This is a genomic window from Actinosynnema sp. ALI-1.44, assembly GCF_001984155.1.
In the GTDB taxonomy this organism is placed as follows: domain Bacteria; phylum Actinomycetota; class Actinomycetes; order Mycobacteriales; family Pseudonocardiaceae; genus Kibdelosporangium.
Map to the genome: position 1 here is coordinate 619,601 of NZ_MTQO01000053.1, position 113,589 is coordinate 733,189.

A 113,589-nucleotide genomic window follows, 5' to 3' on the forward strand; every position below is an offset into this window, starting at 1 on the left:
GAAGTGGCGCGCCTGCCTGCCGACCTGGGTCCAGAACTCGGGCCGGTTCACCACGGCGTGCATCCTCGCGTGCCGTTTGGTCAGCAGTTGGTAGGTGTGTTGGGGCGTGATTGCCATGATGGCGAACATGTCCGCGAGGAATCCGTTGCTGATGCGGTCGTGGAACGTGTCAGACATGGAGTTGACGAACACCTTGCGCGGCTTGCGCCAGTGCAGCGGCGCGGCGAGGGTGTCGGCGTGCTCGGTCGCGAGGAACCCCGGGCCGGATGTCGTCGGGTCGCCGTCGCCCTGGTACTTCGCCGAACCCATGCCCTTGAGCCGCTTGGCCATGGTGAGGGCGTAGCAGTGGTCGCAGCCGGGTGACACGCGGTCGCAGCCGGTTGTGGGGTTCCACGTGGCGTCGGTCCACTCGATCTTCGTCTCAGCCATTGAGTTCACCTCCTGGGCGTGGGATCGAGCCGATCCACACGTGGATAGGGCACACGGGATGCTCGTCGGCCTCATCGCACGTGCACACAGGGTCTGGCGGCCACTGCTCGTCTTCGCTCATTGCGTGTCCGAGTCTGGCTTACCCTGCACTGCAATGGGATCGCTCGATATGACGATGGATTTCCATAATCTGCAAGGAATGTTCTCGAAGACCCGAATAGAGGACCGTGGGCCTGCGGAAAGTCCTTTTAATTGCGGCCTCCCGACTGTGTCGCCTGGATCACCATCGGCGCTACCTGTTTGGCCCGGTCGCACGACCCACTGAATTCGCACAGTGGTACCGCACTCAGCAGAACGCACGGTGTTCAGACTGAACCTGACCGGGCCGGGAACCCTCGGCGCGCCGGAACGCGCCGAGGACTCCTTGCCGGTGTTCACGTCAGCCTCGGCACCGAGCCGAGGAACACCGGCAGCTCGTCGCCGAGGTAACCGCGGATCTCGCCGACGATCACGGAGAACGCGTCGCGCCGGATCTCCTCAGGCCGCAACAGCTGGTATCCGATCCGCAGGTCTCCGCTGGAGATCCGGTACCGCAGCTTGGCCGTCAGCTCGACCGGCGCCACGTACGCGAACGGCGCCGCCCGGATCACGAACTGGTCCGGGATCTCCAGCTGGCCTTTCTGCCCGGCCTGGGCGGTGGTCTGCTCGTCGTAGGTGAACGTCACGTCGCCGGACTTCTGCCGCAGACCAGAGCGGAACGCCACCGTGCGCTTGGCCTGCAGGCTGGTCGCTACCTCGTAGATGTCGGCGGCGGCCGGGTTGATGATGCTGTGCATCCGCTGCTCGAGGAACTCCGCGAACTGCAGTTGGTCGACCAACTGCCCGTCGAGCTTCGTCCATGCCTGCCAGTCCGGATCCGGCTGCAGGGCAAGGTGCGCGGTGTGAGAGCGCCACCCGGGCAGGCTCACGTGCGCGTGGTCGTCGAGCACCGCCGTGACCCGGCCGCTTTCGATGTCGGCCCACACGCTGGTGTGCTGCGGGTTGGCGAGCCGCTTCACGTAGGCGGCGAAGTCGCCGGGGTCATGCAGCGCGGCACCGCCGCGTGCACGACGCGGCGCGGCCAACTGCGGTTCGAGGTCGGTGACGACCACGTGCTCGTCGGTGCGGATGCGGGACACGATCAGCGAGCGGTCCTCGTCGAGCTCGTACGCGTCGAGCAGGCGGTCGGTGTCGCGGCGGCCGAGGTCGGCGGCCGCGGTGACCAGGTTCTCGGTGTCGGGGTTCATCGGTTTCTGTTCTCCTCGTAGAGGGCGATCTGGGACGGGTCGTCGCGGGTGAGGTCGCCGTCGGCGGTGGCGAACCAGATCGACGCCTGGGGGATGTCGGGCAGCTTCGTGGTGACCTGTGCGGCGAGCTCGACCTGGCCGTCGTTGACCCGCTTCGCGCCGATCTTGAGCGTGAGCGTGCCTGCCTTGCCGATGTCCTGGACGGCCAGGATCAGGTCGCGCAGCTTCTCGGACAGTTCGTCGTGCGTGCGGCCCTTCGCGTGTTGCGCCAAGAACACGGAGAACGCCGTCGGCTCCGTGTCGGTTGTGGACGGTTCGGTCATGGTCACCGGTTCTCCTGTGGTGTCGTGTTTTCTGTGCCGTACCCGGCTCGGTGAAGGAGCCGGACGAGGTCCGCGAGGGTGAGCCGTACTGTGGCCTCGAACTCCGGCGCCTTGTATTCGGTGAGCAGCTCGGCGAAGCCGCTGCCGGTCAGGTGCACCCACCACCGCCCGGCGTCGCCGAACTTCCGGCGCCGCTGGACGAGGAACCCGTAGTCGGCGTTGGCCGCCTGGCGCTGCTGCTCGGTGTCGACCATGCGGCGCGCGAACACCGCGGCCTGCTCGATGTCGGCGCGGTCGGTGACCTGCCAGACGAGGCACGGTGTGCCTGTGACGTCGCCGAGGTCGGCACGCTCACGGACCCGGGACCGATGGCCGGTTGCGATCGCGCGTTCGGCGCCGGGCCAGCCGTGTTCGCGCAGCCACTTCACGACGGCGAGTTCGGCCCTGGCTCCCTTGTTCCTGTTGGCTTTGCCGATGGAGGCGCTCACAGCGTCACCGCCTGCCCGTTCGTGCACCGGCAAACGCGATCGACCCAGCACCCTGCCGAGTGCGGCGGCTTCCGGATCGGGCCGCGAGCGGAAGCCTGTTGCGGGATCCGTACGACGGTGTCCTCGTTGGCCACTTCCGGGCGGCCTGGGGTGAGGTAACCGGCCTCGAAGCCGAGCCGTACCGCATGCGCACGGTCGCGTGCACCGAGCTTGTCGAACACCGCGCGCAAGTAGCCCTTGACCGACGCGCCGGACACGAACATCTGCGCGCCGACCTCGTCGTTGGTGTAGCCGTGCGAGATCCCTTCGAGCGCGTTCAGTTCGCGTTCGGACAGTGGCCCGCCGAACGGCGCACGGGCCGCCATCACGAACCGTCCTCGTTTGCCTCGGCCGCCGCGAGTGCGCCGTCCAGCGCCTTCGGCGGGTCCACGTCAGCCAGCGCCCGCTCAAGCACGTCGATCACTGTCGATGCCTGGGCCTTGGTCAGGTCGTTCGACGAGGTGATTGCCGGGCGGCGGGCTAGCAGACCGACCGTGGTGAGCTTGTCGGGGCGCTCGTTGATGCCGAACTCACCAAGTTGGGCATGCAGCTTGTTCTGCTGGGCACGGGTGATCATCTCTTCTGCCACCGGCGCGGCCTCCGATACAGCGCCAGGCGCTGGCCGGGCCGCCTGCCCGGCCGTGCGCGGCTTCAGACCGGTCGACGGGATCGGCGCGGCCGAGTTCTTCCGCTTCGCGCGGGTCTTCGGCTCGTTCGCCGCGGCGGCCTGCTCGGCCACCGACGCCACCGGAGCCGCAGGCAACGACGCGGGCACCGGCGTCAACCGAGCCGCACCGTCCACCGGCTGCTCGGCGACACCAGCCGAGATCTGCCGCACCTCCGTACCCCCGCCGATCAGCTGGCCCGGCGACACCTCGACGTCCAGCACCGGCACGGCGAACCGCCGCGTCTGCTGGCCGGGACGCTTCACCTGCCGCTGCTCCAACCGCAGCCGAGCCGGGAGCATCTGCCCGCGACCGGCCGCCATCTGGATCACGCCGACCGCACCCTGCAGCTCGACCGCCGCGTAGTAGCCCTGGGTGTCGATCCGCCACACACCTAAGCCCGGCAGGTCCCGCAGCATCACCGATAGCCGCGTGTGGATGTCGCACTCGCGGGCGTCTGGATCGCACACGCACGGCCCGTCGCTGATCGACTCGGTGCCGCCGTCACACCGACGCTGGCACCCACCGGCGGACCACAGTTCGTAGTGCTGCGAGAACGACATGTCCGACGGCGGCACAATGACGTCGATCGCGTCGGCCGTCGTCACGACTTCCCACTGCTGGCCGGCAGGCGCTGACCAGGGGCGGGCCTCCCCGCCGAACAAGTCCGCAGCCTGCCGGATCCGGTGCTGGTCGCTGCTGGTGAGCCGGAACGTCTCCAGCTTCTCCGGTCGCGACCGGCCATTGCCGGTCGGCACCTGCTGGCCAATCCGGATCCGTCCGGCCTCGGCCAGCCGCCGCTGCAAGTCGATGATCGGCATCAGTCGCCTTTCGATTCCAGCGCTGGACCCATGACCGTCTTGCTCGTCTCGGAGGTCCAGCGGAACGCTTCGATGGTGTAGAGGAACGACTCGTGAACCTCGGTGTCGCACCGGATCGGGTACGCCTCGCAAGCCTCCGGCGTGATCTGGATGACCAGGCCGCTGTCAACCTCGGGCACCGGTTCGGCCATAGCCCGCTCGGCCTCGCCGAGCAGGTAGTAGCGGCGCCGGAACTTCTCCAGCCTCCGAGGCCGCCACACCGCGGCGTGTTCGGCGTGCCGGTACGCGGCCAGCTGGAGCGCGACCTGCTCGGGGTAGGGGGTCTTCGGTTGCCCCTTCGAGTCGCGGGGTTCCCGGGACGTCTTGTAGTCGATGATGAACCGGACGCCGTCGATGGTGAGGAACCCGTCGGTTTGCCCGGCGTAGCCGTAGGTCGGCGAGTACACGCACACCTCGGTCGCCTGGTACGCCGGGGTGAAGCGCTGCAGCCAACGGTCGAACTGGTCCAGCATGGTCAACACGACCGGGCCCTCGGCACGGATGTCGACTTGGTCGCCGCCTTCGACCCGGATCGCGGTGGCGATCGCGTGTTTGTCCGGACGGATGCCGGTCAGTGCGTAGGACTCGCAGAGGTGGTGCACCACCGTGCCCAGGTCAGCCGCACTCAGCAAGTTGCGTGGTCGCCGGAACCTGGCGTCGCGCAACCACTTCACGGCTTCGGTGCGGCCCCGGTCGTTGAGCATCGCTTGCCACGTGGCGAGGTTGTCGATCGCGGCGTCGGCGGTTTGTTCAGCGGCCCAGTAGAGCAGCGCGGGCTTGTCGAGCACGCCGAGCACCGTGGTGACCGACCACAGGGTCAGGTCACCATCGCTCGGCTTGTCGACGTCGACCGCTTCCTGGCCGAGCCGGATGTCCTCCGACGTTGTCACGGTCGTTCTGTCCCTTTCGGATCCGCGTCGAACCCGACGCAGTAGCAGGTAGAGGTTTCCTGACCAAACGCTCGACACCAGCACGGCGGCGGGACGTCGGGCTCGCGCTCCGGCTCGTCGACGGGCGCCTGGTCCTCGACGGGCCCGAACACCAGCCACACGCACATCAGGGTGGCGATGCCGATCAGGCCGAATCCGCATGTCGTTGCGATCATGTCGTTCATTGGCCGCCTCGTTTCCGGATGAGGCAGACCACCACCGCGACGAACAGCAGCGTCGCGCCGCGAGTTGCGCAGTTCTCGGCGCATCCGGCGGGCCCGTAGTCGCGGCGGTGGTCGTCGGCCATGTCAGACCGCCTCGACGACACGTGCACCCAGCAGCGTGTCGAGGTCGACGCGGAGAATCTCGGCCAGCGCAAGCGCTTCGGCGAGGAATACTCGCCGGAGCCCGGTTTCTACCTTGTACACGGTGGGCTGATGCCAGCCATGGCCGCGCGTCCGCATCTGCACGGCCACGTCCTGCTGCGTCAGGTTGCGCTCGTCGCGCAACCGCTGCAGGTTCTCCCGGAACACCTTGTCGACAGGGGACGGGTTCGTGTCAGCCATGAGGATCACCCAGCCGTACCGCCACACCGGCAGCGACACCGAACCCGCCGAACAGGGCGATGAACACCGCGGCTGGCCCGCCGACCGCGAACGCTGAACCGACCACGATCAGGAGGGCTACCACGGTCAGCAGCACGCCGAGCGCGAACCGGGCGATCAGGTCGGAGAGCGGCGCAAGAAGCCGACCGGCGCCCACGATGATGTCCCCGCACAACTCGAATGCGTTGCGTACCAATGGGTGTGTAACCCGCTTGGCGTGGCTAGTCACGACGACCACCGCCAAACCGCACCATCGGGTCATCTGGCCCCCACCGGTACGCCTTCGTGGCCACGCACTCGGAGCGACTCGGCATCTTCGCCGCTTCCGCGACCTCGTCCACGTCATCGGCCAGCACCCAGAACTCGCAGTCCCCGACGCTCGGCCAGCACTCGTGTTCCTCGGGCAGGTCCACCGCGAACCGGACGGTGTCCACACCGGGCTCGTTGAACCAGGCCGGATGGCGATACTCGATACCGTCCACTACGAACACACTCGGGGCAGTCAAGACGGACCACCGCCCGCAGCATGGGTGTCCGCGTGCTGCTCGGTGAGTGTCGAGGGACGGGGTCCGTGATCCTCGATGGTCTTCGCGTCGGCCCAGGTGACAGCGTCCTCCTCCCGCGCGCCGTAGCCCTTGCTCAGTTCGACATTCCGCCTGTGCGCGGCCACCCACCGGCGATCGTCCACTGACGCGGTGAACAGGGAAGCCAGTTCACCGAACTGATCGGGCGTCAACGTCGCCGTTCCCTCGCCTACGTGCTGCGTGAGGAACTCGACCGTCTCGGTGGCGTGGAGGTGATCCCGCATCGTCATAGGCAGCCCGCCCAGCTCGAACTGGATCGCGATGGATGCGCTGTCTGGACTGATCGTGAGAACGATCGGCACGTCGAAGACCTTGACCCACGCGTGACGCAACAGCAGATCATCCGACAATGCCCAGCCGACCGTGACGTTGCTGGTCTGCTCGTGGACGTAGACGTGTCCCAAAGTAGGCAGATGGTCGTACTCGGACAGGGCGTCGGCGATCGCCGCGAGCTTCTTGGCCAGGTCGGAGTTGCTCATGCCGACACCGCCATCCGCTGGTACGGCCGGACCGCCAGCGCGAGGTCGAGCGCCTCACCCCACGACAGACCGTCGCGGTCCATACCGAAGTCCTGCGCGTGCTGCGCCGCCGCGAACACCTTCCGCGCTGCCTGCGTCATCCGCACCCGCGCGGGCAACACCACCACCGCGATCCCCGGCGTGTCCTGGCGGTCCATCTCGGCCAGCTCGTGCTCGGTCACGCCGAGCAGGTACAGCGCGACGCCGACCATGCAGATCGGGGCGCCGTCCCAGACGTACGAGCAGGCGCCGTCGTTCACGTCGTGCTTTCGGCCGTACGACTGCACCACCACGTCCAGCATCCGACGCGCGACGCGGGCCGTGATCCGGATCTCCACCTGCCGCTCCAGCACGGCCAACCGCTGCTCATCGGCCAGGGCCATGCGGTGCAGGTTGTCGAGCAGGGCCTCCCGAGTGGCGCCACCGAAGCAACGCAGCACGTCGTCGTCGGCCTCGTCGACGAGCACGCCCAGCAAACGGGCGCCGTGCCAGCGGTCGAAATCCATGCTGCGGATCAAGTGCGCCAGCAGCGCGTGGGTGTGCAGCTGGTCCAACACCGCCACCAGACGCTTCCGAAGACTCTCCTCGTGGATTCCGGAGTAGTCCGCCAGGCGCTCCACCAGGTCGGCACAGACCCGGTTCAGTTCCTGGGCCGTGAGCACCGGCACGTCCCGGTTCCGCGCGGGCAGGGCACACACGCGCTCCACCCGCTGCGCGTGCTGGGTACCATCCGTGATGGTCATGGAGGCTTCCTCTCCTTGATCGGGCCCGGTGTTCACAGCACCGGGCCGCTTCTCGTTGTGCGGCTGGAAATCAGGCGATAGTCGGGCCGTCTGTCGCACGCCCCGACAGGTCATGACGCCTGTTTCTGTCCAGGCGCGGGGATGGTTCCGGCTTTGATCGCTTGAACGACGGCGTCCGGGATCACCCAGGCGTCGCCCCACTTCTCAGCGCCGGGGATCTCGCCGTCGCGGCAGAGCTTGCGCACCTGCCAGGCGGACATGCCGACCATCTGGGCGAACTCGGTGGCCCGCCACGCGATGCGCGGCAGCGTGGTCTCGCTCATGCCGCGCCTCGAACGGGACGCCTCGGCCCCTTCTCGGCGGGCTCCTTGCGCCGTTCAGGTTTCGGCTTCGGCTTGGTCTGGTCGGGCGGCGGGTCGGGCAGGCCGCCGTTGTTGTCGCCCACGATGTCGGCGACGACCTCCCGGGCTGGTTCGCCGTCGCGGGCGAGCAGGCGACCGAGGTCGTAGATCCGGGGCAAGCGGAGTGGATCGCGACCGGCGATGGCGTTGCGGAGTGAGCCCCACGGGATGCCGGTCTTCTCGGCCAGCGTCTCCGAACTCACACCGAGCTCGGCCATCCGGTGGCGCACTGCGGAGCTTCGGAGTTTCGGCATGCCGCAGAGTCTGCGGGATTCTGCGGGATTGGTCAAGATCCCAATCCCGCAATTCTGCGGTTACGCGTTGCAACTCTGCGGAAGTCTGCGGTACTCTGCGGACCATGAGAATCGTAGGGGAGCGATACAGGCAACGAAGACGCGCACGACGTCGCAGTTGTCGGCGTTTGGCAGTCTGCGGAACTCTGCGGCATGCTGTACCTGTGGCCCGCAGACTGCGCACCGCCGACTACCCAATCGAGAGTCGGCACCGCCTGGCGGACGCAGTCACCCGAGCACGGGAAGCCGCGGGCCACCCGTACCGACCGAGCTTCGCCGAAGCCGCGGGTATCGGCGTCCGCAGCCTCGAAGCCGTCGAGTCCAAGAAGGACAACGCGCAAAGCGTGACCGAGAAAATCCTTCACGCCATCGGTCGAGCCCTTCCTCACTGGACCGAGGACACCCCGCGCATGATTCTCGAAGGCGGGCCGATCCCACCGAACGACCTGCCCCCGAGTGGGCAAGGTGTAGCCGGTGAGCGGCAGTCGCGCGCGGAAGCTGCCCTGGCGAAGGTGCTTGGGGTCGATGCTGTCGGCCTGGAGGACATCCTCGAAGGTCGCAGGAAGCTGCCCGGCCACGTGGCCGAGATGGATCAGCAGTGGCTCTTGACCGCACCGCGGTCGGCTGTCGTCGCGGTGTCCGCGCTCGTCGAGGAGCTCGTCGGCCAGGCGGCGGGCGAGCGGTTCCTGCTCAATGCACTTGAACTGCGACGACGCCACAGCGAGGCCATCGACGAGGCGCGCGACATCGAACCAGCTGACGAGGGCGACCGCTTCCCCCGTTGATCAAATCGTGACCGACAGTTAGCTGACCTGTGCTACGGATTCACTCGAACGAGTGAACTTCGTACGACTGCGTAATTGCCACCGATAAGCAACTGTCGAAGCAAATTGCGCATTGGCTGGGGAGCGCTCTCGTGGAAAGTCGCAGGTGAGCGAATGTCTGACATGCCGAAAGGTCTGCAAACCGTCGGTCGCTGGCGCTGGCTCTTGCTGGGATCGGCAGCGCTACTGACCGTAGTTGCGGGCGTCCTCGGCTGGCTGGAAATCACGACCCACTCGAACCCGGCGCCGCGGTCCTGGGTGCAGCACACCGCAACCGTCTGCTGGCTCGGCTACTTCGTGCTGGCGGGCGCACTGCCCATCGCCAGGTGGGCCGTCAAGCGAGTGGAGCGAGCCGTCGAACGGGCCGGTCGCGAACAGCGGTTGACCACGCTCGCGGACCTGCTGGAGGACAACGTGAGGTCAGGAACCGATAAGAGGAGGTGATCCACTATGCCCAGGCCACCGCTTGCCATCGGCACGTACGGCGAGATCTACACCCAAGACCTCGGCGACGGCCGGTGGCTGGCCAGGGCGCAGTACCGAGACGCCGACGGCGTGACTCGGCCGGTGAAACGCCATGGATCGACCAAGGCGAAGGCGATCGCCGCATTGAAGAAGGCGCTCGCCAACCGGTCGAAGTCCGCCGGTTCTGGTGGGCTGTTCACGGGCGAGATGAAGGTGACGCTGCTCGCTGAGAAGTACTTCGAGGAGTTCCGGCGACTGGTCGAAGAAGGCCAGCGTTCACCGACCACCCTGGACCAGTACGAGGGCATGTGGGAACGGCACCTGAAGAAGGCTGTCGGCGACCTGCGATGCCGCGAGATCGACGCAGTGAACGGCGGCGTCGGCATCATGCACGAGATACTGGTGGCCATCGGCAGAACAAGTAAGTCGAACGCCAAGATGGCTCGGTCGGTGTTGTCGGGCATGTGCGCGTTCGGCGTGCCGAGGACAGCCATGTCTGCTAACCCGATGCGTGATGTCGGCTCCATCGAGGTGAAAACGAAACGGGCCAAGCGGGGCATGTCACCGGCCGAGATCATCGATTTTCACGGCAAGCTGGTGGACCACCCTAAAGCCGCGCGTTGGGACTTGCCCGATCTGACCACGATGCACGCCGCGACCGGTGTCCGGATCAGCGAATCGCTGGCCGTTGACTGGGAGAACGTCAACTGGGAAACCAACCAGGTCGAGTTCGCTTGGCGCATTATCCGTGTCAAGGGGAAGGGCCTGAAACGGGTCGAGAACCTGAAGCGGGCAACCGGCGACCGGATCATGGGCCTCCCAGGTTTCGGCATGGCCATGTTGAAGCGCCGGTGGCTGGCGGCCGGCAAGCCGACGACCGGTCCCGTGTTTCCGGACCGGTACGGCGGCTGGCGAGATCCGAGCAACACCCGCCGGGTGTTGCGCGAGGTTCGGGCGCTGATCGGGTACGGGTGGGTTGTCTCGCATATTTTCCGGCGCGCTGTGGCGACCATCCTGGACCGCGGCGGGGCTACTGCCCGGCAGGTTGCTAACCAGCTCGGCCACGTCCGGGTGTCTATGACGCAGGACAACTACCTCGAGCGCGAGGTCGCGAACGACGGCAACGCCGAGATCATCGAAGGTGCGTTCGGCGACTGGGACCCGTCGACGCCGGAGGGGGCGGCCGATGGCAACACCGCAGCCGACGACAATGTGGCCGAACGTCCGGCCTGACCACAGGGAGAACACCGCGTGTCCCACACCACACGATTCCGCTACAACCTGACCGTCGAGGTCGAGGTCGACATCGCGAAGTGGCTCAGGGAGACGAACCCCGAAGGGTTCCCGCTGGACGCTGGCAGCGTGCAGGAGGACATCGCGGAATACGTCACGTCCGAGCTCCACATCCTGCCCCACCTGATGGACGCCGACGCGAAGGTCACGGTCTCCGTCGAGCCGGAGTGATTCCGCAGTCCGCCCGGACGATGTGGATCATGTCCGTAAACCGTCCCTTGAGATGATCATGAAGAACGCCCAGGCTGTCTGACCTGGGCGAACTGTGGGCCCCCGGGGGATCGAACCCCGAACCCGCGGATTAAAAGTCCGCTGCTCTGCCAATTGAGCTAGAGGCCCGTGCGATGTAAGCGTACCTACTTGCTCCAACGAGTTATCAAGAGGTCGGCAGTGCGTCCAGTGCGCCGTCCTTCACGTCGCTGACCAGTGCGTGCAGCTGTGCGGGGCTCATCTGGACGCGCTGCCCGAAGTCGTCGGTGATCACGACCCGCTGCTCCTCCGACGCGTCCGCGTCGATCCACAGTTCGGGGCAGCCGCAGTTGCACTGTCCGCTGACCTACTCACACGGGGGATTACGCGTCGTGACTGATCACAGGGCGGTTACTCCATGACGGTATTCGCACGTGGCCGCGCCGGTGTGGTGTTGACTCTGTGACCATGGGAGCTCCGGTCAGTGCGCCACCGACGCAATGGAGTGACTCCGTGCGACGAGTGGCTCGCTCCGCGCGGACCACGCCAGGGCGGTTGGGGATCATCGCGAGCGCGCTCGTGGCCTTGAGTGTGCTGACGGGTTTGTTCGCCGCATTGGCGTTGCAGTCCAAGCAGGACACGATCAGTGGTCTCACCGACCACCGTGAACCGCTTTCGGCTGCGGCGCAACAGATCTACCGTTCCCTGTCGGACGCCGACGCCACCGCGTCCAGTGCTTTCCTCTCCGGCGGGTCCGAACCGGCCGCGCTGCGGGAGCGCTACGAGATCGACATGGCGCAGGCCGGTGCCGCGTTGGCGAAGGCCGCGTCAGACGTCGGCGGGATCGCGGGCGCGGAGAAGCAGGTCGACACGCTCGGTCAGCAGTTGCCGGTCTACGCGGGCCTGATCGAGACCGCTCGGACCAACAACCGGTTCGGCCTGCCGATCGGTGCCGCGTACCTGCGTGAGGCGTCCACCCTGATGCGCGCCAAGCTCCTGCCCGCCGCGCAGGAGCTGTACCGGATCGACATCGGCAGGCTCACCGACGAGCAGGACGACGCGGCGAGCCTTCCCTGGCTCACCGTCGCCCTCACGCTGGTGCTGCTCGGTTCGCTGATCGCCACCCAGGTGTATCTGACGCGCAAGACCAACCGGTTGATCAACACCGGCCTGCTGGTGTCCACGGTCGCCGTCGGCATCGGGTTGGTCTGGGGCGTCGCCGCGGGCTGGGTGTCCGCGGCTGCGGTCGGCAGCGCGCGCGACGACGGCTCCCAGCAGGTGGATGTCCTGGTGCAGGCCAGGATCGTGGCGTTGAAGTGCCGCGCCGACGAGACGCTCACGTTGGTCGCGCGCGGTGACGGCACCGCATACGAGAAGGAATGGCAGGAGCTCGCGCCGACCATCTCCGGCAAGGGCGAGAACGACAAGGACCTCTTGGCCAAGGCCCGCGCGTCGGCGAGTGACCCGGCCATCAGCCAGCAGGTGCGCGGTGCGATCGACAACGCGCAGGCCTGGCAGGAAGCACACCGCAAACTGCGCGAACTGGACGACACGGGCCAGTACGACCAGGCGGTCAGCATGGCGCTCGGCGACGACGACAAGGACGCCGCGTCCGCGTTCAACAAGTTGGACGAGAACCTCTCGAATGCTATTCAGAAGGGCAGGGAGAAGTTCGTCGAGTCGACGTCCTCCGCGCAGAACGCGTTGACCGGGCTGGTGCCCGGAGTCGCGGTGCTCGCGTTGATCGGCGCGGGCGGCGCACTGGTGGGGATTCGGCAACGGCTGCGGGAGTACCGGTGATGAAACGAGTCGCACTGCTTCTGGTGGCGGCGTTGGCGCTGACCGCGTGTGGCGGTCCCGGGCGGCCGGTCGACCTCGCGGTCGTCACGGCCGTCGACCGTCCGCAACCGGACGGCTCCAAACCCGGCGAGGCCGGCGCGACGGGAGCACAGCCGTCCGGCTGCGGCGACCCGACGGCCAGCCTGCGTCCCGGCGGCCTCGGCATCGCGGCCGGGTCGACCATGGCCAAGATCCGTGACCGCGGCAGGCTGATCGCGGGCGTCGACCAGAACACGTACCTCTTCGGCTTCCGCAACCCGGCGACGAACAACCTGGAGGGTTTCGACATCGACATGGCCAAGCAGGTGGCCAAGGCGATCTTCAACGACGACAGCAAGATCCAGTACAAGGTGCTCACGTCCCGCGACCGCGAGAAGGCGCTGGCCAACGGCGAGGTCGACATCGTCGCGCGGACGTACACGATCAACTGCGAACGCCTGCAGCAGGTCTCCTTCTCGGCGGTCTACTACACGACCGGCCAGCGCGTGCTCGTGCAGAAGGGATCGTCCATCAACAGCATGGACGACCTCGGCGGCAAGAAGGTCTGCGCGAACGTGGGGTCGACGTCGCTCACCCAGATCGCCAAGCACCCGGCCAAGCCGGTGCCGTGGTCGGTGCTGAACTGGTCGGACTGCCTCGTGCTGATGCAGCAGGGCCAGGTCGCGGCGATGTCGACCGACGAGCCGATCCTGGTCGGGATGGCGGCGCAGGACCCGACCGTCCGGATCGTCGGCCCGAAGCTGACCGAGGAGCCGTACGGCATCGGTATCCCCAAGGCGAACACCGACATGGTGAAGTTCGTCAACGCGGTGCTCGAGCGGATGCGCGGCGACGGGTCGTGGCAGCAGAGCTACGACCGGTGGGTGGCCTCGCGCCTGGGCGAATCCGCGACGCAGCCGACGCCGAAGTACCGGGACTGACAAGGGGAATCACCGATGGCCAAGTGTCAGCGACCGGGCTGTGACGGCGAGACGGCGTTCGGCAAGTGCACCACGTGCGGCGCGCCCGAACCACCGGCATGGACACCACCGCAACCGTCCGAACCGCGGCAGCGGCTCGAAGAAGAGGCGGGCACCGGCTGGTTCCGGCACCCGGACGTGCTCAGCGGATCGATGTCGTCACCCCCCAATCCGGGCCCGAAACCAGCGCCACAACCGCAGGCACAGCCGCAGCCGCCGAGGCCGAGACCCAAGCCCGAAGCGGAAACCGTGATCATCCAACCGGTCACGCCACCGCGTGGCCAGCCCGCGCCCGCACCGGGCCAATGGGCTCATGGTGCCCAGGTTCCCGCTGTGCAGCCGCAACACAACCAGGCGCCCGTGCCGGACGTGCCCCAGCCGACGAGTGTGCTGGCCGTGGTCGATCCGACGCAGAGCATCGTGCCGCCGAAGCCGGTCGTCGCGGAATCACCGCCGTCCCAGGACTCCCGGCCCAGCAGCGACTCCGCGCCGTTCCCCGCGCCCGGCCGCGGAACGGGTTCCCGCCGGACGAGTTCCCGCGTGGCGCGCGGCCGTGGTCTTGGTGCCGGTCTGGTCGAGGTTCCGCCGGTGCCGTACCGGGATCCGGCGTCCGCCATCATGCAGGACCCGGTCGTCGCCGAGAACAAACGCTTCTGCGGCAGCTGCGGTACCGCGGTCGGCCGTGGCGTCGACGGTGAGCCCGGTGTCGCCGAGGGTGAGTGCCCCAACTGCGGCACGCGGTTCTCGTTCAAGCCGCGCCTGCGACGCGGCGACGTGCTCGGCAACCAGTACGAGGTGCTCGGGTGCCTGGCCTACGGTGGTCTCGGCTGGATCTACCTGGCCAAGGACCGCAACGTCAGCGACCGGTGGGTGGTGCTCAAGGGCCTGATCGACACCGGCGACGCGACCGCGGTCGCCGCGGCCGTCGCGGAGCAGCGGTTCCTCGCGCAGGTCGAGCACGCCAACATCCTCAAGATCTACAACTTCGTGCAGGCGCCGGACCCGACGACCGGGTCGTCGGTCGGCTACATCGTGATGGAGTACATCGGCGGCCAGTCGCTGCGCCAGATCGCGCTGGAGCACCACCGGACCCTCGGCCGGGCCGAGCCGCTGCCGATCGGCCAGGTGATCGCGTACGGCCTGGAGATCCTGCCCGCCATGGGCTACCTGCACAGCATCGGCCTGCTGTACTGCGACCTCAAGCCGGACAACGTGATCCAGACCAACGAGACGCTCAAGCTGATCGACCTCGGCGCGGTCCGCCGTGACGACGACTACGAGAGCCCGTTGTTCTTCACACTCGGCTACAGCGCTCCCGAACTGGCTGACCGGGGCGCGTCGGTGGCGTCCGACATCTACACGGTCGGTCGCACGCTGGCCGTGCTGGCGATCGAGTTCACCGGCTACACCGGCAAGTTCCGGCACACGCTGCCCGGCCCGGACGACGTCATGCTGTTCAAGCTGTTCGACTCGTTCTACCGGGTGCTCAAACGCGCCACGCACCCCGACCCGGACCGCCGGTTCCCCACCGCGGAGGACATGGCCGAACAGCTGACCGGTGTGCTGCGCGAGGTGATGGCGCTCGGCACGAACCGGCCGCGTCCCGGCGTGTCCGCGGTGTTCGGCCCGGAACCGAGGACGTTCGGCGCGACGGTGCCGACCGGCGAACGCGGCGTGTCGCTCACGGTCCCCGACCCGTCCGAAGTGGTCGGTGCGCTGCCCGTCCCGCAGGTGGACACCGACGACCCGGCGGCCGGGGTGCTCGCGGCGACGGTGGCGTCGGGCATGAACGACCTCATCGATGCCTTGGCGCACGCGCCGCAGAACTCGGTCGAGGTGCGGTTGCGGCTGCTGCGCGCCCGTACCGAACTGGGCGACATCGCCCGTGCGTCCGGCGAGTTGGAGCTGGCGCGGCGACTGGCCACGGACCCCCACGACTGGCGTCTGCAGTGGCACCGCGGCCTGCTCGAGCTCGCGATGCGCCGTCCCACCGAGGCACGCGCCGCGTTCGAAGCCGTGTACGACGCACTGCCGGGTGAGGCGGCGCCGAAACTGGCACTGGGCATCAGCCTGGAGTACCTGCGGGACTACTTCGGCGCGGCACGGTACTACGAGCAGGTCTGGCGCACGGACCGGTCGTACGTCAGCGCCGCGTTCGGTCTGGTGCGCGTGTACCTCGCCCAAGGTGCGCGGGCGGGAGCGATCGAAGTGCTCGAGTCCGTTCCGGACTCGTCGAGCCACTACGTGGCGGCGCAGGTGGCGGCGATCAAGATCAAGGCGAGCGCGACCGAGGTCGCCAAACTGGCCGAGCCCGACCTGTACGACGCGGCGCGCCGACTCGAACGGCTGGCGCTGGACGCGGAACGTCGCACACAGTTGTCGGCCGAGGTGCTCGAGGCGGCATACGGGTGGGTGAAAGCAGGCCGACCGGGTGGTGGTCACGCGGCGGGAACTGTGTTGGGCTGCACCCTTTCCGAACGTGAACTACGCTTCGGCCTGGAGCGCTGCTACCGGGCGTTGGCCCGGCTGGCAGGCACTCCGGAACAGCGCCACGAGTTGGTCGACCGCGCCAACGCCATCCGCCCGAGGACGCTTACCTGAGATGTGGAGACACATTGGTCGTGTGTGGACGACCGGTACCCAGTTCCTGGTCATGGACAAGTACTTCCTGTACGCGTGGCAGGGCGCCAACGACCAGGTCGACGCACTGTCCGAACTGCACTGGTCGGTGACCGCGACCGAAGTCGGGACAGGCTGGGCGGCGGTGGTCGCGACCGACGGGGCAGTCAACGACAAGGGCTGGCTCGAGGTCTTCCAGAACCGCAGGACCATCGCGATAGTCCAAGCCCAGGGTGAGCCGTACTCCCGGGCGCTGGGCAAAGCACTGGCCTACCCCGCAGACGGTGACCACATGGGCGACGTGGTCCCGGTGCCCAGCGGGGACATGTACTTCTTCAACGCCACGCAGGGCGGGGACGGCGACTGGCCGAAAGCCAAGCCCGGCAAGGCCCCGGTGACCTGGGAACCGGCGGACGACTCGGCGCGGGCCCCGACCGGACTGCGCTTCGACGTGCCACGAGGCGACTACCAGCTCCAGGTCCGCTGGATGACCGAACCGGACGACGAAACCTGCTTCGCCCGCTGGCTGTTCACCCCCGTGTAGCCCGAGTCGGCAGCACGACCGTGAACCTGCTGCCACGGTCGGGCACGGACTCGACCGCGACGTGGCCGTCGTGCGCGTCGACCACCGCGGCCACGATGGACAAGCCGAGGCCCGCGCCCGCGTGCGTCCGGGACTCGGCTGCCCGGTGGAAGCGCTCGAAGATCCGTTCCACGTCCGCGATGCCAGGTCCGGTGTCTTCGACTTCGATCACCGCTTCCCCGTCGGCCGGGTAGACATGGACGGTTGCCGTGGCCGAAGACGGCGTGTGCTGCAGGACGTTGGACAGCAAGTTGCCGAGGACTTGTCGTAGCCGCAACGAATCGCCGAACACGACCACAGGAGCCGCGGTCAGTGTGATCTCGCGGGACGGTGCCGTCGCCAGTGCGTCGGCCACCGCGTCCGCCGCCAGCGCCGACAGGTCGACCGGTTCGCGTTCCAGCGGTCTGCCCTGGTCCAGCCTGGCGAGCAACAGCAGTTCGTCGACGAGCACGCCCATCCGTTCGGCTTCGGACTCGATCCGCCGCATCACCTTCGCCAGGTCGTCCGGGCGGGTCGCCGCGCCGCGCCGGAACAGTTCCGCGTGGCCGCGGATGGTCGCGATGGGCGTGCGCAGCTCGTGGGACGCGTCGGCCACGAACCGCCGCAGCTTCTCCTCGGAAGCCCGCCGTTCAGAAAACGCTGTTTCCAGTTGGGTCAGCATCCCGTTCAGCGCGTCGGCGAGCTTGCCCATCTCCGTGTTCGGCGGGCCTGGGGGCACACGGCGCGTCAGGTCACCTGAGCCGATCTCGGCCGCGGTGTCGGCGATGTCGTCCAACGGCCGCAGGCCACGGCGGACCGCGCGCCAGGACAGCAGGGCGACGGCCAGCAGCGCCACGCCGCCGGAGATCAGCGCGACGTTCAGCGACCGCGACAGCAACTCGTCCGGCTGGCGGTCGCTCTTCCAGTCCTGCAACGCGCCCCAGGTCGCGCCCAGGCCGATGAACAGACCGAGCGCCAGCAGGCCGATGACCGTCAGGACCAGGCGGTTGCGGAGCGACATCAGCGCACCCTGACGATGTAGCCGATCCGCGGGATCGTGTGGATCAGCGGCGGGTCGAACGCGTCCACCTTCCGGCGCAGGTAGGACACGTACGTCTGCACCACGCCGTCGTTGCCCGCGAAGTCGTACTCCCACACGTGGTCGATGATCTGCCGCTTGGACAGCACCTTGCCCGCGTGCACCACCAGGAACCGCAGGAGTTTGAACTCGGTCGGCGTCAGGTCGATCAGCGTGCCGTCGCGGCGGACCTCGTGGGCGTCCTCGTTGATCTCCAGGTCCGCGAACCGCAGGGTCTTCGTGTCGCCCTTGGTCCGCCGCAGGACCGCCTGCACGCGCAACACCAGCTCTTCGAGGCTGAACGGCTTCGTGACGTAGTCGTCGCCACCGACGGACAGTCCCGCGATCTTGTCCTCGGTCGCGTCCCGTGCGGTCAGGAACACCACCGGGGCGGTGCAGCCGGTTCGCCGGAGCCTGCGGCAGATGTCGATGCCCGAGCCGTCCGGGAGCATCACGTCCAGCACGATCAGGTCCGGGTCGAAGGACACCACCAGCTCGCCCGCCGCCCGGCCGGTGCCCGCGACGGCCGTCTCGAAGCCCTCGTAGCGCAACGCCGTCGACACCAGGTCGGCGAGGTAGTGCTCGTCGTCGACCACCAGGATCCGCCCCATGCGGCCCAGTCTGCCTGCTCGTTCTTAAGGAACTCTGTGACAGCGAACCCACAGGGTGGTCGCAGCCCGGTCGAAGATCCACTTGGTGCCCTTGACGGCATGGAAAAGTTGTCGCGGTACGTGCTCGCGCACAAGCGTCTGGTCGGCTGGCTCACGGTCGTGGCCGTCCTGCTGGGCGGCGGCGCGTTGGCGCTGTTGCTGCCGAACGTCTCCGAACGCAACGCCTACCCGGGGCTGCCGGGGTACGAAGCCAATCAGAAGATCCTGGAAACCTACGGCACCGGCGGCTACGAACGGCCGTACGTCCCGGTCGTCACGCTTGCCGACGGCGTCGCGGCCGAGGACGCCGGGCAGGCTTTCGACGCCGTCGCCCAGCGGACCGGCAGCCGTGTGGCCGCCTACGCCAACACCGGCGACGCCCGGTTCGTCAGCGGTCGGACGACCTTCGGCCTGGTCTTCGGCGGGCCGGTCGAGCAGGGCGGGATCCCCGGCAGCGCGCTCGGTGAGGGCGCCGGGCTCGGGCCCGAGATCGAACGGATCATGCGCCCGCTGCTGCCACCCGGCAGCACCCTGCACGTCACCGGGCTCGATCAGCTCGCCACCGGCGCGGACACCGGCGGGCTCAACGTCCCGGTGAAACTGCTGGTCACGGTCGGGGCCGCGATCCTCGTCCTGGTGTGGGTGTTCCGGTCCGCGCTCGCGTTCGTCCCGCTGCTGACGGCGTTGATCGCGTTGCCCGTGTCGTTCATCGGGCTGCTCCTCGCCAGTCTCGTGATCGAAATCCATGAGACGACGCTGACCATGATCCCGCTGTTCGGGCTGGGGATCGCCGTCGACTACGCGCTGATCCTGGTCGCCAGGTGGCGTGAGGAAGGCTGCGTGCACCGCGCGATGGCCACGGCCGGGCGCGCGATCGTGTTCTCCAGCGTCGCCGTCGCCATCGGTCTGCTCGCGATGATCGTGCTGCCCGTTCCGATCATGCGGAGCCTCGGTGTCGGCGGCATGATCGTGAGCGCGACGAGCGCGCTCGTATCCCTCACGGTTCTCCCGTTGTTGTTGCGAAAAGCCAAGCCGGAAAAGCAGAGCACGGTATGGGAGAAATGGGCGCGGACCGTTGTGAAACACCGGTGGTTCGCATTGATCGCCTCTGTCGGAGTTCTCGCCGCATTATCGGTCGCCGCATTGGGAATCAACCTCAACGTTCCCACGACGGACAATCTCGCGCATTCCGGAAGCGGGCACGACGGACTCGTCGAATTGGCGGATGCCGGAATTCCGTCCGGTGTCATGACCGCGTTCGACGTCTACGTCCCACCCGGCGAAACCGGGGTGGACGGGATTCTGCGCGCCCTGCCCGGCGTTTATGCCGTGGTCGAATCGAGGGACGGCCTGCTGACCGTGCTGCCGGTCGACGAGGGCGGTTCGGATCCGGGGAAGGACACGATTCGCCAGGTCAGGGCGGCGGTGCCGGACGGCGTGCTCGTCGGCGGGAACGTCACGCAGCAGATGGACTACGTCGACGCGACCTACAGCGCGTTCCCGTGGATGCTCGGTCTGATCGCCCTGGTTACGTTCGTCATGCTCGCCAGGGCGTTCCGTTCGATCGTCCTGCCGCTCAAGGCGATCGCGATGAACCTGCTGTCGCTCGGCGCGGTGCTCGGCGCGACAGTGGTGCTGTGGCAGTGGGGCTGGGGAACTGAGGCACTGCTGGGAATCCAGCCGGACGGCGCGGTCGGCACGTTCATCCCGGTAACTGTGTTCGCGTTCCTCTACGGCCTGTCCATGGACTACGAGGTCTTCATCCTCGCCAGGATGCGGGAGGAGTACGACCGGACCGGGTCGACGACAGGGGCGGTGGTGCACGGGATCAGCCGGACCGGGCGGCTGGTCACGTCCGCCGCGCTCATCCTGTTCTTCTCGTTCGCGTCCATGGCCGGCGGTGGTGAACTGGACGTGGCGATCTTCGCGTCCGCGGTCGGGCTGGGGATCCTGATCGACGCCACCCTGATCCGCTCGGTCCTGCTGCCCGCGGCGGTCGCCACACTCGGAAAATGGAACTGGTGGCTGCCCGAGTGGGCAGCCACCAGTTTGCGAGTCCGGGAGCGCGGATCTACCGCAGAGCCGACTTGCTGAGCCACTTGTCCCAGCTGACCGCCCAGTCGTAGTAGTCGAACTGGGTGTCGGACATGGGCACGCTGCTGCCGACCACCTCGACCGGGTCGCCGATCATCGCGCTGTCGAAGTAGATCTTCGCGTTGGCTGGCGACAGGTTGGCGCAGCCGTGCGAGACGTTCCGCTTGCCCTGGTCACCGATCGACCCCGAGTAACCGTGGATGAACTCACCGTGGTTGGAGAACCGGACCGCCCACGGGACAACGACGTTGTCGTAGTTGTAGCGCGGGTTGCTCATCGAGTACGAGTTGTGCTTCTCCATCACCACGTGGATCCCGCTCGGCGTGACGCGGCCCTTGTCCGACTCGAGGCCGTAGCTGGCCGGGAAGTCGTTCACCACGGCGCCGTTCTGCCGCACGATCAACCGGTGGGTCTGGGTGTTGGCCTCGACCCGCTGGTCACGGCCGATGGTGAACGTCGACGCGACGCTGTTCTTGCCGTAGACGCCGTTGCCGAACGAGACGCCGTAGAGCTTGGCGTTCACCGTCACCTTGGTGTCCGGCTTCCAGTACTCCTTGGGCCGCCAGTGCACCTCGGAGTCGCCGAGCCATGCCCACGCGCCCTCGGTCGGCACGGAAGTCTCGATCTTCAGGGCCTTCTCGACGGATGCCTTGTCCGCTACCGGGTTCTTGAAGTCGAGCTTGACCGGCATCGCGATGCCATACGTCTTGTTGTCGCCGACGTTCAGCGTTGCCTGTTCGGTCCGCCGCGGCTTCGCGGTCGTGAACGACCCGGTGATCGGTACCTGCTGGCCGCTGCTGCCCACAGCGTTGCCGGACCACGTGTAGGTCTTGCCGAAGCCGAGGTCCTCGCCGACCACCCACGACTTCTTGTCCGCGGCGAGCGTGCCCTTGACTTCCTTGCCGTCCGGGTTGCTGAGCCGGATCTCGTTGATGGTGCCGTTTTCCACGGCCGCCTGGACCGTACCGCCCGGACTGGCGTCTGCCGCGCCGTTCGCGGGTTGCGTGGTCACGACCGGCGGCGTTCCCGCTGCCTGCGGCGCGACGTTGGTGTCCGTTGCCGTACCGGCGTTCGGGACGATCGGCTTGCCGCCGTCGCCGCTGCACGCCGAGAGCCCCAGAGACGCGGCGATCGCCACTGTCGCGATCAGCTTGAAGCCCCGTCGATTCGTCATGTTGCTTGCCCCCGTCCTCACACCCATACCGACGCGGCTGGAGGTTGGCACGTTGACAAGCTGTCACTGTGACTCACATCACAATTTGGCACGACCATGACAAGAAGGTCGCTATTCGAAAGATTGTGGCAGGCAGCGTGCGTATCGGCACGTTGGGTAACGGCGGAGGATCACACGAACGGCCCAGTAGATAGTGAATTGAGGCAGTAGTGCGGCCCGTTTGCAGGCGATAGGCTCGTTCTCGCAGGCCGTAAGTTTCTGTGTTCGTGCTCCATCACGCTCGCGGAACATAAACGCGGGCGTGCTGCTTTCTCGCCGAAGTTGGTGACGAGCGACGCCCGGGACGGCCCGGGGTTGCACGGTGTAATCCCAAGCTGATCCGGCGACGGAGGCAGATGTATGGCTCAGGGCACTGTCAAGTGGTTCAACTCGGAAAAGGGCTTCGGCTTCATCGCGGTCGACAGCGGCGAGGCTGATGTCTTCGTGCACTACTCGGAGATTCAGGGCAAGGGTTTCCGCACGCTCGAGGAGAACCAGCGCGTCGAGTTCGAGGTCGGCCAGGGCACCAAGGGCCCGCAGGCCACGAACGTGCGGCCGATCTGACCTGACAGCGAAGGGCCCTGAGCGGTGGTTCCGCTCAGGGCCCTTCGCTGTCCAATCGGGGTGTTGTGGCGTCAGCTCTGCGGGTAGCGCAGCTGCTGGGCCTCCCACGACAACCGCTCCATGACCCATTCCTGGGCCAGTGCGTGCGGGGAGGTCTGGCGATGCGCGGCCACCTCACGGAGCTGCTCGTTGGCGATGAGGGACAGGCGCAGCTGGTAGACCTCGGCGTTGCCGAAGCGACGGCCGGATGCCGTGGTCTCGACATCGGCCTCGGGCGCGATGGCGGCCAGGTAGCTCTCCAGCTCGGTGTCGGGGGCGAGCTGGTCGGCTGCTGGGCGCCGAGTAGCGGCGCTCTTGCTGCGGCTGCGTCCCAATGATGGCAAAGGCACCCGGACACGATAACGGTTCGGTTGCGGGAACCTAGTCACTGTGACCCGCGACACACCGGGCGGGTGCAACCATCCCGGCGTTCAAGCGTCTGTTGTTGCAGGTTGAGCCAGCTCGCGGTGTCAAGCATGCCGCGTGTCACACCACGCATCCGTGGACATGATCGAACCCCGGTACCCCACCTGAACGCCCAGAGTGATCACCCGATAAGGTGAGGTCCATACCAAACCGGCACCAAACCCGGAGGAAGCCAGCCTTTCCCCGCCGGTATACAAGCTTGAATACACAACAGAACAACCCCACCCTCGCAACCCCAAGTAACCACAGGCGAGCGCAGTTATTGCTAGAAGCTGGCGTTAGTAAAAGCCCAAGCCGAGTGGCTGGTTCGAGAGGAACCGGAACGTGGGGGGTTTGGGGGGCTCGGCCCCCAAAATGAATCGCGGGGGCAGGTGCGAAGCCGACGAAGGAGGCGAGCACCGATGCGGAGGCCCCCGCGCCAGGGGGAGGAACGCGGGGGCCGGAGGGGATCTCCACAGGCGCTGACCGGGGGTGTGTCAGCTCCTAGATTGTTGCACGCTCACCTGTCGTAGGCGAGATGTCCGCGCCCAAAAAATCCGGGGAACTGTTCACTTGATGTTTCCCCGCCTGGTGAACGGCTTGGGCTGACCGCTTCCGCGTGTTCCGGCCCGCCGACATTCGCACGTTCCGGGCGAAAGTCTGGTACAGGTTCTGGCCCACTGGGGACGCGAGTCCTGATAAGTGCGGTTTTGGCGTAGCGCCCCGTCAACTGTGCGTGCGGAGTGATGCTCCGGTAGCGCCGAGTCACGGGGTGTCGAAGCATGTCGCTGGGCCCGTACCCGTAGGGGGTAGAGGTAAGGGCGAGACTCCGGTACACAATATCGTCCACCGCGCTCACCCGAATGGCCCTACCCAGACCTGCTCTGGCCGCCTAGTACCCGGCAAGATCGGAATCAAACCTGCTCAACCGGCTACCCACCGTTGTAGGCAGTTCACTCTGCGGGGGGCTGTGTGCACGGCTTTTCCTCCCATAACCTCACGGCCACAGCCGAGCCGGGGAGGCGTCATGAGCGGGTCCCTCGAAGTGCGCAACTTCTTGATGCAGCAAGACACGATGACCGGGAGCGGAGCCGGGTTCACCGGTGGCGTCCCGGCCCAGCGCGGCGGAGAAACCTCGCGGGTGACCGACGAGCAGATCCGCAAGGCACGGCTCGCCGTCGCCCGCAGCGCGCTGGACGCCGAGGACTGCCGACTGCTGCTGGACATGCTCGGCCTGGTGCCGGGCGACGACGGAATGCCGCCTGTCACCAGGTAACCCCAGGTCGGAACACCTGGGGGTGAGAGGCGACGGTAGCCGTGGTGGAACAGTCGCGCGGGTGTGACGAGGACCACGAAGGCGGTCCATGGGCTCAAAGGTGCGCTCATGGGCCTCCAAACCGCTCCTCCGAGTGATGTTCTCGCAGGTAGAGACCCTTTTGGTAACCCGTTTTGGAGAGCCGTGGGGTCATGCCCTAAGCTTCTCCTTGCTCCCAGCGGCAAGCCAAAGGGACTGGGCTCCCATCGTCTAGCGGCCTAGGACTCCGCCCTTTCAAGGCGGCAGCGCGGGTTCGAATCCCGTTGGGAGCACGCGGTAAAGTGTAAGAAGCAAGACGCAGTACCAAGCAAGGCCCAGTGGCGCAGTTGGTTAGCGCGTCGCCCTGTCACGGCGAAGGTCGCGGGTTCGAGTCCCGTCTGGGTCGCAACATCTCGACAATCTCGATGTAGGTCCGGAAGAGCCAAGTGAGGCAATCCGGACCGATACGGCCAGGTAGCTCAGTTGGTACGAGCGTCCGCCTGAAAAGCGGAAGGTCGGCGGTTCGACCCCGCCCCTGGCCACGGGCTCTGGGTGACCCTGCTCGGTTGCTTCGCAACCTCGCCGGGTCGCCCGTTTTATTTTGGGGGGCCGAGCCCCCCAAGCCCCCCACGGTGCGTGCTCCTTTCGACCCAGCGTGGGCGCGTTTCGTTTGGACCAGCGGGCGGCTTCGCCGCCGGGCGCGGGCGCCGGAGGCGCCCCCTGGGCACTAGGCGCCGGAGGCGCCCTTGGGCGCTGAGCGCTGGAGGCGCCCCTGGGGGCACAGGTGCAGGGATGCCAAGCGCCGGAGGCGCTGTGTGGGGGTGAGGTCCGCCCACGGCAGCCAGCCACGGCGACAGTCCTACGGACCTCGCCCATCCCCCAAGGGCGCGGCCCCCTCTCCTCTTGGTGGCCAGCCCGTCGGCGAGGCATCTCCGTACGGGGGCGCCAGCCGATGAGGCATGCCTGAGCAGTCGGTCGCCAGTGGGGGCACGTCATGAAGGCATGAGGCGCCATCCGCAGTCGCAGCGGGCAGGGAGAGACCCCGTGGCGGGGGCCACGGGGCCGGGGGTGGTCGGGGTTATTGGCGTCTGGAGGCGGGGTCTACTCGGGCGAAGGTCAACAGGTCGACTATGGAGAAGGTGTCGGTTGTGCGTCGGGGCAGGGTTGGTCGCCAGGTGGGTTGGGCCGCCAGGTAGCTCGTCGGGTCCAGTTGGAGGAGTCCTATGAAGACTTCTCCGGCGATTCTGGCTCCTACGCCCGCCAGGCTTATGCCGTCGTTGAGGACTTGGGCTTCTTTGAGGACGTAGTACCAGAGCGGGGTGTTCGCTTCCAGGCCCGCGTTCAGGGTTCTCAGCTCGGGGAAGGCGTCCGCGCCCAGCCCCGGGATCCCCATCGCCCTGGCTATCGCCTGGCCGGATGGCAGGGACCAGGTCACGTGGCGGAGCAGGTTGCGCTGGGCCAGTGAGGTGGGTGGGTCTCCGGTCGGGATGGATTGCAGGGGCAGGTTGAACAGCGGGGTGCTGAGCTTGGTGTCTATTCGCTTGTTCGCCCGGACTTGGCCGTCGTTGAAGTTGAAGAACGTCTGCCAGCCGATGAACCGGCGGGCCGCCCTCGCCCTGCCGCGCAGGTCCACCGGGTCGGGCTGGCCCTGTCCCGCCGGGTCGAAGATGAAGCCGAAGAAGGGGTTGCCGTTGTCACCCGCCAGGTTGGCTCGGTAGGACGGTCTGATCATGCTGTGGCCGAATCGGTAGACCGCCCCTTGGAACTCCACCGGCATGAAGTGCTGGCCCGCCGCGGGCCGGTAGAACTTCCGGCCGTGCCGCAGGATCTCCGCCGTCATGGGGAAGCCGATGATCTGCGGCAGGAACTCGTTCACGATGATCCACTGGTAGTGCCAGGTGATCAGCCGCTTTGCCTCGTCGAACACACGGGTCGGTGGCACTCCCTGTGACCGGACCAGGTCGACCGCGCGGTTGTGCGCGAGCAGGAACGCCACGTGGATCCCGGAGATCATCATGTTCTCGTCGTTGCGCGGGTCCGAGACGATCGCCACGCGGTCCGCGCGCCTCGGCAGGTCCTCGAATAGGCCGCCGCTCTCCACTTTGAACTTCACCCGGTCTGCGGGGTCGTACAACTCCGGGTTCGCGTTCGGGCCGCCGCCGTACACCGAATCCAGTGACAGGGTCGGCACCCTCGTGTTCGGTGACGTCTCCGGTTCTGTCGGCACACCGAGCCGCGAATTCAGGTCGAAGGTGAAGTCGTGGTCGACGAACTGGCCGAAAAACGTCGTTCCGGCCGTGTTGAATGGGTTGTCGATATTGTTGGGGCTCAATTCGGGGTTGGTGATCAGCCGGATCGGGCCCTCTTGCAGTGGATCCTGGGCGTCCATGATGCCGCCGGGCTTGCCGAGCTCGCGCAGCGCCTCCAGGACTTGCGGGGTGGGCTGGGCGAACGGGGGAAGCTTGAAGATCCGTCCGAAGAACCTCGGATTGGCCGCGGCAGGCTCTGTTTGAGCGAAAGCTGTTCCATGAAATGAAGCAGCCGCTACGCCTGCGGTGACTCCTCCGATGAATCCTCGCCTGGTGAAACGTGCAGGGTGTTTATTTGTTGATCCACTCACACAGAAATTGTCCATTTTCATCGGAATGACGCCATGACGAACAAGCCCTAGGCGTGGCCTGCATGCCCTAGGCGCGTTGTTCATCGGGCGACGAACTTCGAAGCTCGGCCCCCGCGCGGCCCCGGCTCGGTCGCGTGGGTGTCTTGCGGTCCGGACAGTGGTCCATTCGATCAGGTGATGACGCGTCCCTGCCGGGGAGCTCGTACGGCGCGCCGAGGTGGTCGAACTCGCATCGCGGGGAACTCCGGCATGCCCGGCCGGGGGAGTTTTTTCAAGACTGCGTTATTCCGGCAGCGCATTTGTGGCGGCGTTCACATTTCACGTTTGCGTATGGGATTGCTGGATCGATCGCGAGTGTCACTCAGCCGGGTGATTGCCGCGTTCGGGCGGGTGAAATACCCCTCGCGGGGGATTCCTGATGATCTGGGCGTATCGACGTCCGGGCTAGCGTCGTTCACCAGGATGGCGGAAGGGGGTGATGTTGCGTGACCATACTGGCCTATGAAGTTGGGCCGTCTGGGTGAAGTTCACCATCGGCGGTCACGGTGAGTCGTTTTCCCACGGTGACCCAAGTGAATGGCTGACGGGAGCCATTCGTAATGTTCTGGGAGCGGTAACGGCGCCGGAAGATGGAACGACTCCCCTCGTGAGCGCGGGTCTGATCATCTTTTTCGCCGCTCCACCCTGCCATGGCTGCACACCAGGAGAGACTGCATGAGAGAACGGGCCGGATCGGTGCGTCGTTTTCCTCCTGCCTCCCAGCGGCATGTGCCCCAATCATCCAGACCAATGCGGGCCTCGTGGGAAAGCCGCTATCAGCTGGCCGTGGTCTGCGCCGATCTGGCCGTCATCCTCGGTGTGGTGATCACCGTCAACTTCCTGGCCGGGGCGTTGACGGCGTGGCACGCGGGCGTGTTCGCGATCCTCACCCTCGCGGGCGTCTTCGTCGGGCTCGCCGGGGCGCGCGCGTGGAGCATCTCCGTGCTCGGCCACGGCGCCGAGGAGTTCCGCCGCCTCTACCGGGGCCTGTTCACCGCGATCGTGATCCTCGCCATCGGCGGGTTCGCGTTCGGTCTGGAAGGCCTGCGCCCCTGGGTCTTCGTCGCCATCCCGGCCATCGCCATGATCGACTTCCCGGTTCGCTACGTGCTGCGCCGCCTGCTGCACAAGCGCAGGCAGGCCGGCCGTTGCCTGCTGCCCGTGCTCGCCGCCGGTGGCGTCGGCACGCTGGAGGACCTGATCGACCGCACCCGCAAGGCGCCGCACCAGGGCTGGCGGGTCGAGGCGGTCTGCACCACCAACGGCCTCGGCACCGGCCCCGACGGGCGCGTCGACGGGGTGCCCGTGGTCGGCCGGATCGAGGAGGTCGCCGAGCAGGTGCACCGCGGCGGGTACCGCGTGGTCGCGGTGACCGCCGACGCCTACTGGACGCCGAAGCGCCTGCAGCGCCTGGCCTGGCAGTTGGAGAGCACGTCGGCCGAGTTGGTCGTCGCGCCCGTGCTGATGGAGGTCGCCGGTCCCCGGCTGAACGTCACGGGTGTGCACGGCATGCCGTTGCTGAAGCTGTCCGCCCCCGTCTTCACGGGTGCCCGACGAGTCGTCAAGGAGGTCGTCGACCGCGTCGGCGGCACCGTTCTCATCGCCTTGGCGGCACCGTTCCTCGCCGCGATCGCGTTGTCGGTCAAGCTCAACGACCGCGGCCCGGTGTTCTACCGGCAGCGTCGGATCGGCAAGGACGGCAAGGCCTTCACCATGATCAAGTTCCGGACGATGGTGACGGACGCGCACTCGCAGCGGCTGCGTCTGCTCGCGGTGAACGAAGGCGCCGGTCCGCTGTTCAAGATGCGCAAGGACCCGAGGGTGACCAGGGTCGGCGCGGTGCTGCGGCGGTTCTCCATGGACGAGTTGCCCCAGTTGTTCAACGTCGTCTCCGGGAGCATGTCGCTGGTCGGCCCGCGACCACCGCTGCCGGAGGAGACCGAGCGCTACAACTCCGACGCCAGGCGCAGGCTGCTGGTCAAGCCGGGCCTGACCGGGCTGTGGCAGGTCAGCGGCCGCAGCGACCTGCCGTGGGAGGAAGCCGTCCGGCTGGACCTGCGCTACGTGGAGGACTGGTCCTTGGCGCTCGACGCGTTGATCATGTGGAAGACAGTCCGCGCTGTGCTGAAGGGCCAAGGAGCATATTGATGATCTGCCGACTCTGCGGCTCGGACGAGCTGGAGAGCGTGGTCGACCTGGGCGCGACGCCGCCGTGCGAGCGGTTCCTCGCCGCCGCGCAACTGGACGAGCCGGAGCTCACGTACCCGCTGCACCTGCGCGTCTGCCGGGCGTGCCTGCTCGCCCAGATCCCTCCGCTGATCACGCCGGAGGACACGTTCACCGAGTACGCCTACTTCTCGTCGTTCTCGACGTCCTGGGTGGACCACGCCCGCCGGTTCGTCGACAAGGCGGTCGAGCGGACGAACCCCGGGTTCGTCGTCGAGGTCGCGAGCAACGACGGCTACCTGCTGCAGCACGTGGTGGCCAAGGGCATCCGCTGCCTGGGCATCGAGCCGTCGGTGAACGTGGGTGCCGCCGCGCGGGAGAAGGGCGTGCCGACCACGACGGCGTTCCTCGGCAAGCAGAGCGCCGCGGCCGTGCGTGCCGAGCACGGCCCCGCCGACCTGGTCGTGGCCAACAACGTCTACGCGCACATCCCGGACATCCAGGGCTTCACGGCCGGGTTGCGCGAACTGGTCAAGGACGACGGCTGGGTGTCCATCGAGGTCCAGCACCTGCTCAGCCTGGTCCAGCACAACCAGTACGACACGATCTACCACGAGCACTTCCAGTACTACACGGTCGCGTCCGCGCAGCGGGCGCTCGCTTCGAGCGGCCTGCACGTCGTCGACGTCGAACTGCTGCCGACGCACGGCGGCTCGATCCGGATCTGGGCGCGGCCCGTGCCCGACCAGCCGACGAAGGCGGTCGGGTTCGTCCTCGAGGAGGAGCGCCGGGCCGGTCTGCACGACATGTCCGGCTACCAGGACTTCGCCCGCGACGTCGACACGGTCAGGCAGAACCTGCTCAGGTTCCTGCTCGGCGCGTCGGCGACCGGCAAGACAGTCGTCGGCTACGGCGCGCCCGGCAAGGGCAACACGCTGCTCAACCACTGCGGCATCAGGCCGGACATCCTGAAGTACACAGTGGACCGCAATCCGTACAAGCACGGCAGGTTCACGCCCGGCACCCGCATCCCGATCCACCCGCCGGAGCGGATCGCGGCGGATCGGCCGGACTACGTGCTCGTCCTGCCGTGGAACCTGCGCACCGAGCTGACCGAGCAGCTGTCCTATGTGGGCGAGTGGGGCGGCAGGCTGGTGTTCCCGATTCCCACTCTGGAGGAGGTCCGGCCGTGAAGGTCGTGCTGTTCTGCGGCGGTTACGGCATGCGCATGCGCAACGGGGTGGCCGACGACGTCCCCAAGCCCATGCAGATGGTCGGGCCGCGGCCGTTGCTGTGGCACGTGATGCGTTACTACGCCCACTTCGGCCACACCGACTTCGTGCTGTGCCTCGGCTACGGCGCGCACTACATCAAGGACTTCTTCCTGGACTACCAGGAGACCGCGTCCAACGACTTCGTGCTGTCCGCCGGGAAGGTCGAGCTGCTGTCCACCGACATCAGCGACTGGACGATCTCGTTCGTCAACACCGGGCAGGACTCCCCGATCGGCGAGCGCCTGCGCCGCGTGCGGCACCTGGTGGACGGCGAGGAGATGTTCCTGGCCAACTACGCGGACGTGCTCACCGACGCCCCGCTCGACGAGATGGTGCGGCGGTTCGCGCGCAGCGACGCGGGCGCGTCGATGATGGTCGTGCCGCCGCAGTCGTCGTTCCACTGCGTTGACATGGGCGAGGACGGCAAGGTCAGCGGGATCACACCGGTCAGCAACCTGCCGCTGTGGGAGAACGGCGGCTACTTCGTGCTGCGCCAGGACGTGTTCGACCGGCTGCCCGCCGGTGGTGACCTGGTCCAGGACGCCTGTGGTGAGCTGGCCAAGGAAGGGCGGCTGCTGGCTTACCCTTACCGTGGTTTCTGGCAGCCTGCCGACACAGTCAAGGAGCGGGCGGCTCTCGACGCCGCGTACGCACAGGGCGACCGGCCATGGATGTTGTGGGAGAACGATGCGGGTGTTGCGTCCTGATGTCCTCGACAAGGTCGTGCTGCTCGGCGCGCACTGCGACGACATCGCGATCGGCGCGGGTGGGACGCTGCTGACCCTGTGCCGGTCACGGCCAGGGCTCCAGGTGGACGCCTTGGTGCTCAGCGGCGGCGGTACGCCGCGTGAAGCCGAGGAACACGCGGCGCTGCAGTCCTTCTGCCCCGGTGCCGAGCTCAAGATCACGGTCCTCGACCTGCCGGATGGTCGGTTTCCGGCCCATTGGGAGCGTGCCAAACAGGCCGTCGAGGATCTGCGGTCCCGCACCGAGCCCGATCTGGTGATCGCCCCGCACGCGCGTGACGCCCACCAGGACCACCGCACGCTGGCGGAACTCGTGCCGACGGCGTTCCGCGACCACCTCGCGCTCGGCTACGAGATAGTCAAATGGGACGGCGACCTCGGTGCCCCGACCGTGTACCAACCCTTGCCGGACGCCGTCGCCGAGGCCAAGGTGGAGGAGTTGCTCCGGTGCTACCCGACCCAGTCCGGGCGGTACTGGTTCGACCGCGAGACCTTCCTGGGGCTGGCGAGGGTCCGTGGCGTGCAGTGCCGTGCGCGCTATGCGGAGGCGTTCTACCTGGACAAACTGATCGTTGGCTTGGAGGCGTGACGTGCGTGTGTTGCTGACCGGACACCAGGGCTACCTGGGGACGGTGATGGCGCCGCGACTGGTGTCCGCGGGGCACGAGGTCGTCGGTCTCGACTCCGGGCTGTTCGCGTCCTGCGTGCTCGGGCCGTGGCCGCACGACCCCGAGGGGTTCGCGGTCGATCTGCGCGCGGTCACCGCCGAGCATGTATCCACTGTGGACGCGGTGGTGCACCTGGCCGCGTTGTCGAACGACCCGCTCGGATCGCTGGCGCCCGAACTGACCTACGACATCAACCACCACGCCTCGGTCCGGCTCGCGAAACTGGCCAAGGACGCGGGGATCAAGCGGTTCCTCTACGCGTCGACGTGTTCGGTCTACGGCGCGGCCGGGGACGGCCTGGTCGACGAGGACGCGCCGCTGCGCCCGGTGACTCCGTACGCGGAAAGCAAAGTACGCGTCGAGGACGACCTGCTCGAGCTGGCCGATTCGGACTTCACCCCGGTCTTCCTGCGCAACGCCACGGCTTTCGGGTTCTCGCCGAGGCTGCGAGCCGACATCGTGCTGAACAACCTGGTCGGCCACGCGGTGCTCAGCGGCGAGGTCAAGGTCCTGTCGGACGGCACGCCGTGGCGGCCGCTGGTGCACGCGCAGGACATCGCGGACGCGTTCGCCGCCGCGCTGGTGGCGCCACGGGAAGCCGTGCACGCCAAGGCGTTCAACGTGGGCACGGAGGACAACAACCTCACCGTCGCCCAAATCGCCCAGCACGTGGTCGAAGCTGTCGCCGGTTCCCGGCTGGTGATCACCGGCGAGGCGGGCGCCGACCCGCGGTCCTACCGCGTGGACTTCGCCCGGATCCGCGCCGCGATGCCGTTCACGGCACAGTGGACGGTCAAGGCGGGCGCGGTGGAGCTGGCGGACGCCTACACCGAGCACGGCCTGACCCGCGAGGACTTCGAGCGGAAGTTCACGCGCCTGGCCTGGTTGAAAAGCAACGGCGGGCTCTAATGAGCCCACGGTCCCGCTGCCCAGAGGCCCGCGGCGCTGTCCCGCGCGCTGATCTCGGTCACCGGCAGCGGCCAGTCGATGCCCAGCTCCGGGTCGTCGTAGCGCACCGCGACGTCCTCGGTCGGGTCGTGCGGGCGGTCGATCCGGTAGCAGACGTCCGCGACCGGCGTCAGCGCCTGGAAGCCGTGCAGCATGCCCGGCGGGATGTACAGGTGCGCGAAGGTCTCGTCGTCGAGCAGGAACACCTCGTGCCTGCCGAAGGTCGGCGAACCAGGCCGGGCGTCGACGACCACGTCGGTCACCGCGCCGTGTGCGCAGCGCACGAGTTTCGTCTCGCCTCGCCCGGTTCGGCCGTGCAGCCCGCGCAGCACGCCCTGTCTGGAGCGGGACTGCGAGTCCTGGACGAACGAGTTCGGGTCGATGCCGTGCTCCGCGGCGATGGTCGCGTCGAACGTCCGGGTGAACAGGCCGCGCGAGTCGTGATGCGGGGTGGGCACGAGCACCAGGACGCCGTCGATCGAGGTGGTCCGCACATGCATTGGTCCATTTTGGCGCGACCGTGCTGACGCCGATCTGCCGGTCCTGCCGGGCTCGCCGCGGCGAGGTCGTGCTCGACCTCGGCCGTCAACCGGCCAGCGACTTCTTCCCGCCGGTCGGGGACAACGGACCGGACCCGATCTACCCGCTGCGGATGTGGCTGTGCGCCGAGTGCGGCCTCGCGCAGCTGGCGGAGGACCCGACCGTGCCGGAGGAGCCACGGGGTGTGGAACCCGCGGCGCTGGTCGCCCAGGCCAAGGACGCGATCGGCCGGGTGATGCGCTCCGGGATGGTGAAACCCGGTGTCCGCGTGTTCGAGTACGGCAGTCCCCACGGCGGTTCGTGGTTGCCGTTGCTCGCCGAGCACGGGTTGCGCCCGGTCGAGCAGGCAGGTGAGCCCGCTGATGTCGTGCTCGACAGCTTCGGCATGATGCACAACCCCGACCAGCACGAAGCCATCGTCGAGCGCGCCAGGAGACTGACGGACACCGGCGTCCTGTTGCTGCAGTACCACTCGCTGGCCGCGATCATCCGCAGCGGGCAGTGGAACGCCTTGCGGCATGGGCATTACGCGTACTACTCCACGGCCGCGCTGACCAGGATGCTGGCAACCGCCGGGCTGGTGGCGCGGACCGTGTGGCGCTTCGACCTGTACGGCGGAACGGTCCTGCTCGCCGCGGCCCGTGGCGGCCACGGCGATCCGGAGGTCCGTGCGTTGCTGGCCGAGGAAACCGGCTGTGGTGTCGACGACCCGCGGATCGTGCGCTCGTTGCAGGAGACGGCCGAGAACAGCATCAACGCGCTGCGTGGCTGGTTGCAACGCCAACGCGGCACCGGCCGCCGGGTGTACGGCTACGGCGCGGCGTCGCGTGCGGTCGCGTTGCTCGCCGCCGCGGGGATCGACAACACCATGCTGTCCGGCGTCGCCGACGCCTCGCAGGCCAAGTGGGGCAGGCGGATGCCGGGCACGGCGATCCCGGTGATCAGCCCGGACGACCTGGTCAGGGCGAAACCGGACGCGGTCCTGCTGTTCGTACCGGACCTGCTGGAGGAGGTCCGCACCGCACTGCCCGCGCTGGCCGGTCGCTGGGTGGTCGCCGAGCCGGTGCCGACCGAGGACCCGCAGACCCGGCGGATCATCCCGCCCGCCCGGCTGGCCGGTGACAATCGGTGAACCGGCTGGCCGCTCTCGTCGTCCTGGCCGGTCTGCTGGTCGGTGCGCTGGTCGGCTTCGCGGTACCGACGCTCGACGGGCCGACGTACCGAAGCAGCGCGACCGTCGTCTTCACCGCCGTGCAGCTCGAACCGCGGCCGCCGACGGCTTCCGTGGCTCGGCACATCTCCCAACGGCTGCCGAGCTGGGTGAAGGTGGCCGCCAGTGGTGCCGTCGCGGGCGAAGCGGGGTTGCGCAGCGGCGAGACCATCACCGCGCACGAGATCTCCGGTGTGCAGTCGTTGCGGATCGAGCTCAACAGCTTCACCGCTGAGGACTTGGCCGACCGGGCGACGGACGCGGCCAAGACGGTCATCGCGGTGGTCGCGCGGATGGAGTTCAACCGCGTGTCCGGTGTGGTGTCGGCCAACGGCAGCGAACCGGAAAGCCTCTCGGGTGCCTGGGCGGCCTGGGGCGCGGTGCTGGGTGCCGTGATCGGTGCCTTGGTCGGCTGGCTCGTCTGCGCGTTGCGACGACCGGGTCCTTGGGTGTCCCACCTGGCCGACGGCGGGTCGCGGGTCGCTGGTGCGCAAGCGTTTGCCGACAGTGTGGATCGGGAGATCCGTGCGCTGTGGGCAGGGGTGCGGACTCGCCGTGGCGCGTTGGCGCTCGGCGTGGGGTTCGTGGCCATCGGCGGGTACGCGGCCACCGGCTCGGTATGGCCGCCGATGGTGGCCGTGCTGGCTGCGGGCGCCGTGGCGGTTCGCGATCCCCGCTGGATCGCCGGGGTGATGCTGGCGCTGGCCGCGTCGGTGCTGCCGCCGAAACTGGAGCTGGTGAAGCTCGGCCCGGTCACGCCGACCGTGCTGGAAGTGGCCGTGCTGGTCGGGCTCGTCGCGGTGTGGCGGCGGCCGGGCAAATCGATCTTCCTGTGGCCACTGGTCGTGCTCACGGTCGCGGTCGCGCTTGGCAGCGCGCGGGGCGTCACCGGCGGTGGCGAGTTCTCCGAGGTCGCAGACACGTTGCGGGCGTTGCTCCTGGTGCCGCTCGGCTTCCTGGTGCTCTACCGGGTGTTCGCGGGCAGGCTCGCCCAGCTCGTGGCGATCACGGCCGTCGGCGCCGCCGTGGCCAGTTCGATCGAGCTGCTCGCGGCCGTCATGGACTGGCATCGGCTGCTGGTCGACGAACGCTCCTCGGTGATCACCGGTGACGACACGTCCGAGGTGTCCCGGCTGTCCGCGCCGGTGCTGCCGCTGTGGGGACCGCTGCTGATCCTGTTGGCTTCCGGTGCTTTTCCCGGCCGTCCGCGCTGGCGACTGCTGCTGATCGCGCTGCCCGGCCTCGCACACGAGGCGTTGAGCTTCAACCGGTCGACGTGGGCGCCGCTGCTGGGGTTCGTCATCCTGGTCGCGGTGGCCCGGTTCGGCTCACGCGGCCTGGTCAAGCGTTTGCTCGCAGCCGGCGTGCTCGGCGCGGTGGCGCTCGGGCTTTCCGCGGCCGGTGCGCTCGGCGGCACGGGTGAGGCCCTCGCCGGACGTGTGACCAGCGTGTTCAGCGGTGAGGCGCTCGGTGAGGACAGCCTGGCCGACCGCGTCAGGGAGAACACGGCCGCGTTGAACACATTGCTCGACCATCCCGTCGCGGGCATCGGCGTCGGTATCCCGTACGGCGGGGAGATCGTCTCCTACGACGCGCTGCACGACCGGACCGTCGTCGACCCGCGGCCGTGGATCCACAACCAGTACCTGCGGATGTGGTTGTGGTTCGGGGCGTTCGGGTTGCTGGCCGTCGGCTTGCTGATGGTGCGTGTCGCCGCGGCTGTCGTGCATAGTTGGCGGCGAAGAGCGCCCGCCACTGTGCTCGTGGTCGCGTTGGGGCTCGGGTTGGCTTGTCTGGCGTTCCAGTCGGTGTTCCAGACGACGTTGATCGACCGGCCTTCGTTGATGGCCGTCGCGCTGACCCTGGCGATGCTGGCACTGGCCGTCGCGTGGCGGCCGGGCCCGCAACAGTCCGGGCAGGTCGGAGGACCGCGACTATCAGCGAGAAGGATAATGACGCCGTGAGGTTGCTCAAGAACATCGCGTGGTGGCAGTGGCTGCTGGCGGCCGGAGTCGTGGTCGGCCTGCTCGGCGGCGTCTACTTCAGCAACCGCCTGAGCAACGCCGTGTACACGTCCTCGTCCCAGGTGCTGATGACCGGCCAGAGCGATCCGGCGCAGCCGGACACCGCGTACGCCAGCAACCAGTACGTGAACCAGCGGATGACCACGTACGCGGAGATCGCGTCGAGCGCGCAGGTGACGGGCCCGGCCGCGCAGGTGCTCGGCACGGACTCCGGCACGCTCGTGTCCCAGATCAAAGCCGCCGTCGCCGGTGACACCACTGTGCTGTCGTTGCAGGTCACGGGCGCGACGCCGGAAGCGGCCCGGCGCAGCGCGGTCGCGGTGACGCAGGCGTTCATCAACGCGGTCACCAAGCTGGAGACCACTCCCGGCGGCACGGCCCGGGTGGCCGTCAACGTGATCACCGACCCGACCACCCCGCCCGCCCGCTCGGTGCCCGCCGCGTGGCTGCTGGTCGTCGGCGGCATCGTCGGCGGTTTCGTCCTCGCGGCCCTCGCGATCCTGGTGTTGCGCTGGCTCTACCCCAAGCGTTTCCCGGTGCGGTTCGAGCGCGCGACGAAGTCGTCATCCGCCGAGCAGACCAGCCAGATGCGACCGGTCACGCCGCCTGCCAACTCCGTCTCATGATCCGCGTCCTGATGGCCGGTTCCGCGCCGACCGAGCGCGGCGGGATGGCGACGGTCACGAACCTGTTGCTGCGGCACGGATCCCAGGTCGCGGCGATCCGGATGATCCCGACGCACCGCGAGGGCCCGGCCGGGATGCGCCTGAAGCTGTGGCTGTCGGGCACGGCGAAGGTCGTTTCCGCCTTGCGGTACGCGGATGTCCTGCACGCACACGTGTCCGAACGGGGCAGCGTGATCCGCAAGGGCGTGTTGGTGTGGATCGCCAAGCTGATGCGCAAACCGGTCGTGCTGCACTGCCACGGCGCCGAGTTCGTCGACTGGTACCAGGGACTGCCTGCCCTGGCCAAGCGCTTGGTCGCGTTGACCTTCCGGCAGGCGGACCTGGTGGCCGTGCTCGGTTCGTCGTGGCGCACCACGTACACGGATCTGCTCGGCGTGCACCGGGTAGTCAGCCTCGGCAACCCGATCGAACTGCCCGGCGAGGTGTCGTCGGCACCCGGCTTCAAGATCGTCTTCCTCGGCCGGTTCGGCGAACGGAAGGGCTCAGCCGATGTCCTGACGGCGGTCGCCCGGTTGTCCGGACCCGTCGAACTGGTGATGGCAGGCGACGGCGAGGTCGCCGAGACCAAGGCACTGGCCGCGCGGTTGGACGTGAACGCGCGGATCCGGACGTGGATCTCCCCGGCGGAACGGGACGAGCTGCTGTCCGGCGCGCACGTCTTCGTCCTGCCCAGCCGCGACGAGGGCCTGCCGATGGCGATGCTCGAGTCGATGGGGCACGGCCTGGTGCCGGTGGTGACGCCGGTCGGATCGATCGGCGAGGTCGTCAAGGACGGCGAGAACGGCCTACTCGTGCAACCCGGTGACGTCGACGGGCTGACAGCGGCGTTGCAGTCATTGCTCGACGACCCCGGCCTGCGTGCACGGCTCGGCAAGGCCGCACGCTCCACAGTGGAACCCTTCGAGATCGGCCGATACCTCCAGACCCTCGGAAACCACTGGTCAAGCCTCGTGAGTGGTTAGTCCGGCCTCCACACTCCCGAGGTCTACCTGGTGATCTGTGGTCGGATTATCGGGTTGCTCTGGGGCTTGGGTGATGGGGGCTTGGTCGGCTGGGAGGTGGTCGTCGGTCGCGAGGACGACGTCGGTCCGGCCGCCTGCCGCCAGTCCACCTCGTCCCTGGTGATCACCCACGGGTCGTTGAGCAGTTCCTCGGTGAACTTGAGCCTGGCGAGTTCCATCACCGCGCCCTGCCAGCCGTTCCAGCAGTGGAAGTACGTCATGGCCGGGTACCTGTCGCGGATCTGCTTCACGATCAGCCGGGAGTCCCACGAGCCGTCGCGCTTCTTCTCCGGGCCGCATTCGGAGAACCCGAGCGGTTTGCCGGTCGTCAGGATGTCCTTGTAGTCGTTGTAGGGCGACTGGCCCTTGCGGTCGCCGAGCATCAGCATCTCGTCGTCGTACCTGCTGGGGCAGACCATGTCCACGTACTCGTCACCCGGGTAGTACGACAGTGCGGCCCCGTCCCACGAGGCACCGGGCGAGTACACCCACAGCACGTTGTGCAGCCGTCTGGTCTCGCTGATGTAGAAGAAGACGTCACGGTAGAGGTCCCGCGCGAACGTCTTGCGCGTCGGCATGTCCTGCCCCCACCAGAACCAGGACCCGTTGCCCTCGTGCAACGGCCGGAGCAACACCACGATCCCGGCCGCGCCGAGTTCCTCGACCAGGTCACCCACCCGTTCCAGCTGTGCGCGCCACGCGGCCCGCTGCGGGCTCGAGTCCGATGTGGCCAGTAGTGCGCGCAGGTCGGGCTTCCTGGCCTTCGCGTCCGCCACCCATGCCGAGTTCGCGCCACCGCCCGGGATCCACGGGTTCGACGGGTGGATGTCCACTGTGACCAGGCCGCCGCGCCGCCAGTGGTCGGTCAGGATCCTGGAGTCCGACCGTTTCCAGTCGTCGCGGACCGACACACCCAGCATCGCCGGGTACTTGCCGGTGCGTTTGACCAGCGCCTCGACGATGTGGTCGTAGCTGGCGGCGGTGATGTCGTCGAGCTGCTGCCCGCAGACGACCCTGCGGGAGTCGCGTTTGGGCAGATCGCGGAACCACTTCAGCAGGGTCTGCGCGTCCCCGCTCGCGGACACGTCCGCGGTGATCGGTTTCGTCTCCTGCTGGGCCGTTTCCTCGGGGGCGAACCACTGCTGGTTCGCCAGCGTGATGCCACCGGCGACCCCGAGGGCGATCGCGCCGGCTGCTGCCCCGATGATCCGGCGTCGTCCGATCTCCTCAGCCATGCCGACCATCAAAACATGTCAATAAGCCGATTGCAGTAACTTGCTCCCGGTAAGCTCCCTCGTAAGGGTGATAAATTCCCGCTATACGGCGGCGTGGGCCAGGACTTCGGCCAGTTTCCCGCCGACGAGTCCGGCGCTGTAGGTCCGTTCGAAGTGCTGCCTGCTCGCCTCGCCCCGGCGGTTCGCCGCATCCGGATCGGACAGGGCGGCGAAGGCGTCGGCGAGGCCGTCCACGTCGTCCACGCCGATGCCCGGTTCGCCCGGCGGCTGGAATTCCGGCAGCCCGCCGGAGTCCGAGACGATCGGCGTGACACCGAGCTGCATCGACAGCAGCTGCACACCGCTCTGCGACGCCTGGCGGTAGTGCACGACCGAGCCCTTCGCGCGGCCGAGGACCGGCAGGACCTCGGCGTACGAGTAACGCTCCCTGCGCCACTCACAGCGCGGTGGCAGGTCCTGCTCGGACACGTCGAGCGGGCCGTCGCCGAGCAGGATCAGCCGGTCGCCCTTGTGCTGCCCGGAAAGCAGGTGCTTCTCCCACGCCTTCAGCGCCACCGGCACGTTCTTGTACGGCGACATCCGGCCGTACAGCACGAAGTCACGCCGGTCCTCGGCGAACGGCGGCAGGTCCTGCTCGCGGACGTCACTGGTCAGCGGCACGACACTGGCCGGGTACGGCAACTGCTTGGCCACGTAGTCGCTGAACGCGATGACCCGCTTCGCCCGGTTGCTGAACCCGCTGAACAGCCGTCGTTGCCACGCCGGGCGCAGTTCGGTCTCGTCGTGCGGGGCGTCGTCGTGGACCAGGTGCACCATGGGCGCCAGCCGAGCCAGCATCAGCCAGCGCGGATCCCACACCAGTTCGACGACGACCACGCTCGGCCGCCAGGCCCTGACCTCCCGCACTGTGCGCAGCAGCGGGGCGATGGTCCGGGGGTCCTTCGGGCGCGGGTCGAGCACGCGCTCGTACGGCAGCGGCCGCATTTTCTCGTAGTGCTGGTCGGACGTGATCAGCAAGCAGTCGTGCCCGGCGTCCCGCAACGCTTCGACGTGCACCCTGGACAGCGTGCGCATCCAGGGCGACAGCCACAGAACTCTCATCTCGCCGCCGCGATGGCGGTCTCGTAAGCATCCGTCATGGCGTCTACTGTGTACAACTTGGCGGCTCGCTCCGCGCCCGCCGCGGCGAGCGCCGTGAGCCTGGTCGGGTCTTCGATGATCGGGCGAAGGGCCGCCGCCCACGCCGTCGCGGTGACAGGTTCGACAAGCACCCCGGCTCGTCCGTTGTCCAGCAGATCCGGCACCGAACCGACAGCGGATGAGACGACGGGGAGCCCGCGTGCCATGGCTTCGACGATGACCAGCGGGAAAGCCTCGGCCTTGCTCGGCACACACAGCACGTCGAACGTGCCGAACGCGTGGTCCGGGCCGGGCGACGCGCCGTGCCACGTGACCCGGCCGGACAGCCGCTTCGGTGTCATGGCTTCGAGCTTCGCCCGGTCCGGGCCGTCGCCGTGCAGGTCCAGCGTCCAGTCGAGATCGTCGAGCGAGTCCAGCGCCTGCACGAGCAGATGCGGGTTCTTGTGCTCGACCATCCGGCACAGCATGCCGAGGCGGACCGGTTTCGACGGCTGGTAGCCGCGATCTCCCTGGCCAGGCACTCCGTTGGGTGCGATGAAATGCCGCGGGTGCAAGGCCTGGTGCCTGGTGATGGCGTCCCAATGCCGTGGCGACAAGGCGATCACGCCGTCACTCCGGTTGATCACCTTGGCCAGCTTGCCGCCGTAGGTCGGACGGTCCGGCTCGGCGGGTTCGTGCGTCGCCGCGAGCCATCGCCCCTTCGGGTTGAGCGCCTTCCAGCCGACCGCGAACCCGGCCTCGGTGTTCGTGATACCCGTGATCAGCACGGCGTCCTTGGTCGGCAGGTCGACGAGCGGCTGCCACCACGGCGTCAGCACCAGGCGCACGCTCGGGTCCAGTTCGGGCGTGAGGGGGCCGAAGTGCTGCAGGCACGCCAGCGTGACCGGGTATCCGCGCCTGCTCAGCTCGTTGGCGAGCAGCACCCGTTGCCGTTCGGCGCCACCTTGGCACAACTCGTTGCTGGTCAACAGAATGCTCGGTTTGCCTGGCTCGGCCTTCGCCCTGGCCGCGACACGCTCCCGCTGCCGGTCCTCGCGGTGCGACCGCTGCACCCGGTCGAGCAGGTTGAGCCCGGCGGTGAAGACCGCGCCGGGCCCGTAGTTGCTCATCCCCAGCATCTCGGCCTGTCCGGCCCGCAACAGATCCCGCGACCGCCGTTCGGCCAACGGGTCACCGGCCATGGTTCCCGCGGCGGCGTGCCGGACGTCCGGCTCGTCCGCGAGCACCAGGCGCCAGCCGTGGTCGCGCGCCCGGCGCTGCCAGTCGGACTCCTCGCCGTACAGGAAGAACTTCTGGTCGAAGCCGCCGAGTTCACGCCAGGCCGCACGGGAGACGAGCAGGCAACAGCCGGACAGGTAGCCGTCGACCTCACCGGGCTGCTCGGAGTAGTAGTCGGAAAGTGCCTTGCCGCGCAGGCGTTTCCCGTAACCCGAATGGCTGACGAGACTGCGCAGGACGGTCTGCCTGCGCCGGGCGACGTCCCAGTCCGGCCCGTCGGCACCCTCCAGGACCTTCGGCGAGACAGCCGCGACGCCGTGCTCCCGCAGCGCGGCCCGCGACTTCGTCAACGGCCCGAGCAGTTCGGCATCCGGGTTGAGCAGCAGCACGTCGTGCTCGGTCCGTTCCACCAAACCGTTCACGGCGGCGGCGTAACCGACGTTGCGCTCGGAGAACACCCACTCGACGTCCGGGTACTCGCCAGCCAGCTCCCTGATCGCGGGCGTTCCCGTCGACAGGTTGTCCCACACCAGGATCGAACATCCCGACAGGTGTTTGTGGACACTGTCGAGACAACGCCGCAAGAGATCCGCCCTGCGGTAGCTGACTACCAGCACCGACAGCGGGCGACCAGGCTGACCGTCCGTCACGTCGGGTCACCTTACGCGTTGTCAGGCGGGCGCCGACTTGCGGCCGGGTTTCATGGCGCCGAGCAGGGCACCGCGCATCTCGTCCGGGATCGCACCGCCCAGCCACGCACCGGCGAAGTAGCCGATCATCCCCGCGACGATCGGGAAGACCAGCGGCAGCGACCACGTCAGCAGCATCGCCAGCAGCGACAGGTTCAGGCCGGGGATCAGGCGCATCACGTACTTCATCGGCAGCGGGTCGACGCCTACCTTGCGTAGCCGGATCTGGGTGAAGACCACACCGGACAGTTCCGTGACGATCAGGGCGATCCCGCAGCCGACCGCGCCGAAGTGCGGGATCAGGATGATGTTCAGCGCGATGTTCACGACCAGGTTCACCGCCGACAGCGTGGTCAGGAAGCGCTGCTGGTGCGCCGCGACCATCGCGTCGCTGATGATCGACGTCAGGAAGCTGATCGCGCAGGCGACGAAGAACAGCCGCAGCACCGGCGTCGCGCCTTGGGCGAACTCGTCCGAGCCGACCGCCGTCACCAGCCGCTCCGCCAACGGGATACCCAGTACCGCGACGGGTGTGGCGAAAAGCAACAGGAACCGGTAGCCGCTCGCCACCGCTCGCCGGAACCTGGCCGGGTCGCTCGCGTAGCCCTCGTTGATCGTCGACAGGGCGGTCCGGGAGAAGACCTGCGGCAGCATGTTCAGGGTGAACGCCAGTTGCACGGCTATCCCGTACGCGGCCACTTCGCGCGTGTCGGCGAGCAGGGACAGCAGCACGCCGTCGACACGCCAGTAGATCACCGCGATCAGCATGATCAGGGTGAACGGGATGCTCTCCTTGACCAGGTTGAGGATCGCGTTCAGGTCACCGATCGGCCGCATCGGGGTCAGCCGGTGCGCCGCGAGCCCGTTGACGACCATCTTGAGCAGGTTCGGCAGGATCTGCACCGCGCACATGGCCAGCAGACCCGCGTCGGTGAACGCCACCGCGGCGGCGGCACCCAGCGTGATCACGCGGGCGAAGAACTCGGCGATCGCGATCGTGCCGTACTTGACGTGCACGTCGAAGACGGCGTCGAAACAGGACGCGACGGCGTTGCAGACCAGCCCGGCGGACAGCACCAACAGCGCGGACTGCACCTGTGGATCGGAGTACGTCAGCACCCCGATGCTCGCGGCGGTCAGCCCCAGCGGCAGCGCGTACGTCAGCGAGAACGTCAGGTCCAGGCCGATCAGGTGCGCCAGTGACGCCTTCTGCCTGCCGCTGACGCGGCGCACGATCACCGTGCCGATGCCCTGCGAGGTCAGCGTCTCGAACAGGCCGACGAACACGATCGCGGTCGTCATGATGCCGTAGCCGTGTTCGCCCAGATACTGCGTTGCTATACCCAGAGTGACGATGGCAAGCGGCAGCGCGGTGACTCGCGCCACCACTTGGAGGGCGACCCCTCGCGCGATCGCCGCTGCCCTGGACACGGGCCGTAGTCTAGTAACTTCGCGTTGCCGCAGATCCCACGCGGTGCTGTCGCGATGTGGAGGTCGATACGGTGCGCGCTTACCTCGAGTTGTCGCACGGACTTCATCCCGCCGAATGGAGTAGTCGGCACGCCCGTGGTGAAGTCCCCGATCACTGGCCGTATGGACTGGACCGGTTGATCAACCACGGGGTGCAGCCGATCATGCGAATTCCCTCCAGCGGGCGGGTAGCGGAGCGGATCGGCCGCGCGGCGCGTCACCGGCTCGGAGGGTATGAATGGGTCGATGCCTTCCGCCGCAACACCGGTGACGTGGTCCTTTGCTGGGACGAGTACTCAGGGGTCCCCGCAGCGCTGCGCGAACACCACAAACCGGGCAAACCCAAACCGGTGATCACGGGAGTGGTGTGGCTGGCCGACGAGGTCGACCGGGTGACAGCGTCGTTCGCGCGGCTCGCGCTGCCGAAGGCCGCGGGCGTGTGGGCGTCGTCGAGCGCGATGATCCCCCGGCTCGAACGGGACTGGGGCGTCAGGAACGCACACCACATCCCACTCGGCATCGATGTCGATTTCTTCGCGCCACGCCCCAGAACCGGAGAACGTCTGGTGGTGAGCGCGGGCAACGACCGCCACCGCGACCACCGGCTGCTGATCGACGCTGTCCGAAGTGTCCGCGGCGCCCGGCTGGAAATCGCCACCAGGCTGCCGATTCCCGCCGAGTTCGCGCGCACCGGGCTCAACGAGGGACAGATCAGGGACCTCTACCAACGGGCCAGCGTCGTCGCGATCGCCACCCGGCCCAACGTGCACGCGTCCGGCCTGACGGTCACCCTCGAGGCGATGGCGAGCGGGCGGCCGGTAGTGATTCCGGACACTCCAGGCCTAACGGACTACGTCGAGAACGAGCACACTGGACTCGTCTACCCGGTCGGCGACGTGGATGCCCTGGCGAAATGCGTGCAGCGGCTCGTCAACGACGACGCCATGGCCGAGGAGATGGGCAGGGCGGCACGTCGTAAGGTCGAACGCGAATTCTCGACCGAGCTGCAGGCCGCCCGGCTGGCCGAGCTCATCCTCGCGAGCTGATCAGGAGTGGGACTGTGTCGCGCGTGCGTGCCTGGGTGGAGTTGATCCACTACCTCGACGCGGCCAAGTGGCCGGCGCGCAACGCGTCCGGTGAAGTCCCGAACGCCACCCCCTTCGGCATCGACGAGCTGACGCGGCACGGTGTGGACGTGGTGTTCCGCGAGGTCCTCAAAGGACGTGTCCCGAACGCGCTCGCCCGCAGGGTGCGTGCGCGGGAAGACGGCCTCGAGTGGCTGGAAGCGGTTGCGTCGCACCGCAACCGGCTCAAGCGGAGCGCGGACGTGGTGCTCTGCTGGGACGAGTTCACCGGTATCCCGGCCGCCGCGCTGCCCGGCGGCCCGCCGGTGATCAGCGGCGTGCAGCTGCTGACCGACCCGCAGGACCGGTCGAAGAAGTTCCTGCGGCGCGCGGGCAAGGCGCTCGACAAGATGGAGATCGTCTTCGTCCAGGCCAAGGGCATGATCCCGGTCCTGCGTGACGAGTGGGGCGTGCCCGACCGCAAGCTGCGGTTCGTCCCCTTCGGAATCGACGCCGACTGGTTCCGGCCCGTCGACGGTCCCGCCGAGGGCACTGTGGACCGCGACCTGGTCGCCAGCGTCGGCGACGACGCGCACCGCGACCACGACACGTTGATCAAGGCGGTCGCGGACGTGCGCCGCCGCCGACCGGGCACGCGGCTGGAGCTGGCGACCCAGCTCGACGTGGACCTGCCGGGCGACCTCGGCGTGCTGCACCGCGAGCACCTCGGGCGCCGCCGTCGCCAGTTCTACGGCGCGGCCAACGTCGTCGCGGTGGCCACCAAGCCGAACATCCACGGGTCCGGCATGTCGGTCATCCTCGAGGCGATGGCGTGTGGACGGCCGTACGTGGTGACCGCGAGCGCGGGGCTGGACGGGTACCTCAAGCACGGCCACGACGGGTTGGTCGTGCCGCCGGGAGACGTGGACATGTTCGCGTCCGCCGTCAACGCCTTGATGGCCGACCCGGAGCGCGCGGACGCCATGGGCAAGGCCGGGCGCGCCCGGCTGGAGCGCGAGCTGACCACCGACGTCCAGGCCCGGCGGCTGGCCGAGGTGATCAAGGGAGTGGTACGGGCGCGCTGACGCGCTCGTCCACGGGCGCGGGGTGACCGAGTCCGGTCAGCCAGCCCTGGAACACCCGGTGCAGGGCTTCCGCGCCGACCACGTCCCCCGCGGGGGTGAAGTGCTTCGGGTACACGACGAAACCGCGTGCCTGCGGCCCACCGAGCCCGCCGTGCGATCCGACGTGCGGTTCGAACGGCGAGGCGTTGTCGGTCTCCGGGTCGTACCGGCTGTTGATCATGATGTCCGCGCAGTGCGGGAACTCGCTGGTTCTCCGGATCAGCCCGGCGGCGTGCGGGCCGTAGTCCCGCAACGGGTCCTCGCCGATCACCACGCCGGTGGCCAACCGGTGCAGGCCGTCGCGGCCGAGCACGACCGGCCCGAACTCCGAGCTGTGCACCAGCATGAACCCGACTCCGTCGTGGTCGACCAGTTGCGGCAGCAGTTCCGGGTACTCGCGCTCGATCGTCTCCAGCGGCACGCGGCCCTCGTGTTCGGTGAACGACACCATCGCCACGTGCCCGGACACCACCACGACAACTCCGGGCGCGACCCTGGCGACCTCGCCGGGTTCACCACCGGGTGCGCGGTGCAACTCGGGGCTCACCCCGGCCTTCTCGACCCGGCCGCGCAGCCGCCGCGCGATCAGGCCGCCCTCGGCCAGCGCCGCGTTCATCTGCCAGCCTTCGGTGGCGTTGCGCGGCTTCGTCGCCTTGGCGATGTCCGCCGGGTCGCCGCCGCACAGCCTGCCGACGAGCTTCTCGACCGGCTCGCCGAACCGGTCGGCGAACGCCCAGCCCTGTGTCTGGCCGTGGTCGGACAGCACGACGAGGTGGTACGGCCGCGGCCCGAGCCGGGTGGCCCGGTGCAGCCGCCCGATCTGCTGGTCGATCCCGCGCAGCACGGCCAACGCGTCGAACCGTTCGATCCCGGAGTGGTGCGCGACCTCGTCGTAGCCGAGGAAGTCCGCGTACACCACGGGTCGCCCGGCCAGGACGTCCTCGATGATCGCCGCGACCACCACGTCCCGCGTGATCACGGTCGTACCGGACCGGGCGATCGGGTAGAACCCGCCGCGCTTGATCCTCGGCCTGACGCCGCGCCGCTTCTGACTGGTCGACGCGGTGATCTCCCTGCCGATGTCCATCACGGCCGAGCCGAACGTCCGCAGGACGTTCACCGGGCGGGCGAAGTACGTGTAGTAGCCGGATCCGGTCCGCTCGTGCCTGCCGCGCCGGACTCCCTTGCCCAGCACCGGAACCGCGCTCATGGTCAGCGTGACGTGGTCCGCGTCGCCGGTGAACAGGTTGCCGTGGCCCGCACCGCCGCCGGACAGCAGGCCGCGGCCGTCGGAGTGCCTGCGTTCGATCTCGGCCGCGTCCTTCGGGTGCGCGCACGCCATCACGTGGTCGCGGTCCTTTTCGTACCACCGGAACCCGAGGATGTCGTGGTTGTCGCCGTGCAGGATGCCGGACACGCTCGCACCGGTCTGCGAACTCCAGTCGGTCTGCCACATCTCCAACGTGTGGCTGTCCTCGTTGATCCACGCGGCCAGCGTCGGCATGTCGCCGTCGCGCACGGCACGCCGGACGGTGTCGTAGCCGAGCCCGTCGATCTGCAGGAAGATCACGCCCGGTGTGGCGTCGGGCATCAAAGTGGGCGTGCCGCCGCGCCGCGCGACGCGGCGGAAGAACATCTCGTCCTCGTCGATGGCCAGCACACTGCTCATCACGGCACCGACAGCGGCCATGCCGATCGTCACCGCGACGGCCGTGCTCAGGTTCTCGATCTCGACGCCCGGCACGGTGTTGAAGATCGCCAACGCTCCCGCGCCGATCACGATGAAACTGCCGAGGCCCAACGTGAACAACGCGAACGGCAACGCGACCCGCAGGATGAGCGGCCACAGGACCGCGGACATCAGGCCGAGCAGCAGCGCGCAGACGGTCGGCTGCCACCACTGGGTCATCGTGAAACCGGGCAATAGCACGTCAAACGCGCGCAACGCGGCGGTGACGACGAACCAGACGAACAGCACGCGGACGGTCGCGCGACCACCGCGCAGCAGCCTGCCCGCGTCGGGCGCACGGTGTTGCTGCCGTGCGATGACCGCCATGAGAACCGTGACAAGCAGTACGAGCGCGGTCGCCAACAAGCTCGCGATCAACGGCGAGTCGAAGATCCCGCCGCTGACCACACCCAGCAGCGAGTACGCCACCGCCCACATCGCGGCCGCGATCAGAGCTGTCGGCAGGAACCGCCGCCACGGATACGCCAGCGCCCCGGCGGCGAGCAGTACGGGGATCCGGCCCGCCGGGAGCAACCGGCCGACCACCAGGATCTGCCAGCCGCGACGCGTGAACTGCGTGCGGACGCTGGCCACACGGTCCGCGTGCTGGTGACGAGCCAGCCAACGCACGGCCGGATCACCGCCGAGCCGGGCGATCGCGTACGTCACGACGTCACCGATGTACGCGCCGAGCGTTGACAGCACCAGCACCAACGGCAGTGACAAGTCCGCGCTCGTCATCGCGACGGCCGCGCCCGCGCCGACAACGGCACCGGTCGGCACGATCGGGATGATCGACCCGAGCAGCACGCCGCCGAAGACCAACGGGTAGCCGACCGACGACGTCGACGTGAGATCAAGCGCTAGGTTCATGCATCACCTCGCTACCCGGCGGCGTGACGACCACCTGGGTGTCCGTGCTTGCCGCGTCCCTGCCCACGGCGGCGGCGAAGTCGTGACCCGGCTCGGTCAGCAGCCGCCGCATCCGCGCTGTGCGTGCCACGCCCGGCAACGCCAGCGTCCCCCAGTGCACCGGCACGGCGATCCGGGGTTTGATCAACCGGACCGCGGCGGCGGCCCTGAGCGGGTCGAGGTGGCCCGGACCCAGCGTCGTCCCCCAGCCCCACACCGGCAGCAGCGCGATGTCGACGGCACCGAGGTCCGCCATGCCTTCGTATATATCTGTGTCGCCGGCCACGTACACGCGCTTCTCCGCCTCGATGACGTGCCCGACCGCGGGCGCGTGCGGCCCGTGGGTCAACCGCGGCCCCCAGCGGTGGCCGGAGTGTTCGGCGTGCACAGCCGTGACGGTCAGGTCGCCGTCCACCAGCCGCTCACCGACACCCAACTCCTCGACGTGCGGGAATCCCTTGCGTCGCAGCCACGCGCCCGCGCCACGAGGCACCACGATCCGGGCGCGCCGGACCAGCCGCAACGACGGCAGGTGCAAGTGATCGCCGTGCAGGTGAGAGATCAGCACAAGGTCGACCCCGGCCCACGTGGACGGGTCAAGGGCAGGAACTACCCGAACCAGCGGCCCCACTCGTGTGGTGAGCACGGGATCCGTGAGCACAACCCGGCCACCTGTCTCGATCCGAACGGTCGAATGGCCGAGAAAACGCACACCACGAGTATCCGAGCCTGTCCGGCTGGATGCACCCCGGAGCGACGAAGCTAACGCAGCACTCGGCGCACAGCCGCGCCCGCGAGCAGCCGGAGCGCGAACGGCAGGTCGTCACGCAGGTAGCGCTTGGCCAGCCTGCGCGGCTCCATGGCCAGGCGGTGTGCCCACTCCAGACCGAGCTTCTGCATGGTGACGGGGGCACGCTTCGAGTCACCGGAGGCCATTGGGATACCCGCGCCGCAGCCGACGTACCAGGCGTTCGGCATGACCTCGCGCAGCCGTTGGATCAGCTTCTCCTGCTTCGGGAAGCCCATCCCGATCAGCACGAGACTCGGCTGGGTGAGCACCACGTCGTCGATGACGGACCGCAGCGTGTCCTCGTGCTGGTCGAAGCCGACAGGCGGTGCGGCGACCCCGGCGATCTTCAGGCCGGGCGACTGGCGCCGCATCACGGCGGCCGCGCGTTCGGCCACACCGGGAGCACCGCCGAGCAGGTACACCGAGCGGCCGTCGAGCGCGGCGGCGTGGGTCAGCGTGTGCACGAGCGAACTGCCCGTGACGCGTTCGGGGATGTCCCTGCCCGCGATCCGGCCCGCCCAGACCAGGGGCATGCCGTCGGCGACCGTGAGGGTCGCGGTGGATGCGAGTCGCACCAGCGAACGGTCCCGGGTGATGGCCCGGACGATGTCCACGTTCGCGGTCAGGATCCAGCCGCCGTCGTGCCACGTCTCCCGGACGCGGCGGACGACCTCCGCCTCGGTCATGGCGTCGACCATTACCGTGCCAACTGGTACGCGCCGCTCTGTCACGCGCGCAGGGTACCTCTCTGTGTAAGCGCCGCTACGAGGTGTGGGAGGTTGTGCAGGTGAACGACGATTTCCGCAGGTCTGCCGAGCTGCAGGGGCGGTTGCACGACCTCGTGCCCGGTGGCGCGCACACGTATGCGCGCGGTGCCGACCAGTACCCCGAAGGCATGGCTCCCGTGCTGGCAAGGGGCAAAGGGGCGACCGTTTGGGACGTCGACGGCAACTCGTACGTCGAGTACGGGATGGGCCTGCGCAGCGTCACGCTCGGGCACGCCTACGAACCGGTCATCGACGCCGTGCGGGAGCAACTGGTCAACGGGCTGAGCTTCTCCCGGCCGACCGAGCTGGAACTCGCGGCGGCGGAGGACTTCCTGCGCCTGGTGCCCGGCGCGGACATGGTGAAGTTCGCCAAGAACGGCTCGGACGCCACCACCGCGGCGGTCCGGCTGGCCCGCGCGGCCACCGGGCGCGAGCTGATCGCCGTCTGCGACCAGCCGTTCTACTCCGTCGACGACTGGTTCATCGGCACGACCGCGATGGACGCGGGCATTCCACAGTCGACGACCCGGGCGATCCGGCGGTTCGGCTACAACGACCTGGAGTCGTTGCGTGCGCTGTTCGACGAGCACAGTGGACAAATCGCGGCCGTCGTCCTCGAGGCGGCGACCGCACTGGCCGAACCCGCGCCCGGCTTCCTCGAAGGCGTGCGGCAGCTGTGCGACACGCACGGGACTGTGCTGGTGTTCGACGAGATGATCACTGGTTTCCGCTGGTCCGCCGGTGGTGCGCAGCGCGTCTACGGGGTGACGCCCGACTTGTCCTGCTGGGGCAAGGCGATGGGCAACGGTTTCCCGATCTCCGCCCTGGCGGGCAAGCGGGAGCTGATGGAGCTCGGCGGGCTGCGCACCGGCGAGCCGCGCGTGTTCCTGTTGTCGACCACGCACGGACCGGAATCGGTGTCACTGGCCGCTTTCCGCGCGGTGGTCCGGGCCTATTCCACAGACGACCCCATTGGGACGATGGAACGAGCCGGGACTGCTCTGGCCGATGGCGTGAATTTTGCCGCCACCGAATTGGGGATCGCCGGGCACGTGTCCGTGATCGGCAGGCCGTCGTGCCTGATCTTCACCACCAAGGACCACGAAGGAAGCCCGTCGCAGGCATTCCGAACACTGTTTCTCCAGGAGTTGTTGCGCCGTGGGGTGCTCGGTCAGTCCTTCGTCATCTCCGCGGCGCACACGGCCATGGACGTCCAGCACACAGTGGACGCTGCGGCCGACGCCATGTCGGTGTACCGCAAGGCGTTGGAGGCGGGCACCGTAACCGGTTTCCTCGCCGGGCGACCGGTTGCCCCGGCACTGCGGCGTTACGCGGCGCCGCGACGGCTCACCGGCGGCCATTCGCCTCAACCCGCCGAGTGACAAAGGTAAATATTCTCGGGTTGACACCACCCCGATCGGGCGTATTCCGCCTGACGGCACGCCGTGTCCCCGAAAGCACGGCGAGTGGCCAGTGGCTCCGTTCGGCCTACCCCGTGCCGGGGGCTGCGCGGCCATTTGCCCGTTCCCGCGACCGTTTCGGGTGAATTCGGTCGGCTGGGCGGTGATCAGTCGGGAACTCACCGACCGAACCCGTTCCGAGCTGCCAGGAAAACCGGTTAACGGGGCGCGTAACGGCTGGAACTACGCGAGCGACTGATGGTTTGGCGACGCACCGCAGCGTCGAGATCGACTCGTTACACATCAACGATTTTGCTTCGACGTCAGCGGGTGGTCGCCGGCCATCTGCGGGGAAAGCCTTTGCCCGAACCCGATGTGCGGGGGGATCAGACGATGGGTGAGCAAGCCAGCCCGACTCGCCACGGCGTGCACCGCCGCCTGCCGACGGACCTGGCCCGGTCGCTGCCACCGGCGCTGCTGCCGATCGGCGAGCCCCGGCACGCGCCGATCGCGGCGTGGGAGCCGCGTTACCGCCGGTCGGTCGTGTTCAGCGACGTGATCGCCACTGTGGTCTCGGTTGCTGTGGTCGGGTTGTTGTTCGGTGCCAGGGGATCGGCCAACTGGCAGCACCTCTGGGTCGTGCTCGGCGTGACGACTGTCGCGCTGGTTCTGTGCTCCCTGATGATGAACCGGGCGTGGAGCCCGAACGTGCTCGGCCACGGCGCCGACGAGTTCGGCAGGCTCGGCCGTGGGTTGTTCTCCGCCGCGGTCGTGCTCGCGCTCGGCGGACTGGCGTTCGACTCGACCAACATCCGGCTGTGGGTGTTCGTGGCGATCCCCGCGATCGCGCTGCTTTCGTTCCCCCAGCGCTATCTTTTGCGCAGGTTCCTGCACAAGTCGCGCAAGGAGGGCAAGTGTCTGCTACCGGTGCTGGTGGCGGGCAGCGCTGACACGGCGCGCGACCTGATCACACGGACCAGGCAGACGCCGCACCTGGGCTGGCGCGTCGAAGCGGTCTGCACCTTCGACGGCCGCGGCGACGGAGACGACGAGCTCGAAGGCGTTCCGGTTGTCGGGCGGTTGAAGGATCTCGCCGAGCACGTGCGGCGCGGCGGCTACCGGGTCGTCGCGATCGCGTCGGATCCATATTGGACCCCGCGCAGGCTTCAGGAGCTGGCGTGGAACCTGGAGGGCAGCGAGGCCGAGATGGTCGTCGCGCCGGTGCTGATGGAGGTCGCCGGACCGCGATTACACGTCAGCGCGGTGCTCGGCATGCCCCTGCTGCGCGTGAGCGCACCGGTCTTCAGCGGCGCGCGCCGCGTGGTCAAGGAGATCGTCGACCGCGTCGGTTCGGCGTTGCTGCTGACCTTGTTCTCCCCCCTAATCCTGGCGATCGGCGTGCTGATCATGACCGACAGCCGCGGCGCCGTGTTCTACCGGCAGCGGCGGGTCGGCAAGGACGGCAGGACCTTCACCATGGTCAAGTTCCGCACGATGGTGAAGGGCGCGCACAAGATGCGCGGCAACCTGGCCAACGAGGGGGCGGGCCTGTTGTTCAAGATGCGCAAGGACCCCAGGCTGACCCGGGTCGGTGCGGTGCTGCGCCGGTACTCGCTCGACGAACTGCCGCAGCTGTTCAACGTGTTGTCCGGGTCGATGTCACTGGTCGGGCCGCGGCCGCCGCTGCCGGAGGAGACCAAGCGCTACGGCCCCGACGTGCGCCGCAGGCTGCTGGTCAAGCCGGGGATGACCGGGTTGTGGCAGGTCAGCGGCCGCAGTGATCTGCCGTGGGAGGAGTCGGTCCGGCTGGACCTGCGTTACGTGGAGGACTGGTCGCTCACCCTCGACGCAGTGATCATGTGGAAGACGGTGCGGGCCGTGGTCACCGGACAGGGCGCCTACTGACGGAAATACCTCGTGAGTGGTTACACGTGTTCTAACCCGGATAAACACTCACGAGCGTACCGGCGCATTGTGACCAAATTTTGACCACCCTTTCGGGCATTCTCCCCCGAAAGTCGTAACGTCAACTGCGGGGATGTCGATTTTTCCAGCGACGACAGGGGACAAAGAGGTGTCAGGCTGGAAGGCGGAGCAATGCGTTCGGTATTCGGGCGATCTCGTCGAAGAATCGCCCACGTAATCGGCGTCACGTTGGTGGCCGCCAATATCACTGTTATGGGCCTCGTGCCGAGTTCGCACGCGGCGCAGCCGACGCCACCCGCGCCGTGCGCGCTCCCAGTCAACCCTGTGGCCTGCGAGAACACCCTGGCGTCGAACACGGCCGACAACTGGATGATCACGTCGGTCGACGACTCGATCGCCGGGTTCACCGACAACATCAGCTATGCGCCGGGCGAAACGGTCAAGTTCAAGGTCAAAACCGATGCGCCGAGGTTCTGGTTCGACATTTACCGGCTCGGATACTACGGCGGTGCCGGTGCGCGCAAGCTGGTGGACAACCAGCAGGTGAATTCCATCACGCAGCCGAACTGCTATGAGGACAATCCGGCCGATCCGGCGCAGGACACCGGAATTGTGGACTGCGGAAACTGGGCCACGACGATGCAGTGGACCGTGCCGGCCGGATCGGTTTCCGGTGTTTATTACACGGTGCTCCGGCGCGACTACGGCGACGGAGTGATCGGCGAGAGCGACATCGTCTTCGTCGTCCGCGACGACGCCAGCCACTCGGACATCCTGTTCCAGACCGCGGACGCGACCTGGCAGGCGTACAACACCTACGGCAACCGGCCGACCGTGAACGACCCCCCGAAGGGCAACAGCTTCTACACCGGGACCTCGCTGGGCAACGGCGGCTCGGGCTACAAGGTCAGCTACAACCGGCCGATCATCGGCAGCGAGCCGGAGAACTTCTTCTTCAACGCCGAATACCCGATGTTGCTGTGGCTGGAGAAGAACGGCTACGACGTCAGTTACACCACCAATGTGGACATGTCGCGCCGCGGCCACCTGGCCAAGAACCACAAGGTCTACATGCCGGTCGGCCATGACGAGTACTGGTCGAACGAGCAACGGGCCGCCGTGGAGGACGCGCGCGACGCAGGCGTGAACATGGCGTTCATGACCGGCAACGAGATCTTCTGGAAGACCCGGTGGGAGCCCAGCCAGGCCGGTCCGGCCACGGACTGGCGAACGCTGGTCTGCTACAAGGAAACCAAGCCCAACCAGGTGGACCCGCACCCGACCGAGTGGACCGGGACGTGGCGCGACCCGCGCAACAGCCCGCCCAAGGACGGTGGCAGGCCGGAGAACTCCCTGCTGGGCCAGATCTTCACCGTCAACGGCATGCGCAACGACCAGCTGACCGTCCCACCAGGATTCCGCCAGCTGCGGCTGTGGCGCAATGCCCCGGCGATGGGCACCCAGCCGAACGAGGCGTGGGTCTTCAAGCCGGGAACCCTCGGGTACGAGTGGGACACCGTGGAGGAGAACGGTTTCCAGCCGCCGGGCGTCGGCCAGTTCTCCCGGACGACGGTGGAGATGAACGACGGTCAGTACGTCCTGCAGAACGAGGGTGACGTCTACGCACCCGGAACGAAGACGCACGCGTTGACCCTCTACAAGTACCAGCCCAGCGGCGCGCTGATCTTCGCCGCGGGCACCATCCAGTGGTCCTGGGGCCTGGAGAACAAGCACATCCGCAACAACGAGGACGCGGCGGACCCGAGGATCAGGCAGGCGACCGCGAACCTGTTGGCGGACATGGACAACGTCCAGCCGAGAACACCGAGGGACATCACCCAAGCCGACCCGAGCACGGACACCACGGCGCCCGCCGTCTCGATCGGAGTGACGCTCTCACCGATCGTCGGTTCCGCGTACACGCTGTCCGGCACCGTGAGCGATGTCGGCGGCAGGACAGCGGGCGTCGAGGTCTCGGTCGACGGGACCAGTTGGCACGCGGCGAACTGGCAGGCCGGGCAGACCGCGTGGAACTACGTCTACACACCGGCCAAGTCCGGCCCGGTGACCTTCAGGATCAGGGCGGTCGACGACTCGGCGAACCTCTCCGGCGAGGTCACCCGCGCCGTCACGGTCAACCCGCGGTCGTGCCCGTGCGGCATCTGGCCCGACAACGCGGTGCCGGCCACACCGGACTCCGGTGACTCGACCGCGCTCGAGCTGGGCGTGAAGTTCCAGGCAGGTTCGGACGGGTACGTGCGCGGTGTCCGGTTCTACAAGGGAGTCGGCAACACCGGCTCGCACACCGGTTCGCTGTGGAAGACCGACGGCACACTGCTGGCCACCGGCACCTTCCTCAACGAGACCGCGCTGGGCTGGCAGACGCTGGCGTTCCCGGAGTCCGTCCAGATCACCGCGAACACCACGTACATCGCCAGCTACCACACGAACACCGGGCACTACTCGGCCGACGCGAACTACTTCACGAACTCGTCGACCGGCCTGGAACCGTTGACGGCGTCGAAGAGCACGGCCACCGAGCCGAACGGCGTGTACAAGGTCGGCGCGTCCGGATTCCCGGACCGCAGCTTCGGCAACGCGAACTACTGGGTCGACGTCGTCTTCGGCTACGACCCCGGCCCGGACACGCGGGCGCCGCTGGTGGCGTCCACCAACCCGGTCAGCAACGGCGGCAGCGTCGGGCTGAACGCCACGCCGAAGATCACTTTCGACGAGCCGATCGCCCCGTCGTCGCTGCAGTTCGGCCTGAGCAGCCCGACCGCGAGCATCCCGGGCACGTACGCGCTGGCACCGGACGGCAAGTCGGCGACGTTCACGCCGAGCCAGCCGCTGGCGTCCGGCACCACGTTCACCGCGACGGTCCGTGCGACGGACAACGCGGGCAACTCGATCCCGAGCCCGCCGTACACCTGGTCGTTCACCACGGGTAACCCGCGACCGGCGAACTGCCCGTGCACGATCTGGGACGACTTCGCCACCCCGGTCGAGGCCGCCGCGAACGACTCGTCCCCGGTCGAGCTCGGCACCAAGGTCCGGTTCGACAGCCGCGGAACCGTGCACGGCATCCGGTTCTACAAGGGACCTGGCAACACCGGCTCGCACGTCGGTTCACTGTGGAGCTCGACCGGCACGCGCCTGGCCACGGGCACCTTCACCCACGAGTCGGGCGGCGGCTGGCAGACGCTGTTGTTCGACTCGCCGGTGACTGTCCAATCAGGAGTTACGTACGTCGTGTCGTACTACGCGCCCAACGGCCGCTACTCGGTCACGGGTGGCTACTTCAACGGTGCTGGCGGCGACTACGGCCCGATGCACGCGCTGCCCAGCGGTGTCGACGGCAACAACGGCGTCTACCGCTACGGCGCTGGTGGCGGGTTCCCGGTGAGCTCGTACGGCAACACCAACTACTGGGTCGACGTGATCTGGCAGGCGGGTGCCAACGGCGACAGCACACCGCCGTCGGTCACCAGCACCAACCCGCCGAACGCGGGCACGGGAGTCTCGCTGACGGCACCGGTCACGGTGAGCTTGAACGAGCCGGTCGACTTGTCGACAGCGCAGTTCACGGTGAAGGACTCCGGTGGCGCCAGGCTGAACGGCACGCTGTCGTTGTCCGGTGACCAGAAGGCGGTCTCGTGGACCCCGGCGGCGCGCCTGACCGCGGGAGCGACCTACACCGGCAGCTTCAAGATCGCGGACGTGAACGGCAATATCATGCCGACCGCCGCGACGTGGTCGTTCACCACGACAACGACGCAGACGTGCCCGTGCACCCTGTTCAGCGACGCCACAGTGCCGACGGTCACGGCGGAGAACGACCCGGGCAGCTACGAACTCGGTGTCCGGTTCACCACCTCGGCCGACGGGTTCGTCACCGGAGTCCGGTTCTACAAGGGAGTCGGCAACTCCGGCACGCACACCGGCACGTTGTGGAGCAACACCGGAGTCCAGCTGGCCACCGGGACGTTCACCAACGAGTCCGCGTCGGGCTGGCAGACGCTGGCCTTCAGCACACCGGTGGCTGTCCAAGCGGGACAGACGTACGTGGCCTCGTACACCGCGCCGAACGGCCGGTACGCGGCGGACGGCGGCTACTTCAACCGGACCGCGGTGACCAGCGTCCCGCTGACCGCACCACTGTCCGGGCCGGGCAGCGCCAACGGCGTCTACAAGGTCGGACCGGGCTTCCCCCAGTCGACCTTCCAGGGCGGCAACTACTGGGTGGATGTGGTCTTCACACCATGAGGCCACTGGTAGTCGTCGCATCCGGCGTCACGTGGGACGGGGTCAAGGGCTCGGAGCGCCAGCTCGCCGAGTCCCTGACCCGCCACGCGGACATCGACATCGACATCCTGTGGGTGGACCCGCCGGTGTCCCCCGTGACACCGGCGCGGTTCCGCGGCACAGTGTCCGCAGGGGCGAGCCGCATGTGGCGGCCGTTGCTCAGGTCGCAGGCTCCACGGATCGCCCGGCTGACCCCGGTGGGTCCACCGGGCTGGACCCGGCCGGGCGTGCGGTCGCTGACGTGGCCGCTCGTCCGCGCGCAGATCGCGTGGGCCCTGCGCAAAGCGGGACGCAGGCCGGACGCGTTCATCGCGTGCACCCAGCACGATCTCCTCGGCAGGTGGGGTGACCGTGTGGTGGATGTGTTGTACGGCACGGACGACTGGGTCGCCGGTGCGACGCTGATGAACCAGGACGCGCACTTCGTCCTGCGTGAGGAACGCGAAGCACTGGCCCGTGCGGATCTCGTGCTCGCGGTCGGCCCGGAACTGGCCGAGCGCTGGCACGAACTGGGCGCGCACCCGATCGTCTTCCCCAACGGCTGCGATCCGGAGGCGTACCACCACCTCGGACGGCCGGGCCCGGTACCGGACGAGTTCCCCGCCCGGGTCGCCGGGCTGGTCGGCCAGTTGAGCGACCGGATCGACATCTCGGTGCTGGAGGCGGTGGCCGACACAGGGATCGGCCTGCTGCTCGTCGGTCCGCGCGAACCCGGCTGGGAGCAGGGCCGGGTGGATGGTCTGCTGCAGCGGCCGAACGTGCACCACGTCGGCGCGGTGCCGTTCGAGCAGTTGCCGCAGTGGTTCGCCCGGATCGACGTGGGCATCACGCCGTACGCCGACACGCCGTTCAACCGGGCGTCGTTCCCGTTGAAGACGTTGGAGTACCTCGCGGCCGGGTTGCCCGTCGTGAGCACGGACCTGCCTGCGAGCAAGCGGTTGGCCGACGAGACCGACAGCATCCAGATCGGCGGGAACGCACGTGGATTCGCTGACGCCGTTGTGAAAGCGGCGATCGACCAGGCGTCGCCGGACGTGGTGGCGCAGCGACGGTCCGTGGCGCGACGGCATTCGTGGGCCGCGCGCGCGGAAACGTTCACCCGTCTGGCCGGATTGCTGCGATGAGTGGTAAGAAACTGCTGTCTGCCAACGATGTAGCTGGCGTGGCTCCCGTACTCCTGCTCGGCACGATCGTCCTCGTCCAGGAACTGCCAGACGAGCGATGGGTGACGCCCTGATGCGAATCCTGGTCTACCCGCACGCCATGGAGATCGGCGGCTCGCAGCTCAACGCGATCCAGCTGGCAGGCGCGGTCCGCGACCGCGGCCACGAGGTGATCGTGCTGTCCGAGCCGGGGCCGCTGGTGAAGCGCGTGCACGAGCTCGGTCTCGAACACATCGAGATCCCCCGTGAGCGCCGCAATCCGTCACCGGAGGTCCTCGGCACGCTGGTCCGGACTGTCCGGAAGCGACGGATCCACGTGGTGCACGGCTACGAGTGGCCGCCGGTGGTCGAGGCCTTCTTCGGGCCGGGCCTGCGGTGGCGGACGCCCGTCGTCGGCACGGTCATGTCGATGTCCGTGGTGCCGTTCTTCCCCAGGACGGTCCCGTTGATCGTCGGCACCGAGGCGATCCGCGAGGCAGCGCAGGCAGCGGGCCACCACCGCGTGACCTTGCTGGAGCCCCCGGTCGACACCGACACCGATCACCCGTCGGTCGACGGCGCGGTGTTCCGCGAGGAACACGGAATCCCGCGGGACGAGGTCCTCGTGGCCATGATCTGCCGCCTGGTGCCGGAACTGAAACTCGAAGGCCTGCTCGCGGCGTGTGACGCGGTCGGCGCGTTGGCCGCTGCCGGTCACAAGGTGCAGCTGGTGCTCGTCGGCGACGGCCGTTCCCGCGGCGAGATCGAAGCCCGTGCGGCCAAGGCGAACGCGGTGGCGGGGCGGACGGTCGTCCGGCTGACCGGCGAGGTCTCGGACCCGCGCCCGGCGTACGCGGCCGCGGATGTGATCGTCGGTCAGGGCGGTTCGGCGTTGCGCGGCATGGCGTTCGGCAAGCCACTGGTGGTCGTGGGCGAGGAGGGGTTCAGCGAGCTGCTGACGTCCGACACCGCGTCCTTGTTCCTCAAGCAGGGCTGGTACGGCCTCGGCGGCAACGGCGTGCCGGACCTCCAGCGGCACATCGGCGCGTTGCTGGAATCCCGTGATCTCAGGGGGTCGCTCGGCGAGTTCGCCCGCAGGCTCGTCGTCGACCGGTTCGCGCTGACCCGCGCGGCGAAGGTCCAGGAGGACGAGTACCTGTTCGCCGCGCGGACCCGGCAGGCAACGGGCGCGGTCGCGGGCGAGGCCGTCCGTTCCGGAAGCGGCGTGCTGGCCACGAAAGTCCGGACCAAGTACCAGAGGTGGCGTGGCACGGTCGCGACCGATGACGCCAACGCCCGGCCGATCGTCGTGTCACACGGAAGGGCTTCTCGATGACCACACTGAACTGGCGGGACCGTGCGAAGACGGTGCGTGACAGCGCCGAGGACGCCGTCACCCGCGTCACGCACATGCCGCCGCGGCGCATCCGCGGCGACATCTCGCCGCTCTGGCTCGACTACAAGAAGACCGGTTCCGACCAGGTGGACTTCCTGCGTGAGCTGTGTGGCCTCCGGCACGACCAGCACGTGCTCGACATCGGGTGCGGGGTGGGCAGGCTCGCCCAGCCACTGACCACGGTGCTGAGCAAGCGCGGCCGGTACGACGGCTTCGACGTGATGCCGTACATGATCGACTGGTGCCGTCGCAACATCACGTCCGCGCACCCGAACTTCCGGTTCACGCACGCGGACGTGCGGACGTCCATCGGCCACGACGCCGGAGTGGACGCGGCCGAGTACGTCTTCCCGTACGACGACAACACGTTCGACCTGGCGTACGCGGGGTCGTTGTTCACCCACCTGACTCCGGCGGCCGCGACCAACTACATGAACCAGATCGCCAGGGTGCTCAAGCCGGGCGGTGTGTTCGTGTCCACTTGGAACATGTACAACTCGGACTCCGAGAAGATCCTGCCCGGCCGCAGCCTGCGCCAGGCGTGGCCGCACGACATGGGTGAGCACCGGCTCAAGGACGAGGTGCACCCCGAGTCCAATGTGGCGTTCGACGAGGTGTGGCTGCGACCGCGGTACGCCGAGTCCGGCCTGCGGATCGTCGAGCCGGTCCGGCCGGACGCGACCTACTCGCCGCTGCGGGTGCCGCGCAACATCGCGGCGTCACACCTCTGGTACACCACGACGATCATCGCCACCGCTAGCGACGCCGCGCCTTGAGGACGAAGTCGTACATGCGGTGATCCTGCTTGGCGAGCGCCCGGGTCTCGGCCACGTCGACGATCCACTCGGCCTCGGGGAGCAGGGACGTGGTCGACTCGGCGGTGAAGTAGAGGTCGGGGTCGTCGGGGCGGTTGAGGTCGGCCTTGCCGATCTCACTCTGGTCGTGCCCGACGAGCAGCAGTGTTCCGCCGGGCGCGACCGCGTCGGCCAGCCGTTGCTGCAGCACGCGCATGTCCGACAACGGGTGGACGTGCACGTAGTGGGCGGTGACCAGGTCGTACGTGCCGGGTGCGGGTTGCTTGACCAGGTCGAGGTGCAGCCATTCGATCTCGGAGCTGCGTTTCCGTGCCCGGTCCAGTGCGACGCTGGACACGTCGAGGGCTGTGACCTGCCAGCCCCGGTCGTGCAGCCAGATCGCGTCGGCGCCCTCGCCGCAGCCGACGTCCAGCGCCGTCCCCGGCTTGAGGTCGCTCACCTCGGTGACCAGCTGGGGGTTCGGGTTCCCGCTCCAGCGCTCCTTCTCCAGGTACAGGTTGTCCCAGAACGCCTCGTCCATCACGACGCCGTCGTGCCAGGAACCGCCCCCGTGTCCATGTTCGCTCATGCCCCCACTGTGCGGACAGTCGGGAGCAGCTGGCAATTTTTGTTGCTGAAACAGCAAACAGGGTGGGCCTAGGTCCACCCGACGAGGAGAGTTCAGGCTTACTGACTGGCGGTGGCCGAGCCGGAACACTTCGTCGGCATGCGAATACTCACGGCGTTGACAGCGGGGGTCCTGATCACGCCACTGATGGCCACGGCGGCTGTCGCGTCACCGAAGCCGGAGTGGCGACCGTGCCCGGACAACCTCCCGTTGGAGTGCACGACCGTTGCGGTCCCGGTCGACTACAGCAGGCCGAACGGCCCCGCGATCGATGTCGCGGTGTCCCGCAGGAAGGCGACCGGCCAGCGGCGCGGTGTCCTGCTGCTCAACCCGGGCGGACCGGGCAACGCGGGACTGGACATGCCCGTCGAGGTCGGTGCGTTCAAGCCGCTCGCGGACAGCTACGACCTGATCGGGTTCGACGCACGCGGCACCGGCCGCAGTGCGCCGATGGACTGCGGCCTGACCGACGAGCAGCGCGACCCGATCAAGATCTTCCCGCAACCGGCGCCGAACGGTGACATCTCCGCGTCGGTGGCCTACGCGCGCCAGGTGGCCAAGCAGTGCTTCGAGCACCACGGCCAGGTGATGCCGCACATCACCACCGCCAACACCGCGCGGGACATGGACCGGATCCGGGTCGCACTGGGAGAACGGAAAATCTCCTACTTCGGCGTTTCGTACGGCACGTACCTCGGCGCGGTCTACGCCACGATGTTCCCGCGCCACACGGATCGGGTTGTGCTGGACAGCGTCGTCGGCCCGAAGGGGGTCTGGCGGGGCATGCTCAACTCGTGGGGGCCGGCTACGGAAGAGAGCTTCACGGACTTCGCGGGCTGGGCGGCGCAGCGGGACACCACGTACCACCTCGGCAACACACCGGACGAGGTCCGCTCCACCCACCTGGCGCTGGCCCGGCGTCTGGATGCCCGACCTCTGGGGCACTACAACGGGAACGTCCTGCGTGGCACGACCAGGTACATGCTGTACCAGGAAAGCACCTACCCGGAACTGGCGGCGACGTTGCAGTCGATCGGGAACGGCACCTTCACACCGCCACCACCGCTGAAGTTCAGCTCGTCCTTCGCCTCGACCTTCTGGGGAATCACGTGCAACGAAGCGCGCTGGCCGCGCAGCACCGCCCAGTACCAGTGGGACGTCATGGTGGCCCGGCAGCAGTACCCGGTCACGAACGGCATGCCGTACAACGTCTCGCCGTGTGCGTTCTGGCCGTCACCGGCCCAACCGGCTGTGCCGATCGTCGACCACGGACCGAACGTGCTGTTGGTGCAGAACCTGCGTGACCCGGCGACGCCGGTCGGCGGGGCGCGCGAGATGCGCACGGTGCTGGGCGACCGGTCGCGCTTGATCACCGCTGACAACGCGGGACACGGCGTCCTGCGAGCCACGACGGATTCGTGTGTGCTCCAGCCGGTTATGGGTTTCCTGCTTGGTGGACCCATGCCGGGCAACGACATCGCCTGCGGGAAGTCACTTCAGGACGCCAAGGGTCTTGCGCAGCGGCCAGACGGCGGGCGCGTAGGCCAGTAGCCCCAGAACACCACCCAGCAGCAACTGGAGCAGGGACGGTTCGGTGAACCAGCGCACCACCAGGATCACCGCGACCATGCAGACGGTCCCGAGCACTGGCCGTACCAGGGGGGCGGCCAGCGCCCGGATCGAGATCCCTGTTCTCGCGACGGCCGTCGCGTACGCCGGGAGCACCAGCACGACAGCGACCCCGGCGTGCGCGATGCCGACGCCTTCGATCCCGCCGAACATCGCCCCGACGGGCAGGAACACCAGCAGCGCCACGAGCCAGCCCGCCTGCAACCACAGCGTGGTCCGGGATCGGCCGAGCGCCACCAGGAAGTCGTAGGCCAGCTCCGAGGCGACCCGGACCACCCCGAGCAACGCCAGGAACTGCAATGCCACCGCCGAGCCCGCCCACGGATATCCGTACAAAGTGGTCACAACGGGCAAAGCGAGCAGACCGAGGACCGTGCAGACCGGCAGCGTCGGGATCGCCAGCAACATCGTCATCTTGGCGAACACGGCCTGCCGTTCGCCCGGGTCCTCCTGCACACGAGCGAACGCCGCCAGCGACACCCGCCGGACCACCAACGAGAACACGTTGACCGGCCAGGAAGCCAGGTTGAACGCCTGCAGGTAGAGACCAAGGGCGACCGCGCCGAGCAGCGGCCCGGTGAAGACCTTGTCGACGTTCCACATCGCGACCATCAGCAGGCTCGCCCCGGCCAGCGGCAACCCGAACGACACCAGCTCGCGGGCGAGTTTCCGGTCGAAGCCCAGCCGCGGCCACTTGCGGCTCAACCCGAACAGCACCAACGAGGAAACGGCGTTGCCGGTGATCTGGCCCCACGCCAGGCTCCACGCGCCGTGGCCGGTGGCCGCGAGTGACACCGTCACACCGGTCGTCACCAGCAGGTTCGACAGGTCGACGAACAGCCGCAGGCCCTGCCTGAACTCGCGGTTCATCAGCTGGGCCACCGGCGCGCTCAACCCGTCGATCAAGGCGCCGACGCACAACACCCGCACGACACCAGTGGCTTCCGGGACTTCCATGGCGTCGGCGAACACCGGCGCGCCGAACCAGCACAGCGCGTAGACGAGCACGCTGGTGGCCACCGAGATCGTGGTGACCGTCGGCCTGATCCGCTCGGGATCGCCCGGCCAGCGCACGATCGCCAGGCTCACCCCGAGCTCGTTGAGCGACAGCAGTGCGATCAACGCGACGAACGCGATCGCGTAGACACCGAAATCGTGCGGTGTCAGCAGCCTGGCGAGCACGATGCCCGTCGCGAACGTGCCGAGCTTGCCCACGACGGTGTTGAGCAGGCTCATCCGCAACGCCCTGCGGATCGGGCTCCGGGTGGTCATGCCGTGCGCCGCCTGTCCCACCAGACGGCCACAGTGGACGCCGCGAGAACGATCGTCAGCTCGTCCAGCGGCACCCGGAACCGGATCCTGGTGAAGAACACCGCCAGCAGCAGCACGTTCAGCACGATCGCCCACAGGCACAGCTTGTCGACCCGGTGCAGCGGGAACCTCTTGGACAGCATCACCCGCAGCAGCGCCAGCGCCAGCAGGGGGTAGTAGCTCAACGCCGCCAGCAGGTCGGACGCGCCCTGGCCCTCGGTTTTGAGCGTGTCGCTGTAGGCGAAGTTGTGCGCGACCTTGGCGGCGTACAGGCCCGCTGCCTGCGCCGGGTTCGCCGTGATCCAGTCGACGGCCTGGTCGCTGTAGAACTCGTCGATCCCGACTTCGTCCAGCTTGAGTTCCTTGGCGCGTTGCTCGTACGCCGACACGTCGACGCTCGTGCCGCTGCTACCCGTGGCGTCGGGGTTGTTGCCAAGCAACAGGTTCACACCGTTGTTCGTGGACACCGGGATGAACGAACCCATCACAACGGCGTTTCGGGCGCACCACAGGACAGGGATGACGGCCGCCGCGACGAGGAGGATCGCGATCGCCTTGCGTGCCCGCCAGCCGATGAACAGCGCGAGCAACACCAGCGTCGGCGCGAACGACGGCACGGTGATCGTCAGGAACCCCGCGGCGAGCCCGCTCGGGATCGCCCACACCCACCGGTCCTTGGCCCGCAGGCCGAACTCGAACATCACCAGCAGCAGCAACAACGCCGGGATCTGCGGGTACAGCGCGGTCGCCGTGTACACGAACAGCGGGTACACCGCGGTGACGGCGGCGACGAGTGCCCCGGCGACCGAGGAGATCCGCCGGGCCAGCAGGTAGCCGAACCACACCGCGCCGGCCAGGCACAGCACGCCCAGCAACCGCATCACGAACACGTTGCCGCCGCTGACCAGGTGCAACGGCAGCAAGAGGAACGGGTAGCCGGGCGGCCGGTACGCGGTCGCGTCAGTGCCGAACGCGAAGCCCCGGCCGTCGGCCAGCGACTGGGTCAACTCCAGGTAGACGTGCTCGTCCGAGTACCGCAACTCGTTGCCGAGCACGATCGCGTACACACCCGCCACCAGCAGGCTGAGCCCGACCGCGGCCACAGCGATGTGCCTGCTGCGGGCGCTGAGCCAGTCGAACGCGAGTGTCGACCGGGGCATGGCTAACTCTGTCATCTGACTGCTTCCCACATCGGCGGAAGGGCAGGGTTGTTGTTCTGTGCTTTGACCACGCGCAGCAGCGCACCGCTCGCGCCGACCAGGACGAACGTCAGGCCGGTCGCGGTGGAGAACCACAGCAGGTCGAACGTCGCGGCCCCGAGCGCGACGATCGCCTGCGCGGCGATCAGCGACAGCGCCAGGTCGCGCACGACCGGGTCGGCGCTGATCTCACGGACCTTGGCGGCCGAGTACATCCCGGCGAGGAAGAGGAAAACCAGGAGAATCAGTCCGATGTAGCCGTTCTGCACGAGGGTGCCGAGGTACTGGTTGTCCAGCGGACCGTACTTCTCGGACAGGTAAGTGCCGTTGCCCCGGCCGAGCAGGTAGTGCTTGGCGATCTGCTTGCCCGCGGACTCGTAGTCGTCCGTGCGGCCCTCGATGCTCGGGTCGCTGCCGATGTTGTCGAACAGGCTGTACAACGTGCCGATCAGACCGGGCACGACCACCTTGAGCACGGCGAGGAACCCGGCCGCCGCGATCAGCGCCTGCACCCGCCGTTTGGCCGACCAGCCGATCAGCAGGACGACACCGCCGAGGCACATGCCGAGGATCGCCGAGCGGGACAACGAGACCACGGCACCGGCGGCGATGATGGCCAGACACAGCCACCACTTGCCCGCTTTCAGCCCGGCTTCCTTCGTGCGGTACGCGTAGTGCGCCGCGAGCGGGACGCCGATCGCGCACACCACCCCGAACTCGATCGGGTGGCCGGTGGTGCCCGCCGGTCGGCGGAAAGTCGACCGTTCCAACACGAAACCGTCGTCGGTGACCGGCCGCAGACCGGGCACGGCGAGGTACTTGGTGACGTCGAAGCCCGACGCGAACTGCAGGAACCCGATGAACGCGACCACGCCGATCAGCACGGTCATGCACTTGAGCACCATGTCGAGGCGCGCGAGGTTCTTCACCCCGTCGACCACCGCGATGCCGACGAAGATCGTGCCGAACACGACGACGATGGTCCGGTCCGCGCCCTCCAACTCGTCCATCGGCAGGTAGTTGCGGGTGGCGTAGCCGTACGTCGCCAGCTGCGAGATGGCGTACAGGAACAGCGCGGTCCGCGCGAGGGTGCGGCCCTTGGCCACCCCGAGCGTGGTCACCAGCTGGCAGCAGAACCAGATCACACCCAGCGCGATGCCGGTCAGCGTGGCCGGGGTGATGGACATCGGGATGCCGCTGATCACCAGCCGGGCCGGGACCATCAACAGCATCAACAGGAAGACGCAGACCAGCGTGGCGCCGTCGGCGCGCTGGACGTCCGTGGACGCGGCCACCGGTTAGCCGGGCTTCTGCGTGACAGGGTGCATCCGCGCCGTCTCGCCCGAGGATCCGTTCTGCTCCAAGGAGCCTTGGTGCTGCCATTCCTGCTGCGCGCGTTCCCGGCTGCGCTTCTTCTTGCGCGACTGGGTGAAGCTCTCCATCGCGTACGCCGACGACAGGCTCGCGATCAGGCCGAGTGCCAGTGCGACGGCGGCGAACCGGACCTTGCCGCCGGTTTTCGGCTCCGCGTTGGTCGGCGCGATGATGTCGACGGGTGTGATGAACGTGGAAGCCGGGGCCTTGAGGGCCTCCTGGCTCTGCTTGAGCTCGGCACGGGCCTTGTCGAGCACCTTGGCGACGGTGTTCTTGGCGTCGTCCGGGGTGCGCGCCAGCGAGACCACCACGATGAACGGCCCGGTCAGCTGGCCGTTGCCGATCTCGTACCCGATCTGCTTGTTGCCGCCGACCAACTGCTCCTGCACCGTCGGGTCCTGCAGCTTCTGGATGATGATCGTCGCGGACGTGTTCAAGCTCGCATCGAACGCGAGGAACGGGTTCACCCGATCGGCCGGTCCGCTCTGCTCGGCGGCCACCCGCGGCCCGTCCGTCGGGGAGGTGAGCACGATGGTGCCGCTCGACTCGTACTCGGTGTCCACCGTCATGTACACACCGGCCGCGAGACCTATGGAGACGGCGAAGACCGGCACCGCGACGCGCCAACGGCGCAGCAGCACCTTGATCGTCTTCCAGAAGTCCATCTCGTCCCCGATCGGCGGCAGCCCGTGTGCTTCTCTTCTCGAGCAATCTGCGTGACCGGGTCTCGCGTTACGCGCCGCAATCCCCCTCACAGGCACAGTTCACTGGCTAACGGGCTGTGGTCGTCCGGCGATGTCGTTGGCAGTGACCGGCCCTGGCTGAGAGGTGGCGAGCCGTGTACGTCGCCTCGACGCGCAGTCCAGGTAGGACACCGAAGGTTTCCGGCCGGTTGCCCGGAACCGTTTTCGCGCTGGGCGCGGTCAGTCTGCTCACCGACATCTCCGCCGAGATGGTCACCGCGTTCCTGCCCGTTTACCTGATCTACACGTTGCAGATGAGTTACGTGCAGTTCGGGTTGCTCGACGGGTTGTACACCGGTGCGACGGCGGTTCTCCGGCTCGTCGGCGGTTTCGTCTCCGACCGGACCAGTCGGCCCAAGCTCGTTGCGCTGTTCGGATACGGCCTTTCTGCCGTCACCAAACTGGTTTTCCCGGTGGTCGGGGCATCCGCTTTCGGGATCGGCGGAGTACTCGCCACTGACCGCGCGGGCAAAGGGATCCGGACCGCTCCCAGGGACGCGCTGATCTCACTGGCCACCCCGCCGGATCAGCTCGGTGCCGCGTTCGGCGTGCACCGGGCGATGGACACAGTCGGTGCGCTCTGTGGTCCGTTGCTTACTTTCCTGATCCTGAGCCAGATCGGTACCGCGGCCGGACCGGTGTTCGTGGTCAGCTTCGTGTTCGCCGCGATCGGTGTGGTGGTGCTGCTGACTTTCGTGCGCGAGCGGCGGTCGAAGGTCAACCGGTCGAGGGTCTCGCTGAAGGCGGGCGTGCGGTTGTTACGGGACGCGCGGTTCCGGCGCGCCACGATCGCCGCCGCGCTGCTCGGGCTCGTCACGATCAGCGACGCGTTCGTCTTCGTTGTGCTGCAGAAGGTTTCGGACATTCCGGTCGGGTTCCTGCCATTGCTGCCCTTGGGGACCGCCGCTGTCTTCCTGCTCGGCGCCGCGCCGATAGGCCGAATGGCCGATCGGTTCGGTCGTTGGAAAGTGTTCTTCGCCGGGCACGTGCTGCTGCTTGTCACATATGCGATGTTGCTCGTCCCGGATGGTGGATTCCTCGCTGTGGGGATCGCGTTGGCCGCGCACGGTCTGTTCTACGCCTGTACGGACGGTGTGCTGTCCGCGTACGCCAGTGGGTTCGTGCCAGCCGACCTGCGGGCGACCGGGCTGGCGACCATCCAAACCGGACAGGCCCTGACGCGGATGCTGTCATCGGTGGTGTTCGGGGTGATGCTCGCCGGGATGGCCATGTCGAGCGTTGTCATCGCGTTGGTGGCCGTGCTGATCGCGGCCCTGGTCGCGGTCGCGTTGCTTGTGAGGTCCGCTTGAAGGCTTGGGTGTCCGGGCACCGGGTGCTGGTCGGTGTCATCGCGATCGTGCTCCTCGTACTGGGTGGTGGCGGGTATGTCGCCTATATCGCGGTGCGGCAGCCGGCGGCGAGCGAGGCCGCGCCCGCACCGAAGATCGGCGACGTCGTGTACATCGACCTCGACGGCGGGCAGGACCGGGTGACCACCCTGAGACCCGATGGGCAGCGGATCGCCAGCGGCCTGCGCTGCCAGCGGTTCCACCGCGCGGGCGGGACGTCGGTGTGCCTGCGGCTCGCCGGGCCGGGGCCCACCTATGAGGCCGCCGTCCTCAACGCCGATAACAGTGTTGTCAAAACCGTTCCGCTGCCCGGAATCCCGAGCCGGGCTCGAGTGTCGGCGTCCGGCAATATCGTGGCGTGGACCTCCTTCGTCACGGGCGACTCGTACACCGTGCCCGGTGGGTTCTCGACCCGAGCAGGCTTTCTCGACCTGCGCACGGGTGCGGTCACCGATTCGATCGAGCACTTCGACGCCACGGTCAACAACCGGCCGCTGAAGGCCGCGGATGTCAACTACTGGGGCATCACGGTCGCCGCCGACGACAACACGTTCTACGCCACGTTGGCGTCCGGCGGCCTGAACTGGCTGGTCAAGGGGGACTTGACGGCGAAGACCGCGCGGAGTGTCCGGCAGAACGCCGAATGCCCGTCGCTCTCGCCCGACGGCACCCGCGTCGCGTACAAGAAGCGCCCGACACCGCTGGACAAGTGGAGCCTCGTCGTGCTTGACCTGCGCACGAACAAGGAGATCACGTTGCCGGAGACGTCCGGTATCGACGACCAGGCCGTCTGGCTCGACGAGAGCACCCTGGCGTTCGGCGCGGTCAAGGGTGAGCCCCGGACCGCGGTCTATTTCGTGCCCGCGGACGGGTCGGCTCCGGCCAAGGCCGAGATTCATAACGCCGCTTCACCGGTATCGGTGAAATAGTGGAGGCTGTGGGCGAACCTGTGGTCAGTGTCGTGATCGCGGCACACGACGAGGAAGCAGTGATCGCGCGGTGTCTGCGGTCGCTGACCAGTGGGGCGAAGCCGGGCGAGTTGGACATCATCGTGGTGGCCAACGCGTGCGGGGACCGGACCGCGCAGATCGCCAGAGCCGAGCGGGCCCGCGTGGTGGAGACACCGGTCGCGGGCAAGGCGCACGCGCTCGGCCTCGGTGACGCGGAGTGCAGGGTCTTTCCGCGGCTCTACCTGGACGCGGACGTCGACATCGACATGGTTTCGTTGCGCCGCATGCTGACCGCCATCGAACGCGGCGCACTGGCGTGCTCACCCGTGCCCGTGTACGACCTGAACGGTGTTTCCGGTGTCGCGTCCCGTTTCCACCGGGTGTTCGACCGGCTGCTCGCCGGGCGGCGTGGACTGTCCGGCGCCGGGGCGTACATGCTCAGCAAAGAAGGACACGGCCGGGTGTTCCCGTTGCCGGTCGTGATGTCCGATGACGGCTGGGTGCACCGTTCGTTCTCGGCCAGCGAGCGCCAGTCGGTCGAGGGCGCGCGGTCCGTGGTCCGCCCCGCCCGCACGGTCGGCGCGGTGATCCGCAGGCGCGCCAGGGTCCGGCTGGGCAACCGTGAGCTGGATCGCCTGGGGCGCAAAGCCGAGGAGGCGCCGATCGGAATGGGCCAGTTGGCAACGCTGGTTCGGCAGCGACAGGTCCGCGTACTGGATTCCTTGTGTTTCCTCGGGGTTCTGCTGGCCGACAAAGTCGTGGCGCGGTGGCGCAGGATCCGTCGCACCGATGCCGCGTGGTCGGCCGATCGCAGTTCTCGTTAGGCCATTCTGCCTATCCCGCAAAGGTAATTAACAGTTTCCCGCCGGCGAGGGTGAGTCGCTTACTTGCCCGAACGGACGCATTTGCTGTTGTTTCGCCAAAGCGGTAACCCCGGCCCTCTCCGCGACGACATGAGGAATGTCGGCCAGAACTGAGGAAGAGGACACCAAGGTGAACCGTGGGCATGTGCTGATCATCGTCCAGAACCTGCCGGTGCCCTTGGACCGCAGGGTCTGGCTGGAATGCCAGGCGCTCACCGCGGCCGGTTTCGACGTATCGGTGATCTGTCCAAAAGGGCCGAACGATCCCGGGTACCAGGAGCTGGCCGGAGTCCACATCTACAAGTACGCGCCGCCGCCGCAGGCCAAGGGCGCGCTCGGCTACCTGCTCGAATTCGTCTACTGCTGGCTGCGCACCGCGCGGCTGACGGTGAAAGCCTGGCGCAGGCAGCCTTTCACCGTGATGCAGGCCTGCAACCCGCCGGACACGTACTGGGCGCTCGCCCGGTTGTGGCGCGCCCGTGGCGTCAAGTTCGTGTTCGACCACCACGACCTCAACCCCGAGGTGTTCCGCTCGCGGTTCGGCGAGCCGAAGGGGCTGGCCGCCCGCGTCCAGCTCGCCGGGCTGTACTGGCTGGAACGCAGGACCTTCCACACCGCGGACCGGGTGATCTCGACCAACCAGTCCTACCAGCGGATCGCGTGGGAACGCGGTGGTGTACCACCGGAGCACACGACCGTGGTCCGGTCCGGCCCGGACACCTCCACGATGAAGCCGGGCGAGCCGAAGCCGGAGCTGCGCAACGGTCGCGAGCACCTGGTGGCGTGGCTCGGGATCATGGGCCCGCAGGACGGGGTCGACGGTGTGCTCGAAATCGCCCACAAAGTGGTCAAGGAGCACGGCCGCGAGGACGTCCAGTTCGCGTTGATGGGGTTCGGCGACTGCCTCGAGGACCTCAAGAAGCAGTGCACCGAACTAGGCCTGGACGACTACGTCACGTTCACCGGACGCGTCGGGCCGAAGGAGATCGCCGACTACCTGTCCACCGCGTCGCTCGGGCTCTCGGCCGACCCGCTCAGCCCGCTCAACGACGTGTCCACAATGAACAAGACGATGGAGTACATGGCGTACGCGCTGCCCGTCGTGGCCTACCGTCTCACCGAGACGGTCGTGTCGGGCGGCGACTGCGCGGTGTACCTGGAACCCGGCGACGTCGACGGGTTCGCCAAGGCGGTCGTCGACGTGCTCGACGACCCGGCCAGGCGCAAGGAACTCGGCGGGGCGGGACGTGCGCGAGCCGAGCAGGTGCTCGACTGGCGGCCGCAGGCCGAGGCGTACGTCGGGGTCTACGAATCGCTGTCCGGCCTTGCCCCGGAACTCTCCGTGCCGCCGTCACGGCCGGCCGTTGTCTGAAAGGCAGCACATGTTCGCCAGACGCATCGCGGTGGTCGGTACCGGCTACGTCGGCCTGACCACCGGTGCCTGCCTCGCGTCACTGGGCCACCGGGTGGTCTGCGGTGACGTGGATCCGCAGAAGATCGAACGGCTGAGACGGGCCGAGGTGGACATCCTCGAACCCGGGCTGGCCGAGCTGGTCGCCGAGGGGCTGGCAGCGGGCAGGCTGTCCTTCGTGGTCGGTGCCAAGACCGCGATCACCGAACACGAGGACGGCGCCGAGATCGTCTACCTCTGCGTGCCGACGCCGATGGGCGTCGGCGGTGTGGCGGACCTGGCAATAGTCGAGTCGGTGATCGACGAGGTCCGCGGTCTGCTCAAGCCGGGAACGGTGATCGTCAACAAGTCGACCGTCCCGGTGGGTACCTCGCAGCGGACCATCGAGCTGCTCAACCGCTCGGACGTGTCGGTGGTCAGCAACCCCGAGTTCCTCCGCGAGGGCACGGCGGTCGAGGACTTCCTGAACCCCGACCGGGTCGTGGTGGGCTCCGACGAGCAGGACGCCGCCGAGCGCGTGTCCGCTTTGTACGCCCGCCTCGGCGCGCCGACGGTGCTGACCGACGCGGCCAGCGCGGAACTGGTGAAGTACGCGGCCAACTGCTTCCTGGCGATGAAACTGTCCTATGTGAACGCGATGGCCGAGCTATGTGAACGCCTTGGCGCCAACATCGCGGACGTCACCGAGGGCATGGGGTACGACCGCCGGATCGGCCAGGCGTTCCTGTCACCCGGCCCCGGCTGGGGTGGTTCCTGCCTGCCGAAGGACACTTCGGCGATGCTGCAGGTCGCCGACGCGGCCGACTTCGAGTTCCGGCTGCTGCGGGCCACGATCGACACCAACGAACGGCAGCGCCAGCGGATCGTCGAGAAGATCCGGTTCGCGGTGACCGGCAAGCGCGGCGGCTCGTTGTCACACGTGCGCCTCGGCATCTACGGTTTGACGTTCAAGGCCAACACCGACGACCTGCGTGACTCCCCGGCGTTGGCTGTCGCGGCCTTGCTGCGTCAGGCAGGTGCCGAGCTCGTCGCGTACGACCCCGCTGTGCGGTCGGACAATCTCCGCCCGGAGATCAGCTCGGTGACCGTGGTCGACGACCCGTACCTGGCAGGCAAGGAAGCGGACGCGCTCGTGATCCTGACCGAGTGGCCGGAGTTCCGCACGCTCGACTGGTCCGAGCTGGCGTCGGCGGTCCGCAGTCCGATCGTGGTCGACACCCGCAACCTGCTGGACAAGGACACCCTGCGCCGCGCCGGTTTCACCTGGACCGGCCTAGGCCGTTAACCCTCTCACGGGGTTTTCAGCGGAACTTGCGGAGGACTGCTTTGAGTTGGGGGGCGATCGGCGACGACTTCGCGGCGTCGACGGCGGCTCGGCGCAACCGCCGGGCCGAGGTGCCCAGCCCCGACGTGATCGCCCCGATGCACACAGTGGACGAACCGGTCATCGCGCGCCGCTTGTACTCGTCCTCACCGCGGCCGAGGTCGATCCGGGTGATGCCGAGTTGGGGCGCGGCCCGCACGACTTCGCGCAGCAGGACCCACCCGGGCGAGTACGAGCCGAACTTCCGCTCGAACACCGGGAACCACCAGTGCAGCACACCGTCGGCGCGGATCCCGAAGTGCGCGGCGAGCAGGTGCGGCCCCGCGTACACAGTGGACAGCAGGCCCAAGTCCGATGCCATCAGCCGGTGCAGCAGTTCGCGGTTGGCCGGATCGGCGAAGTGGTCCTTCGCGCCCGTGGACGCGTACTGCTCGCGTTTCAACGCGATGACCTGGTCGAGCCCCACGTCGGTCTGGACGGTCGAGCGGACCTCGCCGAGTTCGCGGTTGGCCTTGTTGGTCAGCCTGCGCGCCTCGGACATCTTGTCCCGGCCGCTTTTGTCCACCCGCTTGAGGTAGCCGTCCAGTCCACCGGAGATGTCCATGAACGGCGAGACCCGCCGTTGCTCGATCCACGGCTCCAGGTCCCGGTACCCGTCCAGCAGGTGGTCGAACGCGATCGACCGGACACCGGCCGCGGCGAGCACCGCCTTGGGCGAGAACCGGACGCCCGGTTCGACGACCGGTCCTTGGAAGTCCGCGCCGGGTGACCCGGCCGGACGCGCCGAGCTGCCGGTCTTGTGCAGCGGCCACAGGAATCCGTCACCGACGAGTACGTCGACCGGCCGTCCGGCGTTGACGGCGCCGACGTACTCCGGGGTGAAGTACGGACTGTCCCACCGGGAATCACTGGCCCTGATCGATCGCCATGTCGCGAAGTCGTCACCGGTCAGTGCGCCGAACGGCACGAGTCTCATTGCGGCAGAACCCTCCGCCGTCGCGACGGGTTCAGCAACGCCGTCAACGCGGCCTTGGCGGTCGGCCTGCCTGCCAGCGCCCGGATTGCCTCGCCGACCACGACAGCCGCGAAGTACCCGGCCCACGCGAGGAAACCGTAGTGCCGCCGGACCACCGTGGTCCGGTTGACGGTCAGCAACGCCCACAGCATCGGGTTGGTCCCGGACTCGCCGCCGTCGTGCTCGAAGACGGCGTCCGGCGTGTACCACGTCATCAGGCCCAGCCGACCGGCCCGCAACGCGAAGTCCGTTTCCTCGCCGTACAACAGGAAAGTCTCGTCCCACTTGCCTGCCTGGCGGACCGCTTCGGCGGACAGCATCAGCACGCCACCCGTTGCCCACGCCGCAGGGCCGGGAACGTCGTACCGGCGCGGATCGGTGATCAGCTCACCGAGAGTTCCCCACCGGCCCGCGCGAGTGCCGCCGATCACGGCCTCGGCCCACGCGCGCCGCACAGTCGGCGGACGTCGCAGTGACGGCTGCAGGCTGCCGTCCGGGTTTTCCAGTCTGGGGGCGGCGATCCCGACGCCCGGACGGTCGAAGGCCTTGGCCAGCCTGGCGGCCGCGCCGGGCCGGACGCGGACGTCCGGGTTGATCACGAGAACGGCGTCGTACGTGCCCAGTGCACCGATCCCGGCGTTGACCCCGGCCGCATACCCCGCGTTGCGGCCGATGTCCACCACGCGGACTGGAAGTTCGGTGAAGTTCTTGGCGATTTCGCACGTCGAATCACGGGAAGCGTTGTCAGCGACGACGATCTCGGTCACCTCGACCCCGTCGAGCCCCGCGGGCAAGGAGGCGAGACAGGTACCGAGAGCGTCCGCGCTGTTGTACGTCACAATGACGACGGCGACTCTCACGCCCACCTCATCGCCCCGGGCCACGAGTGCGTTTCACCATGCCCGCGGCCAATCGCCGCGCCGCCCGGCGCACCCCTGGCTGCCCGGCGAGCACGTCGGCTGTCCACGATGGATCGATGTCGTGCCGCAGGCTGGTCCTGGCCTGCACCCACGAATCCGGCGCCGCGGCGCCGCCGTCACTCGTGTAGACCAGATCGGCGCCCGCATGGCGCAACCGGTTCAGCACCAGTCGGTCGTACGAACCGAACGGCACGGCGACCCTGGTGACCGGGTGACCCGTGATCGAGGCGAGGACTTGGGGCGCTGTCACCATTTCCTCGACCGCTTCGTCGAAGCCGACCCGCCGCCAGTCCCGGTGCGACCAGCCGTGCGACCCGATCCGCATCCCGGCGGCCAGCAGTTCGCGGACGTCGGCCCGGTCGAGTCTGCCCGGTTCGCCGAGCAGACCGGCGAGGACGAAGAACTCGGCGGTCAGGCCGCGTTCCCGCAAGCGGGGCAAGGCGATCTCGACGTCTGAGCTGTTGCCGTCGTCGAACGTGATGCGCACGTCCGGCCGGTCCACGACGGCATCCACGACCTGCTCGAACTGTTCGACGGTCACCCATGTGCCGTCCTCGCCGGGATCCAGGTCCCTCGACGGTTTCCCGATGCCGTGCACGGTGAGGTTGATGACCTTTGCTGGCATCGGGTGCCCTTCTCGCGGCGAGCTGTCCACTCGGGTATCGGATCGGGGAGCCGGGTATTACCCCTTGACAGCCGCTATTGGTCTAGTCCACCGTCAATGGTGCCGACCGTAGTCGGTCGCTTCCGGTCCGTTGACTGCCGCCAGAGACGCCCGGGAGCGGACTCCGCACACCCTGCTTGCTGGAGGACAAATGAAAATCATGCGGCGAATCCTGGTCGCCGCCACGGCCGTGAGCATGGCCGTCGGCCTGGCACCACCCTCGTCCGGCGCGGCGAACGCCGCGGTGAACCCGATCCTGGCCTCGCCCTACCTGTACCAGTGGAGCAGCCCGCCCAACCCGGTGACAGTGATGCAGCAGACCGGGATCAAGGCCTTCACGCTGGCGTTCATCCTGTCCAACCGCACCTGCAACCCGATGTGGGACGGCAACAGGCCCCTCACCGGCGCGGACATCACCAGGGTCAACCAGATCCGGGCGGCGGGCGGCGACGCCCTCCCGTCGATCGGCGGCTGGTCGGGCAACAAGCTGGGCACCTACTGCTCGACGGCGCAGGCGCTGGCAGGCGCCTACGTGAAGGTGATCGACGCGGGCAAGTTCACCGCGATCGACCTGGACATCGAGAACACCGACGAGTTCCAGAACGCGGCCGTGCAGGACAAGATCCTGAACGCGCTGAAGATCGTCCGCGAGCAGCGGCCGTCGGTGAAGATCGTGATCACGATCCCCGCACTGGTCAGCGGCCTCGACACCTGGGGCAACCGGCTGGTGCAGCGGGCCAAGGACCTCTCGGCCCCCGTCGACGTGTGGACGGTGATGCCGTTCAACTTCAGCTCGGGCGGCGACATGGTCGCGATGACCAAGTCCTCGGTGACCGGACTGAAGGACAAGGTGAAGTCGGTCTACGGCCTGACGGACGACGCGGCGTGGCGCCGGTCCGGCCTGTCGTCGATGAACGGCCGCACCGACACGGGAGAGATCGTGACCGCGGCCAACTTCCGCTCGATCGTCAGCTGGGCCAACTCGGTCCACCTGGCCAGGGTCTCCTTCTGGGCGCTGAACCGCGACTGCAACAACTGCGGCGGGATCCCGCAGGGCCAGTGGGAGTTCACCAAGGCCAACGCGACGGTGACCGGCTGAGCCCGCCGCACCCGTCCTGAGGACCGGCCGTCGCCAGGATCGCCGAGCACGACCGGGACTCGCGAGTCGGCGGGGAAGTGGTCCACCTCGGCCGCCTGGACCCGGTCATGCCCGTGCTCGACGGAGAACGGCGCTGCCCTCGCAGCGCCGTTCCCGCGAGGCGCGTCAGCTCTCCGAATACTGGGCCGCGTGTGAGCGGGCGGCCGACTTGTCAGCGGCCTTCCTGCGCATCTTCGGAAGCATCAGGATGCCGAGCGCGGCGAGCAGGAAGCACACGCCCTCGGCCAGCGTCGCGACCGTCGACGTCTTCGCGCCTTCGCCGAGCACGACGTAGCCGATGCCGATGGCGACGATCGGGTCGGCCAGGGTCAGCGCGGCCACCACGAGGTCCGGCGGGCCGCTGGCGTGCGCCTGCTGGATGAACCACACGGCGACCGGGATGGACAGGACGGCGCCGATCAGCGAGCCGGTCGGGAAGTCGGCCGGGTTGCCGTGCTCGAGGCTCAGCGCGGCGAGCCGGATCACGACCGACGCGAACCCGAACACGACCCCTCCACCCGCGGCGAACGCCAAGCAGCGGACCAGCCCGTGCCCGATGCTGCCGACGAGGCCGAGCACCATCAGCAGCAGGCCGACGATCATGGCGATCAGGACGGCTGTTTCGTCGGACACCCGCGTGACCTGCGCGTTCGACGCGGCCAACGACGTGAAGCCGCCGACGCCGAACACGATCGCGGCCAGCGACAGCCAGGTGCCGATCGACGGGTTCACGCGGTCGCGCCGAGCGGTGGCGACCGTGGTCACCGCGATGCCGAGCACCCCGATCGGCTGGATGACCGTGACCGGTGCGAAGGCCAGCGCGCCGAAGTGCAGTGCGCTGCCGATCACGACGGCCAACTGACCCAACAGCCAGCGGCGGTTGCGCAGCAGGTCCAGCAACGAGGCGAGGCTGACGAGCTTGCCGTTCTGCTTGTCACGGACAGCGGTGTTCTGCCACAACGCCCCGAGCCCGTTGAACACCGCACCGGCGACCGCCAGAGCGAGCGCCAGCCATAGCAGACTTCCCACAAAGTCAGCCTATGGTGCACAGACCGCTCACACCGGACGATATTTGTGCTTCCTAGGTCACAAACAGAACTCGGACACCTGCTGCGCGCGCTGCTCAACGGGCCAGACCATCGCTACAGACGCGCTGGCGGCGCGTGGCGTGACCTACCAGCAGGAGCCTCGTGACGGCTACGGCCGCAGTTTTCGCTGGTCAAATCGTTGTCAATGCGGGTGCATCCGATCAGGGGTAGTCAACGTACCCTCAGAAGCTGTAGAAAACAGTGCGCCGGATGGCGTAACCGCTTCGACCTGTCGGTCGCCGCGCATCCATCCGGCGCACCAGCGTGTCGCCTCGGGTTCCATCACACCCGATCGACACTCTGGCCGCTCGTCCTGCGAGTGGTTGGCACAGCCCCTCGTTGTGCCAGCCAAGGCGAAGCAGCCAGTGGGGGAGCCCCGGAGCCGCGGGGGCATCGCGGCACCGGGGCCCAGGTCCCGACCTGACCGGGCGCGGTCGGCAGGTCGGGTGGCTCTGGGAACGTTCACAACAACGCGACGGATACCCGGAGACATACCTCGCCCCTGTGAGACGAACTCAGGGCAGAGTTATGCCGCGAAAACGTGAAATCAGTCAGGCGGGGTCGCTGGCAGCCCGGCGGACCGGCTGACCTCGGCGAACGCCTCATCCCGATGCGGCAGGCCCGCCTGCGGCGCAACCAGCGGGGTGTGCGGAGTGAGCACCGCGAGCGCGGACCGGCCGTCCGAACCGCCGTTGCCGCCTGCCGACGCGGTCGGGGCGGGCGCGGCCGGAGGGATCGGAGCCGACGGGCCCGGCCGAGGGCCGGGCGTGTTGTCACCGGGCGCGACCATGTGCGCGACGGCGACCGGTTTGGTCTGCGGAACGGGCGCGGCGGACAGCTGCGTCGTCCGGCGAGCTTCCTGTCGCAGGCGCGGGTGCTCGGTCACTGGAGCGTCGACCGCAGGTGCCGTCGGCGCGGCAGCCGGTTCGGCTGCGGGCGCGACGGCCACGGCGGGAGTCTCGACAGCGGCGTGGGCGGCGGTGTCCTTGGGTTGCTGACTCGGCGCCTTCTGCTTGAGCAGGTCCTTGACCTTGTCGGGCAGGGGGTCACCGGTGTCACCGTCGTCGGACGGCTGGGGCGTCAGGATCTCCGACGGGATCTGCGCCACGCCCCCGACGACCGTGGTGACCGTCTTCACGACGCCGTCGACGGTCGTGACAACCGTCTTGGTCACGGTGTCGACCGTGCTGGTCACTGTCGTGGTGACGGTGACGAGGGTGTTGTCGACCGTCGAAGTCACCTGGCTGAGCAGGCCGTCGACCAGGCCGCCCGTGCCGGACTTGCCGCTCTTCTTCGCGGGTGCCCTGGCCGGTTTCTGGTGCTGGGATTGGTCCGCTGTGATGCCGGGGATCTTGAGCAGGCCGGTCGGATCGGCCGACGCCGTGCCGCTGGTGAGCAGCGTGGTGGCCAGCCAGCCCACTGCGGTGAACCCGGCCAGCATGACGAAGCGCACGACGAGGCGACGCAGCGTCGTGCCGGCGCCACGCGCCTGACCCGAGCCGGTCACCAGGACCACCACCGTTTCCACTGACTCAAAACACCCTGACGCGGATCGCCGAACGCGCCCCGCAGTCACATCGCCGGATGAAACCCTAGCTTCGCGGACGCCGCCCGGAAAGGCGGATCTCATTGTGCGGCCCCGGTGTGTCCATTCGGCGACGATCACGGTGCGTCGCATTCACCGAACTGGGTGATCCTTCTAGTGCGACTGGGCGAGTGCGCCGATATCCGGCCACTGTGTCCTTCGTGGACACTCAACGTGCGATGCGGCTGTCCGAATGGGTGAGCCGATGGCAATGGCGCATGCCGGACCTGGTCTTGCACGATCCAGACGGGCCGAGGGAATGCCTTGTCCGTGCGGGGCAATTGGTTGTCGGACCGGACGCGGTCCAACCGGTCTCCGACGAACTGCGCCGGTGGGTCGACCGTATTGACCCAAGCGGACGCATCATCCTCCGCGACGAATTGCGCGACCGCCCCGTCGAAGTCGCCGCGGACATCACCGACCGCTGGCCCGCGGCCCCCAACCACGTGCACATCGGTACCCCGATCATGCTCGGCACCCCGACGTGGATCGGCGGACCGGAGATCCTCGACATCCCGGGGCCCCGGCCACCCGAACCGGAAACCTGGGACCCACCGGTCACCGTCGCGGTGCTCGACACCGGCCTCGACCCACACCCGTGGTTCGCCGCGCGCCCGTGGCTCACCGAATGGGGCCTGCACCCCGAAGTACTCGACCACGACATCGACGGCACCCCCGACTGGCAGGCCGGACACGGCACCTTCGTGGCGGGCGTCCTGATCAGCAACGCCCCCGGCGTGACAATCCGCCACCACAGAGTCCTGTCCTCCATGGGCCTCACCGACGACACGACGGTGGCCGCGGCGATCCGGGCAACCCGCGCCCGAGGCCACATCGACATCACCTTGATCACCTCAGGCTGCTACACCGCCGACAACCGCTGCCCGCCCACCCTCGAACACGAACTCACCCAAGGCGACACGGTGGTAGTCGCCGCCGCGGGCAACGGCGGCAGCAGCAGGCCATTCTGGCCCGCCGCCCTCGACACGGCTGTAGCCGTCGCAGCCACCGACGAAACCGGCACAATCGCGGCATTCTCCAACCGGGGACCCTGGGTGAACGCCACGGCGCCCGGCGTCGACGTCACATCCAGTCACGTACGCCTGAAAACGGGCACGGAAGGTGTCGCCCCCGGCACCGAAGCCCGCGAATACGGCGTGGCCCGCTGGAGCGGAACCTCCTTCGCAGCCCCAAAAATAGCCGCCGACCTGGCAAACCTCATGCGCGAAGGACACACCCCAGACCAAGCCCTCGCAACTCATTCACTCGGACAGCCAACATTGTGAACGCGATTTAGCAACGACCACTGGCACGCACAGTCGCGGACGCGCTACTCTATGGAGGCTCGCCCCCTCCCCCTCGGCGAGCCAAACGTCCCCGCTCCCCGGGACCCCCAGCCGGGTCGAGCGGGGACGTCCTATCGCTCCAGAGCCTTGGTCGCTCGCTTCCCTCGCTTCCCTCGGCTCTGGACTTCTCCTTTGTTGGGGGGCCGAGCCCCCCAAACCCCCCACGGTGCGAGCTCCTTCCGATCCAGCGCTGGGTACTTTCCGCTTGGACCAGCGGGGCGGCTTCGCCGCCCTTGCAGGCGCCTGCGCAGGGCAGGCGGCCCTGCGCGCAAGCGCAGAGATGGGCTTCGGGGGTGTCTCCTGCCCGTCGGCCTGGGCGAAGCCAACCACGGGCTGTCAAGAGGTCGGCCTACCCGAAGAGCCCCAGCGACAGCCATACCGATCCTCTTGACAGTCCGTGGTTCCCTGGGGCAGGTCGACGGGCAGGAGGCGCCCGCGCCTCACAACCCCGGGTCATAAAAGCATGCGCTGGGAAGAACGCGGCGCGAAGACCTCCTGCCCAGAGGTCTGCCACCCGGCGAGGGACCCTCTTTTGTCTTGAGGGAACAAAACCCCGACCTCAACCCGACAAGCGCAGCCCAGAAACCCCCACGCCTTTCTTGAACCAAGATATTCATGCCCGGATTGAGCCGGGATGTGTCAAATCGAGGACGCCAGGACGAATGCCGTCAAGACGAGCGAAATTAGCTGTCCGTAACCGGGTTCACTCTAGTGGGTGGGATTGGAAAATTTTGGAGCGTGTTGCCGGTCGGGGGCGTCTGAGCTGGCATGGAGGCGCTTGATGAACAGGGTTGGCGGGAGCTTGTCGTTGCGCATGGGCCTACCGTTTGGGCTGTTGCACGGGCTTTTCGGCTCAGTGCTGCCGATGCCGATGATGTTTTTCAGACCGTTTGGCTCAATCTCGCCGAGCACCTCGGGGACATTCGGGATGCTGGGAAGGTTTCGGCTTGGTTGGCCACCGCTGCCAAGTGGGAATGCCTTCGAGTTCTGACCGTCCGGCGGCCTTTGCCTGTTCGGTGGTTGCCGGACGTCGCGCAGGACGGGATTGAGCACCGCGTCATCGCCGAGGAGCGGGATCGGCAGCTGTGGGCCGCTTTCGAGGCGTTGCCCGAGCGGTGCCGGCGGCTTCTTCGGCTGTTCGTCCACGTTCCCGAATTCACCTATGCGCAACTCGCCGATGCGGTCGGTCTCCCGGTCGGCAGCGTCGGGCAGACCAAGACCCGGTGCTTGCGGTCGCTGCGGGTCAAGCTGGACAGGTCTCTTTTCGGCCGGGTCGATCCCATGCCGGACGTGATCGCCGTGCCTCGGGCGCACCCCGTCCCGAGGCTGCGGACCCAGACCGCGGTGCTGACCAGGAACGAGCCGTCCACGTTGCGGTTCGCCGATCACCGGTACACCGTTCACGTGGAGATCGGGACCGCGTTGACCGGGATCGTGCTGCCTCGCGTGGATGTCCAGGTGTGGTGGCCCGACGGGATGATCAGCGTCGACGTCGACCGCAACGGGCTGTTCAAGGCCGACGTGCCGCAAGGACCGGTCCGGTTGTCGGTCGACGGAGTGGTCACGGACTGGTTCGTCCGATGAGCCACGCCCAGGCGCTCGAAGCGGTCGAGCGCGGTGACTTCGTCCGGGCGCTGGCCGAGGCCCGCACCGCGCTCGCCCGGCCTGGCGCCGATTTCGGGCAGGTCCACCTGACGATCGCGTGGATCGAGCTGGAACGGGGCAACGCCCGCGCCTGTGCCAGTGAGCTGCGCAGGGCGGCGGAAAACGGTGCCGCGTCGGGCCGGGTGCGATGCCTTGACGGTCTGCGGCTCTGCGCGATCGGCGCTTATGAGCGAGCCGTGGCGGAACTGTCGGTGGCCATGGAAGCTCTGCGTGAGGATCCGCGATGGTTGGCGAACGCGTTGACCGGCCGGGGAATCGCGCGCGGCTATCTGTTCAGGCTCGCGGCGGCCGATCGTGATTTCGCCGCCGCGGCGCGGGTTCTGGGTCAGTTGGACGAGCACGAGCGGGTGGCGACGTGTGTTCACAACCGTGGTTTCGTCGCACTCCAGGCCGGAAACCTGCCGAAAGCGTTGGAATTGTTCGAGCAGGCGAGCAGTGGACTGCGGTGCGGCCGTGCCGAGGCGTTGATCGACCACGCGTCGGCGTTGCTCGCGGCGGGGATGACCCGTGACGCGAGTGCCCTTCTCGCCCAGGCGGAACCTTTGCTGGTTGGGCGGGAGAGCCGCCTGGCGGAAGCTGTGCTGGCAGCTGGGTACTGCGCGTTGCGAGCGGGCGATGTCGATCACGCGGCCAGCGAAGCCAAACGGGCGCAGGACCTTTTCCGGACCCAGCGCAGGCCCGCCTGGACGGCGGCAGCGGACGCGTTGGCGTTGCGGACAGACGTGATCGACGTGGCCGCGGCGAAACGTGTGGCGAACCGGTGCGTGCGCTGGGGAAAACGGACGGAAGCGGCGGAGTTGTTGCTGGCGGCCGGGAAACAGGCGCCCGAGTTGCTGGTCGAGCTCCAGGCCGAGCGCACCGCCAACACCGCGCGGTTGCGTGCGATCGGCTGGCTGGCCAGAGCGAAGTCGGCCACCACGAACCAGGCGCGCATCGCCGCCTGTCACGCGGGCATGCGTGTGGTCACCGGGTACGCGACGGTGATGGGCGCGGGTGCGCGGGAACTGGCGGCCGAACTGGCATCGGTGGCCATCAGGCACACCCGTCGTGCGCGGACGGTGTTCGCCTGGATCGAACGGCAGAGGATAACGGTGTTGCCGTTGGTGGACACGGCCGATCTGGTCCAGCTCAGGGCCGCCGAGGCGCAGGGTGACGTGACCAAGGCCGTTCGTCTGGAAGACCGGATTCGCCGCCGCGCTCGGGTCACGCGCCACGAGTACGGGTTGGCGGCGCTCACCGAAACGCTCGGTGACCGGATGCTCGTCAGCTACTCGTCGCACAACAACGAACTGCTCGCATGCACGGTCGCCGACGGGCGGATGCGGGTTCACCATCTCGGTCCGCTCGACCCGGTTGCCATGAGGTTTTCCGCGCAGTTGGGCGATCAGTTGGACAACCAGATCATCGCGCCTCTGCGCGTCGGTGACCGTTCGCTCGTTGTCATTCCGGCCGAGGGTATGTCCGGGATGGTGTGGGGAGCGCTGCCGTCGTGTGCCGGGCGTCCGATGTCGTTGGCGTCGTCGGTCGCGGCTTGGGTACGGGCCAGCCGATCCCGGCCAGGGCAAGGGGTGTTCGCCGCTGCCGGGCCCGGATTGGCCCATGCCACTCGTGAGGTCGCCGCCATCGGGTTCACCCGGGTCGAGTCCGAAGTGGATGCCGTGCTCGGTGCGATGGACGGTGCTGATGTCGTGCACATCGCCGCGCACGGGAAGTTCCGGCACGACGCGCCGATGTTCTCGTGCCTACGGCTGTCCGACGGGCCGCTCTACGGCTACGACCTCGCCCGGCTCACCCGTGCACCCAGGGTCCTCGTCCTGTCCGCGTGCGAGGTGGCCAGGGCGGAGGTCTTCGCCGATGTCCTGCTCGACCGCGGCGGTCAGGTGCTGATCGCGAGCACCGTCGCGGTTCCCGACGAGGCCGCCGCCGACCTCATGACCGGGTTCCACCGGCTGCTCGACGCCGGTGCGGCGCCCGCCGACGCGTTGGCGGGCGCGCAGCGCCGGTACGGGCACCTCGGGTTCAGCTGCTGGGGTTCGGGTTGAGCTTGTGCAGCCGGGCCACGGCCTCGTCGAGCACCTCGTCCTTCTTGCAGAAGGCGAACCGCACCACGTGCTGCCAGTTCTCCGGCGTGTCGGTGAAGACCTGCACGGGCACACCCGCCACGCCGATGCGTTCGGGCAGCTCACGGCACAGCTGCAAGCCGTCGGTGAACCCGAGCGGCCGCACGTCCGCGCACACGAAGTAGGTGCCCTGGCTCGGGCGTACGCCGAAACCGGCGTCGGTCAGCCCGGCGACCAGGCGATCGCGCTTGGATTGCAGCTGGGTCCGCAGGCCCGAGACCCACGCGGCCTCGTGGCGCAGCGCGTGCGCCACAGCGGGCTGGAACGGCGCGCCGCCGACGAAGGTCAGGAACTGCTTGGCCGCCTTCGCCGCCGCCACCAGCTCCGCCGGTCCGCACATCCAGCCGATCTTCCAGCCGGTGCAGTTGAACATCTTGCCCGCGCTGGAGATCGTCAGCGTCCGCTCGGCCATTCCGGGCAACGAGCCCAACGGCACGTGCTCGAGGCCGTCGAAGACCAGGTCCTCGTACACCTCGTCGGTCACGGCGATCAGGTCGTGCTCGACGCACAGCTCGGCGATCGCGGTCAGCTCTTCGCGGGTGAACACCGTGCCGGTCGGGTTGTGCGGGGAGTTGATCAGGATCAGCCGGGTGTTCGGCGTGATCGCCGCGCGCATGGCGTCGACGTCGGGGGCGAACCGGCCGGTTTCCCGGTCCTCGGCCAGCGGGACGACCCGGCGGGTAGCGCCGGACAACGCCACGCAGGCCGCGTACGAGTCGTAGTAGGGCTCGATCAGCAGCACCTCGTCACCGGGACTGACCAGGCCGAGCAGTGCGGACGCGACCGCCTCGGTCGCGCCCACTGTGACGAGGACCTCGGTGTCCGGGTCGAAGCGGGTCCCGTAGCGGGTCCGCTGCTCCACGATGGCCTGTCGCAGCTCGGGGCGGCCGAGGCCCGGCGGGTACTGGTTGATGCCGGAGCCGATCGCTTTCTGCGCCTCGGCCAGCATCGACGCGGGCCCGTCGGTGTCCGGGAAGCCCTGGCCGAGGTTCACCGCACCGGCTCTGGTGGCCAGTGCGGTCATCTCGGCGAAGATGGTCGATGTGAACGGCTGAAGCCGTGGAGTCAAGGCAGCACGCACGTTGAGTCATCCTCACGGACAATGGACCCGTGGAGCAACTGGGTCCCGTCCCCGGCGCAGCCGAGAAGCAGCGCGCCCTGCGCAGGATGAAGCTGGTGGCGCTCGCATTCCTCGCTGGTGCGACCGTCGTTTTCGCCGTCGCGTGGGCGTGGGAGGCCAACGGCGGTCCGGCGTGGGTCGGGTACGTGCGGGCAGCGGCGGAGGCGGGCATGGTCGGCGCGTTGGCGGACTGGTTCGCCGTCACCGCGCTGTTCCGCTACCCGCTGGGTATCAAGATCCCGCACACCGCGATCATCCCCAACCGCAAAGATGTCCTGGGCGACAGCCTCGGCGAGTTCGTCGGCGTCAACTTCCTGTCCGAGCAGGTCGTGCGCGAGCGGCTGGCCAGGGTGGACGTGACCAAGCGGCTCGGCGAGTGGCTCAGCCAGCCGGACAACGCCGAACGGGTCACGTCCGAGCTGGCCACGGTCGTGCGCGGGATGGTCACGGTACTGCGCGACGAGGACGTCCAGGCGGTGTTCGAGCAGGCGGTGACCAAGCGGATCATGGCGGTGCCGTGGGGTCCGCCGATCGGGAAGCTGATGGAACGCGTCCTCGAGGACGGCACGCACAGGCAGCTCGTGGACCTGCTCTGCGACCGCGCGTACGACTGGGTCAAGGAGAACCACGACAAGTTCGTCAGCATCGTCACCGAGCGCGCGCCGTCGTGGTCGCCGAAGTTCGTCGACTCGATCGTGGCCGACCGGATCTACGGCGAGGTGATGTCGTTCGCGTGGGCGTTGAAGACGGATCCGAGCCACCCGATGCGCGGCTCCATCGACGGGTTCCTGATCGGTTTCGCGGCCGACATGCAGCACGACCCGGAGATGATGGACAAGGCCGAGCGGGTCAAACACCAGGTGCTCGAGCACCGCGAGGTGCAGAACGTGATCGGCTCGGCGTGGTCCAACGTCAAGAAGCTGCTGCTGGACGCGGCCGAGGACCCGTCGTCGGAGCTGCGCAAACGCGTGCGCGAGGGGCTGATCAGCCTGGGCAAGCGGCTGACCGGCGAGGACGCGCTGCGGACCAAGGTCGACACGTGGGTGCAGGACGCGGCGGCGTACATAGTGCTGAACTACCGCGACGAGATCACCACGCTGATCACCGACACGATCGACCGCTGGGACGCCAAGGAGACCTCACGCAAGATCGAGCTCCAGGTGGGGCGTGACCTGCAGTTCATCCGCATCAACGGGACCGTGGTCGGCGCGCTGGCCGGGCTGGCGATCTACACCATCGCGCACCTGTTCACGTAGCGGAAGAGCGTATACACCGTGTGTATAGTCGTTCCATGACGATCAGCAACACGTTGCTGGGCCTGCTCGAGGCAGGGCCGCGGCACGGGTACGACCTGAAGCGCGCGTACGACGACCGCTTCGGTCAGGACCGGCCGCTGCACTACGGGCAGGTGTATTCGACGTTGTCGCGGTTACTGCGCAACGGGATGGTCGAGGAGAACGGCGTCGAGGCGGGCGGCGGCCCGGAGCGCAAGAGCTACGCGATCACCGAAGCCGGTGTGACGAACCTGGAGACGTGGCTGACCTCCCCGGAGGACCCGGCGCCGTACCTGCAGAACACGCTGTACACCAAGGTCGTGCTGGCACTGCTGTCCGGCCGCAGCGCGACGGACATCCTCGACCACCAGCGAGCGGCGCACCTGCAGTCCATGCGTGAGCTGACCAGGCGCAAGACCACAGGAGACCTGGCGGACCAGCTGATCTGCGACCACGCCCTGTTCCACCTCGAAGCCGACCTGCGCTGGCTCGAACTCACCGCGGCCAGGCTCGACGAGCTGCGCGAGCAGGTGTCCACGTGAGCCCGTTGCTGTCGGCGACCGATCTGACGAAGTCGTTCGGCCAGACGAAAGCGCTCGACGGCGCCTCGATGACCGTCAACGCCGGTGAGGTCGTCGCGGTGATGGGCCCGTCGGGGTCGGGCAAGTCGACGCTGCTGCACTGCCTCGCCGGGATCATCAGACCGGACGGAGGCACAGTCGTGTTCGACGGCAAGTCCCTCTCCGGCATGCCCGACGGCCCACGAAGTGCCCTGCGCCGCAGCGAGTTCGGGTTCGTCTTCCAGTTCGGGCAGCTCGTCGCCGAGCTGACGTGCCTGGAGAACGTGGCGCTGCCGCTGCGCCTCGGCGGCGTGAAACGCAAGACAGCCGAGCAGCGGGCCCGTGAGTGGCTCGAACGCCTGCAGGTCGCCGACGTCGCGGGCAAACGCCCAGGAGAAGCCTCCGGCGGCCAGGGCCAACGGGTCGCGGTCGCCCGTGCGATGGTCACCGGGCCCCGCGTGCTGTTCGCCGACGAACCCACCGGCGCACTCGACTCCCTCAACGGCGAGCGGGTGATGCGACTGCTGGTCAGCACGGCCAGAGAGCAGGGGACCGCGGTCGTGTTGGTGACCCACGAGGCACGGGTCGCGGCGTACTCGGACCGTGAGGTGACCGTCCGCGACGGCAGGACCACCGAGATCGTCGCGGCGAACTTATGACTACAGGGTCTTGATGACGCGGCACGGGTTGCCCGCGGCGAACACCTTCTCCGGCAGGTCCCGGGTGACCACGCTGCCCGCGCCGACGACGGTGTTCGAGCCGATGGTCACGCCTGGGCAGACGATGACGCCGCCGCCCATCCACACGTTGTCCCCGATGGTGATCGGGGCGGCGGTCTCCCAGCGTTGGCGGCGGGCCTCGTGGTCTTCCATCGGGTGCAACGCGGTCAGCAGTTGCGCCCGTGGCCCGATGGACACGTCGTTGCCGATGGTCACCGGGGCGCAGTCCATCACGATCGCGTCGTAGTTGAGGAAACTGTTGCTGCCCATCCGGATCAGGTAGCCGTAGTCGCACTGGAACCGCGGCATGATCCACGATCCGTCGCCGATCCCGCCGAGCAGCTTGGCCAGTATCCGCTGCCGCAACACGTGGTCGCCCGACTTCGACGCGTTGAAGTCGTCCAGCAGCGCCTGGCAGTCGCGCCGTTCCGCGATCAGGACCGGGTCGCTGTCCTTGTACCGCTCACCGCGCAACATCCGCTCTTTTTGATCACTCACCAGGTCACGCTACAGCAGCAAATAGGCCGCGTTGCCCAGCCTGCGCACGGTTTCAGCCGACGGCAACGGATCGAAGCCCAGTGTCGGCCCGCTGTTTCGCCGGTGGAACGCGATCAGCACCGCGTGCCTCGGCTCGGTCGAGTCGTTGCGGGTGCCCGAATGCCACAGGTGGCTGTTGAACAGCCAGCAGGTGCCCGGCGGCCCGGTCAGCAGCACTTCGTCGGGGTGCGGCCGGTGGCCTGACGGTGCTTTGAAGTGATGGTTCATATGCGACCCCGGCACCACGCGGGTCGCGCCGTTCGTGCTCGTGAACGCCGTCAGCGCCACGATCGCCGTGCACACCCGCCAGGTTCCCGGGCCTGCCTTGTCGGTGGCGTCCACGTGCAGCGCTTGGCCGCCGTGGCCCGGTTTTCCCGCTCGGTAGTGCATTTCCCTGACCTGGAAGTCCGGGCCGAGCAGGTGGGTGACCGCGGCGAGCAGTGCGGGCCGCAGCCACAGTTCGTCGAACATGCCGCCCTGGTCGAGCAGGCCTTTCAGGTGCAGCGTGCCGCCCTGGCGGCTGCCTTCGAGCAGCCTGGTGATCTCGGTGACCATCCGGTCGGCGGTGTGCGCGTCGATGTAGCCGTCGAGCCGGCAGAACCCCACCTCGTCCAGCTCCACCCGGTTCCGAGGAGCGAGCGCCTCAGGTGAGACCCCCAACTCGTCCAGTACCTCCCGCATGTCTTCAGGCTGGCTGCTCACCGCGCGCCTCGCTAGACATGTCACCTGATCAGGCCTGTTGTCGCCGGTGGTGCCAGCCGCCGGAGGCCTGCGTCGAGAAACTTCCGGATTCCTGACAGGAAGTGTCAGGTACACGCGTCATGCTCGGTGCCATGAACAAGTTCGAATGCACCGCATGGGACGAGAGCGTGTACGCCGGAGCCGAGGGCGGAGCCAGGATCGGCGACGCGAGGATGACGTTCCGGTACTCCGGAATCCTCGATGGGGAAAGCAAATCCGCCGGGCTGCTGGCGTACACCACGGGCAACACGGGCACGTCGACCGGTGCCGAGGTGTTCACCGGGACGATCGACGGCAAGGCGGGCACGGTCATCCTGCGGACCACCACCACGTTCGACGAGGAAAAGGTCTCGGGGACGTTCGAGGTCGTGCCGGGCACGGGAACGGGTGACCTGGCCGACGCCAAGGGACACGGCGGTTACGAACTGGCGATGGGCTCGATGTCGACCGAGTACACCTTCACGAGCTGATCGTGAGCACCCGCAGGGCGAGCTGGATCTCCAAGGCCCGATCGGGCGCGTTCCAGTCCGGCCCGAGCAGGGCGGCGATCCGGTCAAGCCGCTGCACGACTGTGTTGACGTGCACGTGCAGCAGGTCCTTGGTCTCGGTCAGGCTTGCGCCACAGGAGAAGTAGGTGCGCAGCGTACGGATGAGCTCGGTGCCGCGGCGTTCGTCGTAGTCCAGCACCGGGCCCAACGTGCGGTGCGCGAACCCGGCGACGTCGGCGCGGTCACCGAGCAGAACACCGACGAAACCCAAGCCGGACAAGGAGGCCCCGGTTCCGTCCCGGCCGAGCGCACGCAGCGCGCGCAGACAACGCCCCGCTTCGGCGTACGCAGCCGCCAGGTCGACCGGTCCGGTCGCGGGCCCGGCGGCGCCGACAGTCACCGGGTAGCCGACAGCCGCGGTCAGCGCGTGCGACAGCCTGCCCGGATCGGCTTCCGCGGCGAGCAGGACGACCTCCTCGGCGTGCACACCGACCAGCGCGGCGTGTCCGGCCGCGGCGGCCGCGAGCCGTCCACGAGACACGCCGTCAGCGTGCGCGATCAGCACACTGTGGGGAGCGGCGAGGTTCACGCCGAGCCGCTGCCCCCGCGCGATCAACGCACCCGGGTTCCGGCCGGGCGCGGTCAGCAGGTCCGTGAGCAGCTCACCGCGGACCTGCTCCTCCGCTTGCGCGACGGATCGGCGCAACAGCAGCAACAGCGCCGTCACGAGACCGGCCCGTTCGAACAATCTCCTGTCCTCGTCGGACAACGCGGGCCTGCCGGTCAGCACCAGGCTGCCGAGCAGTTCGGGCCCGGCCAGCACCGCGCACACCCAGATGTCCCCGTCGGCCACGGCCCGGCCACCGGCCTGCGCACGGGCCACCGCGTCGGCGGGCGCCGCGACGGACGGCCCCAGGCACGCGAGTTCGACGCCGCCCGCGTCGTGCAACACGATCCCGCCGTCGAGCACCTGGGCGACCGCGGCGACAACCGACTGGAAGTCCGCGCCACGCAGGACCAACGCGGTCAGCCGGTCGTGCACTTCCTCCGCACGCCGGATCGACGAGTTCGCCCGGCGCGTCTCCGCCAGCAGTTGCGCGTTGTCGATCGAGATCGACGCGTGGGCGGCCAGCGAGGACAGCAACGCGACTTCCTCGGGTGAGAACGTCCGCAACGCGCGGTCGGCCGCGTACAGCACGCCGATCACGCGGCGCCCCAACGTGAGCGGTACACCGATGATCGACACCAGGCCTTCGTCGCGGACAGCCGTGTCGATCGCGCGTGTGTGCTTGAACCGGCTGTCCGCGAAGTAGTCCGGTGTCGCGTACGGCCGCGCGGTCTGCGCGACCAAGCCGCCAAGGCCTTCGCCGATTCCCAGCGAGAGCTGCTGGAACAGCGCCGACACCGAGCCCTCGGTGACCCGCATGAACGTCTGCCCGCCTGCCAGGTCGTTCAGGCTCAGGTAGGACACGTCCACGCCGAGCAGCATCCGTACCCGGTGCACGATCTGCTGTAGCACGGCTTCCGGGTCACGCAGCCTGGCCAGGTCGTTGGCCGTGTCCACGAGCGCGGACAACTCGGCCTCACGCCGCTGGTGCTCGACGAGCGTGCGCCGGACCCGCAGCGCGGCCTCGGTCGCCGCCTCCCAGTGCTCGGCCTCGTCCGGCGGCAGGCCGGCGGCGCGGGCGGCGGCGAGTTTGGCCAACTCGGTGCCATCCGCGCCGTCGGCCAGCAGTTCAAGCAACTCCCGGTACGCTCGCACGCACATCATCCTGTCCCAGGTGCGTCCCGCGCGTCTCCCGGGCGAGGGCGACCGCGACCACCGTGATCAGGCACATCGCGGCGACGTAGATCGACACGGCGAACGCGGAGCCGGTCCCCTTGAGCAGCGCGGTCGCGATCAGCGGTGCCACCGCGCCCGCGCCGAGCGACGCCAACTGGTATCCGATGGACGCGCCCGAGTACCGCACACGCGTGCCGAACAGTTCGGAGAAGAACGCCGCCTGCGGCCCGTACATCGCGCCGTGCAGCACCAGGCCTACGCTGACCGCGAGCGTGATCAGCCAGAACGACCTGGTGTCCAGCATGGCGAAGAACAGGAACACCCACACGCCAAGGCCGATCGTGCCGAACAGGTACACTGCGCGGCGCCCGATCCGGTCGGACAGCGCGCCCCACAGCGGAATCACGGCCAGGTGCACGGCCGAACCGATCACCACTGCGTTGAGGCCGACCGACCGGGACACCCCGACGTCCTGGGTCAGGTACACCAGCAGGAATCCGGTGATGATGTAGTACGAACCGTTCTCTGCGACCCTCGCGCCCATCGCGACAAGGACCTCACGCCAGTTGTGCCTGATCACCCGCACGATCGGCGCCTGCTCGGGCTTGTCGCCCGCCTTCGCCTGTGCTTCGAGGAAGATCGGCGACTCGGAGATGGTGAGCCTGACCCACAGCCCGATCAGCACGAGCACCGCCGACAGCAGGAACGCGATCCGCCAGCCCCACGACACGAAAGCCGCTTCGGACTGGACCGCAGCCAGCACTGCGAGGACAGCGGTCGCCAGCAGGTTGCCCGCGGGAACACCTGCTTGTGGCCATGACGTCCAGAAGCCGCGCCGATCGGGTGACCCGTGTTCGGACACGATCAGCACGGCGCCACCCCACTCGCCGCCGATCGCGAACCCCTGGACCAGGCGCAGGACGGTCAGCAGGATCGGTGCGGCCACGCCGATCGTCGCGTAGCCGGGCAACAAGCCGATCAGGAAGGTCGAGATCCCCATCATCAGCAGGCTGACGACCAGCAGCTTCTTGCGGCCCAGCTTGTCGCCGTAGTGCCCGAAGACCAGCCCGCCCAGCGGCCGCGCGACGAAGCCGAGCGCGTACGTGCCCAGCGAGAGCAGAGTGCCGTTGAGCGGGTCGGACGTCGGGAAGAAGACCTTGTTGAACACCAGGGTCGCGGCCGAGGTGTAGAGGAAGAAGTCGTACCACTCAACGGTGGTGCCCACCATGCTCGCGCCGATGATCTTGCGTAACGAGCCCTGGCTGGTGGTCGTCATTGGCCCCACATCCTTCTCGACTGGCTTCTCAACTGGCGGTCCAGCCGCCGTCCATCGCGATCGACGTGCCGGTGACGTGGCCGGAGTGCGGACCGCACAGCCAGAGCACGACGTCGGCGACGTCATCCGGGTCGATCAGGCGCTTGACCGCCGAGCGGTCGAGCAGGATCCGCTCGACCACCTCGTCGGTGCTGATGCCGTGCGCCTGGGCCTGCGCCGCGACCTGGTCTTCGACCAGCCGGGTGCGGACATAGCCGGGGTTGACGCAGTTGCTGGTCACGCCGTGCGGCGCGCCCTCGAGAGCGGCGACCTTGCTCAGGCCTTCGAGCGCGTGCTTGGCGGCGACGTAACCGGACTTGAACGCACTGGCCCGCAGCCCGTGCGCGCTGGAAATGTTCACGATCCGGCCCCAGCCCCGGCTGTACATGTGCGGCAGGGAGCGCCTGATCAGCAGGAACGGCGCGGTGACCATGACTTGCTGCAGCCGGGCGAACAGTTGCGGCGGGAACTCGTGGATCGGTGCGACGTGCTGCAGGCCCGCGTTGTTGACGAGGATGTCGATGTTCGCGGGTAGACCGTCGACCAGGCCATCGGCCAGATCGACCTCGTGCGCCACCCCGCCGATCTCGTCGGCGACCGCCTTGGCCTCGTCGCCGTCCAGATCGGCGACGTGCACCTCCGCGCCGCTGCCCGCGAGGGCCCGAGCACAGGCCAAACCGATGCCGCGCGCGCCGCCGGTGACGAGAGCGACCCGGCCGGTGTGAGGTACGCCACTGCTCATGCCCGTTCACGCTAGGTGCGTTTCGCCGGTAGGGCTATGTGTGCGAACCACACACTATGAGTCATTCGAGTGGCGATTCGGCCCAGGTGTGAGCATGCGGCTTCGACCATAAGTAGTCTGGGCTGTGTGATTTGCCCGAAGTGTCAGAACATGATGCAGACCGTCGATCGTGGTGGCGTCCACATCGACCAGTGCCAGGGCTGCCGGGGGATCTTCCTCGACCGCGGTGAGCTGGAGCAGATAGCGAACGCGGAGCAGCGTTACCAGCAGCAGTACGCTCCGCCGCCGATGGCTCCGCCGGCCATGTACCGCGGTGACTCGGCTCCGCCCTACCGCGGCGGCCACAAGGACTCGGCGCCCCCGTACCGCGGCGGTCACGGCGGCTACAAGGACTCGGCCCCGCCCTATGGCGGCGGTTACGGCCACCGCGGCGACTCGCCCCCGCCGTACGGCGGTCACGGCGGCTACGGCCACAAGCGCAAGCGGAAGAGCTTCCTGGAAGAGCTGTTCGACTGATCAAGGCGCCAGTGGACCTGAAAATCTGCATGGGCTGCGGTACGCGCATGGACGCGCCCGTGGCCCTGGCGGAAGAACCTGTGCTGGTCTGCGAGGAGTGTGGCCATCGGCAGCCGTTCCTGCGGCTGCCGATGTTCGCGCTGACCGGGCCGAGCGGAACAGGGAAATCGACCGTGAGCAGGCTGCTGACCAGCATGCTCGGCGACCAGGTGGTCGTGCTGGAGCAGGACGTGCTGTGGACGGCGGGCCTGCGCGACCCGCACAACGACTTCCAGTTGTTCCGGTCGACCTGGCTGCGGATGGTGGGCATGATCCACCAGAGCGGCAGGCCGGTGGTGCTCTGCGGAACAGTGGTGCCCGTGCAGTTCGAGGAGATCCCCGAACGGCCGTTGATCGGCGACATCCACTACCTGGCGCTGACCTGTGACCGCATGGTGATGCGCGAACGCCTACGAGCCCGACCGGCGTGGCGGGAATGGGACGAGCCCCGCATCGACGAGATGCTGGAGTTCAACGACTGGGTCAGGCGGGACGCGGCAAGCATGAAGCCCCCGATGCGGTTGCTCGACACCACCCACCAGCCGGTTGAGCAGACCGCCCGTGAAGTGGCCGATTGGGTTCTCGCGGGTCTCGCCGCGACAAAACTGCCCGCCTGAGACCGCTCGGGGTTGTCAAGCCTCGCCCACCTGGTCGCTGCGAGTTGTCCACAGCAGGCGAGTTGTCCACAGCGCGCGCGAGGTAAACCCTGCCACGGCTTCTGCCCCGATAGGCTGGAGCAGGGCCGCCCCCCGGGTTGGGTGGGGGACTGTTCGTGGGGATGGGACGTCGTTCAGGGGTCTTCAGGATTCTGGCCTGGGTGGCAACCGCTCTTGTGCATGCGAAAAGCCCCGGCTGGTGTGGCCGGGGCTTTCGGTTTCGCTGGTGCTTACTTCTGGGTGGTCTTGTTGGTGGCCGCCGTCGGCTTCGTGGTGCTGCCGGTGGTGGTGGTGGTGGTCGTCGTCGTGCGGGCGGTCGCGGGCTTGCGGGCCGGGGCCGTCTTGTTCGCGACCTTGCGGGTGGTGCTGCGGACCTCGTGGGCGACGTCGTCACCCAGGTCCTCCACTGCCTCCGCCGTCTCGTCCGCCAGCTTCTGGGCCGCGCGTGCGGTCTTCTCGCCGACCGATCGGGTCTTGCGGGTCACCTTCGACAGCACGTCCTCCGCCAGTTCGCGGGCGTCGTCCGCCACGTCTCCCGCGCGGGCCTGCACCTGGGCGATGGCGTCTTCCAGCTGGTCGACGACCTTCTTGACCTCCGGCCGGGAGGTGAACTTCGCGACTGCTTCCTCGCCCTGCTCGGCGAGCTTCTTGTACAGCTTCACCGCGGCTTCGGTGTATTCGTCGACCGCCTTGCGCAGCTCGGCCGGGTCCAGCTTCTCGCGCAGCGAGGTCACGTCGGTCGGCAGGCTCTGGGCCGACTTCTCCGCGCCTTCCTTGGCCTTGCTCACCGCATCAAGCACTGTCTTGGCGACCAGGTCGCCTGCTCCTACCGCTGCCAGCAATGAGGTGCGGACGGGTTCGACAGCCTTGCGGACGTCCTCGGCGTTCGGGCGGGTCATGTGAATCACTCCTCAGTGGGTCGCTTGTGGTCCACATCGGACTTATCCACTGTGGACTGTGGTGCTGCTGTTGTCGTTGACCGCAGTGCCGCGTTCTCCTTGCGGAAGGACTCGTACACGTCCAGCAGCACCTGTTTCTGGCGCTCGTTGAGCTCGTCGTCGGCGCGGATCGCGTCGGCGACCGCGCCGCCGGTCGGCAGGTCGAGGATTCCGGCCTGTACGTACAACGCTTCTGCTGAGATCCGCAGGCCTTTGGCGATCTGCTGCAGGATCTCCGCGCTCGGCTTGCGTAGGCCGCGCTCGATCTGGCTCAGGTACGGGTTGGACACGCCCGCGAGCTTCGACAGCTGGCGCAAGGAGATCTTCGCCGTGTTGCGCTGCTGGCGGATGTACTCGCCGATGTCCCTGCCGAGATCGGCGACCTTGTCCATCGGCGACTGGTGTTCGTCGGTCACCGTGGTCACCTCCTCTCGACGCTTTCCACGGTAGGCCGGAGTGCTAGCAATTGCAAGCGGGGTGCTTGCGGGTAGTCGGTGGGGTGGGTCACACCCCGCTACAGTGAGGGGTGATGAGCGTGAAGGCGGGCGTGGAGGGCACCGCGGCACGACTGCGGAGCCGGCTCGTCCGCGCCCTCGTCCGCAACGGCACCCTCACCGACCCCGCCTGGCGGGACGCCTTCCTCGCGGTCCCGAGGCACGCCTTCCTGCCCCGCTACTTCCGGCAGCGCTCAGGCCGGTGGGAAGCCGTGGACACCGGCGACGAGGACTGGTTGGCCCAAATCTACGCCGACCGCGTCCTGGTCACCCAGCTCGACGGCGACAGCGGCAAATGGCAGGCCGCGCGCGACGGCGGCCCGGTCGTCGGCGCGCCGACCTGCTCGTCGAGCATGCCGACCATCATGGCGGTGATGCTAGAAGCGTTACAGGTCAAGGACGATCACCGGATCCTCGAGGTCGGTACCGGCACCGGCTACAACGCCGCGCTGCTGTGCGTCCGGGTCGGCGACCGGCTCGTGTCCACAATAGACATCGACGAGTCGCTCGCCGGTCCGGCCGAGCGGCACCTGGCCGACTGCGGCCTGCGGCCGACCTGCGTGGTGGCCGACGGTGTCGACGGCCTGCCCCAGGCCGAGCTGTACGACCGCGTGCTGTGCACGTGCGCCGTACCGCGGATTCCGGTGGCCTGGCTTGAGCAGACCCGCCCCGGCGGCCTCGTGGTCACCACGCTCAGCCGCCCGCTCGGCGCGGGTCTCGTCCGCATCACGGCGGGCGAAGGCGGCACGGGCACCGGCGAAGTGCTTGCCGACGACGGCCGCTTCATGCCGCTGCGCGCGCCGCGTACTCGTTCGATCACCTGGCCGGAGCCGGACGCCCCCGGCAGCACCCGGCCGACCACGCTCGCGTCGTCGGTGATCAGCCCGACCAGCCCCTTCGAGTTCTTCGCCGGACTGGAACTGCCGGACGTGCACGCCGCCGGTGCCGCGAACTACGCCGTGCTGACCCACCCCGACGGTTCGTGGGCGCGGCACGAGAGCGACGTCGTCGTGCAGGCCGGTCCCCGGCGGCTCTGGGACGAGATGGAGGTCGCCTACGACCGCTGGCAGCGGCTCGGCCAACCGCGCCGCGCCCGGTTCGGGGTCACGATCGACGGTGAGGACCAGCGACTCTGGCTCGACGCACCCACCGGCCCGAACCGCTGGCCCCTGGCGTGACCTGCGCGAACACCGGGCGTTTTGGCACGTCGGAACGCGGCGGCGACTTTGCCGGGTCTTGACCATGTGGTCACAGTGTCTCGAGGCAACGTAGTCTGAGGGTGTGCCGTCGCTCGCCATAATCATCGTGCGGATCATCGACTGGGCCGCGATCCCAGTCGCTGTGTTCGCGTTCGTGCACGCCTTGCTCCAGCGTGCGGACGCGTTCACCGCGATCGACCGGATGACCAAACCGGCGTGGCTCGGTGTCACCGGAGGTGGCGCCGCGGCGGTCGCGCTGTTCCGGTTCTACGACTTCACCATGATGTTCTGGATCGCCGGCCTGGTCGCGGTGCTCGTCTACATCGTGGACGTGCGGCCCCGCCTGATCGAGGTCCAGCGCGGCAACCGGTGGTGAGCTGGCAGGCGTACGGCTCAGGCGCCCCGGTCACGATCGTCGTCCCAGGCCTCGGCGCCACGCCGGGCGAAGCGCGGATCCCCGCGTCCGGCCTGCCGGGAACACGGATCGTGCTCACCCTGCCGTCACACGGTGACGAGCCGGACGCGCCCGAGGGCTATTGGAACTACCGGACCATCGCCGACGACGTGCTGAAAGCCGCCGACGAGGTGAAAGCGCAGAAGGCCATCGGCGTCTCACTCGGTGCGGGCGCGCTGACCAGGATCGCGGCCGAGCACCCGGACCGGTTCGACCGGATCGCGCTGCTGCTGCCCGCCGTCCTCGACCAGCCGCGGTCGGCCGAGGTGCGATCGGTGCTGCGCGAGCAGACCAGCGAGGACGAGATCGCCAGGACGTTGCCGGACGGCTACGCGCTCGGCGACTACGTGCAAGCACGGGCGCGGGCGTTGCGCAGGCTCACCACCGCCATCGACCGGCTGTCCGCCGAGTTCCCCGTCGCCGATCGGGAAGCGTTGCGGCACGTCACAGCGCCGACACTGGTGATCGGCGCGGTCGGGGACCCGCTGCACCCCGCGGAGATCGCCGAGGCCACCGCGGCCGCGTTCGGCAAGGGCGAACTCGAGCTGTTCGACTCGCCCGCGCCCATGATCACTCACCGGGCTCAGCTGCGTGAACTGCTGCAAGTAGCCTGGCGGACGTGACTTGGACAATCGCAGGCTCACTGCAGGTGTCCCCAGCGACTGACCGGACCGACCTGCTGGCCGTGCCCGTCGCCACCGCACTGGCCGCACTGGACCCGAGCGACGCGAGCCGCGTCGGGGTCGCTCAGATCGACCCGGACCTGGCCGACACCGCCCAGTTCTGCGAGGCGTACGGCTCGCCGCTGGACGCCTCGGCCAACTGCGTCGTCGTCTCGGGAAAACGCGCTGGTGAAGAGCGTTTCGCCGCCTGCATGGTGCTCGCGACGACCCGCGCGGACGTCAACGGCGTGGTCCGCCGCAGGCTGGACGTGCGCAAAGCGTCGTTCGCGCCGATGGACACCGCCGTCGACCTGACCGGCATGGAGTACGGCGGCATCACCCCGCTCGGCCTGCCGGACGGCTGGCCGTTGCTGATCGACCAGGCCGTGGCGGTCGCGCCGGAGCTGGTGATCGGCAGCGGGATCAGGGGCAGCAAGATCCTCATCCCCGGCGAGGTGCTGGTGAAGTTCCCCGGCGCCGAGGTGATCGAGGGCCTAGGCCGCTGAGTACTTGCGCAGCAGGGCCACGGCTTCTTCGACGTCGTCGGTGACGAGGATCCATTCCTCCGCCGCGCGCCCGCGTGCCAGTTGCTGGACCAGCGGCGCGGCGGGCACGTCGGTCGTCCAGAAGTCCTTGCCGAGGAACACCATCGGCGCGGCCGGGCCGATCGACGTGTAGTGGTTCTGCGTGTAGTCCTGGAAGACTTCCTGCACGGTGCCCGCGCTCCCCGGCGTGTACACCACGCCACCGGTCGCCACGGTGAGCAACCCGTCCTTACGCACCGAGTTCGCGAAGTACTTGGCGTGCCGGTGGCATGCGGGGTTGGGCGGCTCGTGGCCGTAGAACCACGTGGGGATCCCGATCGTGAGCGGCTCGGTGGCCGGCAGGTCGGGCGCCAGCCCGGTGGCCAGCCATTCGCCGATCCCGGTTGCGTCCGAGCCGAACCGCGGTGCCCTGCCCAGCTCGGCGTGCAGTTCGTCGATGTGGTCGGGCATCCGGACGCCGTACGGGACCGCTTCCATCGCGCCGGGCCCGCCGCCGGTCAGCACGGTGAAACCCGCACGTCCCAGCGCCGCGCCGAGCCGCATCGCGGCCTTGTAGCCGGACGAGTCACGGGTCAGCGCGTGCCCGCCCATCACGGCCACCGGTGGCTGGGTGCAGGCGGCCAGCGCTTCGTCGAGCGCGCTGGTGATCGAGTGGTCGTGCAGGCGTTCGGCCAAGGCGTGCAACGGATCCGGCGTGCGGCCCTGTGCTTTGCTGTGCGCGTGGATCCGGGCGTCCAGAGTGTCCGCATAGGACTCCGGGCGGGCCGGGTCGAAGCCGTCGAACAGCTCGGCCGGGGTGTACAGCGCGGTCCGGTAGACGTGGTACGGCAAAGCGGGGATGTCCGGGAACAGCAACGCCCCCGCCGCCTCGGCCTTCCGCCTGGACTTGCCCGACAGCTCGCAGCCCAGCAGGACCGCCCCGTCCAGTGCGGTGCGGAGCAGGTCGTCCTCGCCGGTCAGGTCGAGCCCGATGAGCACCGCGTCGCGTAGGTCGCGTCCGGCCGCGCGATGTTCGCGCAGTGCCTCAACGGTTGTGATCTCGGTCCGCACCAGCGCAGCCTACTGTGCGGGGAAAGCCTGACGTTAGGCTCGCGCGGTGGAGAACATTCGCACCCGCGTGGTCAGGTTCGCCGACCAGGACGGTCACGTCCACATCGGAGTCACCGAGGGCGAGTCGATCAGACGGCTGCCGACCGGGTGGCGGATCGCTGACCTGCTGCGTGTGCCGGTCGACGACATGCGCGAGTTGTTGACCCGACCGGGCGAGGTGGTCCCGGTCGACAGCGTCCGGCTGCTCGCTCCGATGGACGGCCTGATGGAGTTGTGGGCGGCGGGCGTGACGTACGAGCGCTCCCGCGACGCGCGGGTCGAGGAAACCTCGGAGCCGACCGTCTACGACCGGATCTACCAGGCCGAACGGCCCGAGCTGTTCTTCAAGTCCCCGGCGTGGCGGGTGGTGACCGACAACGAGCCGATCGCGGTCCGCGAGGACTCGGCGGTCAACGTGCCCGAACCGGAACTGGGGGCCGTGATCAACGCGTTCGGCGAGATCGCCGGGTACGTCGTGGTCAACGACGTGAGCTCGCGGTCGATCGAGGGTGACAACCCGCTCTACCTGCCGCAGGCCAAGATCTACGCGGGCAGCAGCGCGGTGTCGGCGGGGTTCGTGCCTGCCTGGCTGACCGGCATCGACGACCTGGAGATCGCGATGTGGGTACACCGCCGCGGCTCGGTGGTGTACGAAGGCCGCACGTCGACGGCCTCCTTCCACCGCCCGGTGGCCGGGCTGGTGCCCTACCTGACGACCCACATGCGGTTCCCCGACGGGGTCGTGCTGTCCACCGGCACGGGGATCGTGCCGGAGCTGGACTTCGACCTCAAACCGGGCGACACGGTGGAGATCCGGATCGCGAACGTGGGCAGCCTGACGAACACGGTGCTGCACACCCGCGAATGGCTGGACATCGTGGGGCCTTGATCGCTCGTGAGGTGGTCGCCGCTCTAGAACACGACCGTCTTGTTGCCGTGCACCAGGATCCGGTTCTCCAGGTGCCAGCGCAGGCCGCGCGCCAACACGACCTTCTCGATGTCCCTTCCCTTGCGGACCATGTCCTGGACGCGGTCGGCGTGACCGACGCGGATCACGTCCTGGTCCACGATCGGCCCGGCGTCGAGATCGGCGGTGACGTAGTGGCAGGTCGCGCCGACCAGCTTGACGCCGCGCTGGTGCGCCTGGTGGTACGGCTTCGCGCCGACGAAGGACGGCAGGAAGCTGTGGTGGATGTTCAACGCCCGGCCGGCCCACTCCGCGCACAACTCGGCAGGCAGGATCTGCATGAACCTGGCCAGCACGACCGCGTGCGGATCGTGCTGCGCCACCAGGTCGCGGACCTTCGCGAACGCCGCTTCCTTGTCGTCGCGCGGGAACGGCACGTGGTGGAACGGGATTCCGTGCGCCTCGGTGATGTCCGCCAGGTCGCCGTGGTTGCCGATCACCGCGGGGATGTCCACGTCCAGTTCGCCGGAGGCCACCCGGCCGAGCAGGTCGTACAGGCAGTGCCCTTCCTTCGACACCAGGATCACGGCCCGGCGGCGCTCCCCAGTGTCCGTCACCGTCCACGAGCCGCCCAGTTCCGCGGCTACTTCGGCGAACTGCTTGCGCAGGACGTCCATGCCGAACGGCAGCGAGTCCGCCAGCACTTCCTGGCGGGTGAAGAACCAGCCGGTGTCCTGGTCCGTGTGGTACGCGGCTTCCACTATCCAGCCGCCCGCGTGGGCCAGGAACTGGGAGATCCGGGCGACGATCCCGGTCCGGTCGGGGCAGCCGAAGGTGATCACGTACCGGCGTTCGGGCTGGTTCCTGCCCGCGGACTGCGCCTCAGCCGCCATTGACTGCCTGCAACATCTCTTCGCGGCCGGTCACGATCGCGTGGCTCGGGCGTTTCCAGACCGCCCGGTACACCGCGTCCGCCGTTCCGGCCAGTGTCGCGTCGGCGTCCGTCGCGGCGTCCTCGATCGGGCCCGCTTTCACGGCCCCGCCTTCGACGTGCACCATCCACGCTCGTCCGGCGTCCGCCGCGTGCACCAGGATGGTTCCCTCGACCGTCACCTCCGGGCGTTTCACGTACGCCCGGAACGGCGACAGCGTGCCGAGCACCTCGTCGACGCCGTCGGCAGCCAGTTGCGGGTCGAACAGCAGGGTCGGGATGTCGTCGCCACGCGCGTGCTCGGCGTCCAGCCGGTGGATCGCCGTCTCGTGGGCCTGGCGGCGCGCCCACCAGGCGACGGTGCCCATCCCCGTGATGAAGCTCCATGCCTGCCTCGACGGGTCGCCCTCGCCGAGCCGCATCACCATCTCCGTGCGTTTCGTGTCCCACCAGGCGATCAGGTCGGCCCAGTCAGCGGGGAGCTCGGCCAGGGGTGGGCGGCTGTCGCCCGTGCCGAGCGCCAGCCCCGCGTGCACCATGTTGTGCACCTGTGCGATGTGCTCGACCAGTTCTCGTACTGTCCACTCGGGACAAGTGGGGACCTGTGCCGACGGGCCCGCCGCGAGTGCGGCGGCCTTCAGTGCCTCGGACTGCTCAACGATGTGCGCCAAGTACGTCTCGTGATCCACTCACCTGACACTAGCGGAACATCGACCACGACAGCGTGAGTTCGCCCAATCGCCAGCGCTTCCGGGTGTCCAGGACCGGCCAGTCGTCGGCGGCCAGCCGCCGGACCGCCTCGACCCAGCGCGCCCGGGGCCCGTACGGGCTCAGCGGCGCGGCCGCCGCCCAGTGCGCGTCGAGCGCGGTGAGCAGATCGTGGATTCGTTCACCGGGAATGTTCCTGTGTATCAACGATTTCGGCAGTCGTTCGGCCAAATCGGACGGTTGGTCGATGTCGCCGGGCATGCACGCCAACGTGAACGCGAACGGCCCGTCCGCTGACAGCGTTACCCAACAGCACCGCCTGCCGATCTCGTCGCACGTGCCCTCGACGAGCAGCCCACCGGGGGCGAGCCGGGACAGCATCGTCTGCCACGCCGCCGCCGCGTCGGGCTCCGTGTACTGCCGCAACACGTTGAACGCCCGCAGCAGCACCGGGCGGGCACCGGCCAGTTCGAAACCGCCGCGCCGGAAGTCGAGCGACGGCGGATCGGCCGACGGCTTGGCGGCCTCGACGCGGTCCGGGTCCAGTTCCAGCCCGAGCACCCGCACATCCGGCCGGAGCGCGCGCAGCCGGGACGCGAGTTCGACGGTGGTCACCGGCGACGAGCCGTAGCCGAGGTCGACGACGAGCGGATCGGGCACGGCGTACAGCACTGAGGCGACCCACGGCGTACCGGTCATCCACCGGTCCACTTTGCGCAGCCGGTTCGGGTTCGTCGTACCGCGCGTCGGGACACCGAGCGCGCGTGCCCGGCCCGCCGCTAGCCGCGGTGTGCGAGCCATTTCTCGGTGAACACGGCCTCGTTGGCCAGCAGTTTCGTCACCTGTTCGCCGATCGACTTCTCGATCTTGCCGCCGATCAGCGGGATCGAGACGCGCACTTCGAGTGAGGTCACCCACTCGCTGCCGCCCTCGGTGTCCGACAGCCGCATGGTGCCGTTGATCTCGCCGGGGACGCCCTGCACCGAGGCCTTGACCGTGCCGGTTTTGTCCGTGCGCCAGGTCTCAGTCCGGTCAACGACGAGGTCACCCTTGAGCAGGGACCGGACCGCTGAGGGAAGATGTTCCGCGGCAAGCCCCTGGCGTACCCGGAACGTCGTGGCCTGTGCCGACTCCGTGCGGTCGACGACGGAGGCGTTGGTGCCGCCGAGAGCTTCGAGCCGGTCGGTCAGGAACGCCGGGTCGACGACCGCGGCGTACACGGAATCGGCAGGGGCGGCGAACCTCGCCCGGTGCTCCATACGGCTAGGCATGAACCGGAGGTTACCGTTGACGCCTGTGACGACCTCGCGTCCCGGCACTGACGTCCGCCCATCGATACCGCTGAGCGGCTACACGACGCTGCGCCTCGGCGGTCCGGCGACCAGGTTCGTCGAAGCGAGAAGCGCTCGCGAGGCGGTCGACGCGGTGCGGGAGGCCGACTCGGCCGGTGAGCCCGTGCTGGTGCTGGGCGGCGGCTCGAACGTGCTCGTGGCCGACGAGGGCTTCGACGGCACCGTGGTGCACATCGCCAGCAAGGGCGTCACCGAGGACTGCACGACCCCCGGCCTGGTCCAGTTGACCGCCGAGGCGGGTGAGAACTGGGACGACGTCGTCGCCAAGACGGTCGCGGCGGGTCTCGGCGGGCTGGAGTGCCTGTCGGGCATCCCGGGCCTCGTCGGCGCCACACCGGTGCAGAACGTGGGCGCGTACGGCGTCGAAGTCGCCGAGGTGCTCGTCTCGGTGGACCTGCTCGACCGTGCCAGCGGCGAGGTGCGCACGCTGACCGCGGACCAGCTCGGCTTGGCCTACCGCACGAGTGTGCTGAAGGGCACAGATCGCGCGGTCGTGCTGCGCGTGCGGTTCGAACTGGCGGACACGGGCATGTCCGCACCGATCCGGTACGCCGAACTGGCCAACACCCTCGGTGTCGCCCCCGGTGAGCGCGTGCCCGTCGACCGGGTCCGGCAGTCCGTGCTGGACCTGCGTCGCGGCAAGGGGATGGTGCTCGACGAGGACGACCACGACACGTGGAGCGCGGGCTCGTTCTTCACCAACCCGGTGCTGCCGCACGGCGAACTCGAGGACGCGCTGGCCCGGATCGCCGCGCACGTCGGCCCGGACGTGCGGATCCCGCAGTACCCCGCCGACGGTGGTGGGAAGTTGTCGGCCGCGTGGCTGATCGAACGCGCGGGTTTCGCGAAGGGGTACCCGGGTCCTGGAGGCCGGGTGTCCCTGTCGCACAGTCACACGCTGGCGCTGACCAACCGGGGTGAGGGCACCGCGGCCGACCTGGTGGCATTGGCCAGGGAGGTCCGCGACGGGGTACACAAGGTGTTCGGGGTGTGGCTCGACGCCGAGCCCGTCTTGGTCGGCGTCACACTGTGACGCAGGTCACTTTCGACACACCGGATGCGCTTTGGCGCGTCTTTACGAGTAGATGGACGAACACAAACGGAGGTTGACGTGCGGACAGGACGAAGAACGGTCATCAGCGCGTTCCTGTTGTCCGCCGCGCTCGTCGTAGCCGGCTGCTCGTCGAGCGAGACCGGCAACCCCAACGCCGCGGGTGAGGCTCCCAAGGAAGGCGAGACCGCCGCGAAGGCCAAGATCGTCGCAGACCCGGCTCCGGACGCCAAGGAGGTCGAGGTCCTCAAGCCGATCAAGATCTCGGTCACCGACGGCTCGCTCACCGAGGCCAAGCTGACCAACCAGGAAGGCAAAGAGGTCAAGGGCGAGATCGCCGCCGACAAGCTCAGCTGGACCGCCACCGAGAGCCTCGGGTACGGCAAGACGTACACGTACGCCGCGAAGGCCAAGGGCTCGGACAACAAGGACGTCGAGCTCAAGGGCAGCTTCAGCACCATGACCCCCGCCAAGCAGGTCAGGGCGACGCTCAACCCGGTCGACAACGCCACGGTCGGCGTCGGCATGCCGGTCAGCGTCAAGTTCGACACCGCGCCCAAGGACAAGGCGGCGGCGGAGAAGGCGCTGAAGGTGGAGACCTCGCCGGGCAAGGTCGAGGGGTCGTGGGCGTGGCTGTCGGCCACCCAGGTCGACTGGCGGCCCAAGGAGTACTGGCCCGCGGGCACGCAGGTCACCGTCACGGCGAAGCTCTTCGGTGTGAACTACGGCAACGGTTACGGCCGCGCCGACGTGAGCAGCAAGTTCAAGATCGGCAAGAACCAGGTGTGGAAGGTGAACACCCCCGACCACAGCCTCAAGCTCTACAAGGACGGCGCGCAGGCCGCGTCGTACCCGTCGAGCAACGGCAAGGACGCCGACCCGAACCTGAACACGCCGAACGGCACGGTCATCGTGATGGCCAAGGAAGCGGTCGGCGACTTCTCCAACCCGCGCTACGGCTACACCAACGTCAAGAAGAAGTGGGCCGTGCGGATCTCCAACCACGGCGAGTTCATCCACGAGAACGAGGAGAACCGCGCCAACATCGGCAAGGCCAACACCTCGCACGGTTGCGTGAACCTCTTCGAGGCCGACGCCAAGGCGGTCTTCGACGTGGCGCAGATCGGTGACCCTGTCGAGGTCACCGGATCCAAGGCATCCTTCCCCACGACATCGGACGTCAACGATTGGCTGTTCTCGTGGGACAAGTGGAAGAGCATGTCGGCCGTGAAGTAGGTTCCGGCGCAGTAACCCTGCACCAGGTCACCGGGGGCAACGGGGTCAGGCTGGCCGTTCGCACGGCCGGGCCGCCCGGTGCCCCTTCGATCGTTCTGCTGCACGGGTGGGCCCAGTCCGGCGCCGCGTTCGCCGCGCAGCTCGCCGACCCGACGCTGACCGCCGAGTACCGCTTGGCCGCGCCGGACCTGCGCGGACATGGCTACTCGGACGTGCCGGACCCGGACGGCGGCTACAGCGACCCGGAGGCGTGGGCCGACGACGTCGCGGCCGTGATCGACCTCGTCGGCAAGCCCGTCGTACTCGTCGGCTGGTCGTACGGCGGCGCCGTGATCACCGACTACCTGCGGGTGTTCGGCGAGGACGACCTGGCCGGGATCGTGTTCGCGTCGGCCGCGGTCGAGGTCGGCAGGGACCGGCCGGGCGCGGGCCCCGGCACCGCCATGCGGTCCGTCGTCCCCTACGTCAACCTCGAGGACCTCGACGCGGCGACCCGCGGGTTCACGGAGTTCGTGCGCGGGATGGCCGAGGGGCACCTGCCGGGTGAGCTCAGCCAGCGGATCGTCGGTGACGCGCTGCGGGTGCCGTGGCAGGTCCGGCGTGCGATGTTCCGCCGTGACTTCGACTCCTCCGGCGTGTTGCAGCGGATCACAGTGCCGACGCTCGTCGCGCACGGCGAACTGGACGCCGTTGTCGACCCCAGTGTGGCGCAGTACACAGTCGGGAAGATTCCGGGCGCGCGGCTGCGTTGGTTCCCAAAGACGGGACATATGCCTTTCGCCGAACGCACCGAGGAGTTCGACGCGATGTTGCTTGAGTTCGCCGGCCAGGTGCTGGAGTGACCCGCTGGCTTCGGCCGCCGCGCCGTGTCGCGTTGCTGTCGGTGCACACGTCGCCGTTGGAGCAGCCGGGCACGGGTGACGCGGGCGGGATGAACGTGTACATCGCCCAGACCGCGACGAAGATGGCCGAACGCGGGATCGCGGTCGAGGTCTTCACGCGGGCTACCTCATCCGAGTTGCCACCGGTGGCTGAGATGGTGCCCGGTGTTCTGGTGCGGCACGTGCACGCGGGCCCGTACGAGGTGCTCGACCGCAACGAGTTGCCCGCGCAGCTGTGTGCCTTCACCGCCGCCGTGTTGCGGACCGAGGCGCACAACGAGCCCGGCTTCTACGACCTCGTGCATTCGCACTACTGGCTGTCCGGGCAGGTCGGATGGTTGGCGCGGGACCGCTGGGGTGTGCCGCTCGTGCACACCGCGCACACCCTGGCCAGGGTGAAGAACGCGGCGCTCGCCGACGGCGACACGCCGGAGCCCAGGACGCGGGAGATCGGTGAGCAGCAGGTCGTCGACCAGGCCGACAGCCTGGTGGCCAACACCGAGATGGAGGCCGACGACCTGATCCGCTGCTACGACGCGGACCCGGCGAAGGTCACCACGGTCTCGCCCGGGGTGGACCTCGAGCAGTTCACCCCCGGTTCGCAGCAGGCCGCACGGCGCGCGCTGGGGATCGCGCCGGACGCGACGGTGTTCGCGTTCGTCGGCCGGATCCAGCCGTTGAAGGCGCCGGACGTGCTGCTGCACGCCGCCGCGCAACTGCTGGCGAGCGGCAAGGCCGACCGGTCGAGGCTCGTGGTGCTGGTGGTCGGTGGCCCGTCGGGGACCGGGCTGGAGCAGCCCCGCGCGTTGCAGGACCTGGCCGCGCGGCTGGAGATCGCCGACGTGGTGCGGTTCCTGCCGCCGCTGCCGGGACCGGAGCTGGCACAGGTGTACCGCGCCGCGGACGCGGTCGCCGTGCCCAGCCACAACGAGTCGTTCGGGCTCGTCGCCCTGGAGGCGCAGGCCTGCGGCACGCCGGTCGTCGCCACGGACGTCGGCGGCCTGCGCGTCGCGGTGGACCACGGGGTCTCCGGCCTGCTGGTGCCGGGGCACTCCGCGATCGAATGGGCGAACGCCTTGGCGCGCTTGAGTTTCTCGGGACTGCGCGAACAGCTGGCCGTCGGGGCGACGGAACACGCGCGTGCGTTCTCGTGGGATCGCACCACGGACGACCTGATCGGTGCCTACACGCGTGCTGCGGTAGCGTTCCGGCAGGAGGTGGTCGCGTGACCGATGTGGACGCGGTGATCAAGTCCACTTTGGAGGAACGGGAGATCGCCTTCGAGCGCCCCGAGCCCGGCAAGTACTTCGTGACCCTGCCGGGCACGAAGAAGCTGCGCACCAACTGCTGGCTCATCGCAGGCGCGCACGCGCTCGTGGTCGAGGCGTTCGTCTGCCGCCGCCCGGACGAGGCGCACGAGCAGGTCTACCGGTTCCTGTTGCGCCGCAACGCCAAGCTCTACGGCGTGCACTACACGATCGACGACGTCGGCGACATCTACCTGCTGGGCCGGATCGGCCTGCACGCGGTCACCCCGGACGAGCTGGACCGACTGCTCGGGCAGGTGCTCGAAGCGGCGGACGGCGATTTCAACGTCCTGCTCGAGATCGGGTTCGCCTCGTCGATCAGGCGCGAGTGGGAGTGGCGGACCTCGCGGGGCGAGTCGCTGGCCAACCTCAAGGCGTTCGAACACCTGACGAAGCCGGACAGTGATCGACGGGTGTCCGACTCGTAATCACTTTCCGGACAACTCGCCTGGTGGGTGCTTCCGTCTGTGGTGCATGAGCAGACGAAAGAGTGGCTTGGTCATCTCTGCCGGGGTGGCACTGCTTCTGGGGTTGGCGGCGTGCTCGGAAAGCAGCAGCGGGGGCCTCAGCGGCAGCAGCGCTCAGGAGGGCGTCGCGCGGCCCGCCCAGCCGAACAACGTCGGGGGTGGGGCTGGGGGCGGCGCGGGCAAGCAGCAGGCACCGACGCAGGCAGGGCAGCCGCAGGAGCAGGCGCCGGTGCAGGAACGCAAGCTCGTGCAGACAGCGCGGGTCGACATGACCGTGAAGGACACCTTCAAGGCAGTGTCCGACGCCCGATCGATCGCCACCGCCAACCAGGGATTCACCGGGCAGGAGGAATCCAGTGGTGACAGGGCCTCCATCACGCTGCGTGTGCCCGCCGACAAGTTCGACACCGCACTGCGCCAACTGGCGGACATCGGCACCATCCGCTCGCAGCACAAGCAGGCCGACGACGTCACCGAGCAGGTCGTCGACCTCGAGTCGCGGCTGAACACGCAGCGTCAGAGCGTGACGCGGATGCAGGCGCTGCTCGCCCGTGCGACGAGCGTCGCCGAGATCGCGCAGATCGAGGGCGAGCTGACCCGCCGTCAGGCCGATCTGGAGTCGTTGCAGGGCAGGCGGGACGCGCTCGGTGGCAAGGTGGCACTGTCCACAGTGACACTCACGCTCGGCAGGGAGGCCGCGCCACCGGCACCGGTGCGGGCCGAGAGCGGCGGCGGGTTCTTCGACGGGCTGACCGACGGCTGGGACGCCTTCGGCACCTTCTTCACCGGCCTGACCCGCGTACTCGGCGCGGTGCTGCCATTCCTGGTGGCACTCGGCATACCGGCCGGTCTGGTGCTCTACTTCCGACGCAGGCGTAGGAAGCCCGCCGTGCCGGTGACGGAAAGTACGTGAGGTCAAGGAGTGTTACACAGGACGGCTCGAGCGAGGGGGAGTCGCGTTCCCGAGCCGCCCTGTGACACTTCTCCCGCGCCGTACGCGTGGGGCGGGGGGCACCCCAGCGTTCCAGCGGGGTGCGGCTCGACAGGGGAGACGAGCCGCGGGCTGCGTCCCGCCGGCTGGGGAGTGCGTGGGAGCCAACCAGTGGGAGCTTTGCCAACTTGGCAGAGTCCCACGCCGAGAGCAAGCCTGCCGCTTACCCCATTCGGGTTTTAACCCTGAAAACGAGTCACAGTTCTATTTCGGACTCCGGCCGGGTGACAACCGGCTGTGTGCCGGTGCGCCGAAAGGCCTTGTCCGAGCGCACCTGTTCGGGTGAAGCCCGCGTCGATCTGGCAGGCTCGCGGTATGGCAGTCGGAACCCTGGTCCTGCTCCGCCACGGCGAGAGCGTGTGGAACGCACAGAACCTGTTCACCGGATGGGTGGACGTCCCCCTGTCCGACAAGGGCGTGGAGGAGGCGCGGCGCGGCGGGCAGTTGCTGCGTGACGCGGGCATCCTGCCTGACGTCGTGCACACCTCGTTGCTGCGGCGCGCGATCTCCACCGCCAACATCGCGCTCGACGGAGCCGACCGGCACTGGATCCCGGTGCGCAGGGACTGGCGGCTCAACGAACGCCACTACGGTGCGTTGCAGGGCAAGAACAAGAAGCAGACCCTGGCGGAGTTCGGCGAGGAGCAGTTCATGCTCTGGCGCCGCAGCTACGACACGCCGCCACCGCCGATCGAACTGGGCACCGAGTTCAGCCAGGACAGTGATCCGCGTTACACCGGCATCGACGTCCCGCGCACCGAGTGCCTCAAGGACGTCGTCGCCCGCATGCTGCCGTACTGGGACGAGGCGGTCGTGCCGGACCTGCGGGCGGGCAGGACCGTTCTGCTCGCCGCGCACGGCAACTCGTTGCGCGCCTTGGTCAAACACCTCGACGGCGTCAGCGAGGACGCGATCGCCGGGCTGAACATCCCGACCGGCATCCCGCTGCGCTACGACCTGGACGACGAGTTGAAGCCGACCAACCCGGGCGGGACCTACCTGGACCCGGACGCGGCGGCCGACGCGATCAAAGCGGTAGCCAACCAGGGTCGTTGACAGGTACGGTCCGCGCAGACGCCCACAAGGTGAGGAGGTGAGGGCCGTGTTCGTTTCGATTTCGACTGTCATGCGCTCCCACCTCGTTCCGGCGTTCTGAGACCGGGAGCGCGCAGCTTTCCCGGAAGGACCCATACCTGTGACCGATCTGGTCATCCGCGCCCTCACGCAGGGCGAAGAACACCTTTTCACCGGCTACGAGCGGCCCGACGTCGTCGGGTTCGCCTTCTTCGGCCGGACCTACGGCGATTTCCTGGCGAAGAACGAGTACCGCCCCGAGTGGACGTGGGTGGCGCTGCGCGGCGACCGTGTCGTCGCGCGCGCCGCCTGGTGGGGCGGCCCCGACGACTCCGAGCCGATGACCCTCGACTGGTTCGACTTCGACGACCCCGAAGCGGGCGAGGCGCTGCTGCGCGCGGCGCCGTTCCGCGTCGAGTACTGCCTGGCCCTCCCGGCGAATTGGCGGGACGACCCGGCGACCAGCGAGGCGGCGCGGTCCAGGATCGACGTCGCTGTCAAGGCGGGGATGAAGCCGGTCGTGGAACGGCTGCGCTACACCTGGACCCCGGCCGACGGCCTGCCGCCGCGGCCGCGGCGGCTGGAGTTCCGCGAGGAGCCGGACGACGAGGCGATCGTGTCCGTCCTCGCCGCCGTGCAGCGCGGCAGCCTGGACGCGCACAAGGTCGCCGACCTGCGCACGATGACCCCCGAGCAGGCCGCGCGCTCCGAACTGGAGGACCTGAAGTGGTTCCCCGGCCCGCGCGAGTGGTGGAAGCTGGCGTACACACCGGACGGTGAACTCGTCGGCATCACCATCCCGACGAAGAACTTCACCGGCCCGGTCGTCGGGTTCATCGGCGTCGTGCCCGAACAGCGGGGGCACGGCTACGCCTACGACCTGCTCGTCGAATGCACCCACCTGCTGGTCGAGGCGGGGGCGACGCGGATCGCGGCGGACACGGACATGACCAACCACCCGATGGCCGCGAACTTCCGGCGCGCCGGGTATCCGATAACCCAGGAACGCGTCTTCCTCGACTGGTAAACCCTCAGATGAGGCCCAGCTCCCGGGCCCTGGCTCCGGCCTGGAACCGGGAGTTGGCACCCAGGGTCGCCAGCAGGTCGTCCACCCGGCGGCGGTAGGTCCGTAACGAGATGCCCATCGCGCGTGCCGCTCCGTCGTCCGGCGCGCCGGAGCCGAGCAGCTCCAGGATGCGTGGCGCGACCTCCCACAGT

Annotated in this window: 111 protein-coding genes and 4 tRNA genes (2 of these 115 only partly in view); 61 read left to right on the plus strand and 54 right to left on the minus strand. The window is 68.3% G+C overall.

Features of this window, described 5'->3' with window-relative positions:
- The 16 genes from ALI144C_RS44960 to ALI144C_RS45030 all read right to left on the minus strand — a co-directional run.
- Positions 1-429, minus strand: the beginning of a protein-coding gene (locus tag ALI144C_RS44960) for a phage Gp37/Gp68 family protein (RefSeq protein ID WP_076993362.1). Its footprint begins 720 nt before the window's first position; only the first 429 of its 1,149 coding nucleotides appear in the window; the start codon lies at positions 427-429; its stop codon lies off the left edge, out of view.
- Between the two features lie 434 nt (positions 430-863).
- Complete coding sequence (locus tag ALI144C_RS44965; protein WP_076993363.1) at positions 864-1,715, minus strand: DUF2303 family protein; 852 nt, start codon at positions 1,713-1,715, stop codon at positions 864-866.
- The gene (locus tag ALI144C_RS44970) at positions 1,712-2,044 is read right to left on the minus strand and encodes a hypothetical protein (RefSeq protein ID WP_143231241.1); all 333 of its coding nucleotides are present in this window, start codon (positions 2,042-2,044) and stop codon (positions 1,712-1,714) included. Before ALI144C_RS44970 ends, ALI144C_RS44965 begins: the two co-directional genes overlap by 4 nt.
- Positions 2,041-2,526 (minus strand): hypothetical protein, encoded by a 486-nt coding sequence (locus ALI144C_RS44975; protein WP_143231242.1) that lies wholly within the window; start codon positions 2,524-2,526, stop codon positions 2,041-2,043. Before ALI144C_RS44975 ends, ALI144C_RS44970 begins: the two co-directional genes overlap by 4 nt.
- Positions 2,523-2,891, minus strand: a complete 369-nt coding sequence (locus ALI144C_RS44980; RefSeq protein WP_076993365.1) for a response regulator transcription factor — start codon at positions 2,889-2,891, stop codon at positions 2,523-2,525. The genes ALI144C_RS44975 and ALI144C_RS44980 overlap by 4 nt, the downstream gene beginning before the upstream one ends.
- Entirely contained in the window at positions 2,891-4,051 is a 1,161-nt protein-coding gene (locus tag ALI144C_RS44985) for a recombination directionality factor (RefSeq protein WP_076993366.1), read from the minus strand. The genes ALI144C_RS44980 and ALI144C_RS44985 overlap by 1 nt, the downstream gene beginning before the upstream one ends.
- Positions 4,051-4,980 carry a PD-(D/E)XK nuclease family protein gene (locus ALI144C_RS44990; RefSeq protein WP_076993367.1) on the minus strand — a complete coding sequence of 310 codons (930 nt, stop codon included), beginning with the start codon at positions 4,978-4,980 and terminating at the stop codon, positions 4,051-4,053. The genes ALI144C_RS44985 and ALI144C_RS44990 overlap by 1 nt, the downstream gene beginning before the upstream one ends.
- Complete coding sequence (locus tag ALI144C_RS56075; protein ID WP_076993368.1) at positions 4,977-5,204, minus strand: hypothetical protein; 228 nt, start codon at positions 5,202-5,204, stop codon at positions 4,977-4,979. The genes ALI144C_RS44990 and ALI144C_RS56075 overlap by 4 nt, the downstream gene beginning before the upstream one ends.
- Positions 5,201-5,326 carry a hypothetical protein gene (locus tag ALI144C_RS58585; protein ID WP_269086738.1) on the minus strand — a complete coding sequence of 42 codons (126 nt, stop codon included), beginning with the start codon at positions 5,324-5,326 and terminating at the stop codon, positions 5,201-5,203. Before ALI144C_RS58585 ends, ALI144C_RS56075 begins: the two co-directional genes overlap by 4 nt.
- Position 5,327: 1 nt before the next feature.
- Complete coding sequence (locus tag ALI144C_RS45000; RefSeq protein WP_076993369.1) at positions 5,328-5,585, minus strand: helix-turn-helix domain-containing protein; 258 nt, start codon at positions 5,583-5,585, stop codon at positions 5,328-5,330.
- Positions 5,578-5,781, minus strand: coding sequence for a hypothetical protein (locus ALI144C_RS45005; protein WP_143231244.1), 204 nt, complete (start codon positions 5,779-5,781; stop codon positions 5,578-5,580). Before ALI144C_RS45005 ends, ALI144C_RS45000 begins: the two co-directional genes overlap by 8 nt.
- A 64-nt stretch (positions 5,782-5,845) precedes the next feature.
- Positions 5,846-6,130, minus strand: a complete 285-nt coding sequence (locus ALI144C_RS45010) for a hypothetical protein (RefSeq protein WP_143231245.1) — start codon at positions 6,128-6,130, stop codon at positions 5,846-5,848.
- Positions 6,127-6,687 carry a hypothetical protein gene (locus ALI144C_RS45015; RefSeq protein ID WP_076993372.1) on the minus strand — a complete coding sequence of 187 codons (561 nt, stop codon included), beginning with the start codon at positions 6,685-6,687 and terminating at the stop codon, positions 6,127-6,129. The genes ALI144C_RS45010 and ALI144C_RS45015 overlap by 4 nt, the downstream gene beginning before the upstream one ends.
- Complete coding sequence (locus tag ALI144C_RS45020) at positions 6,684-7,469, minus strand: hypothetical protein (RefSeq protein WP_076993373.1); 786 nt, start codon at positions 7,467-7,469, stop codon at positions 6,684-6,686. Before ALI144C_RS45020 ends, ALI144C_RS45015 begins: the two co-directional genes overlap by 4 nt.
- Positions 7,470-7,579: 110 nt before the next feature.
- The gene (locus ALI144C_RS45025) at positions 7,580-7,792 is read right to left on the minus strand and encodes a hypothetical protein (protein WP_076993374.1); all 213 of its coding nucleotides are present in this window, start codon (positions 7,790-7,792) and stop codon (positions 7,580-7,582) included.
- A complete protein-coding gene (locus ALI144C_RS45030) occupies positions 7,789-8,124 on the minus strand; it encodes a helix-turn-helix domain-containing protein (protein WP_076993375.1) in 336 nt (111 codons plus the stop codon). Before ALI144C_RS45030 ends, ALI144C_RS45025 begins: the two co-directional genes overlap by 4 nt.
- A 203-nt stretch (positions 8,125-8,327) precedes the next feature.
- Between ALI144C_RS45030 and ALI144C_RS45035 the strand changes: the two genes are divergently transcribed.
- The 4 genes from ALI144C_RS45035 to ALI144C_RS45050 all read left to right on the plus strand — a co-directional run bounded on the left by ALI144C_RS45035 (position 8,328) and on the right by ALI144C_RS45050 (position 10,916).
- Positions 8,328-8,948, plus strand: a complete 621-nt coding sequence (locus tag ALI144C_RS45035; protein WP_076993376.1) for a hypothetical protein — start codon at positions 8,328-8,330, stop codon at positions 8,946-8,948.
- 153 nt (positions 8,949-9,101) lie between these two features.
- The gene (locus tag ALI144C_RS45040) at positions 9,102-9,431 is read left to right on the plus strand and encodes a hypothetical protein (RefSeq protein ID WP_143231246.1); all 330 of its coding nucleotides are present in this window, start codon (positions 9,102-9,104) and stop codon (positions 9,429-9,431) included.
- Between the two features lie 165 nt (positions 9,432-9,596).
- Positions 9,597-10,685: a site-specific integrase gene (locus ALI144C_RS45045; RefSeq protein WP_168211508.1), complete on the plus strand. Its 1,089-nt coding sequence runs from the start codon at positions 9,597-9,599 to the stop codon at positions 10,683-10,685.
- An 18-nt stretch (positions 10,686-10,703) separates the two neighbouring features.
- Complete coding sequence (locus ALI144C_RS45050) at positions 10,704-10,916, plus strand: hypothetical protein (RefSeq protein ID WP_076993379.1); 213 nt, start codon at positions 10,704-10,706, stop codon at positions 10,914-10,916.
- A 95-nt stretch (positions 10,917-11,011) separates the two neighbouring features.
- On the opposite strand, the gene ALI144C_RS45055 is transcribed toward ALI144C_RS45050, so the two are convergent.
- Positions 11,012-11,084, minus strand: a tRNA-Lys gene (locus ALI144C_RS45055).
- A 363-nt stretch (positions 11,085-11,447) separates the two neighbouring features.
- Here ALI144C_RS45055 and ALI144C_RS45060 point away from each other — a divergent pair.
- From ALI144C_RS45060 to ALI144C_RS45075, 4 genes are all read left to right on the plus strand, one after another.
- Positions 11,448-12,734: a hypothetical protein gene (locus ALI144C_RS45060; protein WP_237774615.1), complete on the plus strand. Its 1,287-nt coding sequence runs from the start codon at positions 11,448-11,450 to the stop codon at positions 12,732-12,734.
- Complete coding sequence (locus ALI144C_RS45065) at positions 12,734-13,693, plus strand: glutamate ABC transporter substrate-binding protein (RefSeq protein WP_076993381.1); 960 nt, start codon at positions 12,734-12,736, stop codon at positions 13,691-13,693. The genes ALI144C_RS45060 and ALI144C_RS45065 overlap by 1 nt, the downstream gene beginning before the upstream one ends.
- A gap of 192 nt (positions 13,694-13,885) precedes the next feature.
- The gene (locus ALI144C_RS45070; protein ID WP_441297611.1) at positions 13,886-16,333 is read left to right on the plus strand and encodes a tetratricopeptide repeat protein; all 2,448 of its coding nucleotides are present in this window, start codon (positions 13,886-13,888) and stop codon (positions 16,331-16,333) included.
- A 22-nt stretch (positions 16,334-16,355) separates the two neighbouring features.
- Positions 16,356-16,895, plus strand: coding sequence for a hypothetical protein (locus ALI144C_RS45075; protein WP_083753940.1), 540 nt, complete (start codon positions 16,356-16,358; stop codon positions 16,893-16,895).
- On the opposite strand, the gene ALI144C_RS45080 is transcribed toward ALI144C_RS45075, so the two are convergent.
- Both ALI144C_RS45080 and ALI144C_RS45085 read right to left on the minus strand, forming a co-directional pair.
- A complete protein-coding gene (locus tag ALI144C_RS45080; RefSeq protein ID WP_076993383.1) occupies positions 16,882-17,934 on the minus strand; it encodes a sensor histidine kinase in 1,053 nt (350 codons plus the stop codon). The genes ALI144C_RS45075 and ALI144C_RS45080 overlap by 14 nt on opposite strands.
- Positions 17,934-18,602 (minus strand): response regulator transcription factor, encoded by a 669-nt coding sequence (locus tag ALI144C_RS45085; protein ID WP_076993384.1) that lies wholly within the window; start codon positions 18,600-18,602, stop codon positions 17,934-17,936. Before ALI144C_RS45085 ends, ALI144C_RS45080 begins: the two co-directional genes overlap by 1 nt.
- A 99-nt stretch (positions 18,603-18,701) precedes the next feature.
- Between ALI144C_RS45085 and ALI144C_RS45090 the strand changes: the two genes are divergently transcribed.
- On the plus strand, positions 18,702-20,735 hold the full coding sequence (locus ALI144C_RS45090; RefSeq protein WP_076993385.1) for an MMPL family transporter: 2,034 nt from the start codon (positions 18,702-18,704) through the stop codon (positions 20,733-20,735).
- Here the strand turns inward: ALI144C_RS45090 and ALI144C_RS45095 are convergent.
- Complete coding sequence (locus tag ALI144C_RS45095; protein ID WP_076993386.1) at positions 20,713-21,909, minus strand: L,D-transpeptidase; 1,197 nt, start codon at positions 21,907-21,909, stop codon at positions 20,713-20,715. The two genes, ALI144C_RS45090 and ALI144C_RS45095, sit on opposite strands and share 23 nt — an antisense overlap.
- Positions 21,910-22,308: 399 nt before the next feature.
- Between ALI144C_RS45095 and ALI144C_RS45100 the strand changes: the two genes are divergently transcribed.
- Complete coding sequence (locus tag ALI144C_RS45100) at positions 22,309-22,512, plus strand: cold-shock protein (RefSeq protein ID WP_037265614.1); 204 nt, start codon at positions 22,309-22,311, stop codon at positions 22,510-22,512.
- A 71-nt stretch (positions 22,513-22,583) separates the two neighbouring features.
- On the opposite strand, the gene ALI144C_RS45105 is transcribed toward ALI144C_RS45100, so the two are convergent.
- Complete coding sequence (locus tag ALI144C_RS45105) at positions 22,584-22,901, minus strand: hypothetical protein (RefSeq protein ID WP_076993387.1); 318 nt, start codon at positions 22,899-22,901, stop codon at positions 22,584-22,586.
- A gap of 1,082 nt (positions 22,902-23,983) precedes the next feature.
- On the opposite strand from ALI144C_RS45105, the gene ALI144C_RS45110 reads away from it, so the two are divergent.
- The 4 genes from ALI144C_RS45110 to ALI144C_RS45125 all read left to right on the plus strand — a co-directional run bounded on the left by ALI144C_RS45110 (position 23,984) and on the right by ALI144C_RS45125 (position 24,792).
- Complete coding sequence (locus tag ALI144C_RS45110) at positions 23,984-24,232, plus strand: hypothetical protein (protein ID WP_042177529.1); 249 nt, start codon at positions 23,984-23,986, stop codon at positions 24,230-24,232.
- A 238-nt stretch (positions 24,233-24,470) separates the two neighbouring features.
- A tRNA-Glu gene (locus ALI144C_RS45115) sits at positions 24,471-24,543 on the plus strand.
- A 39-nt stretch (positions 24,544-24,582) separates the two neighbouring features.
- Positions 24,583-24,656, plus strand: a tRNA-Asp gene (locus ALI144C_RS45120).
- A 62-nt stretch (positions 24,657-24,718) separates the two neighbouring features.
- Positions 24,719-24,792 (plus strand) — tRNA-Phe (locus ALI144C_RS45125).
- Positions 24,793-25,328: 536 nt separating this feature from the next.
- Here ALI144C_RS45125 and ALI144C_RS45130 read toward each other — a convergent pair.
- Complete coding sequence (locus ALI144C_RS45130) at positions 25,329-26,441, minus strand: peroxidase family protein (RefSeq protein ID WP_168211509.1); 1,113 nt, start codon at positions 26,439-26,441, stop codon at positions 25,329-25,331.
- Between the two features lie 69 nt (positions 26,442-26,510).
- Between ALI144C_RS45130 and ALI144C_RS56080 the strand changes: the two genes are divergently transcribed.
- The 6 genes from ALI144C_RS56080 (at position 26,511) to ALI144C_RS45155 (ending at position 32,672) form a co-directional block, all read left to right on the plus strand.
- Entirely contained in the window at positions 26,511-26,786 is a 276-nt protein-coding gene (locus tag ALI144C_RS56080; protein ID WP_168211510.1) for a hypothetical protein, read from the plus strand.
- Between the two features lie 798 nt (positions 26,787-27,584).
- On the plus strand, positions 27,585-29,057 hold the full coding sequence (locus tag ALI144C_RS45135) for a sugar transferase (protein ID WP_076993388.1): 1,473 nt from the start codon (positions 27,585-27,587) through the stop codon (positions 29,055-29,057).
- Positions 29,057-30,268 carry a class I SAM-dependent methyltransferase gene (locus ALI144C_RS45140; RefSeq protein ID WP_076993389.1) on the plus strand — a complete coding sequence of 404 codons (1,212 nt, stop codon included), beginning with the start codon at positions 29,057-29,059 and terminating at the stop codon, positions 30,266-30,268. Before ALI144C_RS45135 ends, ALI144C_RS45140 begins: the two co-directional genes overlap by 1 nt.
- A complete protein-coding gene (locus ALI144C_RS45145) occupies positions 30,265-31,056 on the plus strand; it encodes a glucose-1-phosphate cytidylyltransferase (RefSeq protein ID WP_076993390.1) in 792 nt (263 codons plus the stop codon). Before ALI144C_RS45140 ends, ALI144C_RS45145 begins: the two co-directional genes overlap by 4 nt.
- Positions 31,037-31,684 (plus strand): PIG-L deacetylase family protein, encoded by a 648-nt coding sequence (locus tag ALI144C_RS45150; RefSeq protein ID WP_076993391.1) that lies wholly within the window; start codon positions 31,037-31,039, stop codon positions 31,682-31,684. Before ALI144C_RS45145 ends, ALI144C_RS45150 begins: the two co-directional genes overlap by 20 nt.
- A 1-nt stretch (position 31,685) precedes the next feature.
- Positions 31,686-32,672 carry an NAD-dependent epimerase/dehydratase family protein gene (locus ALI144C_RS45155; RefSeq protein WP_076993392.1) on the plus strand — a complete coding sequence of 329 codons (987 nt, stop codon included), beginning with the start codon at positions 31,686-31,688 and terminating at the stop codon, positions 32,670-32,672.
- On the opposite strand, the gene ALI144C_RS45160 is transcribed toward ALI144C_RS45155, so the two are convergent.
- Positions 32,669-33,211: a dTDP-4-dehydrorhamnose 3,5-epimerase family protein gene (locus tag ALI144C_RS45160; protein WP_076993393.1), complete on the minus strand. Its 543-nt coding sequence runs from the start codon at positions 33,209-33,211 to the stop codon at positions 32,669-32,671. The genes ALI144C_RS45155 and ALI144C_RS45160 overlap by 4 nt on opposite strands.
- A 20-nt stretch (positions 33,212-33,231) precedes the next feature.
- Between ALI144C_RS45160 and ALI144C_RS45165 the strand changes: the two genes are divergently transcribed.
- The 4 genes from ALI144C_RS45165 to ALI144C_RS45180 are packed head-to-tail and all read left to right on the plus strand — an operon-like array spanning position 33,232 to position 38,133.
- Positions 33,232-34,383, plus strand: coding sequence for a class I SAM-dependent methyltransferase (locus ALI144C_RS45165; RefSeq protein ID WP_083754003.1), 1,152 nt, complete (start codon positions 33,232-33,234; stop codon positions 34,381-34,383).
- Positions 34,380-36,425 carry an O-antigen ligase family protein gene (locus ALI144C_RS45170; protein ID WP_076993394.1) on the plus strand — a complete coding sequence of 682 codons (2,046 nt, stop codon included), beginning with the start codon at positions 34,380-34,382 and terminating at the stop codon, positions 36,423-36,425. The genes ALI144C_RS45165 and ALI144C_RS45170 overlap by 4 nt, the downstream gene beginning before the upstream one ends.
- Complete coding sequence (locus ALI144C_RS45175) at positions 36,422-37,111, plus strand: hypothetical protein (protein WP_076993395.1); 690 nt, start codon at positions 36,422-36,424, stop codon at positions 37,109-37,111. Before ALI144C_RS45170 ends, ALI144C_RS45175 begins: the two co-directional genes overlap by 4 nt.
- Positions 37,108-38,133: a glycosyltransferase family 4 protein gene (locus ALI144C_RS45180; RefSeq protein WP_076993396.1), complete on the plus strand. Its 1,026-nt coding sequence runs from the start codon at positions 37,108-37,110 to the stop codon at positions 38,131-38,133. The genes ALI144C_RS45175 and ALI144C_RS45180 overlap by 4 nt, the downstream gene beginning before the upstream one ends.
- 23 nt (positions 38,134-38,156) lie before the next feature.
- Here the strand turns inward: ALI144C_RS45180 and ALI144C_RS45185 are convergent, their stop codons facing one another.
- The 4 genes from ALI144C_RS45185 to ALI144C_RS45200 form a co-directional block, all read right to left on the minus strand.
- Positions 38,157-39,407: a glycosyl hydrolase gene (locus tag ALI144C_RS45185; protein WP_168211511.1), complete on the minus strand. Its 1,251-nt coding sequence runs from the start codon at positions 39,405-39,407 to the stop codon at positions 38,157-38,159.
- Positions 39,408-39,488: 81 nt separating this feature from the next.
- On the minus strand, positions 39,489-40,508 hold the full coding sequence (locus ALI144C_RS45190) for a glycosyltransferase family 4 protein (protein WP_076993398.1): 1,020 nt from the start codon (positions 40,506-40,508) through the stop codon (positions 39,489-39,491).
- Positions 40,505-42,415 carry a glycosyltransferase gene (locus ALI144C_RS45195; protein ID WP_237774616.1) on the minus strand — a complete coding sequence of 637 codons (1,911 nt, stop codon included), beginning with the start codon at positions 42,413-42,415 and terminating at the stop codon, positions 40,505-40,507. The genes ALI144C_RS45190 and ALI144C_RS45195 overlap by 4 nt, the downstream gene beginning before the upstream one ends.
- A 21-nt stretch (positions 42,416-42,436) precedes the next feature.
- Entirely contained in the window at positions 42,437-43,885 is a 1,449-nt protein-coding gene (locus tag ALI144C_RS45200; RefSeq protein WP_083753942.1) for a flippase, read from the minus strand.
- A gap of 203 nt (positions 43,886-44,088) precedes the next feature.
- On the opposite strand from ALI144C_RS45200, the gene ALI144C_RS45205 reads away from it, so the two are divergent.
- Together ALI144C_RS45205 and ALI144C_RS45210 are read left to right on the plus strand one after the other, a co-directional pair.
- A complete protein-coding gene (locus ALI144C_RS45205; protein ID WP_143231251.1) occupies positions 44,089-44,970 on the plus strand; it encodes a glycosyltransferase family 4 protein in 882 nt (293 codons plus the stop codon).
- Between the two features lie 23 nt (positions 44,971-44,993).
- The gene (locus ALI144C_RS45210) at positions 44,994-46,073 is read left to right on the plus strand and encodes a glycosyltransferase family 4 protein (RefSeq protein ID WP_076993401.1); all 1,080 of its coding nucleotides are present in this window, start codon (positions 44,994-44,996) and stop codon (positions 46,071-46,073) included.
- Here the strand turns inward: ALI144C_RS45210 and ALI144C_RS45215 are convergent.
- The 3 genes from ALI144C_RS45215 to ALI144C_RS45225 are packed head-to-tail and all read right to left on the minus strand — an operon-like array spanning position 46,048 to position 50,229.
- Positions 46,048-48,714: a VTT domain-containing protein gene (locus tag ALI144C_RS45215; protein ID WP_076993402.1), complete on the minus strand. Its 2,667-nt coding sequence runs from the start codon at positions 48,712-48,714 to the stop codon at positions 46,048-46,050. The two genes, ALI144C_RS45210 and ALI144C_RS45215, sit on opposite strands and share 26 nt — an antisense overlap.
- Entirely contained in the window at positions 48,698-49,465 is a 768-nt protein-coding gene (locus tag ALI144C_RS45220) for an MBL fold metallo-hydrolase (RefSeq protein ID WP_076993403.1), read from the minus strand. The genes ALI144C_RS45215 and ALI144C_RS45220 overlap by 17 nt, the downstream gene beginning before the upstream one ends.
- A 50-nt stretch (positions 49,466-49,515) precedes the next feature.
- On the minus strand, positions 49,516-50,229 hold the full coding sequence (locus ALI144C_RS45225) for a WecB/TagA/CpsF family glycosyltransferase (protein ID WP_237774617.1): 714 nt from the start codon (positions 50,227-50,229) through the stop codon (positions 49,516-49,518).
- A 101-nt stretch (positions 50,230-50,330) separates the two neighbouring features.
- Here ALI144C_RS45225 and ALI144C_RS45230 point away from each other — a divergent pair, with 101 nt between their 5' ends.
- From ALI144C_RS45230 to ALI144C_RS45255, 6 genes are all read left to right on the plus strand, one after another.
- Positions 50,331-51,692 (plus strand): glutamate-1-semialdehyde 2,1-aminomutase, encoded by a 1,362-nt coding sequence (locus tag ALI144C_RS45230; RefSeq protein WP_202819206.1) that lies wholly within the window; start codon positions 50,331-50,333, stop codon positions 51,690-51,692.
- A 411-nt stretch (positions 51,693-52,103) separates the two neighbouring features.
- Positions 52,104-53,615 carry a sugar transferase gene (locus tag ALI144C_RS45235; RefSeq protein WP_083754005.1) on the plus strand — a complete coding sequence of 504 codons (1,512 nt, stop codon included), beginning with the start codon at positions 52,104-52,106 and terminating at the stop codon, positions 53,613-53,615.
- A gap of 273 nt (positions 53,616-53,888) precedes the next feature.
- Positions 53,889-57,902, plus strand: a complete 4,014-nt coding sequence (locus ALI144C_RS45240) for a DUF4082 domain-containing protein (RefSeq protein ID WP_083753944.1) — start codon at positions 53,889-53,891, stop codon at positions 57,900-57,902.
- Positions 57,899-59,065, plus strand: a complete 1,167-nt coding sequence (locus ALI144C_RS45245) for a glycosyltransferase (RefSeq protein WP_076993407.1) — start codon at positions 57,899-57,901, stop codon at positions 59,063-59,065. Before ALI144C_RS45240 ends, ALI144C_RS45245 begins: the two co-directional genes overlap by 4 nt.
- Before the next feature lie 112 nt (positions 59,066-59,177).
- On the plus strand, positions 59,178-60,419 hold the full coding sequence (locus ALI144C_RS45250; RefSeq protein ID WP_076993759.1) for a glycosyltransferase family 4 protein: 1,242 nt from the start codon (positions 59,178-59,180) through the stop codon (positions 60,417-60,419).
- A complete protein-coding gene (locus ALI144C_RS45255) occupies positions 60,416-61,255 on the plus strand; it encodes a class I SAM-dependent methyltransferase (RefSeq protein ID WP_076993408.1) in 840 nt (279 codons plus the stop codon). The genes ALI144C_RS45250 and ALI144C_RS45255 overlap by 4 nt, the downstream gene beginning before the upstream one ends.
- On the opposite strand, the gene ALI144C_RS45260 is transcribed toward ALI144C_RS45255, so the two are convergent.
- Entirely contained in the window at positions 61,236-61,862 is a 627-nt protein-coding gene (locus ALI144C_RS45260) for a class I SAM-dependent methyltransferase (protein ID WP_076993409.1), read from the minus strand. The genes ALI144C_RS45255 and ALI144C_RS45260 overlap by 20 nt on opposite strands.
- 111 nt (positions 61,863-61,973) lie before the next feature.
- On the opposite strand from ALI144C_RS45260, the gene ALI144C_RS45265 reads away from it, so the two are divergent.
- Positions 61,974-63,452: an alpha/beta hydrolase gene (locus ALI144C_RS45265; protein ID WP_083753945.1), complete on the plus strand. Its 1,479-nt coding sequence runs from the start codon at positions 61,974-61,976 to the stop codon at positions 63,450-63,452.
- On the opposite strand, the gene ALI144C_RS45270 is transcribed toward ALI144C_RS45265, so the two are convergent.
- Genes ALI144C_RS45270 through ALI144C_RS45285 form a run of 4 tightly spaced genes read right to left on the minus strand, consistent with a single transcriptional unit; the run spans position 63,393 to position 68,079 of the window.
- Positions 63,393-64,802, minus strand: a complete 1,410-nt coding sequence (locus ALI144C_RS45270; RefSeq protein WP_076993760.1) for a lipopolysaccharide biosynthesis protein — start codon at positions 64,800-64,802, stop codon at positions 63,393-63,395. The two genes, ALI144C_RS45265 and ALI144C_RS45270, sit on opposite strands and share 60 nt — an antisense overlap.
- Positions 64,799-66,016: an ArnT family glycosyltransferase gene (locus ALI144C_RS45275; protein ID WP_083753947.1), complete on the minus strand. Its 1,218-nt coding sequence runs from the start codon at positions 66,014-66,016 to the stop codon at positions 64,799-64,801. Before ALI144C_RS45275 ends, ALI144C_RS45270 begins: the two co-directional genes overlap by 4 nt.
- Positions 66,013-67,335: an O-antigen ligase family protein gene (locus ALI144C_RS45280; protein WP_076993411.1), complete on the minus strand. Its 1,323-nt coding sequence runs from the start codon at positions 67,333-67,335 to the stop codon at positions 66,013-66,015. Before ALI144C_RS45280 ends, ALI144C_RS45275 begins: the two co-directional genes overlap by 4 nt.
- Positions 67,336-67,338: 3 nt before the next feature.
- Positions 67,339-68,079, minus strand: a complete 741-nt coding sequence (locus ALI144C_RS45285; protein WP_076993412.1) for a hypothetical protein — start codon at positions 68,077-68,079, stop codon at positions 67,339-67,341.
- 173 nt (positions 68,080-68,252) lie between these two features.
- On the opposite strand from ALI144C_RS45285, the gene ALI144C_RS45290 reads away from it, so the two are divergent.
- The 5 genes from ALI144C_RS45290 to ALI144C_RS45310 all read left to right on the plus strand — a co-directional run bounded on the left by ALI144C_RS45290 (position 68,253) and on the right by ALI144C_RS45310 (position 74,015).
- Entirely contained in the window at positions 68,253-69,467 is a 1,215-nt protein-coding gene (locus ALI144C_RS45290) for an MFS transporter (RefSeq protein WP_076993413.1), read from the plus strand.
- Positions 69,464-70,435: a PD40 domain-containing protein gene (locus tag ALI144C_RS45295; protein WP_076993414.1), complete on the plus strand. Its 972-nt coding sequence runs from the start codon at positions 69,464-69,466 to the stop codon at positions 70,433-70,435. Before ALI144C_RS45290 ends, ALI144C_RS45295 begins: the two co-directional genes overlap by 4 nt.
- 8 nt (positions 70,436-70,443) lie before the next feature.
- Positions 70,444-71,280 carry a glycosyltransferase gene (locus ALI144C_RS45300; protein ID WP_168211512.1) on the plus strand — a complete coding sequence of 279 codons (837 nt, stop codon included), beginning with the start codon at positions 70,444-70,446 and terminating at the stop codon, positions 71,278-71,280.
- A 169-nt stretch (positions 71,281-71,449) separates the two neighbouring features.
- Positions 71,450-72,691, plus strand: coding sequence for a glycosyltransferase family 4 protein (locus ALI144C_RS45305; protein ID WP_237774618.1), 1,242 nt, complete (start codon positions 71,450-71,452; stop codon positions 72,689-72,691).
- A gap of 10 nt (positions 72,692-72,701) precedes the next feature.
- Positions 72,702-74,015, plus strand: a complete 1,314-nt coding sequence (locus ALI144C_RS45310; protein ID WP_076993416.1) for a UDP-glucose dehydrogenase family protein — start codon at positions 72,702-72,704, stop codon at positions 74,013-74,015.
- 16 nt (positions 74,016-74,031) lie between these two features.
- Here ALI144C_RS45310 and ALI144C_RS45315 read toward each other — a convergent pair whose 3' ends face one another.
- Genes ALI144C_RS45315 through ALI144C_RS45325 form a run of 3 tightly spaced genes read right to left on the minus strand, consistent with a single transcriptional unit; the run spans position 74,032 to position 76,614 of the window.
- Positions 74,032-75,030, minus strand: coding sequence for a GNAT family N-acetyltransferase (locus tag ALI144C_RS45315; RefSeq protein ID WP_076993417.1), 999 nt, complete (start codon positions 75,028-75,030; stop codon positions 74,032-74,034).
- Positions 75,027-75,929: a glycosyltransferase family 2 protein gene (locus ALI144C_RS45320; protein WP_076993763.1), complete on the minus strand. Its 903-nt coding sequence runs from the start codon at positions 75,927-75,929 to the stop codon at positions 75,027-75,029. The genes ALI144C_RS45315 and ALI144C_RS45320 overlap by 4 nt, the downstream gene beginning before the upstream one ends.
- Before the next feature lie 7 nt (positions 75,930-75,936).
- Positions 75,937-76,614 carry a polysaccharide deacetylase family protein gene (locus ALI144C_RS45325; RefSeq protein ID WP_076993418.1) on the minus strand — a complete coding sequence of 226 codons (678 nt, stop codon included), beginning with the start codon at positions 76,612-76,614 and terminating at the stop codon, positions 75,937-75,939.
- 190 nt (positions 76,615-76,804) lie between these two features.
- Here ALI144C_RS45325 and ALI144C_RS45330 point away from each other — a divergent pair, with 190 nt between their 5' ends.
- Entirely contained in the window at positions 76,805-77,752 is a 948-nt protein-coding gene (locus tag ALI144C_RS45330) for a chitinase (RefSeq protein WP_143231252.1), read from the plus strand.
- A 165-nt stretch (positions 77,753-77,917) separates the two neighbouring features.
- On the opposite strand, the gene ALI144C_RS45335 is transcribed toward ALI144C_RS45330, so the two are convergent.
- Complete coding sequence (locus ALI144C_RS45335) at positions 77,918-78,820, minus strand: hypothetical protein (RefSeq protein ID WP_076993419.1); 903 nt, start codon at positions 78,818-78,820, stop codon at positions 77,918-77,920.
- Between the two features lie 606 nt (positions 78,821-79,426).
- Positions 79,427-80,407, minus strand: a complete 981-nt coding sequence (locus ALI144C_RS45340; protein WP_143231253.1) for a hypothetical protein — start codon at positions 80,405-80,407, stop codon at positions 79,427-79,429.
- 218 nt (positions 80,408-80,625) lie between these two features.
- Between ALI144C_RS45340 and ALI144C_RS45345 the strand changes: the two genes are divergently transcribed.
- The 3 genes from ALI144C_RS45345 (at position 80,626) to ALI144C_RS45355 (ending at position 85,517) form a co-directional block, all read left to right on the plus strand.
- Positions 80,626-81,750 (plus strand): S8 family peptidase, encoded by a 1,125-nt coding sequence (locus ALI144C_RS45345; RefSeq protein ID WP_237774619.1) that lies wholly within the window; start codon positions 80,626-80,628, stop codon positions 81,748-81,750.
- An 828-nt stretch (positions 81,751-82,578) separates the two neighbouring features.
- Positions 82,579-83,394, plus strand: a complete 816-nt coding sequence (locus tag ALI144C_RS45350) for an RNA polymerase sigma factor (RefSeq protein ID WP_076993422.1) — start codon at positions 82,579-82,581, stop codon at positions 83,392-83,394.
- Positions 83,391-85,517, plus strand: a complete 2,127-nt coding sequence (locus tag ALI144C_RS45355; protein ID WP_076993423.1) for a CHAT domain-containing protein — start codon at positions 83,391-83,393, stop codon at positions 85,515-85,517. The genes ALI144C_RS45350 and ALI144C_RS45355 overlap by 4 nt, the downstream gene beginning before the upstream one ends.
- Here ALI144C_RS45355 and ALI144C_RS45360 read toward each other — a convergent pair.
- Complete coding sequence (locus ALI144C_RS45360; protein ID WP_237774646.1) at positions 85,495-86,619, minus strand: pyridoxal phosphate-dependent aminotransferase; 1,125 nt, start codon at positions 86,617-86,619, stop codon at positions 85,495-85,497. The two genes, ALI144C_RS45355 and ALI144C_RS45360, sit on opposite strands and share 23 nt — an antisense overlap.
- A gap of 143 nt (positions 86,620-86,762) precedes the next feature.
- Between ALI144C_RS45360 and ALI144C_RS45365 the strand changes: the two genes are divergently transcribed.
- The 3 genes from ALI144C_RS45365 to ALI144C_RS45375 are packed head-to-tail and all read left to right on the plus strand — an operon-like array spanning position 86,763 to position 89,208.
- Complete coding sequence (locus tag ALI144C_RS45365) at positions 86,763-87,971, plus strand: DUF445 domain-containing protein (RefSeq protein ID WP_083754006.1); 1,209 nt, start codon at positions 86,763-86,765, stop codon at positions 87,969-87,971.
- 35 nt (positions 87,972-88,006) lie between these two features.
- A complete protein-coding gene (locus ALI144C_RS45370; protein WP_076993426.1) occupies positions 88,007-88,531 on the plus strand; it encodes a PadR family transcriptional regulator in 525 nt (174 codons plus the stop codon).
- Positions 88,528-89,208, plus strand: a complete 681-nt coding sequence (locus ALI144C_RS45375) for an ABC transporter ATP-binding protein (RefSeq protein ID WP_076993427.1) — start codon at positions 88,528-88,530, stop codon at positions 89,206-89,208. Before ALI144C_RS45370 ends, ALI144C_RS45375 begins: the two co-directional genes overlap by 4 nt.
- Here ALI144C_RS45375 and ALI144C_RS45380 read toward each other — a convergent pair whose 3' ends face one another.
- Both ALI144C_RS45380 and ALI144C_RS45385 read right to left on the minus strand, forming a co-directional pair.
- On the minus strand, positions 89,209-89,766 hold the full coding sequence (locus tag ALI144C_RS45380) for a sugar O-acetyltransferase (protein WP_076993428.1): 558 nt from the start codon (positions 89,764-89,766) through the stop codon (positions 89,209-89,211).
- Between the two features lie 9 nt (positions 89,767-89,775).
- Entirely contained in the window at positions 89,776-90,486 is a 711-nt protein-coding gene (locus ALI144C_RS45385; protein ID WP_076993429.1) for a phytanoyl-CoA dioxygenase family protein, read from the minus strand.
- Between the two features lie 152 nt (positions 90,487-90,638).
- Between ALI144C_RS45385 and ALI144C_RS45390 the strand changes: the two genes are divergently transcribed.
- Entirely contained in the window at positions 90,639-91,016 is a 378-nt protein-coding gene (locus tag ALI144C_RS45390) for a DUF3224 domain-containing protein (protein ID WP_076993765.1), read from the plus strand.
- On the opposite strand, the gene ALI144C_RS45395 is transcribed toward ALI144C_RS45390, so the two are convergent.
- From ALI144C_RS45395 to ALI144C_RS45405, 3 genes are read right to left on the minus strand one after another with little or no spacing between them, the layout of a single operon-like run.
- Positions 91,006-92,802, minus strand: coding sequence for a helix-turn-helix domain-containing protein (locus ALI144C_RS45395; protein WP_143231254.1), 1,797 nt, complete (start codon positions 92,800-92,802; stop codon positions 91,006-91,008). The two genes, ALI144C_RS45390 and ALI144C_RS45395, sit on opposite strands and share 11 nt — an antisense overlap.
- Positions 92,771-94,093 (minus strand): MFS transporter, encoded by a 1,323-nt coding sequence (locus tag ALI144C_RS45400; protein ID WP_076993431.1) that lies wholly within the window; start codon positions 94,091-94,093, stop codon positions 92,771-92,773. Before ALI144C_RS45400 ends, ALI144C_RS45395 begins: the two co-directional genes overlap by 32 nt.
- A 28-nt stretch (positions 94,094-94,121) precedes the next feature.
- Positions 94,122-94,874 carry a 3-hydroxybutyrate dehydrogenase gene (locus ALI144C_RS45405; RefSeq protein WP_076993432.1) on the minus strand — a complete coding sequence of 251 codons (753 nt, stop codon included), beginning with the start codon at positions 94,872-94,874 and terminating at the stop codon, positions 94,122-94,124.
- Positions 94,875-95,000: 126 nt separating this feature from the next.
- Here ALI144C_RS45405 and ALI144C_RS45410 point away from each other — a divergent pair, with 126 nt between their 5' ends.
- Together ALI144C_RS45410 and ALI144C_RS45415 are read left to right on the plus strand one after the other, a co-directional pair.
- Complete coding sequence (locus ALI144C_RS45410; protein ID WP_076993433.1) at positions 95,001-95,390, plus strand: TFIIB-type zinc ribbon-containing protein; 390 nt, start codon at positions 95,001-95,003, stop codon at positions 95,388-95,390.
- A 47-nt stretch (positions 95,391-95,437) separates the two neighbouring features.
- The gene (locus ALI144C_RS45415; protein WP_237774621.1) at positions 95,438-96,046 is read left to right on the plus strand and encodes an AAA family ATPase; all 609 of its coding nucleotides are present in this window, start codon (positions 95,438-95,440) and stop codon (positions 96,044-96,046) included.
- A gap of 269 nt (positions 96,047-96,315) precedes the next feature.
- On the opposite strand, the gene ALI144C_RS45420 is transcribed toward ALI144C_RS45415, so the two are convergent.
- Together ALI144C_RS45420 and ALI144C_RS45425 are read right to left on the minus strand one after the other, a co-directional pair.
- On the minus strand, positions 96,316-96,984 hold the full coding sequence (locus ALI144C_RS45420) for a hypothetical protein (protein ID WP_076993434.1): 669 nt from the start codon (positions 96,982-96,984) through the stop codon (positions 96,316-96,318).
- A gap of 5 nt (positions 96,985-96,989) precedes the next feature.
- On the minus strand, positions 96,990-97,415 hold the full coding sequence (locus ALI144C_RS45425; protein ID WP_076993767.1) for a helix-turn-helix domain-containing protein: 426 nt from the start codon (positions 97,413-97,415) through the stop codon (positions 96,990-96,992).
- 137 nt (positions 97,416-97,552) lie between these two features.
- On the opposite strand from ALI144C_RS45425, the gene ALI144C_RS45430 reads away from it, so the two are divergent.
- The 4 genes from ALI144C_RS45430 to ALI144C_RS45445 all read left to right on the plus strand — a co-directional run bounded on the left by ALI144C_RS45430 (position 97,553) and on the right by ALI144C_RS45445 (position 100,338).
- Positions 97,553-98,695 carry a methyltransferase domain-containing protein gene (locus ALI144C_RS45430; RefSeq protein ID WP_076993435.1) on the plus strand — a complete coding sequence of 381 codons (1,143 nt, stop codon included), beginning with the start codon at positions 97,553-97,555 and terminating at the stop codon, positions 98,693-98,695.
- Between the two features lie 103 nt (positions 98,696-98,798).
- On the plus strand, positions 98,799-99,092 hold the full coding sequence (locus ALI144C_RS45435; protein WP_076993436.1) for a DUF2516 family protein: 294 nt from the start codon (positions 98,799-98,801) through the stop codon (positions 99,090-99,092).
- The gene (locus ALI144C_RS45440; RefSeq protein WP_076993437.1) at positions 99,086-99,793 is read left to right on the plus strand and encodes an alpha/beta fold hydrolase; all 708 of its coding nucleotides are present in this window, start codon (positions 99,086-99,088) and stop codon (positions 99,791-99,793) included. Before ALI144C_RS45435 ends, ALI144C_RS45440 begins: the two co-directional genes overlap by 7 nt.
- Complete coding sequence (locus tag ALI144C_RS45445) at positions 99,790-100,338, plus strand: YbaK/EbsC family protein (RefSeq protein WP_076993438.1); 549 nt, start codon at positions 99,790-99,792, stop codon at positions 100,336-100,338. Before ALI144C_RS45440 ends, ALI144C_RS45445 begins: the two co-directional genes overlap by 4 nt.
- Here ALI144C_RS45445 and ALI144C_RS58140 read toward each other — a convergent pair.
- On the minus strand, positions 100,327-101,427 hold the full coding sequence (locus ALI144C_RS58140; RefSeq protein ID WP_076993439.1) for an LOG family protein: 1,101 nt from the start codon (positions 101,425-101,427) through the stop codon (positions 100,327-100,329). The two genes, ALI144C_RS45445 and ALI144C_RS58140, sit on opposite strands and share 12 nt — an antisense overlap.
- A gap of 46 nt (positions 101,428-101,473) precedes the next feature.
- Here ALI144C_RS58140 and ALI144C_RS45455 point away from each other — a divergent pair, with 46 nt between their 5' ends.
- A complete protein-coding gene (locus ALI144C_RS45455; RefSeq protein WP_237774622.1) occupies positions 101,474-102,355 on the plus strand; it encodes a fumarylacetoacetate hydrolase family protein in 882 nt (293 codons plus the stop codon).
- A 23-nt stretch (positions 102,356-102,378) separates the two neighbouring features.
- Here ALI144C_RS45455 and purU read toward each other — a convergent pair whose 3' ends face one another.
- Genes purU through ALI144C_RS45475 form a run of 4 tightly spaced genes read right to left on the minus strand, consistent with a single transcriptional unit; the run spans position 102,379 to position 105,283 of the window.
- On the minus strand, positions 102,379-103,266 hold the full coding sequence (gene purU, locus ALI144C_RS45460; RefSeq protein WP_076993440.1) for a formyltetrahydrofolate deformylase: 888 nt from the start codon (positions 103,264-103,266) through the stop codon (positions 102,379-102,381).
- Positions 103,256-103,993 (minus strand): maleylpyruvate isomerase family mycothiol-dependent enzyme, encoded by a 738-nt coding sequence (locus ALI144C_RS45465; RefSeq protein WP_076993441.1) that lies wholly within the window; start codon positions 103,991-103,993, stop codon positions 103,256-103,258. Before ALI144C_RS45465 ends, purU begins: the two co-directional genes overlap by 11 nt.
- Positions 103,994-104,003: 10 nt before the next feature.
- Complete coding sequence (locus ALI144C_RS45470; RefSeq protein ID WP_076993442.1) at positions 104,004-104,813, minus strand: class I SAM-dependent methyltransferase; 810 nt, start codon at positions 104,811-104,813, stop codon at positions 104,004-104,006.
- A complete protein-coding gene (locus tag ALI144C_RS45475) occupies positions 104,792-105,283 on the minus strand; it encodes a DUF2505 domain-containing protein (RefSeq protein WP_076993443.1) in 492 nt (163 codons plus the stop codon). The genes ALI144C_RS45470 and ALI144C_RS45475 overlap by 22 nt, the downstream gene beginning before the upstream one ends.
- Here ALI144C_RS45475 and ALI144C_RS45480 point away from each other — a divergent pair.
- The 8 genes from ALI144C_RS45480 to ALI144C_RS45515 all read left to right on the plus strand — a co-directional run bounded on the left by ALI144C_RS45480 (position 105,282) and on the right by ALI144C_RS45515 (position 113,398).
- Positions 105,282-106,397, plus strand: a complete 1,116-nt coding sequence (locus ALI144C_RS45480) for a UDP-N-acetylmuramate dehydrogenase (protein ID WP_076993444.1) — start codon at positions 105,282-105,284, stop codon at positions 106,395-106,397. The genes ALI144C_RS45475 and ALI144C_RS45480 overlap by 2 nt on opposite strands.
- Before the next feature lie 78 nt (positions 106,398-106,475).
- Complete coding sequence (locus tag ALI144C_RS45485) at positions 106,476-107,651, plus strand: L,D-transpeptidase (RefSeq protein WP_076993445.1); 1,176 nt, start codon at positions 106,476-106,478, stop codon at positions 107,649-107,651.
- On the plus strand, positions 107,624-108,493 hold the full coding sequence (locus tag ALI144C_RS45490; RefSeq protein WP_237774623.1) for an alpha/beta fold hydrolase: 870 nt from the start codon (positions 107,624-107,626) through the stop codon (positions 108,491-108,493). Before ALI144C_RS45485 ends, ALI144C_RS45490 begins: the two co-directional genes overlap by 28 nt.
- Positions 108,490-109,761 (plus strand): D-inositol-3-phosphate glycosyltransferase, encoded by a 1,272-nt coding sequence (gene mshA / locus ALI144C_RS45495; RefSeq protein WP_076993446.1) that lies wholly within the window; start codon positions 108,490-108,492, stop codon positions 109,759-109,761. The genes ALI144C_RS45490 and mshA overlap by 4 nt, the downstream gene beginning before the upstream one ends.
- Positions 109,762-109,766: 5 nt before the next feature.
- On the plus strand, positions 109,767-110,267 hold the full coding sequence (locus ALI144C_RS45500) for a YbjN domain-containing protein (protein WP_441297612.1): 501 nt from the start codon (positions 109,767-109,769) through the stop codon (positions 110,265-110,267).
- An 85-nt stretch (positions 110,268-110,352) separates the two neighbouring features.
- Positions 110,353-111,219 (plus strand): DUF4349 domain-containing protein, encoded by an 867-nt coding sequence (locus ALI144C_RS45505; protein WP_237774624.1) that lies wholly within the window; start codon positions 110,353-110,355, stop codon positions 111,217-111,219.
- Between the two features lie 393 nt (positions 111,220-111,612).
- A complete protein-coding gene (locus tag ALI144C_RS45510) occupies positions 111,613-112,353 on the plus strand; it encodes a phosphoglyceromutase (protein WP_076993449.1) in 741 nt (246 codons plus the stop codon).
- Positions 112,354-112,492: 139 nt separating this feature from the next.
- Entirely contained in the window at positions 112,493-113,398 is a 906-nt protein-coding gene (locus ALI144C_RS45515) for a GNAT family N-acetyltransferase (protein WP_076993450.1), read from the plus strand.
- 4 nt (positions 113,399-113,402) lie between these two features.
- Here ALI144C_RS45515 and ALI144C_RS45520 read toward each other — a convergent pair whose 3' ends face one another.
- Positions 113,403-113,589: the final stretch of a response regulator transcription factor gene (locus ALI144C_RS45520; protein WP_076993451.1), read on the minus strand. 425 nt of this gene lie beyond the right edge of the window; 187 of the gene's 612 nt are visible here — the last part of the coding sequence; its start codon lies off the right edge, out of view; it ends in the stop codon at positions 113,403-113,405.

Bases quoted from the DNA above. Each gene is read 5' to 3' on its own strand.
- ALI144C_RS45190 (WP_076993398.1), bottom strand. From the start codon at position 40,508: ATGAGAGTTCTGTGGCTGTCGCCCTGGATGCGCACGCTGTCCAGGGTG.
- ALI144C_RS45360 (WP_237774646.1), bottom strand. From the start codon at position 86,619: ATGACCGCACTGGCCACCAGAGCCGGTGCGGTGAACCTCGGCCAGGGC.
- ALI144C_RS45475 (WP_076993443.1), bottom strand. From the start codon at position 105,283: ATGCCTAGCCGTATGGAGCACCGGGCGAGGTTCGCCGCCCCTGCCGAT.
- ALI144C_RS45185 (WP_168211511.1), bottom strand. From the start codon at position 39,407: ATGGCTGAGGAGATCGGACGACGCCGGATCATCGGGGCAGCAGCCGGC.
- ALI144C_RS45180 (WP_076993396.1), top strand. From the start codon at position 37,108: ATGATCCGCGTCCTGATGGCCGGTTCCGCGCCGACCGAGCGCGGCGGG.
- ALI144C_RS45365 (WP_083754006.1), top strand. From the start codon at position 86,763: ATGAAGCTGGTGGCGCTCGCATTCCTCGCTGGTGCGACCGTCGTTTTC.
- ALI144C_RS45350 (WP_076993422.1), top strand. From the start codon at position 82,579: ATGGAGGCGCTTGATGAACAGGGTTGGCGGGAGCTTGTCGTTGCGCAT.
- ALI144C_RS45030 (WP_076993375.1), bottom strand. From the start codon at position 8,124: ATGCCGAAACTCCGAAGCTCCGCAGTGCGCCACCGGATGGCCGAGCTC.
- ALI144C_RS45355 (WP_076993423.1), top strand. From the start codon at position 83,391: ATGAGCCACGCCCAGGCGCTCGAAGCGGTCGAGCGCGGTGACTTCGTC.
- ALI144C_RS45370 (WP_076993426.1), top strand. From the start codon at position 88,007: ATGACGATCAGCAACACGTTGCTGGGCCTGCTCGAGGCAGGGCCGCGG.
- ALI144C_RS45100 (WP_037265614.1), top strand. From the start codon at position 22,309: ATGGCTCAGGGCACTGTCAAGTGGTTCAACTCGGAAAAGGGCTTCGGC.
- ALI144C_RS45315 (WP_076993417.1), bottom strand. From the start codon at position 75,030: ATGAGACTCGTGCCGTTCGGCGCACTGACCGGTGACGACTTCGCGACA.
- ALI144C_RS45020 (WP_076993373.1), bottom strand. From the start codon at position 7,469: ATGACCATCACGGATGGTACCCAGCACGCGCAGCGGGTGGAGCGCGTG.
- ALI144C_RS45425 (WP_076993767.1), bottom strand. From the start codon at position 97,415: ATGGACAAGGTCGCCGATCTCGGCAGGGACATCGGCGAGTACATCCGC.
- ALI144C_RS45085 (WP_076993384.1), bottom strand. From the start codon at position 18,602: ATGGGGCGGATCCTGGTGGTCGACGACGAGCACTACCTCGCCGACCTG.
- ALI144C_RS45270 (WP_076993760.1), bottom strand. From the start codon at position 64,802: ATGACCACCCGGAGCCCGATCCGCAGGGCGTTGCGGATGAGCCTGCTC.
- ALI144C_RS45205 (WP_143231251.1), top strand. From the start codon at position 44,089: ATGCGAATTCCCTCCAGCGGGCGGGTAGCGGAGCGGATCGGCCGCGCG.
- ALI144C_RS45385 (WP_076993429.1), bottom strand. From the start codon at position 90,486: ATGCGGGAGGTACTGGACGAGTTGGGGGTCTCACCTGAGGCGCTCGCT.
- ALI144C_RS45000 (WP_076993369.1), bottom strand. From the start codon at position 5,585: ATGGCTGACACGAACCCGTCCCCTGTCGACAAGGTGTTCCGGGAGAAC.
- ALI144C_RS45325 (WP_076993418.1), bottom strand. From the start codon at position 76,614: ATGCCAGCAAAGGTCATCAACCTCACCGTGCACGGCATCGGGAAACCG.
- ALI144C_RS45110 (WP_042177529.1), top strand. From the start codon at position 23,984: ATGAGCGGGTCCCTCGAAGTGCGCAACTTCTTGATGCAGCAAGACACG.
- ALI144C_RS45080 (WP_076993383.1), bottom strand. From the start codon at position 17,934: ATGTCGCTCCGCAACCGCCTGGTCCTGACGGTCATCGGCCTGCTGGCG.
- ALI144C_RS45225 (WP_237774617.1), bottom strand. From the start codon at position 50,229: ATGACCGAGGCGGAGGTCGTCCGCCGCGTCCGGGAGACGTGGCACGAC.
- ALI144C_RS45235 (WP_083754005.1), top strand. From the start codon at position 52,104: ATGGGTGAGCAAGCCAGCCCGACTCGCCACGGCGTGCACCGCCGCCTG.
- ALI144C_RS45480 (WP_076993444.1), top strand. From the start codon at position 105,282: ATGAACCGGAGGTTACCGTTGACGCCTGTGACGACCTCGCGTCCCGGC.
- ALI144C_RS45430 (WP_076993435.1), top strand. From the start codon at position 97,553: ATGAGCGTGAAGGCGGGCGTGGAGGGCACCGCGGCACGACTGCGGAGC.
- ALI144C_RS45510 (WP_076993449.1), top strand. From the start codon at position 111,613: ATGGCAGTCGGAACCCTGGTCCTGCTCCGCCACGGCGAGAGCGTGTGG.
- ALI144C_RS45255 (WP_076993408.1), top strand. From the start codon at position 60,416: ATGACCACACTGAACTGGCGGGACCGTGCGAAGACGGTGCGTGACAGC.
- ALI144C_RS45405 (WP_076993432.1), bottom strand. From the start codon at position 94,874: ATGAGCAGTGGCGTACCTCACACCGGCCGGGTCGCTCTCGTCACCGGC.
- ALI144C_RS45095 (WP_076993386.1), bottom strand. From the start codon at position 21,909: ATGACGAATCGACGGGGCTTCAAGCTGATCGCGACAGTGGCGATCGCC.
- ALI144C_RS45390 (WP_076993765.1), top strand. From the start codon at position 90,639: ATGAACAAGTTCGAATGCACCGCATGGGACGAGAGCGTGTACGCCGGA.
- ALI144C_RS45260 (WP_076993409.1), bottom strand. From the start codon at position 61,862: ATGAGCGAACATGGACACGGGGGCGGTTCCTGGCACGACGGCGTCGTG.
- ALI144C_RS45135 (WP_076993388.1), top strand. From the start codon at position 27,585: ATGAGAGAACGGGCCGGATCGGTGCGTCGTTTTCCTCCTGCCTCCCAG.
- ALI144C_RS45420 (WP_076993434.1), bottom strand. From the start codon at position 96,984: ATGACCCGCCCGAACGCCGAGGACGTCCGCAAGGCTGTCGAACCCGTC.
- ALI144C_RS44980 (WP_076993365.1), bottom strand. From the start codon at position 2,891: ATGGCGGCCCGTGCGCCGTTCGGCGGGCCACTGTCCGAACGCGAACTG.
- ALI144C_RS44985 (WP_076993366.1), bottom strand. From the start codon at position 4,051: ATGCCGATCATCGACTTGCAGCGGCGGCTGGCCGAGGCCGGACGGATC.
- ALI144C_RS45395 (WP_143231254.1), bottom strand. From the start codon at position 92,802: ATGTGCGTGCGAGCGTACCGGGAGTTGCTTGAACTGCTGGCCGACGGC.
- ALI144C_RS45215 (WP_076993402.1), bottom strand. From the start codon at position 48,714: ATGAACCTAGCGCTTGATCTCACGTCGACGTCGTCGGTCGGCTACCCG.
- ALI144C_RS45245 (WP_076993407.1), top strand. From the start codon at position 57,899: ATGAGGCCACTGGTAGTCGTCGCATCCGGCGTCACGTGGGACGGGGTC.
- ALI144C_RS45140 (WP_076993389.1), top strand. From the start codon at position 29,057: ATGATCTGCCGACTCTGCGGCTCGGACGAGCTGGAGAGCGTGGTCGAC.
- ALI144C_RS45090 (WP_076993385.1), top strand. From the start codon at position 18,702: ATGGAAAAGTTGTCGCGGTACGTGCTCGCGCACAAGCGTCTGGTCGGC.
- ALI144C_RS45470 (WP_076993442.1), bottom strand. From the start codon at position 104,813: ATGGCTCGCACACCGCGGCTAGCGGCGGGCCGGGCACGCGCGCTCGGT.
- ALI144C_RS45065 (WP_076993381.1), top strand. From the start codon at position 12,734: ATGAAACGAGTCGCACTGCTTCTGGTGGCGGCGTTGGCGCTGACCGCG.
- ALI144C_RS45400 (WP_076993431.1), bottom strand. From the start codon at position 94,093: ATGACGACCACCAGCCAGGGCTCGTTACGCAAGATCATCGGCGCGAGC.
- ALI144C_RS45275 (WP_083753947.1), bottom strand. From the start codon at position 66,016: ATGACAGAGTTAGCCATGCCCCGGTCGACACTCGCGTTCGACTGGCTC.
- ALI144C_RS45330 (WP_143231252.1), top strand. From the start codon at position 76,805: ATGAAAATCATGCGGCGAATCCTGGTCGCCGCCACGGCCGTGAGCATG.
- ALI144C_RS45150 (WP_076993391.1), top strand. From the start codon at position 31,037: ATGCGGGTGTTGCGTCCTGATGTCCTCGACAAGGTCGTGCTGCTCGGC.
- ALI144C_RS45040 (WP_143231246.1), top strand. From the start codon at position 9,102: ATGTCTGACATGCCGAAAGGTCTGCAAACCGTCGGTCGCTGGCGCTGG.
- ALI144C_RS45250 (WP_076993759.1), top strand. From the start codon at position 59,178: ATGCGAATCCTGGTCTACCCGCACGCCATGGAGATCGGCGGCTCGCAG.
- ALI144C_RS45310 (WP_076993416.1), top strand. From the start codon at position 72,702: ATGTTCGCCAGACGCATCGCGGTGGTCGGTACCGGCTACGTCGGCCTG.
- purU (WP_076993440.1), bottom strand. From the start codon at position 103,266: ATGGCGGCTGAGGCGCAGTCCGCGGGCAGGAACCAGCCCGAACGCCGG.
- ALI144C_RS45160 (WP_076993393.1), bottom strand. From the start codon at position 33,211: ATGCATGTGCGGACCACCTCGATCGACGGCGTCCTGGTGCTCGTGCCC.
- ALI144C_RS58585 (WP_269086738.1), bottom strand. From the start codon at position 5,326: ATGGCCGACGACCACCGCCGCGACTACGGGCCCGCCGGATGCGCCGAG.
- ALI144C_RS56075 (WP_076993368.1), bottom strand. From the start codon at position 5,204: ATGAACGACATGATCGCAACGACATGCGGATTCGGCCTGATCGGCATC.
- ALI144C_RS44965 (WP_076993363.1), bottom strand. From the start codon at position 1,715: ATGAACCCCGACACCGAGAACCTGGTCACCGCGGCCGCCGACCTCGGC.
- ALI144C_RS45285 (WP_076993412.1), bottom strand. From the start codon at position 68,079: ATGGACTTCTGGAAGACGATCAAGGTGCTGCTGCGCCGTTGGCGCGTC.
- ALI144C_RS45415 (WP_237774621.1), top strand. From the start codon at position 95,438: ATGGACGCGCCCGTGGCCCTGGCGGAAGAACCTGTGCTGGTCTGCGAG.
- ALI144C_RS45070 (WP_441297611.1), top strand. From the start codon at position 13,886: ATGTCGTCACCCCCCAATCCGGGCCCGAAACCAGCGCCACAACCGCAG.
- ALI144C_RS45025 (WP_076993374.1), bottom strand. From the start codon at position 7,792: ATGAGCGAGACCACGCTGCCGCGCATCGCGTGGCGGGCCACCGAGTTC.
- ALI144C_RS45240 (WP_083753944.1), top strand. From the start codon at position 53,889: ATGGGCCTCGTGCCGAGTTCGCACGCGGCGCAGCCGACGCCACCCGCG.
- ALI144C_RS45015 (WP_076993372.1), bottom strand. From the start codon at position 6,687: ATGAGCAACTCCGACCTGGCCAAGAAGCTCGCGGCGATCGCCGACGCC.